This window comes from Geodermatophilus sp. YIM 151500 (assembly GCF_025716945.1).
Classification (GTDB): Bacteria; Actinomycetota; Actinomycetes; order Mycobacteriales; family Geodermatophilaceae; genus YIM-151500.
The window spans coordinates 68,535-180,139 of record NZ_JAOVZT010000009.1 but is presented as its reverse complement, the minus strand read 5'-3'; the positions used below and the strand labels follow the sequence as shown (position 1 = coordinate 180,139).

At 73.9% G+C, this 111,605-nt stretch carries 107 protein-coding genes, 1 tRNA gene, 1 other RNA gene and 3 pseudogenes (1 of these 112 only partly in view); 46 read left to right on the top strand and 66 right to left on the bottom strand.

Annotated elements, in window-relative coordinates:
• The first annotated feature begins 309 nt into the window (after positions 1 to 309).
• Together OF117_RS15950 and argG are read left to right on the top strand one after the other, a co-directional pair.
• Positions 310 to 1,074, top strand: coding sequence for a hypothetical protein (locus tag OF117_RS15950; RefSeq protein WP_263553828.1), 765 nt, complete (start codon positions 310 to 312; stop codon positions 1,072 to 1,074).
• A 130-nt stretch (positions 1,075 to 1,204) separates the two neighbouring features.
• Positions 1,205 to 2,653, top strand: a complete 1,449-nt coding sequence (gene argG, locus OF117_RS15945; RefSeq protein WP_263553827.1) for an argininosuccinate synthase — start codon at positions 1,205 to 1,207, stop codon at positions 2,651 to 2,653.
• Between the two features lie 80 nt (positions 2,654 to 2,733).
• Here argG and OF117_RS15940 read toward each other — a convergent pair whose 3' ends face one another.
• Positions 2,734 to 3,690, bottom strand: coding sequence for a ribokinase (locus OF117_RS15940; protein ID WP_263553826.1), 957 nt, complete (start codon positions 3,688 to 3,690; stop codon positions 2,734 to 2,736).
• A 95-nt stretch (positions 3,691 to 3,785) separates the two neighbouring features.
• Here OF117_RS15940 and OF117_RS15935 point away from each other — a divergent pair, with 95 nt between their 5' ends.
• The gene (locus tag OF117_RS15935) at positions 3,786 to 4,880 is read left to right on the top strand and encodes a M20 family metallopeptidase (RefSeq protein ID WP_263553825.1); all 1,095 of its coding nucleotides are present in this window, start codon (positions 3,786 to 3,788) and stop codon (positions 4,878 to 4,880) included.
• A 27-nt stretch (positions 4,881 to 4,907) separates the two neighbouring features.
• Here OF117_RS15935 and OF117_RS15930 read toward each other — a convergent pair whose 3' ends face one another.
• Positions 4,908 to 5,900, bottom strand: coding sequence for a LacI family DNA-binding transcriptional regulator (locus OF117_RS15930; protein ID WP_263553824.1), 993 nt, complete (start codon positions 5,898 to 5,900; stop codon positions 4,908 to 4,910).
• A gap of 122 nt (positions 5,901 to 6,022) precedes the next feature.
• On the opposite strand from OF117_RS15930, the gene OF117_RS15925 reads away from it, so the two are divergent.
• The 9 genes from OF117_RS15925 (at position 6,023) to OF117_RS15885 (ending at position 13,968) form a co-directional block, all read left to right on the top strand.
• Positions 6,023 to 6,859, top strand: a complete 837-nt coding sequence (locus tag OF117_RS15925; protein ID WP_263553823.1) for a BtpA/SgcQ family protein — start codon at positions 6,023 to 6,025, stop codon at positions 6,857 to 6,859.
• A complete protein-coding gene (locus OF117_RS15920; protein ID WP_263553822.1) occupies positions 6,856 to 7,740 on the top strand; it encodes a carbohydrate kinase family protein in 885 nt (294 codons plus the stop codon). The genes OF117_RS15925 and OF117_RS15920 overlap by 4 nt, the downstream gene beginning before the upstream one ends.
• 44 nt (positions 7,741 to 7,784) lie before the next feature.
• On the top strand, positions 7,785 to 8,798 hold the full coding sequence (locus tag OF117_RS15915) for a substrate-binding domain-containing protein (protein ID WP_263553821.1): 1,014 nt from the start codon (positions 7,785 to 7,787) through the stop codon (positions 8,796 to 8,798).
• A 3-nt stretch (positions 8,799 to 8,801) separates the two neighbouring features.
• Positions 8,802 to 9,560: an ATP-binding cassette domain-containing protein gene (locus tag OF117_RS15910; protein ID WP_263553820.1), complete on the top strand. Its 759-nt coding sequence runs from the start codon at positions 8,802 to 8,804 to the stop codon at positions 9,558 to 9,560.
• On the top strand, positions 9,560 to 10,588 hold the full coding sequence (locus tag OF117_RS15905; protein ID WP_263553819.1) for an ABC transporter permease: 1,029 nt from the start codon (positions 9,560 to 9,562) through the stop codon (positions 10,586 to 10,588). The genes OF117_RS15910 and OF117_RS15905 overlap by 1 nt, the downstream gene beginning before the upstream one ends.
• Positions 10,585 to 11,637 (top strand): phosphotriesterase, encoded by a 1,053-nt coding sequence (locus OF117_RS15900; RefSeq protein ID WP_263553818.1) that lies wholly within the window; start codon positions 10,585 to 10,587, stop codon positions 11,635 to 11,637. The genes OF117_RS15905 and OF117_RS15900 overlap by 4 nt, the downstream gene beginning before the upstream one ends.
• 5 nt (positions 11,638 to 11,642) lie before the next feature.
• Positions 11,643 to 12,392: a glutamine amidotransferase gene (locus OF117_RS15895; protein WP_263553817.1), complete on the top strand. Its 750-nt coding sequence runs from the start codon at positions 11,643 to 11,645 to the stop codon at positions 12,390 to 12,392.
• A complete protein-coding gene (locus OF117_RS15890; protein WP_263553816.1) occupies positions 12,389 to 13,039 on the top strand; it encodes a TenA family protein in 651 nt (216 codons plus the stop codon). The genes OF117_RS15895 and OF117_RS15890 overlap by 4 nt, the downstream gene beginning before the upstream one ends.
• Positions 13,040 to 13,215: 176 nt before the next feature.
• Positions 13,216 to 13,968 carry a siderophore-interacting protein gene (locus OF117_RS15885; RefSeq protein WP_263553830.1) on the top strand — a complete coding sequence of 251 codons (753 nt, stop codon included), beginning with the start codon at positions 13,216 to 13,218 and terminating at the stop codon, positions 13,966 to 13,968.
• A 1-nt stretch (position 13,969) separates the two neighbouring features.
• On the opposite strand, the gene OF117_RS15880 is transcribed toward OF117_RS15885, so the two are convergent.
• Entirely contained in the window at positions 13,970 to 14,470 is a 501-nt protein-coding gene (locus OF117_RS15880; protein ID WP_263553815.1) for a YybH family protein, read from the bottom strand.
• A 191-nt stretch (positions 14,471 to 14,661) separates the two neighbouring features.
• Here OF117_RS15880 and OF117_RS15875 point away from each other — a divergent pair, with 191 nt between their 5' ends.
• Positions 14,662 to 15,735, top strand: coding sequence for an endonuclease/exonuclease/phosphatase family protein (locus OF117_RS15875; protein ID WP_263553814.1), 1,074 nt, complete (start codon positions 14,662 to 14,664; stop codon positions 15,733 to 15,735).
• A 346-nt stretch (positions 15,736 to 16,081) separates the two neighbouring features.
• Positions 16,082 to 16,396 carry a hypothetical protein gene (locus OF117_RS15870; RefSeq protein ID WP_263553813.1) on the top strand — a complete coding sequence of 105 codons (315 nt, stop codon included), beginning with the start codon at positions 16,082 to 16,084 and terminating at the stop codon, positions 16,394 to 16,396.
• A gap of 43 nt (positions 16,397 to 16,439) precedes the next feature.
• Here OF117_RS15870 and OF117_RS15865 read toward each other — a convergent pair whose 3' ends face one another.
• Positions 16,440 to 17,474, bottom strand: a complete 1,035-nt coding sequence (locus OF117_RS15865) for a polysaccharide lyase (RefSeq protein ID WP_263553812.1) — start codon at positions 17,472 to 17,474, stop codon at positions 16,440 to 16,442.
• Positions 17,475 to 18,096: 622 nt separating this feature from the next.
• Here OF117_RS15865 and OF117_RS15860 point away from each other — a divergent pair.
• Positions 18,097 to 19,155, top strand: a complete 1,059-nt coding sequence (locus OF117_RS15860; RefSeq protein WP_263553811.1) for a DUF2293 domain-containing protein — start codon at positions 18,097 to 18,099, stop codon at positions 19,153 to 19,155.
• A gap of 31 nt (positions 19,156 to 19,186) precedes the next feature.
• Here OF117_RS15860 and OF117_RS15855 read toward each other — a convergent pair whose 3' ends face one another.
• From OF117_RS15855 to OF117_RS15845, 3 genes are all read right to left on the bottom strand, one after another.
• The gene (locus tag OF117_RS15855; RefSeq protein WP_263553810.1) at positions 19,187 to 21,028 is read right to left on the bottom strand and encodes a GMC family oxidoreductase; all 1,842 of its coding nucleotides are present in this window, start codon (positions 21,026 to 21,028) and stop codon (positions 19,187 to 19,189) included.
• 139 nt (positions 21,029 to 21,167) lie between these two features.
• Positions 21,168 to 21,749: a DUF6529 family protein gene (locus tag OF117_RS15850; protein ID WP_263553809.1), complete on the bottom strand. Its 582-nt coding sequence runs from the start codon at positions 21,747 to 21,749 to the stop codon at positions 21,168 to 21,170.
• 144 nt (positions 21,750 to 21,893) lie between these two features.
• Positions 21,894 to 22,679, bottom strand: coding sequence for a CDP-alcohol phosphatidyltransferase family protein (locus OF117_RS15845; protein WP_263553808.1), 786 nt, complete (start codon positions 22,677 to 22,679; stop codon positions 21,894 to 21,896).
• 296 nt (positions 22,680 to 22,975) lie between these two features.
• On the opposite strand from OF117_RS15845, the gene OF117_RS15840 reads away from it, so the two are divergent.
• The 4 genes from OF117_RS15840 (at position 22,976) to OF117_RS15825 (ending at position 25,230) form a co-directional block, all read left to right on the top strand.
• Entirely contained in the window at positions 22,976 to 23,830 is an 855-nt protein-coding gene (locus OF117_RS15840; RefSeq protein WP_263553807.1) for a class I SAM-dependent methyltransferase, read from the top strand.
• 173 nt (positions 23,831 to 24,003) lie between these two features.
• Positions 24,004 to 24,246: a hypothetical protein gene (locus tag OF117_RS15835; RefSeq protein ID WP_263553806.1), complete on the top strand. Its 243-nt coding sequence runs from the start codon at positions 24,004 to 24,006 to the stop codon at positions 24,244 to 24,246.
• A gap of 73 nt (positions 24,247 to 24,319) precedes the next feature.
• On the top strand, positions 24,320 to 24,865 hold the full coding sequence (locus tag OF117_RS15830; protein WP_263553805.1) for a DoxX family protein: 546 nt from the start codon (positions 24,320 to 24,322) through the stop codon (positions 24,863 to 24,865).
• Entirely contained in the window at positions 24,862 to 25,230 is a 369-nt protein-coding gene (locus OF117_RS15825; protein ID WP_263553804.1) for a hypothetical protein, read from the top strand. Before OF117_RS15830 ends, OF117_RS15825 begins: the two co-directional genes overlap by 4 nt.
• A 22-nt stretch (positions 25,231 to 25,252) precedes the next feature.
• On the opposite strand, the gene OF117_RS15820 is transcribed toward OF117_RS15825, so the two are convergent.
• Positions 25,253 to 25,900 (bottom strand): class I SAM-dependent methyltransferase, encoded by a 648-nt coding sequence (locus OF117_RS15820; protein ID WP_263553803.1) that lies wholly within the window; start codon positions 25,898 to 25,900, stop codon positions 25,253 to 25,255.
• Between the two features lie 199 nt (positions 25,901 to 26,099).
• On the opposite strand from OF117_RS15820, the gene OF117_RS15815 reads away from it, so the two are divergent.
• From OF117_RS15815 to OF117_RS15800, 4 genes are read left to right on the top strand one after another with little or no spacing between them, the layout of a single operon-like run.
• Positions 26,100 to 27,197, top strand: coding sequence for a radical SAM protein (locus OF117_RS15815; protein WP_263553802.1), 1,098 nt, complete (start codon positions 26,100 to 26,102; stop codon positions 27,195 to 27,197).
• 28 nt (positions 27,198 to 27,225) lie between these two features.
• Positions 27,226 to 28,191, top strand: a complete 966-nt coding sequence (locus OF117_RS15810; RefSeq protein ID WP_263553801.1) for a putative selenate ABC transporter substrate-binding protein — start codon at positions 27,226 to 27,228, stop codon at positions 28,189 to 28,191.
• Positions 28,192 to 28,250: 59 nt separating this feature from the next.
• Positions 28,251 to 28,979: a phosphonate ABC transporter ATP-binding protein gene (locus OF117_RS15805; protein WP_263553800.1), complete on the top strand. Its 729-nt coding sequence runs from the start codon at positions 28,251 to 28,253 to the stop codon at positions 28,977 to 28,979.
• The gene (locus OF117_RS15800; RefSeq protein ID WP_263553799.1) at positions 28,976 to 30,811 is read left to right on the top strand and encodes a PhnE/PtxC family ABC transporter permease; all 1,836 of its coding nucleotides are present in this window, start codon (positions 28,976 to 28,978) and stop codon (positions 30,809 to 30,811) included. Before OF117_RS15805 ends, OF117_RS15800 begins: the two co-directional genes overlap by 4 nt.
• Positions 30,812 to 30,843: 32 nt before the next feature.
• Here the strand turns inward: OF117_RS15800 and OF117_RS22285 are convergent.
• A pseudogene (locus tag OF117_RS22285) lies at positions 30,844 to 31,128 on the bottom strand (class F sortase); the annotation flags it as partial.
• On the opposite strand from OF117_RS22285, the gene OF117_RS15795 reads away from it, so the two are divergent.
• Positions 31,039 to 31,941, top strand: coding sequence for a tyrosine-type recombinase/integrase (locus OF117_RS15795; RefSeq protein WP_411969460.1), 903 nt, complete (start codon positions 31,039 to 31,041; stop codon positions 31,939 to 31,941). The pseudogene OF117_RS22285 and the gene OF117_RS15795 overlap by 90 nt on opposite strands.
• A 278-nt stretch (positions 31,942 to 32,219) precedes the next feature.
• On the opposite strand, the gene OF117_RS15790 is transcribed toward OF117_RS15795, so the two are convergent.
• On the bottom strand, positions 32,220 to 32,795 hold the full coding sequence (locus OF117_RS15790) for a hypothetical protein (RefSeq protein WP_263553797.1): 576 nt from the start codon (positions 32,793 to 32,795) through the stop codon (positions 32,220 to 32,222).
• Positions 32,796 to 34,981: 2,186 nt separating this feature from the next.
• Positions 34,982 to 35,479, bottom strand: coding sequence for a GNAT family N-acetyltransferase (locus OF117_RS22280; protein WP_411969459.1), 498 nt, complete (start codon positions 35,477 to 35,479; stop codon positions 34,982 to 34,984).
• Positions 35,480 to 36,225: 746 nt separating this feature from the next.
• Between OF117_RS22280 and OF117_RS15785 the strand changes: the two genes are divergently transcribed.
• From OF117_RS15785 to OF117_RS15775, 3 genes are read left to right on the top strand one after another with little or no spacing between them, the layout of a single operon-like run.
• Positions 36,226 to 36,441, top strand: coding sequence for a hypothetical protein (locus tag OF117_RS15785; protein WP_263553796.1), 216 nt, complete (start codon positions 36,226 to 36,228; stop codon positions 36,439 to 36,441).
• Positions 36,408 to 37,598, top strand: coding sequence for an HD domain-containing protein (locus OF117_RS15780; RefSeq protein ID WP_263553795.1), 1,191 nt, complete (start codon positions 36,408 to 36,410; stop codon positions 37,596 to 37,598). Before OF117_RS15785 ends, OF117_RS15780 begins: the two co-directional genes overlap by 34 nt.
• Positions 37,595 to 38,140, top strand: coding sequence for a hypothetical protein (locus OF117_RS15775; RefSeq protein WP_263553794.1), 546 nt, complete (start codon positions 37,595 to 37,597; stop codon positions 38,138 to 38,140). Before OF117_RS15780 ends, OF117_RS15775 begins: the two co-directional genes overlap by 4 nt.
• A gap of 611 nt (positions 38,141 to 38,751) precedes the next feature.
• Here the strand turns inward: OF117_RS15775 and OF117_RS15770 are convergent.
• Both OF117_RS15770 and OF117_RS15765 read right to left on the bottom strand, forming a co-directional pair.
• Entirely contained in the window at positions 38,752 to 39,858 is a 1,107-nt protein-coding gene (locus OF117_RS15770) for an XRE family transcriptional regulator (RefSeq protein WP_263553793.1), read from the bottom strand.
• Positions 39,855 to 40,484, bottom strand: coding sequence for a hypothetical protein (locus OF117_RS15765; RefSeq protein WP_263553792.1), 630 nt, complete (start codon positions 40,482 to 40,484; stop codon positions 39,855 to 39,857). The genes OF117_RS15770 and OF117_RS15765 overlap by 4 nt, the downstream gene beginning before the upstream one ends.
• 583 nt (positions 40,485 to 41,067) lie before the next feature.
• Between OF117_RS15765 and OF117_RS15760 the strand changes: the two genes are divergently transcribed.
• Positions 41,068 to 41,271 (top strand): hypothetical protein, encoded by a 204-nt coding sequence (locus OF117_RS15760; protein WP_263553791.1) that lies wholly within the window; start codon positions 41,068 to 41,070, stop codon positions 41,269 to 41,271.
• A 661-nt stretch (positions 41,272 to 41,932) separates the two neighbouring features.
• On the opposite strand, the pseudogene OF117_RS15755 reads toward OF117_RS15760, so the two are convergent.
• Positions 41,933 to 42,235 (bottom strand): annotated as a pseudogene (locus tag OF117_RS15755) (DUF5615 family PIN-like protein); the annotation flags it as partial.
• Between the two features lie 52 nt (positions 42,236 to 42,287).
• Positions 42,288 to 42,524: a DUF433 domain-containing protein gene (locus tag OF117_RS15750; protein ID WP_263553790.1), complete on the bottom strand. Its 237-nt coding sequence runs from the start codon at positions 42,522 to 42,524 to the stop codon at positions 42,288 to 42,290.
• A gap of 364 nt (positions 42,525 to 42,888) precedes the next feature.
• Between OF117_RS15750 and OF117_RS15745 the strand changes: the two genes are divergently transcribed.
• Positions 42,889 to 43,176 carry a helix-turn-helix domain-containing protein gene (locus tag OF117_RS15745; protein ID WP_263553789.1) on the top strand — a complete coding sequence of 96 codons (288 nt, stop codon included), beginning with the start codon at positions 42,889 to 42,891 and terminating at the stop codon, positions 43,174 to 43,176.
• 73 nt (positions 43,177 to 43,249) lie between these two features.
• Positions 43,250 to 44,323, top strand: a pseudogene (locus OF117_RS22275) (tyrosine-type recombinase/integrase); the annotation flags it as partial.
• Between the two features lie 152 nt (positions 44,324 to 44,475).
• Here the strand turns inward: OF117_RS22275 and OF117_RS15740 are convergent.
• From OF117_RS15740 to OF117_RS15715, 6 genes are all read right to left on the bottom strand, one after another.
• A tRNA-Ala gene (locus OF117_RS15740) sits at positions 44,476 to 44,548 on the bottom strand.
• An 83-nt stretch (positions 44,549 to 44,631) separates the two neighbouring features.
• Positions 44,632 to 45,489, bottom strand: a complete 858-nt coding sequence (locus OF117_RS15735; RefSeq protein WP_263553788.1) for a M23 family metallopeptidase — start codon at positions 45,487 to 45,489, stop codon at positions 44,632 to 44,634.
• A gap of 309 nt (positions 45,490 to 45,798) precedes the next feature.
• Positions 45,799 to 46,473, bottom strand: a complete 675-nt coding sequence (locus OF117_RS15730) for an SCO family protein (RefSeq protein ID WP_263553787.1) — start codon at positions 46,471 to 46,473, stop codon at positions 45,799 to 45,801.
• The gene (locus tag OF117_RS15725) at positions 46,470 to 47,207 is read right to left on the bottom strand and encodes a YcnI family protein (protein ID WP_263553786.1); all 738 of its coding nucleotides are present in this window, start codon (positions 47,205 to 47,207) and stop codon (positions 46,470 to 46,472) included. The genes OF117_RS15730 and OF117_RS15725 overlap by 4 nt, the downstream gene beginning before the upstream one ends.
• Before the next feature lie 32 nt (positions 47,208 to 47,239).
• On the bottom strand, positions 47,240 to 49,141 hold the full coding sequence (locus OF117_RS15720; protein WP_263553785.1) for a copper resistance CopC family protein: 1,902 nt from the start codon (positions 49,139 to 49,141) through the stop codon (positions 47,240 to 47,242).
• Complete coding sequence (locus OF117_RS15715) at positions 49,138 to 49,788, bottom strand: zf-HC2 domain-containing protein (RefSeq protein ID WP_263553784.1); 651 nt, start codon at positions 49,786 to 49,788, stop codon at positions 49,138 to 49,140. Before OF117_RS15715 ends, OF117_RS15720 begins: the two co-directional genes overlap by 4 nt.
• Positions 49,789 to 49,856: 68 nt before the next feature.
• Here OF117_RS15715 and OF117_RS15710 point away from each other — a divergent pair, with 68 nt between their 5' ends.
• Together OF117_RS15710 and OF117_RS15705 are read left to right on the top strand one after the other, a co-directional pair.
• A complete protein-coding gene (locus OF117_RS15710) occupies positions 49,857 to 50,432 on the top strand; it encodes a sigma-70 family RNA polymerase sigma factor (RefSeq protein WP_263553783.1) in 576 nt (191 codons plus the stop codon).
• 363 nt (positions 50,433 to 50,795) lie between these two features.
• Positions 50,796 to 51,758, top strand: coding sequence for a sulfite exporter TauE/SafE family protein (locus tag OF117_RS15705; protein WP_263553782.1), 963 nt, complete (start codon positions 50,796 to 50,798; stop codon positions 51,756 to 51,758).
• A gap of 48 nt (positions 51,759 to 51,806) precedes the next feature.
• Here the strand turns inward: OF117_RS15705 and OF117_RS15700 are convergent, their stop codons facing one another.
• From OF117_RS15700 to OF117_RS15680, 5 genes are all read right to left on the bottom strand, one after another.
• The gene (locus OF117_RS15700) at positions 51,807 to 52,787 is read right to left on the bottom strand and encodes an NAD-dependent epimerase/dehydratase family protein (protein ID WP_263553781.1); all 981 of its coding nucleotides are present in this window, start codon (positions 52,785 to 52,787) and stop codon (positions 51,807 to 51,809) included.
• Between the two features lie 66 nt (positions 52,788 to 52,853).
• Positions 52,854 to 53,231 (bottom strand): cupin domain-containing protein, encoded by a 378-nt coding sequence (locus tag OF117_RS15695; RefSeq protein WP_263553780.1) that lies wholly within the window; start codon positions 53,229 to 53,231, stop codon positions 52,854 to 52,856.
• 28 nt (positions 53,232 to 53,259) lie between these two features.
• Entirely contained in the window at positions 53,260 to 53,757 is a 498-nt protein-coding gene (locus OF117_RS15690; protein ID WP_263553779.1) for a DUF5994 family protein, read from the bottom strand.
• A 231-nt stretch (positions 53,758 to 53,988) separates the two neighbouring features.
• Positions 53,989 to 55,878: a translational GTPase TypA gene (typA, locus tag OF117_RS15685; protein WP_263553778.1), complete on the bottom strand. Its 1,890-nt coding sequence runs from the start codon at positions 55,876 to 55,878 to the stop codon at positions 53,989 to 53,991.
• 164 nt (positions 55,879 to 56,042) lie between these two features.
• Complete coding sequence (locus tag OF117_RS15680; protein ID WP_263553777.1) at positions 56,043 to 56,375, bottom strand: hypothetical protein; 333 nt, start codon at positions 56,373 to 56,375, stop codon at positions 56,043 to 56,045.
• Between the two features lie 133 nt (positions 56,376 to 56,508).
• Between OF117_RS15680 and OF117_RS15675 the strand changes: the two genes are divergently transcribed.
• The 4 genes from OF117_RS15675 (at position 56,509) to OF117_RS15660 (ending at position 61,605) form a co-directional block, all read left to right on the top strand.
• A complete protein-coding gene (locus OF117_RS15675) occupies positions 56,509 to 59,511 on the top strand; it encodes a helix-turn-helix transcriptional regulator (RefSeq protein WP_263553776.1) in 3,003 nt (1,000 codons plus the stop codon).
• Positions 59,512 to 59,624: 113 nt separating this feature from the next.
• Positions 59,625 to 60,482 carry an MBL fold metallo-hydrolase gene (locus tag OF117_RS15670; protein ID WP_263553775.1) on the top strand — a complete coding sequence of 286 codons (858 nt, stop codon included), beginning with the start codon at positions 59,625 to 59,627 and terminating at the stop codon, positions 60,480 to 60,482.
• Positions 60,475 to 60,990 (top strand): DUF3237 domain-containing protein, encoded by a 516-nt coding sequence (locus OF117_RS15665; protein ID WP_263553774.1) that lies wholly within the window; start codon positions 60,475 to 60,477, stop codon positions 60,988 to 60,990. The genes OF117_RS15670 and OF117_RS15665 overlap by 8 nt, the downstream gene beginning before the upstream one ends.
• A gap of 126 nt (positions 60,991 to 61,116) precedes the next feature.
• The gene (locus OF117_RS15660; protein ID WP_263553773.1) at positions 61,117 to 61,605 is read left to right on the top strand and encodes a MarR family winged helix-turn-helix transcriptional regulator; all 489 of its coding nucleotides are present in this window, start codon (positions 61,117 to 61,119) and stop codon (positions 61,603 to 61,605) included.
• Between the two features lie 44 nt (positions 61,606 to 61,649).
• On the opposite strand, the gene OF117_RS15655 is transcribed toward OF117_RS15660, so the two are convergent.
• Both OF117_RS15655 and OF117_RS15650 read right to left on the bottom strand, forming a co-directional pair.
• Positions 61,650 to 62,990: a sensor histidine kinase gene (locus OF117_RS15655; protein WP_263553772.1), complete on the bottom strand. Its 1,341-nt coding sequence runs from the start codon at positions 62,988 to 62,990 to the stop codon at positions 61,650 to 61,652.
• Positions 62,987 to 63,661 (bottom strand): response regulator transcription factor, encoded by a 675-nt coding sequence (locus tag OF117_RS15650; RefSeq protein WP_263553771.1) that lies wholly within the window; start codon positions 63,659 to 63,661, stop codon positions 62,987 to 62,989. Before OF117_RS15650 ends, OF117_RS15655 begins: the two co-directional genes overlap by 4 nt.
• Before the next feature lie 127 nt (positions 63,662 to 63,788).
• Here OF117_RS15650 and OF117_RS15645 point away from each other — a divergent pair, with 127 nt between their 5' ends.
• On the top strand, positions 63,789 to 64,118 hold the full coding sequence (locus tag OF117_RS15645; protein ID WP_263553770.1) for a PepSY domain-containing protein: 330 nt from the start codon (positions 63,789 to 63,791) through the stop codon (positions 64,116 to 64,118).
• 63 nt (positions 64,119 to 64,181) lie between these two features.
• Here OF117_RS15645 and OF117_RS15640 read toward each other — a convergent pair whose 3' ends face one another.
• The 3 genes from OF117_RS15640 to OF117_RS15630 form a co-directional block, all read right to left on the bottom strand.
• Positions 64,182 to 64,679, bottom strand: a complete 498-nt coding sequence (locus OF117_RS15640) for a hypothetical protein (protein ID WP_263553769.1) — start codon at positions 64,677 to 64,679, stop codon at positions 64,182 to 64,184.
• Between the two features lie 75 nt (positions 64,680 to 64,754).
• Positions 64,755 to 67,562: an AAA family ATPase gene (locus OF117_RS15635; protein ID WP_263553768.1), complete on the bottom strand. Its 2,808-nt coding sequence runs from the start codon at positions 67,560 to 67,562 to the stop codon at positions 64,755 to 64,757.
• A 102-nt stretch (positions 67,563 to 67,664) separates the two neighbouring features.
• Positions 67,665 to 68,825 carry a glycerophosphodiester phosphodiesterase gene (locus tag OF117_RS15630; protein WP_263553767.1) on the bottom strand — a complete coding sequence of 387 codons (1,161 nt, stop codon included), beginning with the start codon at positions 68,823 to 68,825 and terminating at the stop codon, positions 67,665 to 67,667.
• 173 nt (positions 68,826 to 68,998) lie between these two features.
• Between OF117_RS15630 and OF117_RS15625 the strand changes: the two genes are divergently transcribed.
• Positions 68,999 to 70,024 carry a potassium channel family protein gene (locus tag OF117_RS15625; protein WP_263553766.1) on the top strand — a complete coding sequence of 342 codons (1,026 nt, stop codon included), beginning with the start codon at positions 68,999 to 69,001 and terminating at the stop codon, positions 70,022 to 70,024.
• 44 nt (positions 70,025 to 70,068) lie between these two features.
• Here the strand turns inward: OF117_RS15625 and OF117_RS15620 are convergent, their stop codons facing one another.
• The 4 genes from OF117_RS15620 to OF117_RS15605 form a co-directional block, all read right to left on the bottom strand.
• Complete coding sequence (locus tag OF117_RS15620; protein WP_263553765.1) at positions 70,069 to 70,515, bottom strand: SRPBCC family protein; 447 nt, start codon at positions 70,513 to 70,515, stop codon at positions 70,069 to 70,071.
• Positions 70,516 to 70,525: 10 nt separating this feature from the next.
• Complete coding sequence (locus tag OF117_RS15615) at positions 70,526 to 71,392, bottom strand: alpha/beta fold hydrolase (RefSeq protein WP_263553764.1); 867 nt, start codon at positions 71,390 to 71,392, stop codon at positions 70,526 to 70,528.
• Positions 71,393 to 71,402: 10 nt separating this feature from the next.
• Positions 71,403 to 72,863, bottom strand: coding sequence for an FAD-dependent oxidoreductase (locus tag OF117_RS15610; RefSeq protein ID WP_263553763.1), 1,461 nt, complete (start codon positions 72,861 to 72,863; stop codon positions 71,403 to 71,405).
• 110 nt (positions 72,864 to 72,973) lie between these two features.
• Positions 72,974 to 73,747 carry a nuclear transport factor 2 family protein gene (locus tag OF117_RS15605; RefSeq protein ID WP_263553762.1) on the bottom strand — a complete coding sequence of 258 codons (774 nt, stop codon included), beginning with the start codon at positions 73,745 to 73,747 and terminating at the stop codon, positions 72,974 to 72,976.
• A gap of 170 nt (positions 73,748 to 73,917) precedes the next feature.
• Between OF117_RS15605 and OF117_RS15600 the strand changes: the two genes are divergently transcribed.
• The 3 genes from OF117_RS15600 to OF117_RS15590 are packed head-to-tail and all read left to right on the top strand — an operon-like array spanning position 73,918 to position 75,606.
• Positions 73,918 to 74,478 (top strand): RNA polymerase sigma factor, encoded by a 561-nt coding sequence (locus tag OF117_RS15600; RefSeq protein ID WP_263553761.1) that lies wholly within the window; start codon positions 73,918 to 73,920, stop codon positions 74,476 to 74,478.
• Entirely contained in the window at positions 74,475 to 75,350 is an 876-nt protein-coding gene (locus tag OF117_RS15595) for a maleylpyruvate isomerase family mycothiol-dependent enzyme (protein WP_263553760.1), read from the top strand. Before OF117_RS15600 ends, OF117_RS15595 begins: the two co-directional genes overlap by 4 nt.
• Before the next feature lie 22 nt (positions 75,351 to 75,372).
• Entirely contained in the window at positions 75,373 to 75,606 is a 234-nt protein-coding gene (locus tag OF117_RS15590; protein WP_263553759.1) for a hypothetical protein, read from the top strand.
• A gap of 25 nt (positions 75,607 to 75,631) precedes the next feature.
• On the opposite strand, the gene OF117_RS15585 is transcribed toward OF117_RS15590, so the two are convergent.
• Complete coding sequence (locus OF117_RS15585; protein WP_263553758.1) at positions 75,632 to 77,242, bottom strand: FAD-dependent monooxygenase; 1,611 nt, start codon at positions 77,240 to 77,242, stop codon at positions 75,632 to 75,634.
• A gap of 78 nt (positions 77,243 to 77,320) precedes the next feature.
• Positions 77,321 to 80,086 carry an ATP-binding protein gene (locus tag OF117_RS22155; RefSeq protein WP_318014261.1) on the bottom strand — a complete coding sequence of 922 codons (2,766 nt, stop codon included), beginning with the start codon at positions 80,084 to 80,086 and terminating at the stop codon, positions 77,321 to 77,323.
• Positions 80,087 to 80,267: 181 nt separating this feature from the next.
• Here OF117_RS22155 and OF117_RS15570 point away from each other — a divergent pair, with 181 nt between their 5' ends.
• Positions 80,268 to 80,912, top strand: coding sequence for a class I SAM-dependent methyltransferase (locus OF117_RS15570; protein WP_263553757.1), 645 nt, complete (start codon positions 80,268 to 80,270; stop codon positions 80,910 to 80,912).
• A 51-nt stretch (positions 80,913 to 80,963) separates the two neighbouring features.
• Here OF117_RS15570 and OF117_RS15565 read toward each other — a convergent pair whose 3' ends face one another.
• The 4 genes from OF117_RS15565 to OF117_RS15550 all read right to left on the bottom strand — a co-directional run bounded on the left by OF117_RS15565 (position 80,964) and on the right by OF117_RS15550 (position 86,792).
• On the bottom strand, positions 80,964 to 82,046 hold the full coding sequence (locus OF117_RS15565) for a tartrate dehydrogenase (RefSeq protein WP_263553756.1): 1,083 nt from the start codon (positions 82,044 to 82,046) through the stop codon (positions 80,964 to 80,966).
• Between the two features lie 31 nt (positions 82,047 to 82,077).
• Complete coding sequence (locus tag OF117_RS15560) at positions 82,078 to 83,070, bottom strand: LysR family transcriptional regulator (RefSeq protein ID WP_263553755.1); 993 nt, start codon at positions 83,068 to 83,070, stop codon at positions 82,078 to 82,080.
• Positions 83,071 to 83,103: 33 nt separating this feature from the next.
• The gene (locus OF117_RS15555) at positions 83,104 to 83,850 is read right to left on the bottom strand and encodes a phosphatase PAP2 family protein (protein ID WP_263553754.1); all 747 of its coding nucleotides are present in this window, start codon (positions 83,848 to 83,850) and stop codon (positions 83,104 to 83,106) included.
• Between the two features lie 107 nt (positions 83,851 to 83,957).
• Positions 83,958 to 86,792, bottom strand: coding sequence for an aconitate hydratase (locus tag OF117_RS15550; RefSeq protein ID WP_263553753.1), 2,835 nt, complete (start codon positions 86,790 to 86,792; stop codon positions 83,958 to 83,960).
• A gap of 254 nt (positions 86,793 to 87,046) precedes the next feature.
• Between OF117_RS15550 and OF117_RS15545 the strand changes: the two genes are divergently transcribed.
• Entirely contained in the window at positions 87,047 to 87,736 is a 690-nt protein-coding gene (locus OF117_RS15545; protein ID WP_263553752.1) for a GntR family transcriptional regulator, read from the top strand.
• A gap of 246 nt (positions 87,737 to 87,982) precedes the next feature.
• Here OF117_RS15545 and OF117_RS15540 read toward each other — a convergent pair whose 3' ends face one another.
• The 12 genes from OF117_RS15540 to OF117_RS15485 all read right to left on the bottom strand — a co-directional run bounded on the left by OF117_RS15540 (position 87,983) and on the right by OF117_RS15485 (position 97,788).
• Positions 87,983 to 88,390, bottom strand: a complete 408-nt coding sequence (locus OF117_RS15540) for a nuclear transport factor 2 family protein (protein WP_263553751.1) — start codon at positions 88,388 to 88,390, stop codon at positions 87,983 to 87,985.
• 138 nt (positions 88,391 to 88,528) lie between these two features.
• Positions 88,529 to 88,663 (bottom strand): methionine/alanine import family NSS transporter small subunit, encoded by a 135-nt coding sequence (locus tag OF117_RS15535; RefSeq protein WP_263553750.1) that lies wholly within the window; start codon positions 88,661 to 88,663, stop codon positions 88,529 to 88,531.
• Positions 88,660 to 90,294: a sodium-dependent transporter gene (locus tag OF117_RS15530; protein ID WP_263553749.1), complete on the bottom strand. Its 1,635-nt coding sequence runs from the start codon at positions 90,292 to 90,294 to the stop codon at positions 88,660 to 88,662. Before OF117_RS15530 ends, OF117_RS15535 begins: the two co-directional genes overlap by 4 nt.
• An 86-nt stretch (positions 90,295 to 90,380) precedes the next feature.
• Positions 90,381 to 90,599 carry a hypothetical protein gene (locus OF117_RS15525; RefSeq protein ID WP_263553748.1) on the bottom strand — a complete coding sequence of 73 codons (219 nt, stop codon included), beginning with the start codon at positions 90,597 to 90,599 and terminating at the stop codon, positions 90,381 to 90,383.
• Positions 90,599 to 91,534, bottom strand: a complete 936-nt coding sequence (locus OF117_RS15520) for an alpha/beta fold hydrolase (protein ID WP_263553747.1) — start codon at positions 91,532 to 91,534, stop codon at positions 90,599 to 90,601. The genes OF117_RS15525 and OF117_RS15520 overlap by 1 nt, the downstream gene beginning before the upstream one ends.
• 183 nt (positions 91,535 to 91,717) lie before the next feature.
• Positions 91,718 to 93,358 (bottom strand): LuxR family transcriptional regulator, encoded by a 1,641-nt coding sequence (locus OF117_RS15515; protein ID WP_263553746.1) that lies wholly within the window; start codon positions 93,356 to 93,358, stop codon positions 91,718 to 91,720.
• A 109-nt stretch (positions 93,359 to 93,467) separates the two neighbouring features.
• A complete protein-coding gene (locus OF117_RS15510) occupies positions 93,468 to 94,208 on the bottom strand; it encodes a hypothetical protein (RefSeq protein WP_263553745.1) in 741 nt (246 codons plus the stop codon).
• Complete coding sequence (locus OF117_RS15505) at positions 94,205 to 94,486, bottom strand: hypothetical protein (RefSeq protein WP_263553744.1); 282 nt, start codon at positions 94,484 to 94,486, stop codon at positions 94,205 to 94,207. Before OF117_RS15505 ends, OF117_RS15510 begins: the two co-directional genes overlap by 4 nt.
• Positions 94,487 to 94,856: 370 nt before the next feature.
• Positions 94,857 to 95,233, bottom strand: a transfer-messenger RNA (tmRNA) gene (gene ssrA, locus OF117_RS15500).
• A gap of 219 nt (positions 95,234 to 95,452) precedes the next feature.
• Positions 95,453 to 95,605 carry a hypothetical protein gene (locus OF117_RS15495; protein WP_263553743.1) on the bottom strand — a complete coding sequence of 51 codons (153 nt, stop codon included), beginning with the start codon at positions 95,603 to 95,605 and terminating at the stop codon, positions 95,453 to 95,455.
• A 109-nt stretch (positions 95,606 to 95,714) separates the two neighbouring features.
• The gene (locus tag OF117_RS15490) at positions 95,715 to 96,839 is read right to left on the bottom strand and encodes a magnesium and cobalt transport protein CorA (RefSeq protein WP_263553742.1); all 1,125 of its coding nucleotides are present in this window, start codon (positions 96,837 to 96,839) and stop codon (positions 95,715 to 95,717) included.
• Between the two features lie 271 nt (positions 96,840 to 97,110).
• Positions 97,111 to 97,788 carry a winged helix-turn-helix transcriptional regulator gene (locus OF117_RS15485; protein WP_263553741.1) on the bottom strand — a complete coding sequence of 226 codons (678 nt, stop codon included), beginning with the start codon at positions 97,786 to 97,788 and terminating at the stop codon, positions 97,111 to 97,113.
• Between the two features lie 71 nt (positions 97,789 to 97,859).
• Between OF117_RS15485 and OF117_RS15480 the strand changes: the two genes are divergently transcribed.
• Positions 97,860 to 99,002: an acyl-CoA dehydrogenase family protein gene (locus OF117_RS15480; protein ID WP_263553740.1), complete on the top strand. Its 1,143-nt coding sequence runs from the start codon at positions 97,860 to 97,862 to the stop codon at positions 99,000 to 99,002.
• A 129-nt stretch (positions 99,003 to 99,131) separates the two neighbouring features.
• On the opposite strand, the gene OF117_RS15475 is transcribed toward OF117_RS15480, so the two are convergent.
• From OF117_RS15475 to prfB, 10 genes are all read right to left on the bottom strand, one after another.
• The gene (locus tag OF117_RS15475) at positions 99,132 to 100,745 is read right to left on the bottom strand and encodes an SLC13 family permease (protein WP_263553739.1); all 1,614 of its coding nucleotides are present in this window, start codon (positions 100,743 to 100,745) and stop codon (positions 99,132 to 99,134) included.
• A gap of 104 nt (positions 100,746 to 100,849) precedes the next feature.
• The gene (locus OF117_RS15470; RefSeq protein ID WP_263553738.1) at positions 100,850 to 101,782 is read right to left on the bottom strand and encodes an SCO6745 family protein; all 933 of its coding nucleotides are present in this window, start codon (positions 101,780 to 101,782) and stop codon (positions 100,850 to 100,852) included.
• A gap of 239 nt (positions 101,783 to 102,021) precedes the next feature.
• On the bottom strand, positions 102,022 to 102,396 hold the full coding sequence (locus OF117_RS15465) for a VOC family protein (RefSeq protein WP_263553737.1): 375 nt from the start codon (positions 102,394 to 102,396) through the stop codon (positions 102,022 to 102,024).
• A 119-nt stretch (positions 102,397 to 102,515) separates the two neighbouring features.
• The gene (locus OF117_RS15460; RefSeq protein ID WP_263553736.1) at positions 102,516 to 103,421 is read right to left on the bottom strand and encodes an amidohydrolase family protein; all 906 of its coding nucleotides are present in this window, start codon (positions 103,419 to 103,421) and stop codon (positions 102,516 to 102,518) included.
• 39 nt (positions 103,422 to 103,460) lie between these two features.
• Positions 103,461 to 104,321 carry an alpha/beta fold hydrolase gene (locus OF117_RS15455; RefSeq protein WP_263553735.1) on the bottom strand — a complete coding sequence of 287 codons (861 nt, stop codon included), beginning with the start codon at positions 104,319 to 104,321 and terminating at the stop codon, positions 103,461 to 103,463.
• A gap of 99 nt (positions 104,322 to 104,420) precedes the next feature.
• Positions 104,421 to 105,344 (bottom strand): NADP-dependent oxidoreductase, encoded by a 924-nt coding sequence (locus OF117_RS15450; protein WP_263553734.1) that lies wholly within the window; start codon positions 105,342 to 105,344, stop codon positions 104,421 to 104,423.
• A gap of 57 nt (positions 105,345 to 105,401) precedes the next feature.
• A complete protein-coding gene (smpB, locus tag OF117_RS15445) occupies positions 105,402 to 105,878 on the bottom strand; it encodes an SsrA-binding protein SmpB (RefSeq protein ID WP_263553733.1) in 477 nt (158 codons plus the stop codon).
• A gap of 153 nt (positions 105,879 to 106,031) precedes the next feature.
• Entirely contained in the window at positions 106,032 to 106,916 is an 885-nt protein-coding gene (gene ftsX / locus OF117_RS15440) for a permease-like cell division protein FtsX (RefSeq protein WP_263553732.1), read from the bottom strand.
• A gap of 48 nt (positions 106,917 to 106,964) precedes the next feature.
• The gene (gene ftsE / locus OF117_RS15435; protein ID WP_263553731.1) at positions 106,965 to 107,654 is read right to left on the bottom strand and encodes a cell division ATP-binding protein FtsE; all 690 of its coding nucleotides are present in this window, start codon (positions 107,652 to 107,654) and stop codon (positions 106,965 to 106,967) included.
• Between the two features lie 192 nt (positions 107,655 to 107,846).
• Positions 107,847 to 108,959 carry a peptide chain release factor 2 gene (prfB, locus tag OF117_RS15430; RefSeq protein WP_263553730.1) on the bottom strand — a complete coding sequence of 371 codons (1,113 nt, stop codon included), beginning with the start codon at positions 108,957 to 108,959 and terminating at the stop codon, positions 107,847 to 107,849.
• 46 nt (positions 108,960 to 109,005) lie between these two features.
• Here prfB and OF117_RS15425 point away from each other — a divergent pair, with 46 nt between their 5' ends.
• Positions 109,006 to 109,305, top strand: a complete 300-nt coding sequence (locus tag OF117_RS15425; protein WP_263553729.1) for a DUF6343 family protein — start codon at positions 109,006 to 109,008, stop codon at positions 109,303 to 109,305.
• A 61-nt stretch (positions 109,306 to 109,366) separates the two neighbouring features.
• On the opposite strand, the gene OF117_RS15420 is transcribed toward OF117_RS15425, so the two are convergent.
• From OF117_RS15420 to OF117_RS15410, 3 genes are read right to left on the bottom strand one after another with little or no spacing between them, the layout of a single operon-like run.
• Positions 109,367 to 110,194 (bottom strand): alpha/beta hydrolase, encoded by an 828-nt coding sequence (locus OF117_RS15420; RefSeq protein ID WP_263553728.1) that lies wholly within the window; start codon positions 110,192 to 110,194, stop codon positions 109,367 to 109,369.
• Position 110,195: 1 nt separating this feature from the next.
• Positions 110,196 to 110,525, bottom strand: coding sequence for a divalent-cation tolerance protein CutA (gene cutA / locus OF117_RS15415; RefSeq protein WP_263553727.1), 330 nt, complete (start codon positions 110,523 to 110,525; stop codon positions 110,196 to 110,198).
• Positions 110,526 to 110,560: 35 nt separating this feature from the next.
• Positions 110,561 to 111,388: a class I SAM-dependent methyltransferase gene (locus OF117_RS15410; protein WP_263553726.1), complete on the bottom strand. Its 828-nt coding sequence runs from the start codon at positions 111,386 to 111,388 to the stop codon at positions 110,561 to 110,563.
• Positions 111,389 to 111,524: 136 nt separating this feature from the next.
• Here OF117_RS15410 and OF117_RS15405 point away from each other — a divergent pair, with 136 nt between their 5' ends.
• Positions 111,525 to 111,605, top strand: partial view of a LuxR C-terminal-related transcriptional regulator gene (locus tag OF117_RS15405; protein ID WP_263553725.1) — the beginning only. 1,629 nt of this gene lie beyond the right edge of the window; 81 of the gene's 1,710 nt are visible here — the first part of the coding sequence; the start codon lies at positions 111,525 to 111,527; the stop codon falls past the right edge of the window.

The window sequence follows — 111,605 nt, the reverse complement described above, 5'->3', positions numbered from 1 at the left end:
GGCACCTCCCCGACGCATCGAACGTGTGTTCGAGAATAGTCGACGAGGCGGTGCCCGACAAGGCGAATGTGCAGGTCAGGAGGCCTGCACACGCGTGGCGAGGGCGGTGGCGAAGACCAGTGCGAGGGGATGCGGAGGCGGCCGGTCAGGCCGGGCCGGGCGCGCTCGGGCACAGACCGTGCCGTCGCGTCGCACGCTCGCCGGGTCCGGGCGGTGGGGCGCGCGCCGCCGTGTCACGGCTTCACCCGGGCGGGCGAACCAGGCCGTACCGGCGGGCGGGCGCGATGCGTCGTCCCTAGGTTCCGGATCATGACCGTCTCGTCGCGCCGCCACTCCCGCCGCCTCGTCCCCGTCGCGCTCGCGCTGGGCGTGACCACCTGCCTGTCCGCCTGCGCCGAGGGCGCCGGCGCCGCCGACGCCGCGTCCGCCTCGACCCCGGCGACGTCGAGCGCGTCCGAGTCCCCGTCGGAGTCGCCCGAGCCGACCGGGTCCGGCGAGCCGCTCCTCGACGCCCTGCTGCCCGCGGAGGCCTTCGGCCCGGACGCGAACGTGGTCACCGTCAGTGTCGAGGAGCTCGCCACCGCCGCGCCCGGCCAGCTGCCCCCGGGGGCGTCGATCGAGCCGGCGCAGTGCGCGCAGGGCGTCGGCGCGACCCAGGTGGCCCCCGACGACTTCGGCACGATCGTCGCCCAGACGGCCACGACCCCGGCGCACATCACGGTCGAGGTGCTGGCCGAGGGCGGTCAGGCAGCCGGCCAGGCCCCGGCGTTCGACCAGCTGCTTGCCGAGTGCCCGCGGGTGACGGTGACCTCCCCCGACGGCAGCACCGTGACGCTCGAGTTCGCCGCCCTGGAGGTGCCGGCCCTCGGTGACGGCAGCGGTGGTCTGGCCATGACCATCGCCATGAGCGCCCCCGACGGCACCAACCTGACCGTGCCGAGCCTGCTGGCCACGGCGGTCGACGGGGAGCGCGTGGTGTTCCTGCAGCGCACCGGCTCCAACGCCCAGCCGCTGGACCAGAGCGTGTTCACCGACCTCTTCGAGCAGGCCTTCCAGGCCCAGTCCGGGGCCTGACCCGGCCGGGACGGCCCATCCCGCACCCGCGACCCCGGCGCCCACGGTGGCGGGGTCGCAGCCGACGCGCCCGGGCCGGCCGGACCGGCCACTTTGCATGGTCATTCACAGCCGTGCATAATCTAACCCCGTGTCCAAGGTGCTCACGTCCCTTCCGGTCGGCGAACGCGTCGGCATCGCCTTCTCCGGCGGCCTCGACACCTCGGTGGCGGTCGCGTGGATGCGCGACAAGGGCGCGGTGCCGTGCACGTACACGGCCAACCTCGGCCAGTACGACGAGCCCGACATCGACTCGGTGCCCGGGCGCGCGACCGCCTACGGGGCGGAGCTCGCCCGGCTGGTCGACTGCCGGGCGGCGCTCGTCGAGGAGGGGTTGGCCGCGCTGACCTGCGGGGCGTTCCACATCCGGTCGGGTGGCCGCGCCTACTTCAACACCACCCCGCTCGGCCGGGCGGTGACCGGCACCCTGCTGGTACGCGCCATGCTCGAGGACGACGTGCAGATCTGGGGCGACGGCTCCACCTTCAAGGGCAACGACATCGAGCGGTTCTACCGGTACGGGCTGCTGGCCAACCCGTCGCTGCGGATCTACAAGCCGTGGCTGGACGCCGACTTCGTCACCGAGCTCGGCGGCCGCAAGGAGATGTCGGAGTGGCTGGTCGCCCACGGCCTGCCCTACCGCGACAGCACGGAGAAGGCCTACTCCACCGACGCGAACATCTGGGGCGCCACCCACGAGGCCAAGGCGTTGGAGCGCCTGGACGCCGGCATCGAGATCGTCGAGCCGATCATGGGCGTCAGGTTCTGGGACCCCGAGGTCGACATCGCCACCGAGGACGTCACCCTCGGCTTCGAGCAGGGCCGCCCGGTCACGATCAACGGCAAGGAGTTCGCCTCCCCCGTCGACCTGGTGCTGGAGGCCAACGCCATCGGCGGCCGGCACGGGCTGGGCATGTCCGACCAGATCGAGAACCGGGTCATCGAGGCCAAGAGCCGGGGCATCTACGAGGCGCCGGGCATGGCGCTGCTGCACGCGGCCTACGAGCGGTTGGTCAACGCGATCCACAACGAGGACACCCTCGCCACCTACCACAGCGAGGGCCGCCGGCTGGGCCGGCTGCTGTACGAGGGCCGCTGGCTCGACCCGCAGGCGCTGATGCTGCGGGAGTCGCTGCAGCGCTGGGTCGGCACGGCGGTGACCGGCGAGGTGACGCTGCGGCTGCGGCGCGGTGAGGACTACTCGGTGCTCGACACCTCCGGGCCGGCGTTCAGCTACCACCCGGACAAGCTGTCCATGGAGCGGACCGAGGACTCCGCCTTCGGCCCGGTCGACCGCATCGGCCAGCTGACGATGCGCAACCTCGACATCGCCGACTCGCGCGCCAAGCTCGAGCAGTACGCCGCCCTCGGCATGGTCGGCCGCGCGCACCCGACGCTGATCGGCGCCGCGCAGGCCGCCTCGACCGGGCTGATCGGCGCGATGCCCGAGGGCGGGGCCGAGGCGATCGCCTCGCGCGGCCGGGTCGCCGCCGACGACGAGCTGCTCGACCGGGCCGCCATGGAGTTCGGCACCGACTGAGTGGCCGCGCCGGAGTCTCCTCCGGCGACAGGACCCGCTCCGGTGCGGGTCGCCGCGAAGGCCGCGGGCGGCCGGGGATCTCAGGAAGCTCCACCGGCCGACAGCGTGGCCGGCACGTCGGCCCGGTCCACGTAGGCCGCCTGCGCGCCCCGCCGGGTGACCGCCGCGGCGGCGAATGCGACGGCATCCCCGGCGGCCGCGGCGAGGCTCTGCCCCCTGCTCAGGGCGGCGGCCAGCGCCCCGACGAACCCGTCACCGGCTCCGGTGGTGTCGACGGCCCGCACCTGCGGAGCAGGGATGCGTTCGGCGCCCTCCGGAGACGCCAGGGCGACCCCCTGGGGGCCCAGCGTGACGACGGCCGCACGCGCACCGAGGGCGAGCAAGGCCGCCGCCGTGGCCGGCCCGTCCGACGGGTCGCTGTCGCCGATGGACCTGCCGTGCCCGAGGAGCGCCGCCGCTTCCTCCTGGTTGACCACGAGGGGATCGCACACCGCGATGACCTCGGGGGGCACGACGGCCGCCGGTGCAGCGTTGAGGACGAACCGGGCACGACGCCACACGGACGCACGGGCGGCGTGCACGACGACGTCCATAGGGATCTCCAGCTGCGCGACCACGACGTCGCGGTCCGCCCAGTCCCCGGCACTCCGGTCGACGGTGCCCGGATCGAGACGGGCGTTCGCGCCGGCCGCCACGACGATGGAGTTCTCGCCGTCCGGAGTGACGACGATGACCGCGTAGCCGGTCACCGCGTCGACGACGGCGAGGTGGGTGAGATCCACCCCGGCCCGCTCCAACGAGGCCCGCAGCAGGTCGGCGTGTCCGTCCGGCCCCAGGCAGCCCACGAAGGAGACCCGCCCGCCCATCCGGGCCGCGGCGACCGCCTGGTTGGCACCCTTGCCGCCCGGCGTCGTCGTGGACGCGGACGCCAGCACCGTCTCACCCGGTACCGGCCGGTGGTCGACGTCGAGGACAAGGTCGGCGTTGGCCGAACCGATGACGATCACCCGGCCGGGCTCCGCCCCGGTCCCGTCCATCACGCTGCTCCCTCCGGGGATGGGTCGCCCGGTCCGCCGACCCGCTGCACGGTATCCCCGGGGTCATCGCCCGGGATCCGGGGCAGGATCGCGGCATGAGCTCGCTGACCCCTGCGTCGGACGTGGTCGACCTCGTGCGAGACCTGGTCGGGCGGCCGACGGTGTCCGGAGACGCGGCCGCCCAGCGCGAGACCATGGGGCTGGTCACCGAGGTGCTGCGGGACCGGGCACCGCACCTCGAGGTCGTCACGGGGAAGGACCCGGGCCGGCCCTGGTGCCTGGTGCGGACACCGACCGAACCCCGGCGGAAGCGGCTGCTGCTGGCGTGCCACGTCGACACCGTTCCGGTCACCGATCCCGGTACGTGGCGGCGCGACCCGTTCGGCGCCGACGTGGAGGACGGACGGCTGTGGGGCCGCGGCAGCAGCGACATGAAAGCCGGGCTGGGCGCCGGTGCGGCGACGCTGGCCGCGGCGGATCCGGAGGCGCCCGTGGCGCTGCTGATGACCAGCGACGAGGAGACCGGGTCCAAGGGCGCGGCGGCGGCCGCCGCCGACGTGGCCGAGCAGTCCGTGGGTGCGGTGATCGTTCCGGAGGCGACCGGCAACCGCGTCGTGCTGGGGCACAAGGGGGCGCTGTGGCTGACCGTCCGCAGCGCCGGGAGGGCCGCCCACGGCAGCACCCCGGAGCGCGGGCACAACGCGATCCTCGACCTGGTCGCCGTGCTCGCCCGGGCCGGCGGCGCGCTGCCGCTGCGCACCGATCCCTTCCTCGGTACCGAGACGTGGAACTGCGGCGTGGTGGCCGGGGGCACGGTGCCCAACATCGTCCCCGACCGGGCGGAGGCGGTGATCGACCTGCGCTCCGTCGGCGACGGACGCGACCTGCTGGCGTGGTGGGGCGCCCAGCCGGAGGTCGCGGAGGTCCAGGTGGGGGTGGACCTGCCCCCGGTCGTCACCCGGGTCGACGACCCGTGGGTCACCCACCTGCCCGCACCGGTCCAGCGCACGCCGGCCACGTACTTCACCGACGCCTCCGTGCTCCGCCGGGTGGTCGGTGACGCGCCGATCGTGGTCTGGGGACCGGGCACGCCCGCGGCGATGCACGCCGTCGACGAGTACGTGGAGCTGGCCGAGCTGGAGCACGCGGTCGCGCTCTACACGGCGGTCGTCGCCGGATGGCCCCGCTGATCGCGGAGGTCCCGGACGAGGACGGCGTCAGCCGGTGCTGGCGCGGACGACGAGGCTCGGGGGCAGCGCGACACGGGCAGGCTCGCCCGGGACCCGACCCAGTGCCTGCTGCAGGAGCCGTACCGCCTCGGCGGCGATGAGCTCCTGGGGCTGGCGCACCGTGGTCAGCGGCGGAGCCGACAGCGCGGAGAACGGGATGTCGTCGAAGCCGGTCACCAGCACCTCGCCCGGAACCGCGACGCCGGCCTCCGAGCAGGTCTGCAGGACGCCGAGGGCGATCAGGTCGTCGGCGCAGACGACGGCATCCGGCAGCCGCCCCGAGCCCAGCAGCGCCGCGGCCGCCTTCCGCCCCCAGTCGATCGAGTACTCCCCCAGCAACACCGACCCGCGGCCGACGGCGATGCCGAGCCGCTCGGTGTGCCGGCGGAACCCGGCCAGCCGTAGCTCCGTGGAGGAGTTGGTGAGCTGCGAGCTGACGAAGGCCGCCGACCGGACACCGCGCGCGGCCAGGTGCTCCACGACGAGCCCCAGGCCGGCGTCGTCGTCCACGCCGACCCAGTCGGTGGGAACGCCGCGGACGTAGCGGTCGACCTGCACCAGGGGCAGTTCGGCGGCGGCCCAGCCCACCGCCTCCGTGCTATCCGTACCGTGCACCGGGCTGATCACGATGCCATCGACCTGGCGGGCGACCAGGCTGCGCACCCGCTGCGCCTCCAGGTCGGGATCCGAGCGGGACGAGCAGAGGAACAGCTGCCGACCTGCCTGCTGCAACGCGTGCTCCACGCTCTCCACGAGCGAGGTGAAGAACGGGTTGGCGATGCTGGGCACGACCATGCCGACGGTGTCGGTGCGACTGCGACGCAGCGCGCTGGCGATCCCGTTGCCCGAGTAGCCCAGGTCCTCGGCCGCCCGGCGCACCTGCTGGACGACGTCGGGCGACACCCGTCGGGCTCCCGAGAGAGCGCGGGAGACCGTGGCGGTGGAGACCTGGGCGCGGGCGGCCACGTCCCGGATCGTCACCCTCGGCACAGCGCTCCCTTCCGTCGAGGCAACGTGAATGTAATCGATTGCCCTTGACACGCCCAGGCTCCGCACGGCTACGGTCCTCCTCATTCGGCAATCGATTACATGGAGTGCAGCGCATGCCGGTGTTCGGCGTCTTCCCGCCCAAGCCCTCGGCGATCGGCGCGCTGTTCGGCGAGGGCAGCGCACTGATCGGCGCGGTGCACCTGCCGCCGCTGCCGGGCAGCCCCGCCTATCGCGGCCAGCCGGTGACCGAGATCTGCCGCTTCGCCGTCGAGGAGGCGCGGGTCTACGTCGGCAACGGCTTCGACTCCGTGATCGTGGAGAACCACGGCGACCTGCCGTTCCTCAAGCCCGGGCAGCACGGCTACGAGGTCGCCGCGACGATGGGCGTGGTCACCGCCGCCGTCGCGGCCGAGCTGGGTCCGCACGTCGGGGTGAGCGTGCTGTCCAACGCCGGGGAGTGCGCCGTCGCCACCGCCTGGGCGGCCGGTGCGGGCTGGGTGCGGGTCAACCAGTGGGCGAACGCGTACGTGGCCAACGAGGGCATCATCGAGGGTCAGGCGGCCCGCACCACCCGGTACCGGCACGGCATCGGCGCCGATCCGGTCAAGGTCTTCGCCGACGTCCACGTCAAGCACGGTGCGCACGCGATCGTGGCCGACCGCACCCTGGCGGAGCAGACGGAGGACGCGGAGTTCTTCGACGCCGACGTCCTCATCGCCACGGGCTCGCGCACCGGCCACGCCACGTCGGTGGACGAGGTGGTGGGCATCCGTGACCACACCCAGCTGCCGGTGATCATCGGCAGCGGGATCGATCCGAGCAACGTCGGTCCGCTGCTGGCCGAGTGCGACGGGGCCATCGTCGCCTCCGCGGCCAAGGTGAACGGCCGCTGGTGGGGACGGGTCGCCCCGGAGAAGGTGCGTGCGGTCGCGCGGGCGGCAGGCCGGTGATCGTCTTCTGCGGCTACGCCAATCTCGACGTGGTCGCGCGGGTGCCTGCCCTGCCTCGGCCGGACGAGCGGATCCACGCGACCGAGGTCGTGCACCTGTCCGGTGGCATGGCGGCCAACGCGGCGGTGGCCGCCGCCCGTGCGGGGGCCTCCGTCGCGTTCGCCGGGGTCCTGGGTGACGACCCGGTGTCCCGGCGGTTCCTCGACGAGCTGGACGACGAGGGCATCGACAGCGCGTGGACCGACCGCGCCGCCTTCCTGTCGACGGCCGTCGTCCTCGTCGATGCCGACGGACGGCGCGCGGTGATCAGCCAGGACGACGCGCTCGGCCCGCCGCACGTCACCGCCGTCGCCGAGCGGCTCGCCGGTGCCGGTGGCGGCCTCCTCTACCTCGACGGCTACCGCGCGGCCCAGGTCGGTGCCGCAGCGCGGCCGGGCGTGACCGTGGCGATCGACCTCGACGGCTGCGACGATCGCGACCAGGCCCTGGCCGCCGTCCGGCGCGCGGGCCACGTCGTGGTCGGGCGGCGGCGGCTGGAGGAGCTGCTGGGCATCCCCGCGGCGGAGTGGGCACTGCTGGCGCGTGCGTCGGCGACCCGCCTGCTGGTCACCGACGGCGCCCGCGGCTGGGCGCTGCACGAACCGGACGGCTCGGTGGTCACCGGGGCGGCACTGCCGGTCCGGGTGGTCGACGACACGGGCGCGGGGGACTGCTTCACCGGCACCTACCTGGCCGGGGTCGACGCCGGGCTGCCGCCGCAGGCGGCGGCCGGCCGCGCCGGGGTCGCCGCCAGCCTGTCCTGCACCGTGCCCGGAGCCCGCGGCGCGCCCCGCCCGGCCGAGGTCGACGCCGCGCTGGCGCCTCTGCCGATCCCGTCCTGACCGCCCCTCGACCGCACCACGGCCCACCCCACCTGGAGGACGCAATGAGACGCACCCTCGCCCTCGCCGCCGGCGCCGGCCTGCTCCTGCTGAGCGCCTGCGACACGGGCTCCCCCGCCGATCAGGGCGCCGCCCCAGGAGGCGACGGCGGCGGCACGAGCTCGCTGCCGGAGCCCAGTCTCCAGCCGACGGCGTGCGAGAACACCGGCGAGTTCCGCATCGGTCTGGTGACGATCAACCTCCAGGCGCTGTTCTTCAACCAGGTCAACGAGGGCGCGCAGGCGATGGCCGACGAGTACGGCGTGGACCTGCAGATCGTCAGCGGCGAGAACGACTCGGTCACCCAGGCCAACGCGATCAACACCCTGGTCGCCGACGGCGCGGACGCCATCATCGTGGCAGCCATCGACACCGAGGGCATCAAGCCGTCCATCCGGGCCGCCGACGCCGCGGGTGTTCCCGTGGTCGCCGTCGACGCGATCGTCGAGGACCCGGCCGTCAGTGCCCAGGTCGGCACGGCCAACGCCGAGGCCGGTGCGCAGATCGGCGAACTGCTGCTGGAGGAGTCCGGTGGCTCGGGCGAGGTCGGTGTCGTCGGAGCGCTCAACAGCACCATCCAGCTGGAACGTCAGCGCGGCTTCGAGGAAGCGGTGACCGCCGGCGGCATGACCATCGGCACCGTCGTCGACGGTCGCAACATCCAGGAGAACGCGCAGGCCGCGGCGGAGAACCTGCTCACCGGCAACCCCGACCTGGAGTACGTCTACGCCACCGGGGAGCCGGCGCTCATCGGCCTGGCCGCCGCGGTGCGCAGCCAGGGCGCGCAGGACCGGGTCACCGTCGTCGGCTGGGACCTCGCCGAGCCCGTGGTCGACGGCCTGGAGCAGGGCTGGATCGCCGGGGTCGTGCAGCAGAACACCTACGAGTTCGGCTACCAGTCGATGGCGGCGGCCATCGACCTGGCCTGCGGCAACCCCGTGCAGGAGGAGTACCCGGTCGAGACGCAGATCGTCACGCCGGAGAACTACGAGGACTACCTCTACTACTTGGAGGGCTGAGCCATGGCTGACGAGACCGGGGACCTCCTCGTCGAGCTCACGGGGATCACCAAGTCCTACGGACCGGTGCAGTCGCTCCGGGGCGTCGACCTGACCCTGCGGCGCGGGGAGGTCCTCGGACTCGTCGGCGACAACGGCGCCGGCAAGTCCACGCTGATGAAGGTGCTGGCCGGCGCCGTCCAGCACGACGACGGGCAGATCCGGGTGCACGGCCGCCCGGTCCGCTTCGCCAGCCCCTCGGACGCCCAGGCCGAGAGGATCGGCATCGTCTACCAGGACCTGGCCCTGTGCGACACCCTCGACGTGGCCAGCAACCTGTTCCTCGGTCGGGAGCCGCACCGGGGACCCTTCGTGGACAAGCGGCGGATGCACGAGCAGGCGGCTCGCATCCTGGCCGACCTGCACGTCAAGGTCTCCTCCACGCACCAGGAGATCGGGACGCTATCCGGCGGCCAGCGCCAGACCGTGGCCATCGCGCGCGCGGTCTCCTTCGACCCGGACGTGCTCATCCTGGACGAGCCGACCGCCGCCCTGGCCGTCGCGGAGGTCGAGTCGGTGCTCCGGCTGATCACCGACGTCGCGGCGCGGGGCGTCGGGGTCATCCTCGTCACCCACCGGTTGCAGGACCTCTTCCGCGTCTGCGACCGGATCACCGTCATGTACGAGGGCGAGAGCGTCGACGACGTCCCGATCGGCGAGCTGGACATCGAGAAGCTCGTCGCGCTGATCACCCGCGCCGAGCCCCAGGAGGAGGTGGCCTGATGACCGTTCTCACCCAGACAGGTGCTTCCGACGTCGACCGCCGGCTCGCCCGGCGGCTGTCGTGGTGGCAGCGGGCGAACAAGGCCACGGTGGTCATGGCGGCGGTGACCCTGGCCGTCTTCCTCGTCTTCGCCGTGGCCTCGAGCACCTTCCTGACCTTCGGGAACCTCTCCAACCTGGCGACCCAGGTGGCCCCGGTGCTCATCGTCGCCGTGGCCATGACGTTCGTGATCACGGCCGGGCAGATCGACCTCTCGGTGGGCTCGACGATCGCCTTCGTCTCGGCCGTCTGCGCCCAGCTGCTCCTCGCCGGGTGGGACTCCTCGCTGGTCCTGCTCGCCGGGGTGCTCCTGGGCGCGGGCTGGGGCCTCGTCAACGGCTGGTTCACCGCATATGCCGGCATCCCCGCGTTCATCGTCACCCTCGCCACGCTCTCGGTCATCCGAGGCATCGCGCTGCTCACCACCGAGGGCTTCTCGGTGCCGATCGACTCCAGCACCTTCTTCGCCGAGCTCGGCAGCGCTCGGTGGCTCGGCTTCTCCAGCAGTGCCTGGATCGCCCTCCTGGTGGTCGTGGTGGGCCTGATCACCCTGCACCGGACCCGCTTCGGGCAGTACGTCATCGGCATCGGCTCGGCCGAGGAGTCGGTCCGCCGGGCCGGCGTCAACGTCCGTCGCGTGAAAATGGCCGCGCTGATGCTCTCCGGTCTGGCCGCCGGGATCGCCGGCATCCTGGTGGCCGCCAGGCTGGGATCGGGCTCGGCGAACTCGGCCCAGGGCTTCGAGCTCACCGTGATCGCCGCGGTCGTCCTGGGTGGCACCAACCTGTTCGGCGGGCGGGGCACCGTGGTGGGCACGCTGATCGGTGCGGTGCTCATCACCGTGATCGCCAACGGGCTCACCCTCATCGGCGTCAGCCCGTTCCTGACCCCCATCATCACCGGGGCGGTGCTCCTGGTGGTCATCTGGGTCAACCTGCGCAGCACGGGTGTCGTCCACGCCCTGCGGAAGCTGACCGGCCGCTCGTGACCGCCGTCCGCACGGTGCTCGGTGACGTGGACGCGGCCGAGCTCGGGCTGGTCCTGCCGCACGAGCACCTGGCCAACGACAACGCCACCGCCGTCCGGACGGCGGACGACCCCTGGGTCGCCGCCCGGCTGGACGCGCCGGTCACCGCCGAACTCGCCTGGCTGCTGGCCGACCACCCGTACGAGAGCGCGGACAACTGCCGCCTGGACGACGACGACGCCATGGCCGCCGACCTGCAGACCTTCGCCGCGGCCGGGGGCCGGACGGTGGTCGACCTGACCCCGGCGGGCCTCGGCCGCGCCCCCGAACGGCTGGTCGCCCTCTCCCGCGCCACCGGCGTGCAGGTGGTGATGGGCTCCGGCTGGTACCTGCAGGCGACCCATCCCCCGCACCTGGCCACCACCGGGATCGACGACCTCGCCGCCGAGCTGGCCGCGGAGTTCGACCCGGAGCGGGAGCTGCGCCCCGGCGTCATCGGCGAGATCGGGGTCTCCCCCGCCTTCACCGACGACGAACGGCACGCGCTGCGCGCCGCCTGCCGGGCTCAGCGGCAGGTACGGGTACCGCTGTTCGTGCACCTGCCCGGGTGGCAGCGCCGTGCCCACGAGGTGCTGGACGTCGTCCTCGACCAGGAGGGGGTGGACCCCGGCGCCGTCGTCCTCTGCCACATGGACCCCTCCGGCGCCGACCGGTCCTACCAGCGGTCGGCCGCCGAGCGGGGGGTGACGTTGGAGTTCGACATGATCGGCATGCCCTTCCACTTCCCCGGTGAGGGCCAGTCCCCCGCACCGGCGGAGACCGCCGAGGCGGTGACCGCCCTCGTCGAGGCCGGGCACGGTGACCGGCTGCTGATCTCCCACGACCTGTTCCTCAAGGCCATGCTGGCCCGCTTCGGCGGCAACGGCCTGGCCTACGTCCCCGTCGTGTTCGCCGACCGGCTGCGTCGCGGCGGCCTCGACCCCGCGCTCGTGCACTCCCTGATGACCGACAACCCCCGCCACCTGTTCCAGCGCGCGGCTGGCCCGCAGCACGAACCGGAAGGACGCTGACCCCGATGGCCCGGATCCTGATCGCCGGCGAGAGCTGGATGACCACGTCCACGCACGTGAAGGGCGTCGACGAGTTCAGCGTCCACTCCTACGTGGAGGGCGTCGGCCCGCTGCGGGACGCGCTGACCGGCCGCGGGCACGAGGTCGTGCACCTGCCGGCCCACCTGGTGCCCACGCAGTTCCCCGGGGACGCCGAGGCCCTCGCGGCCTACGACCTCGTGGTGCTCTCCGACATCGGGGCCAACTCCATCCAACTGGCACCCGGCGTCTTCGAGCACTCGGTGCCCGGCCAGGACCGCCTGCGTGCGCTGGCCGACTGGGTGACCGCCGGCGGTGCGCTGCTGATGATCGGCGGCTATCTGTCCTTCAGCGGCTTCCAGGCCCGCGCCGCGTTCCGGCAGACGGCGATCGCCGAGATCCTGCCGGTCGGGATGCTCACCGAGGACGACCGGGTCGAGTGCCCGGCCGGCGTCCGCCCGGCCGTCGTCGAGGCCGACCATCCCGCACTCGGCGGCACCGAGGGTGAATGGCCCCTGCTGCTGGGCTACAACCGGGTGGTGCCCCGTGAGGGTGCCCGGGTCCTGGCGCGCGTCGGGGAGGACCCGCTGATCGCCGTGGGCGAGCACGGCCGCGGCCGGACGGCGGCGTTCACCTCCGACTGCTCCCCGCACTGGGCCCCGCCGGCCTTCTGCGAGGAGTGGCCCGGCTACGCCCAGCTCTTCGACGGGATGGTCCGCTGGCTGGTCCGGGCGTGACCGGTCGCGCGGCCGCGCTGGTCGCCCGCCAGGGCGCCGTCCTGGACGAGGCGTGCAGCTGCCGGTTCGTCCGCGAGGCCACCGACGGCACGCTCTCGGACGGCGACTTCGCCCGCTACCTGCTCGTCGAGGAAGCCTTCGTGCTGACCGCCGCGCGGGTGCTGGGCCGGGTGGTCTGGGAGTCACCCACCTGGGCGAGCCTGCTGCCGCACGCCGCGTCGCTCGACAACCTGGTCACCGACCAGCGCGAGTACTTCGCCGGCCTGCGAGACCGTTGGCCGCTGGCGGACGAGGACGCCGCCCGCACCGCCGAACGCGCCACGGTCCTCTCCGACGTCGTGCTGGCGCAGGTCGCCACCGGTGGCCGGCCGGCGGCGGTGACCGGGATGCTGGCCGCGGAGACGATGTACGCCCGCTGGTGCACCACCGCAGCCGGGGTTCCTCCGGACGTCGCCTCGCGGCGGCACCCGGACCTGCAGGCGTGGATCGACCTGCACACGGGGCACGCCTTCCTCGCCCAGGTGGCGGCGCTGCGCGACGACGTCGACGCCGTGGATCCGGCCGACGTCCGCGACGAGGACCTCGATCGCTGGTTCGGCTCAGTGCTCCGCGCCGAGGTCGCCTTCCACGACGCGGTGCACGGCTGACTCGACGGCCACAGTCCGGGAGCGGGGACCGCGTCGGCGTAGCCGGTCTCCTTCGGCCGGTTCCCATGAGCGCCGGCCGCCGACACGTCGACGAATAAGGTTAGGCTCACCTCGCAGAGCGGTGTAGTCGCGCACGACGCCGCTCCAGGACCGATGGGAGAGCGCGCGTGGCGGAGATGGTGGGCCGGGTCGAGCGGACCGAGTGGCTGACGCCGCACATGGTGCGCGTCGTGCTGGGCGGCGAGGGGCTGACCGGCTTCGCCGGGCCGGAGCACACCGACGCCTACGTCAAGCTGACCTTCCCCGGCCGGGACGGCCCGATCCCCCGGCGGTACAGCGTGCGGCGGTGGGACGCCGGCAGCTGCCGGCTGACCGTCGACTTCGTCGTGCACGGCTCGGACGGCGTCGCGGGCCCGTGGGCGGCCCGGGCGTGCGCCGGTGACCTCGTCGGTGTCGCCGGACCCGGCGGGGCCTTCCGCCCGGACCCGGACGCCGACTGGCACCTGATGGTGGGTGACGAGTCGGCGCTGCCGGCCATCGCCGCCTCCCTCGAGCAGGTGCCGCCCGGCGCGCTGACCGTCGTCCGCCTGGTCTGCGACGGACCGGACTGCGAGGTACCGCTGGAGACGCCCGGAGCGCTCGACCTCGTCTGGCTGCACCGCCGCGGCGCGACCGACCCGGAGGCGCTGCTGCTGGACGCCGTCCGCCAGCTGGCCTTTCCGCGGGGCTCGGTCTCGGCGTTCGTGCACGGCGAGGCCGGCGAGGTGCGCGCCGTGCGCCGGCACCTGCTCGGCGAGCGCGGGATGGATCGCTCGGCGCTGTCGGTGTCCGGCTACTGGCGGCGGCACATGACCGACGAGTCCTGGCGCCAGGTCAAGCGCGCGTGGAACGCCGACCAGGAGGCCGACGTGGTCGCCGCGGCCCGCTGACTCACCCAGCCCACGCCCACGCCCGCCGGGGAGCTCCCGCGCCCGGGGGTGCGCCCGCTCGCCGTTCCGGGTCCTCCTCGGGGAGCTCCGGCCGGTCGCCGTGGTCGGGCAGCTGGTCACCGTGGCGGTGCACGATCCGCCATTCGCCGTCCTCGCGGCGGTAGACGTGCGTGACCCGCAGCGTGTAGGGCGCGGCCGGTCGGCCCTCCACGGACGCCGTCGTGTGCTCGTAGGCGACCGTGTAGGCGAGGTCGCCGCTCGCCCCGGCAGCGATCAGCTCCACCTCGTACGACGCGCAATTGGCAAAGCGGGACGCCAGCCGGTGGAAGGTGTCCCGGACCTCGTCCCACCCGTTGCTCGACACCTGGGAGCCGAAGAGGGTCACCGGTTCCCGGTGCGACCACAGCTGCGATCTCGGGCCCGGGTCCCCGTTGTGGATCGCGATCTCGGCCTCGACCTGGCGCGGCATCGTCGAGGCCAGGAAGTCCTCCACCTCACTCACGACCGTGCCACCTCCGATGCGGCGGATCATGCCGCACCCGGGCGACGGCGCACAGGGACCGAAGGCCACGGGAGGGCCGGCAGTCAGCGCCGCCCCACCACAGACGTCGGACGCGCCCATGATGGAGCGCAGGCGGGAGCGACCAGGAGGCCGACCTGAACCACCAGCTCGCACGCTCGCCGCTGCGCCGGTTGCTGCCGGCCGTCGTCGTCGCGGTCCTCGCCACGGTGGTCCCGTCGTGCGGCGGCGAGGCGGACGGAGCCGGCAGCCCGCAGATCACGGTGATGACCCGGAACCTGTACGTGGGCGCCCGCCTGGACGACACCATCGGGGTCTCGTCGCTGCCGGAGCTCGTGGCAGCGACGAGCCGCGAGTGGTCCACCGTGCTGGCCAACGACTTCCCGACCAGGGCGGGCGCGCTGGCCGACGAGATCGCGCGCGCCCGTCCGGACGTCGTCGGCCTGCAGGAAGTCACGCTGTGGCGCGACCAGTCGCCCAGCGACCTCCGCACGCACCCCGGTCCGAACGCCACCCGCGTGGTGCTCGACCTGCTCGCCGTCCTCCAGCGCGAGTTGAGCGAACGCGGGACCCCGTACACCGCCGTGGCCACATCGACGAACGAGGACACCGAGACCGCCCGGCGCGGCGCCGGCGGTGACCTCGTCGACCTGCGGGTCACCGACCGCGACGTGATCCTGGTGCGCGCCGACCAGGTGGAGAAGGCCAGCAATCCGCGGCACGACCACTACGCCGCGCAGCGCGTCCTGCCGTCCTGGCCCGGCCCGATCCGCCCGACGCGCGGCTGGACCTCGATCGACTACCGGCCCGACGCCCGGACGACGGTGCGGATCGTCAACACGCACCTCGAGATCGGCGGCCCGGACGCGGGGCCCGTCCAGGAGGAGCAGGGCGACGAGGTCCTGGCGCTCATCGCCGCGAGCCCCCACCCCGTGATCGCGCTGGGCGACTTCAACTCGGCCGCCGACGGCTCGACCACGGACACGTACGACAACCTCACCCGGGTGCTCCACGACGCGTGGACGTCGGCCCGACCGTCCGACGCAGGGCCGACGTGCTGCCAGGCCGAGCTCCTCGACGACCCGGCCGGGCGGGCGGAGGTCCGGATCGACCTGGTGCTCACCTCCGAGGACTGGCCGGCCGCCGGCGTGGAACGCACCGGCACCGAGCCGTTCCGGGCGGCGCCGGCGCCGCTGTGGGCGTCGGACCACTTCGGCGTGACCGCACGGATCACGATCCCGCGCTGACGGTCATCGACGCCGAGACTCCGGACGACGCCGCGGGACCAGCCGTTGACAGCGCCGCCAGGCGGATGACCATGGCCGTACGTCGAGTGCGTCGACGGGAGGGTCAGCCGTGCGCAGCCGAGCGGGAGCCCCGCGGTCCGCCGTCCTCCTCGTCCTGGGCGGCGTGGTGCTCGCGAGCTGCGGCGGGGAACCGACAGGAACCGCGGAACCGGCGACCTCGGCCCCGTCCACGCCGGCGGTCGCGTCGGAGTCACCCTCCCCGGCGTCGACCACTCCCCCGAGCGAGCCGAGTGAGCCGACCGAGCCCGGCCGGACCATCACCACGGCCGGCAGCGAGTTCGGGGTCATGCTCTTCGACGACGCGCAGCAGGCCATCTACCTGTTCGACAGCGAGACGACGAGCACCCCGGCGTGCTACGGCGAGTGCGCCGCCGCCTGGCCTCCCGTGCTCACGACCGGGCCCCCGCAGGCGACCGGCGAGGCACGGCCGGAGCTGCTCGGCACCACGCCGCGGGACGACGGCTCGCTGCAGGTGACCTATGCCGGGCATCCGCTCTACTACTACGCCCACGAGGGCCCGGGGCAGGTGCTCTGCCACGACGTCCGGGACTTCGGCGGCACCTGGCTCGTGGTGACTCCCGCCGGCACCGCGGCCCCGTGATCGCGTGGGAGGGCCGTGGTGACGGAGGAGCTTGCGGAAGGGCTCAGGGGGCGGTGATGCGGAAGCGGTCGGCCAACATCACTGCCGTCGGCTTCGGGCCCTTGCCGTCGCGGTAGAGACCCATCTTGAGGTAGTCGTACTTGCTGTTCATGGTCGCCCGGGGGTGCCGGGGGACGGTGAGGACGCCGTTGCGGTACACCTCGACCCAGCCCACTGCCTCGTCCGGGCTGAACTTGGCGCGGACCACGTAGTCGACCCATTGGCCACGTGCGATGTCCCCGATCACCATGGACGGGCCCGGGGGGAAGTGGCTGCTCAGGACCAGCTGCCCGTCGCCGATGACCTCGATCCCCATCGGCGGCGGCAGGTCGTTCGCCCCGTGCCACTGCATGACCATGAAGTAGTTGTCGTTCTCGACGGGGAACGACGGGTCGAACATCAGGCTGAACTCGTACCAGCGCTCCTCGCCCTCACGGACGGTGCCGTCCTTGTACCGGGCCACCTCGGTGCGCTCGCCACCGCCCCACGACGGGTTGTCCCCCTCGCGGAGCTCGAAGCGCGCGGCGTACTGCCCCTGACGGGCGCCGCTGTCGACGATCTGCATGCCGTAGAAATCCGCCGGCATGTCCTTGCACAACCCGCTGAACACACGGTGCTGGCACTGGGACCACTGGCCGAAGTTGCCGGTCTCGAAGTCACCCGTGAAGACCAGACGGCGGCCGGGCGCGCTGGAATCGACACCGCAATGCTCCAGCAGATGAGACTTCATCCGGATGAACGCGGCGGTGATCCCGTCCGTGAGCTGCTCAGCGGCTGCCGCCTGCGACGGGTCCCGGGAATTGATGGAGGCCCAGGTCTGCGAGAGCTCGTCCAGTTCCTCGGTGAGGACCGACCAATCCGGGGCGATCTCCGCGGGAGGCTCGATGTCCCGGGTCTCGGCGGCCACCTGCCGAAAAACATTCTCGCGGAAATCCGGGTCGACCGACGTCGACGCGCTGTCGAATCGCGTGATGAGCGCCTGCACCCCGGTGCAGAAGTCACGTGAATCGGTGTGCTGGGAGGCGCCGGAGACGGTCACCGGGGAACTCGAGGAGGGAGAGTGCGACTCATCGGGCGCCCCGCAGGCAGTGATGAGGACGGACACGGCTGCGGCCAGCCCGGTCCGGCGCAGTCTTGAGCCTCGAGTCATGCGCCGGACGATAAATTGCACCGCGCGATGACACGTAGCCATTCACCCCGAGGAAGGGTGATCTCTCACCCGACCGAGTAGGGTCCGGCCGGCATCGGCGCCGTCGACGCCCCGGACCGGCTCTCGCCCCCTCGAGTGACCCGGCCAGGCGGAAACCTCGATTCATGAAATCAACCCACTTCCTGTCGACGACAAGAAAGGGCACCGCCAGCAACGGCCGGAAGTGGATCTCAGCAATGCCGGGTGCTTGGAATCACGACGGTGGACTCGCCCGCGCCGACACCGCACTCCTCGCGGACGCGGCAGCGCTCGCCGCGGAGCATGGCCTCTCGGTCCACGACGCTGCCTGCGTCTGCCGGCTCGGGCATCCGGTGGGCGAACTCGTGAGCTGCGACGTACGCGACCTGGTGCCGCGCGGACCCAGCCGCCCCCCGCGACGCCGGTGCCGCCCGACCGGATCCTCAACGGGTCAGGCGTATCGCCGGGCCGCCGGGCCCGGTAGAACCCCGTCGTGGGGAGCAGTTCATCGATCGAGCAGCGGGTCGCCCGGGCGGCCGAGGTCGCGTTGCAGGAGCAGGGGCACGTATCGACGGTCGAGGTGCTCGTGGGCATGGGTTGGCTGCAGCCGGTGCACCGTGACCGCTGGCGGCAGGGGCGGGTGCCCTACCTCGAGCTGGTGGTGCAGGCCGGCTCGGGCAAGGTCTCGACGGTGATGCTGGCATTGCAACGCTGGGCCCGCGAGGAGGGGCTGCAACCGAGCGAAGCCGCCTACGTCGCCCGGACCCACGATCACAGGAGCCTGCAGTTCACCGCCGGCGGCGATCCGTCCACCGAGGTGGCGTACCGCACGCACTGGATCTCCCCGGCACTGTCCGAGGCCGAGCGCGCCCGCCTCGTCGAGCGGAGCAGTCGAGCGCCGGACCTCGTCGTCGTCTCACCGCTGGCGGACTGGACGTGCGCGAGATGCGGCGGCACCGGGGACCTGCTGCTGATGGAGGACGACGCGCCGCTGTGCCTGGTCTGCGCCGACCTCGACCATCTGAGCTACCTGCCCGCCGGTGACGCCACCCTGACCAGGAGGGCGAAGAAGGTCAGCCGCCTGGCGGCGGTCGTGGTGCGCTTCAGTCGCTCCCGCCGGCGCTACGAGCGCCAGGGGATCCTCGTCGAGGAGGAGGCACTCCTGGCGGCCGAGGCGTCGTCCTCGGCCGACGCGGAGGCACGCAACCGCCGCCGCGCCCGGGATGCGGAGCGGCGGCGTGACGCCGACGTCCAGCTCGTCGAGCGGCTGACCGCGGAGATCGGGCGCCTGTTCCCCGGGTGCCCGCCGGAGCGCGGCGCCGCGATCGCCGCCCACACCGCGGCGCGGGGCAGCGGTCGGATCGGCCGAACCGCGGCCGGCCAGCGCCTCGACGAGCACGCGGTCGAGCTGGCAGTCGTGGCCTCGGTCCGCCACCGTGACACCGACTACGACGCCCTGCTCATGGCCGGCGTGCCGCGCGAGGAGGCACGTGCGCGGGTGCGCGGGGACGTGGACGTCGTCCTCGACAACTGGCGCTCGGGCCGACGGTGAGCAGGGCACGGGCACGCCACCTGGCGCATCCTCACGCGCCGACGAACTCCGCCAGTCGGATGCCATGGGCCGCCGCCACCAGTTCGGCCGCCCTCTCACCGATCATGATCGTGGCGGCATTGGTGTTGCCGCTGACCACGTTCGGCATGACGCTCGCGTCGGCGACCCGGAGCCCGTCGACGCCGAGGACGCGCAGCCGCGGGTCGACGACCGACCCGATCCGGCAGGTGCTCGTGAGGTGGTACACGGTGAACGCGTAGTGCCGCGCCAGGTCGACGATCAGCTCGTCGCTCGGCACGTCGCCGCGCGTGTAGCCGTGCTTCTCGGCCAGCCGCCGCGGCACCATGAGGTCGCCGATGTCGTGCGTGCGCCCCATCTCGGTCACGATCTCGAGAGCCCGGCGCACCACCGCGATCATCACGGCCATGTCGTGCGGGTCGGCGAGGTAGTTCATCCGGATGTCGGGCGCCGCCAGCGGATCGGCGCTGGTCAGGCGGATCTCGCCCTCGCTGTGCGGCTGCACCGGGTTCGCGAGCACGAGGACGTTCTCGGCCGTCGGCGACAGGTCGACGGCCGGGTCGTCGAAGTACTCCGCCGCCTCGACGTGCAGGCAGGAGTTCCAGATGTCCACGTCGTAGCCGCAGACGAAGATCGCGATCTGCGCGTCATGGGTGTGCTCGTCACCGAGTCCGGTCGAGAACCAGGCGCTCGCGTCGTAGAGCGACGAGGACACCAATCCGTTGCCGGTCGTGAACCACTCGGCGAGCTGGCGCTCGGCCTCGGTCTTGAGCGCCTGCAGCTCCGGTGGCAGCGACGCGTCGTCGGCCGGGTCGGCCGGCAGCGGGCCGGCCGGCGCCCGCAGGGCGTCCGGCCCCATGGCCACACCCATGCTGGCCATCGAGATCCCCAGCCCCGGCGCCGGGAACATCAGGCCCAGGTGCAGGTGGTCCTTGAGGTGACGGCCGACGTCGGGGGCGTCGACCAGGCACTCGATGCCGAGCGACTCCAGCTGCTCGCGCGGCCCGACACCCGACAGCAGGAGCAGCTGCGGTGATCCCACCGCGCCGGCGCTGAGGATCACCTCGCGGCCGGCTTCGATCACTTCGGTGGCGCCGTCGGAGGTGACGTACTCGACGCCGGTCGCCCGGAGTGCGCCCGGCTCGCCCGCAACGAGCACCCGGGTGGCCTGGGCGTGCGGTACCACCGTCAGGTTCGGCCGCTGCTCCACCTCGCCCTCGAGGAACGCGTGGTAGGTGCTGGAGCGCTTGCCCCGCCTGGTGGTCGTCTGGAACAGCGAGACGACACCGGCCGGGCCACCCCGGTCGCGGCCGTTGTAGTCACGGAGCGGGATGCCGGTGGCCACCGCGGCGTCGACGAACGCCTGGGCGCCCGGCAGCACCGGGCTGCGCACCGACACGCCGAGCGGTCCCTCGGTGCCGTGGGCGGGCAGGTCGAGCGGGATGGCGTCGCTCGGCACCAGGCCCTCGCTCTTCCTGAAGTAGGGCAGGACCTCGGCGTAACTCCAGCCGTCGGCACCTCCGGCGGACCAGGCGTCGAAGTCGCCGGGGTGTCCGCGCACGTAGGCCAGGTAGTTGATGCCCGACGAGCCGCCGAGCATCTTGCCGCGCGGCACCATCATCCGGCCGTCGCGCAGCCCCTTCCCGCAGCCCCCGGCGTCGGCGCTGAGCATCCAGTCGGTCTCGGGGTCCGCTTGCAGGACGGGGCAGGCGGCCGGCATCAGTTCGGCTGCGGGCGGGCGGCCTCCCGCCTCGATCAGCGCAACGCGGACGCTCGGGTCCTCCGACAGCCGCGCGGCGATCACCGCCCCGGCGGAGCCTGCCCCGACCACGACGACGTCCGCGCTGCTCGCCACGGCGGGAACCTAACAGCGGGGGGTTGCGGGCGAGACCCGCCCGGTCGTCGTCCAGAAGGTCCGCGCTGGAACGCAAGCGCGATGCCGGGTCCTCGCGACGACCGCGGCCCCAGCGGGTCACGTCCCGCCGGCGTCGTCCCTACCCTGCACGGCTCGGCCAGCCCCTGTCGCCGATGTACCACACGACCGACGTCAGGACGGCGACGACGAGGAGGGAGAAGAGGAGGCCACCGGCCACGGGCAGGAACCACCCCGGTGCGCGCCTCGCCCGGACGGCGGTGATCTTCACCACGATGGCGCCGACGACGGCGCACCCCACGAGGCCGTGCACGAACGACCGCGTGCTCACCGGCTCACCGTTGGGCAGCGTCCCGACCTCGAGGCCCAGCGACCAGAGGCAGTGGTAGGCGACGAACAACGAGAGCAGGACGGCGAGGGCCCCGGTGGCGCGATGCGCCGTCCCCACCCAGGACGGCGCCCTGACCCCGAGCTTGCCGTACATCCACAGGGCGCCCACGAGCTGGACGACGACCAGCACCCCGATCACCGTCGAGACGACGGTCTTCATGGCGAGGACGGTCGGGTAACCGAGGGTGGTGGTGCCGTCCAGCGTCGGCTCGTGCACCCGCCCGAACACCCCGACGAGGAGGGCGACCACCGCGCCTACAGCGAACGCCGTCAGCGGGACCGCCATGCCCTTCTTCGCGGTGGTGTCCACCATCGGCCCAGGATGCTCCGCGCCCGGCTGGATGGGGAGTGCCCTCCGCGCGCCACTGCCGGCGCCGTGGCCACCGCGTGGGTGCGAGCGTCGGACACCGTTCGACCGCCGCCGCCCGCCTCCGCCCGCCTCCGCCGCTCCCGGGCCTCAGGTAGGAAGTCCGGCACCTCCGGCCCGGGTCGGACGGCGCGCGTCGCGCCACAGCCACACGATCGACCGGGTGAAGGACCAGACCAGCAACGCCAGCGCGACCGCCACGAGCACGGCCGCGAGCGACCGCGGCAGGACGTCCGCGGCGGCCACCACCAGGACGATCCCCTGCAGCGCGGCCACGGCCTTGGCCGAGTAGCTGACCGGCAGGGGCGACCGCAGCCACGGCACCGCCCACCCCGCCGCGACGAACGCGTAGCGCATGGCCCCGATGACGAGGACCCACGGACCGAGGAGCACGGCGACGTGGACGCTGAGGACGAGGACGAGGACGCTGTCCACCTCCACGTCGAAGCGAGCGCCCAGGGCGGAGGCCGTCCCGGTCCGTCGGGCGACCGGTCCGTCGAGGGCGTCGAGGACCAGCGCCACCGTGGCGATCACGACGAGCAGGACGGTCGGGACGTCGCCGACCCAGAGCCGGTCGGCGACCAGGGCGACCACGCCCCCCACCAGAACGGCCCGTGCCGAGGTGACGAGACCCGCCGGCCCCAGCGTGCCCGTCCCGGCACGCCACGTGGCGACCGTCAGCAGACCCCAGAGGCCGAGGCCGTACGCCGTGCCCGCCAGCCAACCCGCCGGCCCCAACCCGACCCCGGCGGAGAGCGCGGTGAGCACGACGGCCTCGGCAGCCGCCACCGTGGCCAGCAGTGGCTGGATGTGCAACCGCCCCGCGCTCACCGGGGGTCGGACCGGTGCCGTCCGGGCGGAGACGCTTTCCTGCACGGATCCGAGACGGTACGGATTCCCGGCCGTGAGATCCACGCCCTCCGCGCTGATGACGACGCTCGTGACGACGCTCGTGACGCGGCGCGGACGAGCGTCGCCCCGCCCGCGGACGTCACGGCCCCTTGCGGCAGCCGCGGGCCGCTGCTTCGGTGGTGCGGCTCAGCGGCAGGAGCTCCGCCCGGCCGCACCCTCGGGGGCCGCGCGCCCGGCAGGTGGGAGGTGACGTGGTGCCGCCTGACCCGGGTGCTCCGCCGGCTCCCTGGGACGCCCGGCTGAGCCTTCCTGGGTCACCCGTGTGCGCGCCGGACTGGCTGGCGCTGCGCGAAGCCGCCGACGCCGCGGCGCGGGCACCCGAGTTGGCCGACCTGGTTCGCGACCACCTGGCGGCCAAGGTCGGTCCCGACGCACCAGCGGTGATCCGGGACCTCGGGTGCGGCACCGGTTCGATGGGCCGCTGGCTGGCCCCACGACTGCCCGGGCCGCAGGTGTGGATGCTGCACGACCGCGATCCCGGGCTCCTCGCCGCCGCCGCGGCGAGCATGCCCCGCAGGGCCGCCGACGGTGCCCCGGTCACGGCGCGGACGCAGGAGGGCGACCTCAGCGAGCTGCGCTCCTCCGACCTCGACGGAACCGCGCTGGTGACGGCGTCCGCCCTCCTGGACCTGCTGACGGCCGAGGAGGTGGACGCGCTCGCCGCCACGTGCACCGAGGCCGGAGCCGCTGCACTGCTGACCTTGTCGTTCACCGGGCGCGTCGAGCTCGCGCCGGCCGATCCGCTGGACGCCGAGTTCGCTGCTGCTTTCGATGCCCATCAGCGGCGCCGCACCGACGACCGGCGGCTGTTGGGCCCGGACGCCGCCGCAGTCGCCGTGGACGCCTTCGCCCGGCGAGGAGCGGTCGTCGAGAGCCGACCGAGCCCCTGGCAGCTGGGTGCCGACCGGGCCGAGCTGGCCGAGGAGTGGCTGCGCGCCTGGATCGCCGCCGCGTGCGCCCAGCGGCCCGACCTGCGGCGGTGCGCCGGCGCCTACCTCGGCCGCAAGCTCGACGCTCGTCGCGCCGGCCGGTTGCGGCTCGTGGTCGGCCACGTCGACGTGCTCGCCCTCCCGTCGGGCGGCGGGCGGTTGCCGCCTGGATCGAGGACTAGCTAGAACCACGACCGGCGGCACTCCGCGATCGGCATGACCTCCCCGATCGCCTACGAGCGGGCGCTACGCTCAACATGGCAACCAGCGCTGCATGCGTACCTCGATGGACACTGTGTGACGCACCACGTGTCTGCGTGGCGGCCGGCCAGCCAGCCCCGGAGCCGGAACGGGGGCACGTGACCAGCATCGCTGCCGACGGCACGTCCGCGGGCGCGCTTGCGCCACCTACCCCGGAGCTGACCATCACCGCCGACGGCGCGTTCTGGTCACCGTTCGCGCCGACCGTCCGGCGCGGCGTCCTCGACACCGACCTGCTGCTCAGCCGCACGCCCCGACCGCTGCAGCGTCCCGTCGACGCCATGCTCACCGTGCTCGGGGGCCGGCCCGAGGGGGCCGACAGCACGCTGAACATCCGCTAGACATGACCCCTCGGCGCCCGATCGGGCGCTCCGCTCCTCTGACCTGCACCACCCCCGGCGGGAGGTCCGCAGCATGTCGCACCCCACCACCGACCGGGCGGCCCCGGTCGAGGAGATGGACACCGGACGGGGGTCCCGGGCCGCGCTGGCCGCTGTCCGGGTCGTCGTCGGCCTGCTCTGGGTCGCCAACTCCGGGTGGAAGACCCCGCCGGACTTCGGCGAGGAGAGCGGCAGCGGGCTGTTCCGCTTCACCAGCTACGCCGTCGAGCACCCGGTCTTCCCGCCCTACACCTGGCTGGTCGAGAACTTGGTGCTCCCGAACTTCACCCTCTTCGGCTGGGGGGTGCTGCTGCTCGAGGCCAGCCTCGGCGCCTTCCTCGTCGTCGGTCTCGCCACGCGCTTGTTCGCGGCGCTGGGCATCGCGCAGTCGGTGGCCATCACCCTGTCGGTGCTGAACGCACCGAACGAGTTCCCGTGGACCTACTACCTGATGATCGCCGTCCACGTGGTCCTGATCGCGACCGCCGCCGGCCGCACCGCCGGAGTGGACGGGCTGCTCCGGCCCGTCTGGCGGCGCTCCTCCGGTCCCGTCGCGCGATTCCTGCTGAGGGTCTCGTGAGCGGCGTCACCCGGGGTGGGTACGCGCTCGCGGTCGCGGCCGTCGTAGCCGTCCTCTTCGTCTTCGCCCCGCGCACCGATGCGATCCGGTTCGTCGCCGTGACCGTGCCGGTCGTCGTCGTGCTGCTCGTCGTCGCCGCCGTCGGCGCCGCCGCGTCCCGCGCGAGCAGCACGGTGCTCATGGCGGTCGCCGCGGGCATCGCGGTCGCGGCCGCCGTCCTCCAGCAGGCCCAGTTCGGTCGCGATCCGAACTGGCTGGGGGGAAACGGCTCGACCGCGGCATTCCTCGGCGCGCTCGGGCTCGGCTACGGCGCACTCTGGTACGCCGGCCGGCACGCGGAGCGCGCCGAGGCCCATCCCCGCTGATCCCCGGCGGTCGGCGGGGCGGTCAGGCGCACCGCAGCAGCACGGCGGTGAACTGCTGGATCGTGCCCCAGGGAGTCTCGTGGTCGTCCCCGGTCGTCGCGACGAGCTCGTAGCCGGGGAACTCGGCGGCCAGCGCCTCGTGGGTGTAACGGACGATCGGCAGGCCGCTGCACGTCGTCGGGCCGTCGGGCCCGAAGGTGGCGACGACAACCCAGCCGCCGGGGCGCACGTGCCGGTCCAGCGAGGCGCGGTAGTCGTCGCGCTCGTCGGGCTCGGTGAGGAAGTGGAAGACGGCGCGGTCGTGCCAGACGGCGTAGGTACGGCCCATGTGGAGGTCGAGCACGTCGGCCACCTCGAGGGCGACGTCGCGGCCGGCGTCGCCCAGCCGCGCGCGGACCGTGTCCAGGGCCGTCCGGGACAGGTCGACCGCCGTGACGTCCGTGTGACCGCGCTGCACGAGGTGGTCGGTGAGCGTCGACCAGCCCGCACCGACGTCGATGACCCCCTCGTCGCGGCCGACCCCGGTGCGGTCGACGAGGTCCAGCGACAGCCCGGGCACCGACTGCCACCACGAGACGGAGTCGACGTCCTTGCCGGAGTGGGCGTCCTCCCAGAAGGAGGCGCGGGCGGCGCCGTCCCTGGGTCGGTTCTCCGGCGCGGCGGTGGTCACGGCTCCACACTCCCACCTCGCGGCTCCGGTGCCACCTCGACCACCTGGGACGGCCGTGTCCGTGGCGGCGATCGGGCACGCGCCATCCGATCGGGGGCCCTGTGCCGAACGGTTGGGGGGCGTGCGGCAGGCTCGACGCGCCCCGATCTCCGTCGAGGACGATGATGCCGGGCACCACCGGCCCCAGGGAGACCACCGAGTGACGATCGACGCGTCCGCAGCCGCGGTCCCGGCACCACCGGAGGGTTTCCCGCCCACCGCCCGCCTGGTCGACGGCGGCACGATGGAGTGCGGCAGCGGGCTGCTGCTGCTCATCACCCGGGCCATGCGCCGGCTCGGGGACGGCCAACTGCTCGCCGTCCGCAGCGCCGAACCCAGCGTCCGGGTCGATCTGCCGGCCTGGGCCGCGATGGTCGGCAACGAGGTCGCCGGCGAGGCGGCGGAGTCGCCCGCGGGCCCGTGGTGGTTCGCCGTCCGCAAGGGCACCGCGCGGACGACGGTCTTCAGCACCGGCGAGGGCACCCCCGTCGGGGACCGGCTGTGGGTATACACCAACTTCGACTGCAACCTGGCCTGCCTGTACTGCTGCGCGGAGTCCTCACCCAAGGCCCCGGCCCGCCGGGTCGGGGTCGACGTCGCCGAGCGCGCCTTCGCCGAGTTCGGCGCCCTGGGCGGCCGGGAGGTCTTCCTCACCGGCGGCGAACCGTTCATGCACCCCGAGCTCGACGCGCTGGTGCGGGCCGCCGAGGGCTTCGAGCGCACGATCCTCACCAACGCGATGGTCTTCGGCCGCGGTCGGCGCCGCGAGGTGCTCGAGGCGATGGACCGCTCGGTCACCCTGCAGGTGAGCCTCGACTCGGCCGGCCCCGACCTGCACGACGCCCAGCGCGGCCGCGGCTCGTGGGCCCGTGCCGTCGACGGCATCGGCCTCGCGCACGGGCTCGGGTTCCGCGTCCGCGTCGCGGCCACCATGTTCGACGAGGACCCCGCGGGCGTCGCCGCCCTGCACGCCCGCCTCGACGCGGTGGGCATCGCCCCGGAGGACCGGGTCATCCGCCCGGTGGCGCAGGAGGGCTTCGCCGAGACCGGCGTGCACGTGTCGCTGGACTCCCTCGCCCCGGAGCCGGTCATCACCGCCGACGGCGCCTGGTGGCACCCGGTGGCCGTCACCAACCCGAACATGCGCATCGCCGACGCGCCCCTGCCGCTCGCGGAGGTCTTCGGCGTGGTGCGCGACATCCTCGACGTCCAGGGCGCGGTCGCGGCCTCCGGGCGCGAGGTCTTCCGCTGTGCCTGACCACCTCCCCTCCCCCGAGGACACACCCGTGACGCGACACCCCCTGCCCGCCGTGCCCGCCTTCGACCGGCGACGCCTGCTCCTCGGCGGCCTCGCCCTGCCGCTGCTCGCCGCCTGCGGCGGCTCCGGCGGCTCCTCCTCCGGCGGCTCCGGCAGCGGGTCCGGTGGTGGTGCCGGGGCGACGACGCTGACCATCTCAGCCATCCCCGACCAGGACCCGGAGCTGCTCAACCGGCTCTACGGCAGCGTCGCCGACGGCTTCGCCGGTGCCGCCGACCTCGAGGTCGAGTACCGGCCGGTCACCGACTACACCGCCGTCGTCCGCGCCTTCCAGCGCGGTGACGTGTACCTGGCGTGGATGGGCGGCCTCACCGGCGTGCAGGCCCGCGCGCTCGTCGAGGGCGCGACCGCCATCGCCCAGCGCGACATCGACGCCGACTTCCGCAGCCTCTTCATCGCCAACCGCTCCGCCGGCCTCGAGCCGTTCGAGGACGTCGCAGGCCTCACCGCGCTGGCCGGCAAGACCCTCACCTTCGGCAGCGAGACCTCCACGTCCGGCCGCCTCATGCCGACCTATTTCATGGAGCAGGCCGGACTGTCGGTCGACGAGCTCGCCGGGCCCCCCGGTTTCAGCGGCAGCCACGACGCCACCATCGAGGCCGTCGCCTCGGGCGCCTTCGAGGTGGGCGCGGTCAACGAGCAGGTCTGGGCCGCCACGGAGGAGGCCGGCGAGGTCGACGTGTCCGACGTCGTCGTGCTCTTCCGCACCCCGGGCTACGCCGACTACCACTGGCTGGCGCGTCCCGACGTCGACGAGGTCTTCGGTGCGGGAACCACGCAGCGGCTGCAGGACTACCTGCTGGGCCTGGACGTCGGGGACCCCGAGGACGCCGAGGTGCTCGAGCTGTTCGGCGCCGAGTCGTTCGTCGAGGCGAGGGACAGCGCCTACGACGAGCTCGAGGAGGTCGCGCGGGCGCAGGGCCTGCTCGAGTGAGTGGGCTCCGGCCGGTCGTCGACGGGACCGGCGGGTCGGCCCTGTGCAGGTCCGCGCCGGTGTTCGAGCTGCGCGGCGTCACCGTCGTCCGCGGCACCCACCGGGCGCTCGACGAGGTCGACCTCGTGGTCGGGCCCGGTGAGCGGGTGGCCCTCCTCGGGCCCAGCGGGGCGGGCAAGAGCACGCTGCTCGCCCTGCTCAGCGGTGCCACCGACCCGGACACGGGTGCGGTCCTGCTCTTCGGCGAGGACCTCGCCCGCCTCGCCCACCGCCGCCGCCGGGAGCTCACGGCGCGGGTCGGTGCGCTCACGCAGGACCTCGACCTCGTCGAGCACGTCCGCGTGCTGCACAACGTCGCGGCCGGCCGGCTCGGCCGGATCGGCCTGGGCCCGGCGCTGCTGCGGCTGCTCACCGCACGGGCGGACGACGAGGTGCGCGAGGTGCTGGCGCGGGTGGACCTCCCCTGGGCGCTTCACGCGCGGACCCAGCACCTCTCCGGCGGCGAGCGGCAGCGGGTGGCCGTAGCCCGGCTGCTGCTGCAGCGGGCCGAGGCGGTGCTGGCCGACGAGCCGGCGTCCAGCCTCGACCCGACGACCGCCCGCGATGTGCTCGAGTTGCTGCGCGGCAGCGCCACGACCGGGACGACGGTGGTCAGCCTGCACCAGCCCTCGGCCGCCCGGCACACCTTCACCCGTGTGGTGGGCCTGCGACGCGGACGCGTGGCGCTGGACCTGCCCCCGGGCCGGCTGACCGACGACCTGCTCGACGATCTCTACGCCCGCGCATGACCGGTCTGCTCGACGCACCCCGGCTGTCCCCGGCGGCGGGGCGCCACGTACGCCTGGGGGTGACCCGCGCCGCGGTGCTGCGGCGCAGGGGGACGACCGTGGCGGTGCTCGCCGCGGTGCTCGTCCTGGCCGCCTGGCGGGCATTCGGCGCGCCGGGCGGGGTGATCAACACCGGCGGCGCGGCGCTGCTCGACGACCTGCTCGCCCGGGCGCTGTCGCCGCGACTGGACGCCGAGTTCCTCCTGCTCGTCGCTCGGGCCACCGCCACCACGCTGGCCTTCGCCGCGGTCGGCGCGGCCGGGGCGCTGCTCGTCGGCCTGCTCGGCGGGCTGGCGCTCAGCGACGCGGCCTGGTCGCGGCGGCCCCCGCTGCCGGTGCGCCTGGTCCGGACGGCGCTGCGCGGCGTGCTCGTCGCGGCCCGGTCGGTGCACGAGCTCGTGTGGGCGCTGCTGCTGGTCGGCGTCCTCGGCCTCGACCCGCTGGTCGCCGTGCTCGCCCTGGTGGTGCCCTTCGGCGCGCAGACCGCCCAGGTCTACGCGGAGACCTTCGACGGCGTGCGCGGCGGCGCGCACGCCGCGCTGCGGCGGGCCGGGGCGCCGCGGACCGCCGCCATCCTGTACGCCCTGGTGCCCGGCGCCTCGCCGCTGCTGCTGTCCTACGCCTTCTACCGCTTCGAGTGCTCTTTGCGCTCGACGGTGCTGCTCGGCTTGGTCGGAGTCGGCGGTCTCGGGCAGGAGCTGGTGGTCAGCCTGCAGTCACGCAACTGGGAGGAGGTGTGGACCCTCGTCCTCGCCCTCCTGGTGCTTTCGGCGCTGGTGGAGGCCTGGAGCGCACGGGTGCGCCGTGAGGCCGGCTCCCTGGGCGACGCCCGCCCGGTCGTGGCCGCCGCCGACGCCGAGGGCGTCGGGGCCCTCGCTGCCGGCCGGGCCGATAGCGCGCCGCCGACGCGCACCTGGACCCGCTGGTCGGTGCTGGTCGGGCTGCCCGGCCTTGCGGTCGCGTGGTGGTGGACCGGAGCCTCGCTCGAGGGGCTCACCGACTCCCTGACCTGGCAGCTCACGCAGGAGCTGGTCGCCGACCTCCTGCGGCCGGCACTGCCCGACGGCGGCGGCTCCGTGCTGCTGCTCGCGGTGCTGGACACCCTGGCCATCGCGGTGCTGGCGATGGCGGTCGCCGTCCTGCTGACCGTCGTACTCGCGCCGTGGGCCGCGGCCCCGACCGCATCCGCCGCCGGACCGCGGGACCGGTCGGGACGCACGCGCGACATCGTCCGCGCCGCGCCCCGGGCCGCCGCGCGCCTGGTGTCGCGGACCGTACTGCTCGGTCTGCGCTCGGTGCCGCCGACGATCTGGGCGATCCTCGCGCTGTTCGTATTCTTCCCCGGCGTCGTGCCGGGAGCGGTCGCGCTCGGTCTGTACGCCGCCGGGATCCTCGGCCGACTGGTCGCCGAGGCGTGGGAATCGGTCGACCGCCGGCCGCGCGACGCGCTGGTCCGCGCCGGCGTCGCGCCGTGGCGCGCCGGCCTGCTGGCGGTGGTCCCGCCCTCGGTCCAGCAGCTCACCACCTACACGATGTACCGCTTCGAGGTGTGCGTGCGCGACACCGCCGTCGTCGGGGTGGTCGGCGCCGCCGGGCTCGGCCGGCTCCTGGGCGAGGGCCTCGCGGCCTTCCGCTACCCGGTGGTGGCCACCGCGCTGCTGGCCTCCTTCGCGGTGAGCGTGGCCGTGGAACTGACCTCCCGTCGCGTCCGCAGAGGGCTCTCCGGGAACCTGCGGCCGCGAGCCCGGCCGTTCCGCAGGGCTCCCGCCCGCACGACGAGGTTCTCGGTGTAGGACCGCGCTTGCTCATCGAAGCCGCCGGTGCACGTGATCAGGACCAGCTCGGAGTGGGGCACCGGCGCATGGACCTGCCGCGCCGCGGACTCGTCCTTGGCGAATTGCTGCAGTTCGGTCAACCGGAAGACCGCCACGCTGCTGTCGGAGCGCATGATCGCGATCTGCGCTCCCTCCGTCAGCTCACCGCGGCGGGCGAAGACCGCCGGACCCGTGTAGTCGTCGACATGGCCCGCGATGATCGCCGGCAGGCCCTGCGGGTCACCCGGGTAGCTGCCCCCGGTGAACCACCCGGGCTTGCTGAAGTCGACCGGCACCTCGAGCGTCTTGTCCTCGTTGAGGCCGCGGGCGACCAGCGGATCCTGCACATGATCATCAACACCGCCGTCGACGACGGCCGCCTCGTGCGCAACCCCGCCTCGCGGGTCAAACACCCGCGACCGGCGCGCCGCGAGAAGCGCTTCCTCACTCACCCCGAGGTGGCCGCGCTGGCCGAGGCCGCCGGACCGGACCGGCTCGTCATCCTCGTGCTCGCCTACTGCGGCCTGAGGTTCGGCGAACTCGCCGCCCTGCGGGTGCGCAACGTCGATCCGCCCCGCCGCCGGCTGAACATCGAGGAATCGGTGACCGAAGTCGACGGTGTCATGGTCTTCGGCACCCCGAAGTCCCACCAGTGCCGGTCCGTCCCCGTCTCCCGGTCGCTCGTCGACGCGATGGCCGCGGCCTGCACCGGTAAGGCCCCGACCGACCTGGTCTTCGCCGCCCCCCGCGGCGGAGTGCTGATGCTCCGGAACTGGCGGAGCCGCGTCTTCGACCCCGCGCTCCAGACGGCCGGACTCGGGGAGCTCACCCCCCACGAGATCCGGCACATCGCGGCCAGCCTCGCCGTCGCCGCCGGTGCCAACGTCAAGGCCGTCCAGCGCATGCTGGGACACGCCAGCGCGGCCATGACCCTCGACGTCTCTCGGGCCTCTTCGACGACGACCTCGACGCCGTCGCCGACCGGCTGGACACCGCCGCCAAGACCGCCCGCCAAGATCATGCGGACTATTGGCGGACGGACGGCACCGTCACTGCCATCCAGCAACCGTCCTAAGCGGCATAACCGCTCCTCAGATGGGTGGAGCTGAGGGGATTCGAACCCTGACCCCCACACTGCCAGGCCGTCATGATCGCGTTCGTCGCGGTTCGCCAAAGTTCCATAAGACAGGTGACCAGCGGATTACTACGGCCGCGCACGGCTACGGATGACCGCGAACGCGGCCAACTGCAACCAGAACTGCAACCACCGAAGTGGACCGTCCCCCTCCTCCACACGGCCATGACCGTCCTCCCTGGCCCTCCCGGCGAGCGATGTGAGGGGGCCGCCATCGTTCCCCTCAAACACTGCAGAGCGACGGCGGACTGTCTAGCCCTCGTCGTGGGACCGCCAGAGATACGCCGAGTGGAGGCCGGCCAGCGTCCGCCATCCGATGCACGCGCCAACATCAGTGAAGGCGTCATCTATCCGTGCGATGACCTCCTCCGCCATGTCGGCAGTCAAGTACGCCGCCTCGCTGCCGGCATCGATGCCGTTGGTACGTAACCGCTCACGGGCCCGCGCGTCGTCATGGACGAGATAGTTGCGCCAGGTACTCAGCCAACGCAGCGTTTCAACCGTCTCGGCATTGAGGTTGCGCGAGCCCAGGCCCCCAATGGCTCGGGGCGCCGCCTGCCAGCGCGCCACCCAGCCGCCCGCACCTTGCGGCTCAACATCGGCGAGGTGGTAGGCGCGGTGAATCCAGCCCTCGGCGGCGGCCTGCGCCAGCACGACGGTCTCGACCACCGCATCGAGCTCGCGGAGGCGCCGCTCATGGCGCCCTGTCTGGGCGGCTTCCGTCGCGCGTTGCCGTGCCTGATGAGCCGTCGCGCATGCCCGGCGGTAGAGCATCGCTGCCGGGAAGAATTCGGCTGAAGCAAGCTCGATCGCACCGTCGTCGGACACTGCACCCCCGCCTATCCCGCGGCGGGCCCTCTAGGCCAACCGCCACCGTCTCTGAAGAATCGCCATACCGCTTCCACACCGCCGGGCCGACCGACCCCGCGGGGGACTGCTGGCGGAGTCCAAGTCTCCAAGTTGGCCATGTCGATTTGATCCCGCTCACCCGCTCCATTTGAAGCGCAGCTTAGACAGCCAGTTAGACTCCCGCGGGGGTCGCCACGCGGTCAACAGCAACCTCGTCCGGCCCGCGATGCCTAGCGCCTATTGAGGATGATTCGCTCGATCGATCGGAACCACCCGCGAGGCCGAGCGAACATGTCTGCGCTGAAGCGACGCAGCCTTTCAAGCCACGTGAAGAGCCCAAGGACCGTCGCGAGCCCTAGGATGGTTACTATTGACTTCCAAGGAATTTGGGAGAAGTCATAGGTGCCACTCGTCCATCGAACTATCAACGCTATGGTAACCAAGGCCAGGCCGACTCGGACAATCTCAGCCCACCATACTCTAGCGGCCGCCGGATTCAGATCCGCAAAGACGCGGAATGGGTTATCCGGGTTAATAGACTGGCGCGGACGCTTGCGGGCGCCGGAGAAGCCTCCCATTGGCGACGTTGGACCGTCAGGAGCCGTCGGGGAACCACGGAAAGACTGCGCGGGAGGAGTCGGATCATCCTGACCTTCGATCCTAGGACCGTGGTGCTAAATTGCCCTTCCTCGGCCCCCCTCCCCCTCGTCGGCGATTCAACTGCAGACGTTCCCGCAGATGACCCCGTAGCCGATTGCGGCAGGCTTGGATCAAGCGATACAACCACCTCGGCGGATTCTTCGATTTTATCGGGCTTTTGTCGCCAGTAGTGGACCACCATTGCACTACGCAGGGATAAGTACGCCGTCCCTCGCAGATAGATTCGCCAGGCTCCAGGCTCGAGTAGCCTCAGGTATTTCCACTGCGGGCTTGTCGTTGCGATCTGATATTTGGCGGGCGAGATAAGGAAGACGTTCATTTCATCAATCGGGATCATGCGCTTCCGCAGATGGATCTCTGACTCTGCGAAACGCGACTCCCGAACGTCATACACGCGAAAGTCGAATAGCGCGCCACCTGTGACCCGCTTCCACGACCACAGAGGGCCGGCACCAAAGACCCGGAACCTCAACCGCAAATATCGAGCCTCTCCAGCTGGGATTGGCGACACAAGAGGAACCACGTAATGGGACGAATCTGACCGCTGGTCAACCGTAGAGAGCACCTTGATGCCTGCTACGTTGATCCTCCCCAAACGTAGCGGCTCGGCGTAGTCACCGACTGTCAGCTTCGTCCAGTCCTCTTCCGCCTCTGCATGGACGGGACCTCCGAAGACGAGCTCCGCCGACGCCTGTGTGGCGATCGTCTGATAGAGGTCCTGTGCGACCGTCTCATTCTTCGCGCGACCAGGCCATCTGCCTTCGTCGACCCTGAAGGGAAGAATTATCTCGACCTGGCTGACCGGTTCGGTAGCAGCAACAAGCTCCAACCCTAGGTCGAAGTAGAAGAGCCGGCGCCCGGGCACCAAGGACGAAAGCGCCCAAAGGTTTACGTGACATCGGCGAATGCCAGGCAGAATGACCGCCGGCCCGGCTCCGTGAGGCGTAGCCAGATTGAGCCCCGGGGAGGTAGCCGACTCAGGTGCGGATTGAAGAACCCCGAAATACCCCACGGCTACGAGCCCCCCGCCATCGCGCGCCGACTACCGGACGAGATCACAGTAATGCGTTGAACACTCCCGGCGGTGCGCATCGGATTGCCAGCAGGTGCCACGCCGGAGACTAGAGTCCCATTAAGCTTTTGATAGGATTGGGGGGCGCGGAGAACGCCAAACTCGGCCAGCGGAACTGATGCCGGGAAGAGTCCAACAGCGCCAATGTGAATAGCAGACGCACAAATAGCTTCCTCCAAGTACTTCGCAACCATCGCCCGCTCATATTCGTCCGGCTCCATGGCGACAAGATCCGTCGCACTTCCATACGTAATAGAATCCAGGCGCATCACTCCGGTGACCGCACAGACTGGGCGACATTCATAGATGGCCCACCAGGCGGGTAGTGTTGCCCGCACTTGTCTACGGCGGAATTCAGTCGGCTTCAGGCCTTGAAATATGCGGTGTGCATGATGCGGATGGAGTGAAATCAGACCGGTGACAGCGAGAGAATTCACCAGACGCGGGTGTACACAATTTCGTGACGGCCCGAGCCGTACCGATTACACAAGAATGCGGTCTCAGTGAAGCCAGCGGTGTGGAGCAAGCGGGTCAACTGCGGCGCTATGTGGTGAGCGACGGTCACCCATAGTTCAGTGACCCCACCAGCGTCTGCGCGGAGGACCGCCTCATGGATCAGAGCAGACCCGATTCCCCAGTTGCGAGCTTGCTCAGCCACGAAGACGGTGGAGAGCTTCATCTGGTCCGCTGATTTGGGGGTCAGAATTGCGACACCAACAGCTGACTCTGCCTGCCAAGCCACGATGCCCAAGGCCTTTCCGCGCACGATATCCTGCAGGCGGGAAGCCAGCCATCCTCGGCCATTAGGGTATAGGAGCTGCACTGGCCGCTCCAGCAACCTTGACACTTCGTCGACGCTTGGAGCAGTCAAAGGCTGAAGAATAACTTCGGCAGTCTCCTTAGATGCTGTCGCCGCGTTAAGGTTGACCATGCGAGGAGGCTGGAGCCGTGGCCATATTGCCCGCTCGGTGTCGCGCAAGTTGGTCACACCGGCGACCATAGTGGAGCCCCCTGACAGACGGCGAGGCGCGCAGCACGAGGAGCGGGCTGGCACCTCTGACTTCCCCTCTTACAGGTGCTCGCTGAGGACCCAACGGAGGCTCGCGGGGCGCGGTGTGACGGTGTGGCGAGAGAGTCACGCCAGGCTGCGGCCGGCCAGGCTTCAAGAGTGACGGCTTGGTTGGCTAGTCGGGCCGTCCTCGACGACGTCACCGGGCACCTCCACGCAGCAGTCGCTGCGGTCCCAGCGGAAGCGGGTCTCGTCCAGTGAGTCGGGCATATGTCGCCGGTTCACGAACTACCGGCATGTGGTTCGTTCGAGAGTTGTCCACAGATCGCGTGGGCCCTGGGGATGCCGAAGCTGCAGGCACAGCGCCTGAGGGCGGACGGTGGTCAACACGCCAGACGTCCAGTACGAGCATCCGTCCACAAGCAGGGGCGTGTCGTGAACAGTGCGATGCACAGGTACCAGTTCGTAGTCTCACCGCCGATGACGGCACTGGTCCGGCGGACACGGCTGCCGCTCCGGACGAGAGCCAACCGGTTCGGCGAGGCCTAGCGTGCGAAGTTGTCAGGCCGGCGTGGCATGGTTCGAACGTGCGTTCGAGCAGAGGGTTCGTGGGCACGACAGGCCTGCCATCGGCGGGTCCACGACCGGGTGAGGAAGGGAGGGCAGCGATGGTCAAGTACCACCATGAGTTCCGCGACCCGGTCCACCAGTTCATCACGGTGACATCACACGAGCGGACCATCGTCGACTCGGAACCTGTCCAGCGCCTGCGCTACATCGCGCAGTTGGCACTCTCGTCACTGGTTACCCGGGCGCGACGCACCGGCGGTTCGAGCACAGCCTCGGTGTCATGGAGTTCGCCGGCCAAGCGTTCGACGTCTTGATCGCGCGACAGGAAAACGTTTCCGAAGAGGTCCGGGACGTCGTCCCTGAACTCTCTGCGCACAACAACTTCCCGTACTGGCGGACTGTAGTGCGCATGGCCGCCCTCTGTCATGACCTCGGCCATCTTCCGTTCTCGCATGCTGCCGAGCACGAGATTCTGCCGGAAGACGTGTCGCACGAAACGTTGTCTGAACAAGTGATCACCAGTCCAGAAATGCGTGAACTTTTCGCCAACATGGTACCGCCCGTCGATGCTGCTGTCGTTGCAAAGCTTGCGGTCGGCGCGGAGAAGGCAAGTCAAGGTCGCTTTTCGGTGTGGGAGTCTCTCCTCAGCGAGATAATCACAGGAGATGCTTTCGGAGTCGACCGGATGGACTATCTCTTACGCGATTCTCACCACGCCGGTGTCGCTTACGGAAGATTCGATCACCACCGGTTAATCCAGACACTTCGACTGATGATGCCAGCTGCTAGTCCCGGACCGGATGAGGACGATTCGCAAGCGCCGGTGATTGGCATTGAGCGCGGCGGCCTGGAGGCAAGTGAGTCGCTGGCCTTAGCTCGGTATTTTATGTTCAGTCAGGTGTACTTTCACCCCATCCGTGTGGTTTACGACATTCATCTTGTTGACTTTCTTCGCAACTGGCTACCTGAGGGAAAGTACGGGGCCACCGTTCAGCAGCACCTGGCCACAACGGACAACGAAGTCCTGACCGGGATGCGCGTGGCGGCCGGCGACTCCAGCCATCCGGCTCACGAACCGGCCCAGCGAATCCTCCAGCGTCAGCACTTCAAGGTGCTGTACGAACGAAGTGTCTCCGACCTTGAACTGTCGCCCGATCCGGGGTTGGCGGTCAAGGCATGGGCGGTCAACGAGTACGGCGAAGATGCCGTACGCCACAAAGCCAGCCGAAAGGGCGGCGGGAAACTCGACTTCCCAGTTAGAGAATTCGCAAACCGTCGAGTTTCGTCATTGAGCGTCAGCGAGACGCTAGCTCGACTGCCCTCGGCGAGCGGCGAGTATGTCTTCTTGCGTCCGGACCTTGTCGCCGACGCGCGTCGGAAGCTCACTCGCAACCGTGAGGAAATTCTCGGGTCCTGGTCGCCAGAGGATCTAGAAGAGGACGACATGGCGGCACTCAAGGAGGAGTTATGAAGCGACTGGCTCGCGCAGCGGTCCTAAGCGCATTGGCAGATGGTCTTCACGAAAGGAACTCGTGGACCGGGGAGACGCATCTGCAAAAGGCGACCTTCTTCTTGCAAGAAGCCTTGGGCGTCCCGTTTGAGTATGACTTCATCCTCTACAAGCATGGCCCCTTTTCTTTTGCGCTGCGGGATGAACTGAACAGCCTTGAGGCGGATCGCTTCATCGAGGTTAAGCCCCAGCGCTATCCGTATGGGCCTCGACTGGAAACGACCCACATCGGTAAGGCCCTGCAGGCGAAGTTCCCGAGGACCATGGAGATGCACCGTGCGGCGGTCGACCAGGTCGCGGACTTCGTCCGTGACCGGGGCGTCGGGGAATTGGAGCGGCTCGGCACCGCGTTGCTTTTGATCAAGGAGAACCCGAACGCACACGATGAGAAGTTGGCCGAGCTCATGACCGGAATCAAGCCTCATGTGTCGCTGCCAGAGGCATTAACCGCGGTCGGTGAAGTGAGGAGCTTCATGAGCGAACGGCATGGGGCGGCGGTTTAGTAGCGACCCCAAACGCCGAGTGCGGTGTCGCTATTGCCCTTGCAGAACCTCAGAAGCGAGCCATCTCCAGGCCCGCGGTCCATACGCACACCACGGTGTAGGCCACGCGGTGCTGGGCCGAGGCAGCCTGATCGACTGGCATCTCGAGCTGCGTGTGCCACCGATTCTGGCGGCGGGGTCTGGGCGGGTACCAGACCAACTGCAGGCCTCGTCGCATACGGTGTGCCGGCCTCACTCGCGTCTGGCGGGCAAGCGCTTGACCCTCGATCAGGGGCAGTGCGCTGGGGGCCATGTGCGCTCGGGGTAACCGATTGGCCCGCCCAGCGCTCAGAGCCAAGCCGCCGCCGCCGGGCGCAACATTGAGGCGGCCGCTTCGAGGCTCACGTGAGCGCCTGGGCCCACGACCGACGTGTACTTCGCCACTACTGGTCTCTCAAGATCGCGAACCATCACACGTCTTGTACTGCGGAGCGCCAATTCGTTGTGATCGCCCTGGCGCCGCCTTGTCCACACGCGTTAGCTCCCGGGGCTAATCGGGCGATCAGCGGGCTGTTGGAGATACACCGCTGACGTGCGCCGACTTCCAGCTGTTGCCACCGAAAATTGCTCCCTTAAGTGAGCAGCTGAAGCCGCGGTGGCGGTCCGGTGGCCACGCCCTTCTCCATCCGACCACCGCTGACGGCAGTCAGGGTAAGTCCGAACAACAGCTCGCGAAGGGTAGCCGGGTGTAGCCGGAGCTCGCGGGCGACTTCCGGAATCCCAATCCCCCGCTGGCGCATCAGGCCGAACGACTTCTCGAGGAGCTTGGACGTTTCCCGCACTCCACCATCAGGCTCACTGCTCCGGTACCCCAGTTGGCTGAGCCGGCGACAGGTCGAAGCGTAAGTCCAGTCGGTCGTCAGGCCGAGCTCATGGAGCCGGTGCGCGAGAGCCATGGCAGCTACGCCCCACCGCTTCTTCGCAGAGATTACCCGGTCAGGTCCAGCGTTCCGCAGGCCCGACGCAAGAACGTCTTCCTCCGGCATAAGGAACGCTGCAGCGAACCGATTGGCCTCGAGCTCCCGGTCACGACCCCGCGGAAGGTCGTAATCGGAGTGGATGACGAGGTGACCCAATTCGTGCGCGGCGTCGAAGCGACCCCGCTCAGCGCTCTTACGGGTATTCAGCAGCACAACTGGCGTCCCCCGCCACCAGAAGCTGAAGGCATCCACGTCGGCCAGGTGCTCCGGTAGCGAGAACACCCTGACCCCGTGTGCCTCCAGGAGGTGTACGACGTTGTCTATTCGGCGGTAGCCCAACTCCCACTCAAACCGCAGTCGCTGCGCGGCGCCGGCTGGGTCACCGGCTGCACGCTCGTACCGCGGCACGTCGGGCGCTGGCAAGTTCAGACGCGCCTCCAGCCAGTCGTTCAGCTGAATCGCCAACCCGCCGCTGGCTAGAGCCGCGTCGCGACGTCCAGCGCTCATCTTCGTGAGTGCCCGGAAGCTAGCAGCGTCCGTCGGGATTTCTTCTAGCTCCGGTGCCGAGAAGAAGTCGACGGGTACGTCGAGGGCGGCGGCTAGCCGCTTCAGCACATCAGCGCTCGGTGCTCTTGACTCTTCCTCGTAGTAGGCCAGTACGCGGGGCGTGACACCGACTTGCTTAGCCAACGCTGTCCGGGTCATCCCGGCCTTAGCTCGGGCGAACGCAAGTCGGGATGCCGTGAAGTCGACGCTCACCGCCAGGAGACGTCGACGTCGGTGCTCGGGCCTCCATCGACAGGATGGGCGACATCCAAGTCGGCCGGGCCCCCGAGAGGCTGCGACGGGATCAGGATCCGCTCGACAAGATCGCACGGGCGGGAGTCGGCACTCATGCCGCTGGGAAGGGAGAGTTCCGCGCGCACCTCACCATCGACGACGGCGACGAGCAGGACCCAAGTAAAGGGCGAGTTGATGAACGGCTCCTGCTGACCGACGTTGAACAGCGCGAGTTGCTGTCCATTCGTCTCAATCTTCTTCGCGGTGGCGGAGCCCTTCGGGTGGCGGGTCCTGGGCTCTTGACCTACCTGGCCGGTCAACTCGTCGCCGGACTGCACGACAATGCTGATCCCCAGGCCCCGGTTGAACGTCCGGGCCTGCCCGTCGAGCTCGTCGTGCTCCCAGCCCATCGGCACTACGAGGCGACGTAGGGCTGCGGTCGTTTCGAAGTACAGGAACGAGCCTCGCGCTGACGACGGGTGGAACGCGGTGGTGCTGTTCCAACCACCCGCACCAGAGGCCACGACGCGCCGCAGGCCGAGTAGATCAAGGCCGAGGCTCTGGAGCCTGGTCTGAACCTCGACCTCGTCCCGGTACAGCTGCATGATGGAGCTCCCCTGTCTCGCGATCGAGCTCGCTCCCGCCGAGCGAGTTCGGAAAAACGGTACCTCAGATTAGGTCGAGAAAGTAGAACAAGGCCGATCGTCGGCGCGTCTTGTGCACGAACCGTCGCCAGCACGGCCGCGGTCAGACCAAGCCGTTGCGCGCGGGCCCGCCACCCGTCCTTGGCCAGCACCACACCCACCGGAGACATCAAGATCAACGGGCCACACACGTCTTGCATCTCGGGCTCGGGAACTCGTGGTGACGTGTTACAGGAGGACTGCCAGCAGACTTCAGGCCATGGGAACCAGCGGCACTCCCGAGTACCGGGCCCGACGGCGGGCGCGCAAGCAACAACACCGCCAGCAACGCCAACACGCCCCGGTGGAACACCCCCGTCCGGACCGGGCCGCCCCGGCGGCGGACGGGCCGGAACGACGCACCGCCGCGACGATCTGCGGATGGTGCGGCGGACCGATCACGCCGCGCAGGCGCGGCCCGATCCCGAAGTGGTGCTCGGCCACCTGCCGGCACCGGGCCTAGGAGCAGAGCCGCGCGGCGAACTCCGGCCGGACGGCAGTGCAGGTGGCCGAGCGGCGGGTCGAGATCCGTGTACCCCTCGAGCCGACCCGTCGAGACTGGCCGCGGTTGCTCGGCGAGCTCGCCGGTCAATTGGATGACGGCCGCGTCTACGACCGGGACCTACCCGCCTTCGGCGTGGCACTGGACCCGGTCCTGCGGTCCTACCGGCGGCGGGCGCGCTGGAGCGGCGCACCCGACCTCCCCTGACTGCCCGGAGCCGGGGGTTGCCGTACTGCTCCTGTCGGGGCGCGGGCGTCGACGGTGATGTCGGGACAGTCGTCGTGGAGCGGGAAGCCAACGGGGGTGACATAGGTGACGGGGGCGGGTGACGACCCAACCGGCCTGATGCCACCCCGACCAGCGCGCCACTGGCCGTCGCGGGCGACGTGACTCCCGGCCCTGCTGTACGGCAGGGGCCGTCTGCCCGAGGAGCACGGCCCGCCAGGCAGCGCACCAACCCAGTGCGAGGGGTAACGCGCCCCGGTGACGCCCGCACGGCATGCCGCTCGGCAGCTGACCGCACCTCTCACCCCCCGTCGTCTGCTACTCGTCACAACGTATTGCGCAGTCCTGGGTGCATGAGGTGTGCCGGCTCGTGATCTTGTCTAGCCGGGCAGTTGAGAGGGGAGCGAAGGAGGGGGCCCGCAGGCGAGGATCGAGCACGTAGCCGAGGTCGACGGTGCGGCGCTGCGGAGGCCGATGGCAGGCCTCAGATTGCGCTGCCGCGGAGGCGACTACGCCGAGGACGTGTCCGCACCCCTGGACCAGGATGTGTCCGAGCTTCCCAACCGATCGACGACACCAACGCTGCCCGTGGACGCCGAACACGACGCGCGTGGCCCCACCCGGAGCGAGTGCGGGTCTGCCGCTATTGGAGACGGCGGAGACGCAGCAGGCCACGCTGGGCGACGGTGACCGTGCCGGCCAGCATGGCCAAGTCGTGACCTGCGACCACCTCCGCGAGCGCAGCGGCCACGGTCGGCGGCGACTGATTAGATGGCCTCAGTACGAGGATCCCGGCGTGGCTGCCCGGTGGGTAGGCCCGGATGTCGCCCAGTCCACGATCCAGCGTGATCAGCAGTCGTCCGGTGGCGGCCGCAGCGGCCACGACCTGCGGATCCGTTGCACCTGCGAGGTTCTCTTCGACGACGGTGTCGACATCGTGTCCGGCGGCGGTGAGGACCTGGCGGCCGAACGAGGGATGTTCTCGTCAAGCTTGACCTTCACTCGGGGCCCAGCGGGACCAGTTCCTCGCGGGCCAGCAGCGCCCCGTAAGCGGCAGCGGCCTGCACGCCTTCGGAGGTCAGGGTCGGGTACTCCTCGATGATCTGTTCGGCGCTCATGCCGGCGGCAAGGCAGTCGAGCACCACGCTGACCGGCACGCGGGTGCCGGCGATCACCGCCTGGCCGCTCAGCACGGCCGGATCGGTGGTAATCAACGCCAACCGGTCGGCACTCATACGCCCAGTGTGCCCGCGCCCGCGATCTACGCCCAGCACGCGAAGCGCCCGGACCGTGCGGACCTCGTCGAGCGGGGCACGGGATGCCTGCGCCGCGACCGCCCGAACGGCTGCCCTCGCACGACCCCGCCTCGACCCCTTCGCGTACGGGAGGAACTCGGGAGGTTCACCGGAGGAATCCGGGAGGACCAGGACCCTGAAGGACGCCCGCCCTTCGGTGATGAACGGCCCGGACGGCAGGAGACGAGAGAAACAGGAGGTTCGCCGGGCACTGTCACCAACCGGCCGGAAACGGCGCCCGCTCCGGGTGAGGGTGCGGCGCCGAACGCCGGCGCACGAGGCCGGCCGACGAGGAGGGCGACACATGGGCGACGCGCAGCGACCTCGGGAGCCGGTGTTCAGCGACCCGCTGCTGCTCACACCCGAGGAGGCCGCCGAGGTGCTCCGCATCGGCCGCACCACGGTCTACGCGCTGATGAAGGCCGACGAGCTGCACGCGGTGCACATCGGCCGCAGCTGCCGCCTCTCCAGGGCCGAGCTCGAGCGCTACGTCCGCCGCCTGGAGGCTCCCCGTGCACCGCGACGGACCCGGGCCACCACGGACCAGCGGGAACTCTTCGAGCTCGGCCCGCAGTCCCCAGACGCGGCGTGACTCCACAGGGCTCGTGCCCGCAGCCGAGCGCTCGGCCAGACTGGACCTCCAGCCCACGACCCAGGGGTGACCGATGGCGGGACGCGCCTCGAACGGCGAGTCGACGATCTACAAGGGCGCTGACGGGCGCTGGCACGGCTACGTCTCCGTCGGGTTCACGCTCGACGGCAGGCTCGATCGCCGGCACGTCAGCAACAAGAGCCGCGGCGTCGTGGTCGCGAAGGTCCGCGAGCTCGAACGCAAGCGCGACTCCGGGACGGTGGGCGAGACGTCGACCCCGACGGTCGCCTGGTGGCTCGAGCACTGGCTCGCCACCATCGCCCCGCGCCGGGTGCGACAGCGGACGCTGGAGAGCTACGAGTCCGCCGTCCGGAGGCACCTGATCCCCGGCATCGGCCGGCACCGCCTCGACCGGCTGCGTCCGGAGCACCTCGACCAGCTCTACACCGCCCTGCTCGACGCCGGCTACTCCCCCGCTTCCGTGCTGCGGCACCACCGCATCCTGTCCCGGGCGCTCACGGTCGCGGTCCAACGAGGCCACGTCCCGCGCAACGTCGCCGCACTCGTCGACCCACCCGCCCAGCGCCCCAGCGACATCGCCACCGCCCTGGACCTCGGCGAGGCCCGCGCCGTCCTGGAGGCAGCCGCGCACGTCCGCAACGCCGCCCGTTGGACCGTCGCCCTGGCCCTGGGCCTCCGGCAGTCCGAAGCGCTGGCGCTGCAGTGGAAGGACATCGACCTGCTCACCGGCACGCTGACGGTCCGGCGGAGTATCCACCGCGTCCGCGGCGGCGGGCTGGTCTACGAGGAGCCGAAGACCCGCCGCAGCCAGCGCACGCTCGCGCTGCCGATGCCGCTCGTGGCCGAGCTGCACCGGCACAAGGCCGTCCAGAACGGCGAGCGGATGCTGGCCGGCTCCGAGTGGCACGACGAGGACCTCGTCTTCGCCCAGCCCAACGGCCGGCCGATCGACAAGAAGGCCGACTACGACGCCTGGACCGACCTGCTCCGGGCCGCCGGCGTCCGGCACGTCCGGCTGCACGACGGCCGGCACACGGCCGCCACCCTGCTGCTGAGCGAGAACGTCCACCCGCGGGTGGTCATGGAGCTGCTCGGCCACGCACAGATGCGCACGACCATGGACATCTACAGCCACGTCATGCCGGCCCTGGCCCGCGAGGCCGCCGACCGGATGAGCACCCTGCTGCTGCCGAGTGGAGCCGGTCCAACTGCAACCACAACTGCAACCAGAGACGACTCAGGCCGCCCTCCCGAAGGAGAACGGCCTGGTCATCGGGGTGGAGCTGAGGGGACTCGAACCCCTGACCCCCACACTGCCAGTGTGGTGCGCTACCAGCTGCGCCACAGCCCCTTGCCGGCCCGGCGGTGTATCCCCGAGCCGTTGACGACTCTACATCGCCGGGGCGCGGCACCCGTGCAGGGGTGTCGGTCCGGTCAGATGTCGACGCCCCGCTCGCGCAGCCACGGGAGCGGGTTGATCCGCTCGCCGTCCTCGCCGCCGTCGCGCACCTCGAAGTGCAGGTGCGGCCCGGTCGACTGGCCGCGGTTGCCCAGCAGCGCGATGGTCTCGCCCGCCTGCACGTAGTCGCCGGGCGAGACCAGGATCTTGTCCATGTGCCCGTAAACGGTGACGTCACCGTTCTCGTGGAGGAGGTAGACGGCCAGGCCGTAGCCGCTGGCCGAGCCGGCCCGGAGCACGACGCCGTCGGCCGCCGCGTACTCGGGGGTGTGCATCGGCGCGGCCAGGTCGATGCCGTAGTGGAACTTGCCCCACCGCGCGCCGTAGCCGCTCGTCAGCCGCGCGCCGTCCACGGGCAGGACCGTCTTGGGCCGCGCCGCCTCGGCGGCGGCGGCCGCGGCGGCCGCCTCGGCCTCGGCAGCGGCGGCGGCCACTGCCGCTCGCTCGGCCCGGGAGGCGGCGACCTCCTCCAGCCGCGCCTGGGCCTCGGCCACGCTGATCGACGCCTGCGGCTTGAGCTCCAGCCCCTCCTCGCCGCCGCCGAGCAGCTCGTGCTGCGCGGCCAGCACCGCCGTGGGCTCGGCGGAGGCGTCCGGAGCGGTCGGCACGATGAGCACGCCGGCGGCCAGGCCGCCCGCGACCAGGGCGCCCAGCAGCAGTCCGGGGCGGCGCGCGACCCGGCCGGCCCGCGGGCGGCGGGCCCGTCCCGGAGCGGCGGCTCCCCGGAGCGTCCGCTCCCGCAGTGCCACCTCCCGCTCGACGCGCTCGCGCAGCGAGCCCTCACGAGAAACCGGGGAGCCGTACGTCCCGGTGGCGTCGCGCTGCGGAGTCATGCACCTGCCCGTTCGGAGGAAGCGGCCGGGTCGGCCCGAATCGGTCGTCACCGATCCAAACACCCCGTGACCGTCCTGTGACCATGCGTACGGCGTGTCCTCTAGCAACACGCCGTGACAACTACGTCACACACCGCACGAGTCACAGCCGTTGCCCGCATCGGTGCCATCCGGGACCACGGCCGCCGATGACCCGGGGTCGCGCCTGTCCCCGCTGCCGCCGTCCTCGCGGTGCAGCGCTCCCCCGGACCGCCGCCGGTCCGGCGCCGACGGGACGCCGCCGGTCAGGCCCCGGGGGGACGCCGCCGGTCAGGCCCCGGTGACCAGCGCTAGGTCGTCGGCGATGTCGCGCGGGGTGTTGCCGGCGTCGAAGGCCACCGGCGCCTCGTCGTCGGCGGAGTACAGCAGCAGCAGCGAGCTGTGCAGCCGGCCCTGGTCCTCGGCCAGCGGCACCCCGGCCGACAGCTGGGCCTGGTCGATGGTCGCCTGATCACCGGTCAGACCGACGAAGCCGGTCGGCAGGTCGGCGTCGAACAGGTCGAGGTACTCGCCGAGCACCTGCGGCGTGTCCGTGGCCGGGTCGGTCGTGACGAAGACCACCCGCACTCCTTCGGCGACCGCCGGGTCGAGCTGGCGCAACGCCACGGCGACGTCGGCCATCGTGGTCGGGCAGATGTCGGGACAGTTCGTGTAACCGAAGAACAGCAGCGTCGGGGTGCCGGCCGTCTCGGCCGTGAAGTCGTAGGGCTGCCCGTCGGTGTCGGTGAGCGTGAACGAGGGCCGCTGGTAGGGCTCGGGCAGGTCGATGCCGGCGTACCGGTCGTCGGGGCCCTCCACCGTCGCCGCGGCGCCGTGCCCGGCATGACCTCCGTGCCCGTCGGCCCCAGCGGCGTCGCCGCCGTCGTCCGACCCGCCGCACGCGGCCAGCACGAGCCCGCCGGAGGCGAGCAGGGCGAGCAGGCGGGTGCGGGCGGTACGGCTCACGGAGCCACGGTACGACGGCGCGCCGACCACCCGAGGTACAGGCCGCCGAGCCCGGCGAGCAGACCCAGCACCGCGAGCACCAGCGCGGCGGTCGCCGTACCGGAGCCACCGTCGCCGGCGGCCTCGCCGTCCGCGGCGGGAGCCGCGGCCTCCTGCACCTCGGCGGGCGCGGCGTCCTGCTCCCCGGTTCCCCCGCTCAGGGCGAGCACCGGGGCCGGGTACTCCGGCTCGCCCTGGCCCTCGACGGTCGGCTCGATCCACGCCGCCTCGCTGCCGTCGCTGTAGGTCTGCACCGCCGGGAGCACCACCTGCTCGACGTCCGGGAACGGCCCGCCGGAGAGCGAGAACTCCTGGAACTGGCCCGGCTCGATGCCGGTGCCCTCGTCGGCCCGCCACTCGACGACGGAGACGTACGTGTCGATCTCCTGCCCGTGCACCGCCGCCGGTTCGGACAGCTGCGCGGTGGTCATCGTGGCCGTCCAGCCGGGCACCGGCTGGGCACGCAGCGACGCCAGCGCGGCCTCCTCCGGGATGGAGACGCGCAGGGCGACGGTGCGGGCGGTGTCGCTCTCGTTGGGCACGCGGAAGGTCATCTTCCCGTAGCCCCCGGGGGCGGCGTCGGCGGAGGAGACGGTGACGTGCGCGGCGGCTCCGCCGGCCAGGCCGACCGACGCGGCGAGCGCGGTCAGGACGGCGAGCAGGACGACGGCCGTCCGGTGCATCGAGCGGGACACGGTTCTCCTTCTGCGGGGTCAGCCTGCGGGGGTCAGCGCACCGAGAAGCTGGTGCGCGCGGTGGCGGCGGTGAACTCGTCGAGCCGCACGGAGACGGCGAGCGTCCAGGTGCCGGCGGTCGGGATGGTGGGGAGGCTCACGTAGTGGCCGGGGCCGGCGCCCGCGAGGTCGAGCGAGAGCGGCCCGATCTCCTGCTGCTCCTCGGTGAGGGTCACCCGCAGCTCCTGCGGCTGGGCCGGCAGGCCCTCCTCGTCGTAGAGGTAGAGGTGCAGGCTGTTGGCGCCCGGCCGCGCCGGATCGAGCGAGACCTGCACGGTGCCCGCCTCGCCGGACCCGGTCTGCAGCGGCAGGATCGCGTCGTCCGGCTGGGCCAGCGCCGAGCGGGCCGGCGGGGTGCCGGCCAGCACCGCCGACAGCGCCAGGACGACGGCGACGACGGCGGCCTCCAGCAGGACGGAGCGGCGGAACGGGCCGACGTCCTCGACGGCGCCGTCGGCCTGGGCCTCGGCGCGGAGCCGGGCGGCGCTCGCCGTCGGGTCGGGATCGGGTGCGCCGCCGGCGTCCGCCGCGGCCTCCGCCGAGTAGGCGTGCGCGGTCACCCGGCGCCCCGGACGGCGCGGGCGCGGCGCGCCCAGGTGCTGCTGCACCCAGACCCGGGAGACGCCGGCCGCACCCAGCACGAGCAGCACGAGCAGCACCTTGGCCAGCAGCACCCGGCCGTAGGCGGTCGACACCAGCCCCGACAGCGAGCCGAGCTCGCGGACCGTCTGCGCCACCCCGCTGAGCACCAGCGCGGTCACCGCACCGAAGGCCAGGCGGGAGAAGCGGGTCAGCGCGGTGCCGAGCTGGGCGGCCGGTATGCCGGGCCGCAGCAGGCCGGCCAGCAGGGCGACGAGCCCGCCGACCCAGACCGTCATCGCCGCGACGTGCACGGAGGTGACCAGGACCGCGAAGGCCGGCAACGGCCCGGCGACGGGGTGCCCGACGGCCGCGGTGGCGACGACCAGCCCGGCCGCGAGCACGGTCCCGACGACCACGACCGCCCGTGAAGGCCCGGCGGCGGCCCGATCGGCCGTCGCGCCGAGGCGGAGCAGGGTGAGCAGCGCGAGGGCGACGACGACGCGGAACAGCAGGGTGAGGCCGTACGGGGTCGCCGCGGTCCCGACGAGCAGGTCGGGGTCGGCGATCACGCCGAGGCCGGCGCCCGCCGCGTAGGGGCCCTGCAACAGGAACAGCAGCGCCGCACCGGCGGCGACCAGGCCCGCCCCGATCACGGCCGCCCGGTGCAGCCGCGGCGCCGCCCAGCCCTCCGGCCAGCACAGCAGCAGAAAGGCGGGGATGCCGGCGCCCAGGGCCAGCCCGGCGAAGCCCAGCCACCGGGCGACGACGAGCAGCCCGGTGACCAGCGCATCGCCGTCGTCGGCGGCGTCCGCGACCGCCTCGTCGACGGGCTCGGCGTCCCCGACCACGAAACCGAACGCCCCGCTCACCGGGTGCGAGTCGGTCGAGATCACGCGGTAGGTGACCAGGTAGCCGTCGTCGGGCAGGTCGTGGCGCAGCGGGATGGTCACCGTGCTGCCGTCGACGGACGGCGCACCGGTGTCGACCCGGTCGCCGTCCCCGTCGAGCACCCGCGCGTAGCCCGCGCCCAGCGACACCGACTCGGTGAACTCGAGCACGACCGAGGCGGGAGCCACGGCCAACTCCGCCCCCTCCCCCGGCGCGGTCGACACCAGCTCGGCGTGCGCGGCGGCCGGCCCGGCGCCGAGCACGCCGGCCAGCAACCAGCCGGCGAGCAGCGCGAACAGGACGGGGAGGCGTCGGGCCGCGGGGTGCCGGATCAAGGGGCGCCGGATGAAGGGGCGCCGGATGAAGGGGCGCCGGCTCGAGGGGTGCAGGGTCGAGGGGTGCCGGGTCGAGGTCGGCCGCGTCATGCGGCCACCCGGCGCCGCGCGACGGCCCGCACGGTGCGTTCGCGCGGCCGCCGTCGCCGCCAGGCCACGAGGGAGACCAGCAGCACGCCGACGAGCAGCAGCAGGTGGACCAGCGCGCGTTCGGCGTGCACGTGACCGGCGGCGAGGTCGGCGACCGTGTGCGCGGCCAGCAGCACGCTGAAGGCGCCGAGGAACGGCAGCGAGCCCGCGGCCCACCGCGGGACGGCGGCGACGGCGAGGAAGGCGACCGCCAGCGCGGCGTTCCACGCGCCGGTCTCGTGCGCCAGGTGCACCGGCGCGCTCATCGAGCCGGCGCCCGAGGTGAGCGCCGGCCAGGCGAGGCCGGCCTGCGCCACCCCGACGGCGAGCAGCGCCAGGCGCAGCCCGGCGGTCACCAGCCGCGACCGCGCCGCGGCGCGGGCACCCGGCAGCTGCCGCGGCAGGGCGCCGAGGACGCGGGCGGTGAGATCCGGCACCGCCGGCGCCGGAGCCAGGCGGGCGCGCCGCGTAAGCGCGGCGGCCGCCTCGGCCCAGGCGGCGCACCCGGGGCAGGCGGCCAGGTGGCCGTCGAGGTCGGCGGCGGGGATCCCGGGCGCCTCGCCGTCGAGGCGCGCCGAGACCGCCTCGCGGATGTCGGGGCAGTGCATGCTGGAGTAGTCGTCGAGGGGGGCCGTCCGGTTCCCGGGTTTTTCGCGGAGGGCGGACGGTGCGGACGGTGGACGAGCTGGAGCGGCTGGCCGCCGAGGCCGCGGACGGCGACCCGCTGGCCGCCGCCGCGCTCGTCCGCGCCACCCAGGCCGACGTCTGGCGGCTCTGCGCGGCCCTCGGCGACCGGCAGTCGGCCGACGACCTGGCGCAGGAGACCTACCTGCGGGCCTTCGGCGCGCTGCACCGGTTCGAGGGCCGCTCCTCGCTGCGCACCTGGCTGCTGGCGATCGCCCGACGGGTGTGCGCCGACGCCGTCCGGTCGCGCCGGCGGCGCCGGCTGGTGCTCGTGCCCGGCGGCGCCGAGCTGGAGGCCCTGGCGCCGGTGGACGGCGACGGCGACGGCGACGGCGTGGGCGTCGGGGCGGCGCTGGCCGACCTGCTCGCCCGCCTCGACCGCGACCGCCGCGAGGCCTTCGTGCTCACCCAGGTGCTGGGACTCCCCTACGCGGAGGCCGCCGAGGTGGCCGGCTGCCCGGTGGGCACCATCCGCTCTCGGGTGGCCCGCGCCCGCGCCGACCTGGTCGACGCGCTGCGGCCGGCCGACGAGGTCGGCGGCGAGGCCGGCGAGGCGGCCCGGGGCTGACCCGCCCCCGCCGGTGCCCGGCGGACGGCCCGCGTGGTGCCCGGCACCCCTCGGCCGGCGAGGTGGGTCGGCGGGCCCGGTACATCCGTCCGGGGGAAAAAGCCCTGCCCGGCGCGCCACCCGCTTGACGCCTAAGTCGACCGATCTGGTAGACATTGCGCCGTGGCAGGGACGATGGCAGGGACGACCGCGGTGCTCCTGGTGAGCCGGCGACACGTCGACCTGCTGCGCGTCTGCACCGCCGCCTGTCCGGGCTCCTGACCCCACCGCGCCGGGCCGCCCGGCGCCGTCCCCTCCCGCTGCACCGCGCGACCGCGCCGTCCTCCGGCGTGCCCGGTGTCCGGACCTCCTGGAGTCCCGCTCGTGAAGACCCTCGTCCTGCTGGCCCTCGTCGGCCTGGGCGCCCAGCTCGTCGACGGCAGCCTCGGCATGGCCTACGGCGTCACCTCGACCACGCTGCTGCTCGCCATCGGGACCAACCCGGCCGCGGCCTCGGCCACCGTCCACTTCGCCGAGATCGGCACGACCCTGTTCTCCGGGTTGTCGCACTGGAAGTTCGGCAACGTCGACTGGAAGGTCGTCGCCAAGATCGGCGTCCCGGGCGCGATCGGTGCCTTCGTCGGTGCCCAGCTGCTGTCCAGCCTCTCGACCGCGGTCGCCGCCCCGGTCATGGCGCTGATCCTGCTGACCCTGGGCTTGTACATCCTGGGCCGCTTCACCCTCCGCGGCATCGACCGCCGGCACCTGGGCAAGCCGATGCGCAAGCGGTTCCTCGGCCCGCTGGGGCTGGTCGCCGGCTTCGTCGACGCGACCGGTGGCGGCGGCTGGGGGCCGGTCGGCACCCCGGCGATCCTGGCCAGCGGCCGGATGGAGCCGCGCACGGTCATCGGGTCGATCGACACCTCGGAGTTCATCGTCGCCGTGGGCGCGAGCCTGGGCTTCCTGCTCGCGCTCGGGTCGCAGGGCGTGGACTTCACGTGGGCGGTGGCCCTGCTGATCGGTGGCGCCGTCGCCGCCCCGATCGCCGCGTGGCTGGTGCGGCACGTCCCGCCGCGCCTGCTCGGCTCGCTGGTCGGCGGGATGATCGTGCTCACCAACGCCCGCACGCTGCTGCGCAGCGACTGGGTCGACGCGTCCGATCCGGTGCGCTCCGCGTCCTACGCGGTGATCCTCGCGGTGTGGGCGGCGGCGGTCGCCTACTCCTACCGGCAGCACCGCAGCGACCGGGCGCTGGAGTCGGCCTCCGGCTCGACCCCGTCGCGCCCCGTCGTCCTCACCGACAACACGGCGTCCTCCCCCGCCGACACCGTCCAGCGCCCCGACTGATCACCGGGCGGCGGTCCCCGTCGGAGGGCCGCCGTCCCCGGGGCCGGGTCACCCGGCGGCCAGCAGGCGGGCCTCCAGCTCCGGCGGCAGGCCGGGCTCGGGCAGGCCGTGCGGCGGCGGCTTGCGCTCGCCGGTCCGCAGCCACGCCCACGTGTCGGCGACCGTCTCCTCCAGCGGCCGGCCGGGCAGGCCGAGGGCGCGGGCACGAGCGGTGTCGACGTCCCAGGCGGTGCGGGCCATGCCGGCGGGCAGCCACAGCGGCAGGTGCACCCACGGTTCCACCCCTGCGGCGAGCAGGTCGGCCTCGGGGGTGGGCGCCCACTCCGCGTCCCCGCCGGTCACCCGCCGGCAGATCGCGAGCAGGCCGCCGAGCGTGGTCATCCCGACCGGGCCGGTCGCGTTGACCGCCCCCGACTCGCCGCGCTCGGCCATCGCGACCAGCCAGCCGGCCAGGTCGCGGGCGTCGACCGCGGCGATGGGCTGGTCCAGGCCCTCGGCCGGGACGACCACCCGGCCGCCGCGGGCGATGCGCTCCAGCCACCAGCCGAGCCGGTGCACCGGGTCGTGGGGTCCGACGATCAGGCCGGCGCGGGCGGTGAGGAAGCGCCCTCGGAGCGCCGCGGCGAGCTCCCGCTCGGCGTAGGCCTTGACCGGTCCGTACTCGTCGTCGTCCGTGGTCCAGGTGGGCTCGCCGTCCTCCGGCCCGAGGGGCCCGGGCGGCCAGTTCCGGTAGGCGTTGAGGCTGCTGACGAAGGCGTACCCGCGGACGCCGGCCAGCGCGGCGGCCGCGTGCCGGGCGGCGGCGCGGGTCTGGCAGGAGGTGTCGACGACGAGCTCCGGCGCCCAGCCCTCGAGCGCTGCGGGCAGGGCGGCGGCGTCGTCCCGGTCGCCGTGCAGCGCGCGGACGCCGTCCGGAGGCGACCCGGTGATCCCGCGGGTGAAGGTGGCCACCTCGTGGCCGCGGTCGAGCGCGGCGCGGGCCACGTGCCGACCGAGGAACAGGGTGCCGCCGAGGACGAGCAGTCGCACGGACCCACCCCAGCCGATGCCGTCGACCGGCGTCCAGCCGGTTCGCCACGGGCGGAACCGGCGCGGTCAGAGCAGGACGACGCTCTCCTGCTCGTTCGGGTCGGTCCGGGCGATCAGCGCCCGCACCGGGTGGTCGGTCGGGTTGAACGGCTGGTGCGGGACGCCGGCCGGGATGTAGACGAAGTCGCCGGCGCCCACCGTGTCGAGCCGCTCGAGGTCCGGGCCGTGCCGCATGGACGCCGAGCCCTCGAGCACGTAGATCGCCGACTCGTGCGCCTCGTGCAGGTGCGCCCGCGCCTCGGCACCGGGCGGCAGCACGAGCAGGTGCAGGCACAGCCCCTCGGCCCCGCAGCTCTGCCTCGAGACGCCCTCGAAGTAGTCGAGGCCCTGCTTCCCGGCATACGACCGGGAGTCGCTCGCGCGGATGATCCGGCAGTCGGTCATGCCCGACACCCTGGCACGGGTCGCGCGCTCAGCCGACCCGTGCGGGCATCCGCGGCAGAGCGGGCACCTGCGGCAGTGGGGTCGACCGGGCCGCCGCCAGCACCATCTGCGGCGAGCGCGGCAGGCCCCGGCGCAGGCCCAGCCGCAGCGCCCGGGCGCCGGTGATGACGTCGGTCTCCGGTGGGATGACGAGCAGGTCGGCGCGCCGGTTGCCGCCGGCCCAGGTGAGGCAGACGACCAGCGGGTCCATGCTGCGGAAGCCACCGGTGCGCACGACGCGTCCCTGCACGACGACCTTGCGCGGCGCGGGCCGCCAGGCGTCGAGCGCGTAGGTGAAGCGCTCCACGCGCACGCCCCGCCGGTCGAGCTCGGCGATCAGCTCCGGGACCTCCACCGACAGGTCGCGGGTGCGCGGGAACCAGGCCCCGTCGAACGCCTCACCCCCGAGCCCGGCGTCGTCGCGCAGGCTGACCCGGACGTCGATCCCGGCCCGGAACCCGCTCTCGGCCGCACGGGTGGTCGTCATCGGCGCTCGGCCCGCCTCTCGCTGGTGGGTGTGCCAGTGGTCCGACGAGACCGTAGGCAGCCGGCGCGGCGCGCCTCGGCTCGCGCTCGGCGGGCGTGCCGCCGCCGTCCGGAGCGTCGTCACCCGGCGTGAGTTCGTGGGCACGCGACCCTGGGGCGATCATCGCCGAAGGGCTGGCCGACACGCCGATGGGGGCGACCAGCCGCCGATGGTCGACGCCGGGTGGGGGTGTCAGGCTCGCGGTTTGCGGTTGCGGGCCTTGCCCCGCTCGTTCTGGTCGAGGACCACCTTGCGCACCCGGATGGCGGACGGCGTGACCTCGACGCACTCGTCCTCGGCGCAGAATTCCAGCGCCTGCTCCAGGTTCAGGATCCGCGGCGGGATCAGCCGCTCGAGCTCCTCCGCGGTCGACGACCGCATGTTGGTGAGCTTCTTCTCCTTGGTGATGTTGACGTCCATGTCGTCGGGCCGGGAGTTCTCGCCGACGATCATGCCCTCGTACACCTCGGTGCCCGGGGCCACCATGAGCGAGCCGCGCTCCTGCAGCGAGAACATCGCGTAGGAGGTGGCCGCACCGGAACGGTCGGCGACCAGCGAGCCGGTGGGCCGGGCGCGCATCTCGCCCATCCACGGCTCGTAGCCCTCGAGGTTGTGGTTGAGGACGCCGGTGCCGCGGGTCTCGGTGAGGAACTCGGTGCGGAACCCGATGAGCCCGCGCGAGGGCACGACGTACTCCATCCGCGCCCAGCCGGTGTCGTGGTGCACGAGGTTCTCCATGCGCCCCCGCCGCACCGCCAGCGCCTGGGTCAGCGTGCCGACGTAGTCGCCCGGCGTGTCGATGGTGACCCGCTCGACCGGCTCGTGCAGCGTGCCGTCGATCTCCTTGGTGACGACGGTGGGCCGGCCGACGGTGAGCTCGAACTCCTCGCGGCGCAGCTGCTCGACCAGGATCGCCAGCGCCAGCTCGCCGCGGCCCTGCATCTCCCAGGTGTCGGGGCGCTCGGTGGGCAGCATCCGCACCGACACGTTGCCGACCAGCTCGGCGTCCAGCCGGTTCTTGATCAGCCGGGCGGTCAGCTTCTTGCCCGCGCGACCCGACAGCGGCGAGGTGTTGATGCCGATGGTGATCGAGATCGACGGCTCGTCGACGGTCAGCGGCGGCAGCGGGCGCGGGTCGTCGGGGTCGGCGAGGGTGTCGCCGATCATCACGTCCTCGATGCCGGCGACCGCGACCAGGTCGCCGGGGCCCGCGCTGGCGGCCGGGGTGCGGGTCAGCCCCTCCGTCGTCAGCAGCTCGGTGATCTTCACCCGCTGCACCGTGCCGTCGGTGCGGCACCAGGCGACCTGCTGGCCGTTCTTCATCTCGCCCGAGTGGATGCGCAGCAACGCCAGCCGGCCCAGGTAGGGCGAGGCGTCGAGGTTGGTGACCTGCGCGCGCAGCGGCTCCACGGCGTCGTAGGACGGCGGCGGGATGGTGCCGAGCAGCGTCTGCACCAGCGGCGCGAGGTCGGGGCTGTCCGGCGAGGTGCCGTCGGCCGGGCGGGTCAGCGACGCCTGCCCGGTCTTGCCGTTGGAGTAGACGATCGGGAACTCCAGCGCCTCGGGATCGAGCCCGTTGTCCTCGAGCAGCTCCATGAACAGCTCGTAGGTCTCGTCGACGACCTCGCCGATCCGCGCGTCCGACCGGTCGGTCTTGTTGACCACGAGGATGACCGGCAGCTGCTTGCCCAGCGCCTTGCGCAGCACGAAGCGGGTCTGCGGCAGCGGCCCCTCCGACGCGTCGACCAGCAGGACGACGCCGTCGACCATCGACAGCCCGCGCTCGACCTCGCCGCCGAAGTCGGCGTGCCCGGGGGTGTCGACGATGTTCACCGTCACCGGGTGGCCCTCGGCGTCGGCCAGCCGGATGGCGGTGTTCTTGGCCAGGATGGTGATGCCGCGCTCGCGCTCGAGGTCCATCGAGTCCATCACGCGGGTCTGCGTCTCGTCGGCGTCCGTGCCCTCGCCCTTGGCCCGGCCGAGCGCGCCGGCCTGGCGGAGGAGGGCGTCGACCAGGGTGGTCTTGCCGTGGTCGACGTGGGCGATGATCGCCACGTTGCGCAGGTCGTCGCGGGTGGGCATGCGGAGGGCACCTCGGGAGCTCGGGGGTTCGGCGCCCGCTGGCGCCCGACACCGGTGGTGAACGGCCGCCGTCCCGGCGACCTTCCCAGGCTACTCGAAGGACCCCCTGCCCCCCGCCGCTCGCAGGCTCGCGACGGGACCCCGCAGGGGGCCGACCGGTGCACTCAGCGCCGGTCGGCGACCGCGTAGGTGACGCCCGCGGCGGCGGCGGTCACCAGCGTCACCGCCAGCCACGCGGACAGGCCGACGCCGAGGGCGAGCACGTGCGCGAGCACGAAAGCGGCGACGTACACGCCGGCCAGGCCCAGCGCGACGGCGAGCCCGCGGCGGCGGTACCAGAGCCAGGCCGCGGCCAGCCCCGCGCCGACGAACAGCGCGCCGCCGAGCCAGCGGATCCCGGTGCCCTGTGCCACGCCGAAGCCGGCGGCCAGCCCGACCACCACGAGCACGGACGACGGGAAGCGGGTGCGGGCGCCGGTGAGGGTCGGGGTCGACATGCCGACCAGTCTCCTCCTCGACGTGCCGACCAGTCTCCTCCTCGACGTGCCGACCCGTCGCCGGGCCGCGGCCGACGGGACGCTCGTCGGCCAGCCGCTTGTCCGACACCGGCGGCCGCGCGAGGCTCGGGGCGTGGGCCCGCTGCTGTGCCCGGTCCTCGTCGGGCGGGACGCCGAGCTGCGCGCCGTCGCGGACGCCGTCGACGACGCGGCTTCGCGCCGGGGTCGCGGCCTGGCGCTGCTCGGCGAGGCCGGGACGGGCAAGTCCCGGTTGCTGGCGGAGGCGCGCACCCGGGCGGCCGGCCGCGGCCTGCAGGTGCTGCACGGACGGGTGCTCGAGCGCGGCACCGCCTACCCGACCGGGCCGTTCGCCGAGGCCGTGGCCGGCGCCTTCCGGGCGGGCTGGCCGGCGCACCCCGGGTTGCGGCCGGTGCGCGCCCTGCTGGACCGGCTGACCGGCGAGCACGCCGGAACGCTCCCACCGCCCGCCCCGCCCGCGCTGGCGGAGGCGCTGCTGCGGTTGCTGCACGCGGCCACCCGGGAGCGCGGCGCCCTGCTGCTGGTCGAGGACCTGCACTGGGCCGACTCCGACACCGTGGTGGTGCTCGACTACCTGCTCGCCAACACCGCCGACCACGCCGCGGGCTGCCTGGTCACGCTGCGCCCGGAGCCCCCCGGGGATGCCTACCGGGCGGTCCGCCGGGCGGCCGACACCCGCGCCGCGCAGCTGGTGGAGCTGGGTCCGCTCGACGACCGCGACGTCGACCGCATGGTGCGCGCCTGCCTGGGCGTCGACGCGGTGCCCGCCGGGCTGCTGCGGTTCGTCCGCGACCGCGCCGACGGCGTGCCCTTCCACGTGGAGGAACTGCTCGCCGGGCTGGCCCGCGCCGGCGCGCTGCTCGACACCGACGACGGCTGGCGGGTCGTGGAGCGCCGGCTGCACGCGGCCGTGCCGCCCACCGTCGCCGACTCGGTCACCGCGCGCCTGGCCACCCTCCACCCGCGCACCCGGGCGGTGCTGCAGGCCGCGGCGCTGCTGGGACGCCGGCTCGAGCCGGAGACGCTCGCGCGCGTGACGGGCCTGCCCCCCGGGGAGGTGCTCGCCTCGCTGCGGGAGGCGTCGTACGCCGCCTTCCTCACCACCGACCCGGACGACGGCGCCCTGCGCTTCCGGCACGCCCTCACCCGCGACCACATCGCCACCTCGCTCATCGGCCCGGACCGGTCCGCACTGGCCCGGCGCGCGCTGGACGTGGTCACCGAGGTGCACCCGCGGCCGGCCGGCCCGGAGTTGGCGGTCGCCGCCCACCTGGCCGAGCTGGCCGGGGACGCCGAGCGCGCCGCGACGCTGCTCGTCGAGCTCGGGAACCGGGAGCGGCGCGGCGGCGCCCTCGGCACCGCGGCCGCGCACCTCGAGCGGGCGCTGGAGCTGCTCGGCGGCGCGGGGGCGGACACACTGGCCACCCGCGAGGACCTGGCCGCCGTGCGGGCGCTCGCCGGCGACGTCGACGCCGCGCTGGCCCTGGCGGCCCCGGCGCTCGACGAGCGGCGCGACCGCTGCGACGGGCGGCGCGACCGCTGCGACGGGCGGCGCGACCGCTGTGACGACGCGGAGCGCGCCGGCGCCCTCCGGCTCAGCCTCGCCCGGGCGCTGCTGGGCGCCGGTCGGCTCGAGGAGGCGCGCCGGCAGCTCGCCGACGCCGGGCTCCCCGGCCCGGCCGCCGCCGTGCTGGGCGCGCAGATCGACGCGGCAGCCGGCTTGCCGGCCCGCGCGCGGTCCCGGGCGCGGGCCGTGCTCGCGGCGCCGGACGTGGCACCGGAGGTGGCGTGCGAGGCGTGGGAGGTGATCGGGCGGGCCGACCGGTTGCACGACGTCGACGCCGCCGAGCGCGCGTTCGCCGCGGCGCTGGACCTGGCTGATCTGCACGCGCTGGGCTCCTGGCGCGCCCGCGCGCTGCACGAGCTCGGCACGGTCGACCTGCTCGACACGATGCGGACCGACCGGCTCGAGCAGGCCCGCCGGGCGGCGGTGGAGACCGGCACCACGGCGACGCTGGCGCTGGTCGAGTTCCACCTCGCCGAGGCGCTCGTGGCGCGCGGACGGCCGGCCGCCGGCCGCGCGGCCGCCGTGCAGGCCGCGGCGGCGGCGCGCCGCACCGGATCGGCCGTGCTCGCCCCCGCGCTGCTCACCCTGGCCCGCTCCTACGCCCACGAGCTCGACACGGAACGGATGGAGGAGGCCCTCGACCGGGCCCGCGCGGCCGGCGGCGGCGAGGTCGCGGTCGCGGCGGGCGAGCACGGGCGGGTCCGGGCCATGCTCGCGCTCCACGAGGGCGATCCGGAGGCGGCGAGGGCGTCCCTGGACCGGGCGGTGGAACTGCTCGGAGCGGCGCCGGGGCACCACTTCCCGCACTGGGGGTTGTGGGCCCTGCTGCACGCGCTCGACCGGCCGGACGCCGACGAGGCGGCCACCCGGGCCGCCGCCGCCCCCGGCAGCGGCACCCGGTTCAACCGGTCGCTGCTGCAGGTGTCGCGGGCGGTCCGGCTCGGCCGGTCCTCCCCCGCCGCGGCGGAGACCGCGTTCGCGGCGGGCACGGCCGACCTCGCCGGCTACGTCGACGCCGACTGGCTGCTGCACCTGACTGGGTGGCTGGTCGCGCCGGCCGCGCGGCGCGACGGGTGGGGCGATCCGGTGGGGTGGCTGCAGGCCGCGGTGCGCTGGTTCGCCGACCACGACCGGCCGCGTCTGGCGACCGCCTGCCGCACCCGGCTGCGCGAGGCCGGTGGCCGGGTCCCCCGCCGCGGGCGCGGGCTGTCGCCGGTGCCCGACGACCTGCTCGCCCGCGGCGTCACCAGCCGCGAGGTGGACGTGCTCCGGCTGCTCGGCCACCGGCTGACCAACCGGCGCATCGCCGAGGCGCTCGTGCTGTCCCCGCGCACGGTGGAGAAGCACGTGGCGGACCTGCTGCGCAAGACCGGTGCCTCCGACCGCGCGGCGCTGGCCGCGCTCGCCACCCAGCGCCTGCCCGCCGACGAGCGCGCGCCCGCCGAACAGCGCCCGTCCGCCCAGCGCGCGCCCGCCGCCGGCCGACCCGGGCGCGCTCGTCGTCAACCGGGTGCCACCACCCGTCGTTAACCGGGTGCCGCCACCCGTTGACCGGGTACCGCGCACCGATCCGCCGCCCGCGCGCCCGGGCGGAGGCTCGTCCTCGACCGACCGGTCCGTCCCCCGGTGGTCAGGAGGAACCGATGGACCCCGTCCTGAGCGAGCCGTTCCGGGCCGGCCCCGACACCACGGTGATCCCCACCCACTGGCCCGTGCCCGGCGTCGGCGTCATCCCGATGAACGCCTTCGTCGTCCACGCCTCCGAGCCCGTGCTCGTCGACACCGGCACCGCGGCCCTGGGCGAGGACTTCGTCGACGCGCTGGCCTCGATCGTCGCGATCGAGGACCTGCGCTGGATCTGGCTGACGCACGAGGACCGCGACCACACCGGCAGCCTGCGCCGGCTGCTCGAGCTGGCGCCGCGGGCCCGCGTGCTCACCTCGTTCATGGCGATCGGGCGGATGCTGCCCGACGGCCCGTTCCCGCTCGACCGGGTGCGGCTGGTCAACCCGGGCGAGACCGTCAACGTCGGCGACCGGAACCTGCGCGCGCTGCGACCACCGCTGTTCGACAGCCCGGCGACGGTCGGGCTGCTCGACGACCGCTCCGGTGCGCTGTTCAGCTCCGACTGCTTCGGCGCCCCGCTGCCCGAGCCGGGCATGGCCGCCGCCCGCCGCGCGGACGACATCCCGCCGGAGGTGCTGGCACCCAGCCAGGTGGCCTGGGCCACCGTGGACAGCAGCTGGGTGACGATGGCCGACCCGGTCGCGCTGGGCTCCGCCCTCGACGCGCTCGCCGGGCTGCAGCCGAGCGTCGTCCTCAGCTCCCACCTGCCCCCCGTGCACGACTGCCTCGACCGGGTCGTGGCGACGCTGCGCACGACGCCGTCCGCCGACCCGGTGCCCGGGGTGACCCAGGCCGAGCTGAAGGCGCTGCTCGCCGGCTTCGAACCGCAACCGGAAGCACGACCGCAACCGACGAAGGAGAAGGTCCATGTCTGACCGGTCCACCCGCGCCCGCATCTTCCGGATGGAGGGCCGGCTCACCGAGCTCGTCGTCGTCGGGCTGCTGCCCGAGGGCGTGCGGATGCACAACACGTTCGAGGGCACGATCGTCGACGGCGAACCGGCCGGCGGGCACGTGCGGGGCATCGACGAGTTCGTCATCCGGCCCGACGGGGTCGGCGCCATCGACGCCCGCGAGGTGCTCTCCGCGACCGCGGGGACGGCGTACGCGGACGTCCTCGGCTACGCCCACCCACCCGCCGGGATGCCGCCGCCCCCGCTGGAGGTCTTCCTCGACCCGGCCTTCCGGTGGCCCGACGCCCGCTTCGCCATCGAGTGCGGCGCCACCTACCGCAGCGCCGCCCCGGGTCTCGGCGAGCTCGCCCGCACGGCGGTGGTCCACCTGGGCTGGGTGAACATGGCCACCCGCGAGCTGGTGATCGAGGGCTACCGGGCGTCCGCGCTGCGGCCGGACTCCCGGTCCGCAGCGGCCGCCGCGGCCTGACCGACGGACGTCCGCGCCCGGGACCACCGTCCGCGCGCCCGCGCCGTGACCGGGACGTCGCGGCCCGGGTGCGCGGGCGGTGATCGCTGGTTGAGCGCTTGATCGTCCCGCCGGTATCCTGTGCCCATGACCGCGAGCGGCGCGCCGTCCGCCCCCTCGGGTGAGCCGCGCTGGCTGGACGCCGACGAGCAGAAGGCCTGGCGGGCGTGGTTGTACAGCTCCTTGCTGCTGCACGACCGGCTCGACCGCGAGCTCAGCCGTGACGCCGGCATCTCGCACGCCTACTACGAGATCCTGGTGCAGCTGTCGGAGACGCCCGGCCGGATGCTGCGGATGAGCGAGCTGGCCGACCGCTGCCTGTCCTCCCGCAGCCGCCTCTCGCACGCCGTCTCCCGGCTCGAGGAGCGCGGCTGGGTGCGCCGGCAGGTGTGCGAGGAGGACGCCCGCGGGCAGCTGGCGATCCTGACGGACGAGGGGTTCGCGGCGCTGGAGAAGGCCGCACCCATCCACGTGGAGAGCGTCCGCAGGCACCTGTTCGACCAGCTCTCCCCCGAGCAGGTCGCCGCGCTGCACGACATCGGCGAGACGCTGCTGCGCCACCTCGGCCCCCGCTGAGTCCGCCCGCGGACCGGGCCGTGCGGTCCGGGTCGCCCCGCCGGTCAGCGCGCGGCGGGCAGCCGCATGGTGACCACCGCGCCGCCGGCCGGGTCGTCCCCGGCCCGCACCTCGCCGCCGTGGGCCCGGGCGGTCAGCTCGACGATCGCCAGCCCCAGCCCCGCTCCGGACGAGGTACGTGAGCGTTCCGCGCGGCTGAACCGCTCGAAGGCGTGCGGCAGGAAGTCCGCGCCGAACCCCGGCCCCTCGTCGCGCACGCTCACCAGCACGGCGCCGTCCTCGGCGGAGGCCGACAGCAGGACGCGGCCGCCGCCGTGCCGGAGCGCGTTGTCGACCAGGTTCGAGAGCGCCTGCTCCAGGCGCAGCCGGTCGCCCCGCACGACCGCGCCGTCGCCCGGCTCGACGAGCACCGTGCGGCCCTCGGTGGCGGCCCGCGCGGCGAAGCGGCCGGCGATCGCGTGCAGCAGGTCGGGGACGGCGACCGGCTCGGCCCGCAGCAGCTCGGACCCCTCCTCGCCGCCGGCCAGCGCCAGCAGGTCCTCGGCCAGCCGGGTGAGCCGGTCGACGTCACCAGCGGCCGACCGCAGGGCCGCGGTCAGCTCCTCCGACGAACGGGGACGGCGCAGCGCCAGGTCCAGCTCGGCGCGCAGCAGCGCGAGCGGCGTCCGCAGCTCGTGGCTGGCGTCGGCGACGAACCGGCGCTCCCGGCGCAGCCCCGCGTCGAGGCGGTCGAGCATCGCGTTCAGCGTCGTCCCCAGCCGGTACACCTCGTCGCGCGACGGCGGCACCGGCAGTCGCTCGCCGGCGCTGTCCGCGGAGATCGCGGCGGCCCGGCGCCGCATGGCCTCCACCGGGCGCAGCGCGGCCCCCGCGAGCAGCCAGCCGGCGCCGGAGGCCAGCAGCAGCGCCACCGGCCCGCCGACGAGCATCTGGGTGCGCAGGTCGTCCAGCGCGTCGGCCCGCTCCTCCAGCGAGCTGCCGACCACGAGCACCCCGCCGGCCGCGGGGCCGGCGCGCAGCAGCACCGGCTCGGCCTCGTCGTCGTCCGGGAGCTGCACGTCGGCCTCGACGACGAGCGGGTCGTCGGCCTCGGCACCGGCGACGTCCGCCGGTGCGAACAGCGGCTGCTCGAAGCCGGGCGTCGCGGCCACCACCCGTCCCCGGGGGTCCATGAACTGGGCGAAGTCGGTCGGGCTGCCGGGCAGCGGGGCGTCACCCAGTTCGGCCGCCAGCGCCTCGGCGCGGACGTCGAGGGCGTGCGCCTCCCGGTCGAGCAGCGTGTCCGCGAGCCGCAGCTGCACGAACACGCCGGCCGCGCCCAGCACGACGGCCATCGCGAGCGCGAAGGCCAGCGTGAGGCGGGCCCGCAGCGGCAGCCGGTTCATCCGTCGGCCCGCAGCCGGTAGCCGACCCCGCGCACCGTCTCCAGCGAGCGGCGGTCGAAGGGGCGGTCGATCTTGTCCCGCAGGTAGCCGACGTAGACGTCGACGACGTTGGACCCCCGCTCGTAGGCGGAGTCCCAGGTCGCGTCGAGGAGCTGCCCGCGGGAGAGCACCTGCCCGGGACGGCGCATGAACGTGGCCAGCAGGGCGAACTCGCGCGCGGAGAGCGCCACCTCCTGCTCCCCCCGCCACACGCGTCGGGACGCCGGGTCCAGCCGCAGGTCGCCGGCCTCCAGCACCGGCGGGCGCTCCACCCCGCCCCGCCGGGCCAGGGCCCGCAGCCGCGCCAGCAGCTCGTCGAAGGCGAACGGCTTGACGAGGTAGTCGTCGGCCCCGGCGTCCAGGCCGGTCACCCGGTCGCCGACCGCGCCGCGCGCGGTGAGCAGCAGGACCGGCGTCCAGATGCGGCGCTGGCGCAGCCGGCGGCAGACCTCGAAGCCGTCCGGCGGGGGCAGCATCACGTCGAGGACGACGACGTCGAAGCTCTCCTCGGTGGCCCACCAGAGCGCGTCCTCGCCGGTGCCGGCCACCTCGACGGCGTGGCCCTCCTCGACCAGGCCGCGGCGCAGCAGCTCGGCCAGCCGGGCCTCGTCCTCGACCACCAGGACACGCATGGTGCAGACCTACCGCACCTGGGTAAGGCGCCGGTGAGAGCCGACCGCCGCACCTCTCATCGTGCTCTCACCTCCCCTGCCTAGCGTCGTGCGCGACGACAGCAGTCCTGCCCGAAGGAGCACCACCATGCGCCGCCCCACCACCCGCCTGCTCATCATCACCGCTGCGACCACCGGATTCGCCTCGATCGGCACCGGCATCGCGATCGCCAGCGCCCTCGCGCCCGACGCCGGGGAGAGCGCCGAGGCGCAGATCCAGAGCCCGGCCTACGAGCGCGCCGTGGAGGCCGCGCTCGCCCACGTCGGCGCCGGGGTGATCAGCGACTCCGAGGTCAGCACGGAGGAGGGTGCCTACGAGGTCGAGGTGCTGCTCGACGACGGCACCGAGGTCGAGGTGCAGCTCGACGAGAGCTTCGCGGTCGTCGCCGAGGAGCAGGAGACCCCCGACGCCGACTGAGCGGAGGGGATCCGTCGCGGTGACCGCGCCGGATCCCCTCCGCTCGGGCTCCACGCCTCCGTCTCAGTGCGCCGGGCGCTGCAGCGACACGACGAGCCGTGAGACGCCGTCGGCACCGGTCGGGGTGAGCCGGGCGCTTCCGCTGACCGCGGCGTAGCGGCCGCTGCCACCCAGGACCGTCATGTCGATCGTGTCGAGCGCCAGGTCCGGCGTGCCGGTCACCTCGATGGTGCCGTCCCGGAGCACGAGCGTCCCCGCGCATTCCGCCCGGGTCCCCTCGACGACGGTGCACGTGCTGGGGAAGCGGCCGAGCACCTGCCGCGTGGCGGCGTCCCGACGGTCGGGGTGGCGCAGCAGGTTGTCGAACCGGAAGACGTCACCCGGGCTCGGCGGGGCGCCGTCCCGAACCGCGTCCGGGACGGCGACCGGCCGGCTGACGTCCAGCAGCTCCAGGGACTCCCCGACCGGCGCCGTCGCCGGCGCGGCGTCCGCGGCCGCCGCTCCCGAGCAGGCCAGTGCCGCCGCGACGATCCCGACCGTGGTGGTGCGTGCGCTCCTCATCGCGACCCTCCCTGTCCGGGCGTCCCCGCCCCGGGGACGCTGTGGCAGGGACGCTAGGAACGGGGTCGTCCGCGTTCATCGGGGAACTCCCTCGGGTCCGGACGCCGCGTGCGCCCGGCTCGACCAGGCGGCGGCCAGCTCCGCCCGGTTCCGGGCGCCGCAGCGGGCGAGGACGTTCGAGACGTGCCGCTCGACGGTCTTGCGGGAGAGGAACAGCGCTGCGGCGATCTCGGCGTTGTTCAGACCCGCGGCGATCCGCTCGGCGATCTCCCGCTCCCGGTCGGTCAGCCCCGGCGGACCCGCGGCGGCGCCGCGCCGCCAGGTGCGCACGCCGAGCGCGCGCAGCGCCCGCTCGGCCACCTGCTGCTCGGTGCGCGCGCCGAGCAGGCCGGCCTCCTCGCCGGTGCGCCGCCACAGCTCCGCGCCCCGGCCGCGGTCGGTCGCGGCGACGACGGCGGCCAGGTCCTGCCGGGCCCAGAGCGCCTCGAGCACCATGCCGGAGCGCTCGGCCGCCGCGACGGTCCCGGCCCACATCGCCGCCGCGGCGTCGAGTGCGCCCTCCGCGGTCGCGACGGCGGCTCGCGCCTGACCGCCCCACCACTGCAGCGCGCGGTTGCCGTCCCGCGGGTCGGGCGCCCATCCGTCGACCAGCCGGTGCGCGGAGCCGAGGTCCCCGATCCGGGCCAGCGCCTCGGCCGACCGGGCGGTGACCTCGAAGCCGCACCGGCGGCACCCCGACTCCGCGGCGTCCGCGAGCGCGTGCTCGACGTCGCCCCGCACGTGCGGCGCGTGCCGCGGGTCGTAGCGCGCGGACAGCAACGCCGCCTCGAGCCGGGCGTGCGCCCGGTAGTGCGGGTCGACCTCGGTCGCGGCGACGGCCCGCAGCCGCCCCACCGCCGTCCGCCAGTCGCCGACCGAGGCCGCCACGAGCGCCGCGACGACCGGCGTGAAGGCGCGGGCGGGGCAGAACTCGGCCAGCCGCTGCCCGAGGGCCTCGCACTCGGCGAGCACCTCCGCGGCCTCCGCCAGCCGCCCGCGCGAGTGCAGCACCTTGGCCAGCGACGCGCCGACCTCGAGCACCGACTGCGGCAGCGCCTCGGCGCGTGCCTCGGCCCAGGTGAGCCGGAGCCGCGCCTCGGCGTCGGCGTTGCGGCCGAGCCAGCGCAGCGCGATGCCGCCCTCGACGAGCGCGCGCAACCGGACGCGGGGGTCGTCGGCCGCCGCGACCTCCGCCAGTTCGTCGGTCAGCTGCAGCACCTCGGCCGGCCGGTCGGCCAGGATCGCGGCCTCCGCGCCGGCGAGGTGGGCGCGCAGCCAGGCCCGGCGCTCCCCGGGCCCCAGGGCCGCCGGGCCGCCCCGCCGCGCGGCGAGCTCCCGCGCCCGTCGGACGGCGCGCCGCGCGGCTTCCCGGCCCGCGGGCTCGCGGTGTCGCAGCCAGAGGTGCACGGTTGCGGCCCGGGCGTCGAGCTCGATCGCCGTCGCGTCGTCCGCAGGAGCGACCCGGGCCGCCTGCCCGAGCAACCGTTCCGCCTCGACGGCACGGCCCAGGTGCAGCGCGCACTCCGAGGCCGCCAGCATCGCCTCGGCCATCCCCTCCGGGGAGGTGGCGGACCGCGCGACCGCCGACCACGCGTCCAGCGCGAGCTCGTGCTGCCCGAGCTCGGCGGCGAGCCCGGCGACCGCCCGCCGGAGGGCCGCGCCGTCGGCGGTCGCGGGGTCGGCGTCGGCGGCGACCGCCCGCAGCAGGGCCAGCCCGGCCGGCCCGAGGAGCCGCCGGCGAGAGGATCGCGCCAGCCGCAGCGCCGTCCCGACGTCCGGGACGCCGCCGCGCCGGCCGTGCTCGAGGGCCTCGAGCAGCGAGCCGTCGTCCGTCGCCCGGCGGGCCAGCTCCTCGGCCAGCCGCCGGTGCACCTCCCGGGCCGCCTCGGAGGGCAGGCGCTGCAGGACCCGCTCGCGGACGATGTCGTGGACGACCGCCGGTCCGGCTCCGTCGTCGGCGGCCAGGCCGAGCGCGAGCAGATCGGCCACGGCGCGGTCGCATCGGGCCGGCGGCCGGTCGAGCGCTCCCGCGAGCGTGGCCGGATCGACCGGGCGTCCCGCGACGGCGAGGACGGCGAGCAGCCTGCCGGCGTCGCCGGACGCGGCCCGCAGCCGCCGCTCCAGGGCGCCGTCGGCACCTCGACCGCTCCGCGCCAGGGCCAGCACCTCGATCCAGAACGGAGAGCCGCCGGCCCGGCGCCAGACGTCCTGCGCCGCCCGCTCGTCCAGACGGGGTGCCAACCCGCGGGCGAGCTCGCTGCCCGCCCGCTGGTCGAGCGGCGCCAGGTCCACCCGGAGCAGCCGCTCGGGATCGGTCACCACACCGGCGAGCGCCGATGCGAAGCGGTCCGCGGGCACGGTGGGCCGGCCGGCGGCCACCACGACCAGCGGGGAGGCGGTGGCCTCCGCGGCCCGGACGGCGTAGTGCAGGAGGGCGAGCGAGGTCTCGTCGACCCACTGCAGGTCGTCGACCACCACGTGCAGCAGCGGTCGGGCCGTCATCGCGCGGGCGGCGGCCTCGAAGAGCTGGAGCGTGTCCCCGGCGGCGGTGCGGGAGCCGAAGAGGAGCCGCTCCACGAGTGCCCCCTCGGTCCGCGCCGAGAGGCTGCGCAGCAGCTCGCGGGCGGCGGCCAGCGGGATGGCCGAGTCCGGCTCGTACCCGCCGACGCGCACCCGGCGGGGTGCCGCGACGCGGGCGCCCATCTCCGCGAGCAGCCGGCTCTTCCCCGCGCCGGGCGGCCCGGTGACGATCGCGACCGCGGGAGCGAATGCGGACTCCGCCTGCCGGCAGCACGCCACCAGGGCCGCGAGTTCGGCCGCACGTCCCACGAGTTCCGCGGGCACGGCGCCACGCTAGCCGGTCGGGCGCGATCGGTGCGCCGTCGCGGCTGCCCCCTGGTGGAGTGCGGGAGCGCAGGATGACTGCGCTCCCGCACTCCGCTGCCGTCAGTCGGTGAACAACTCGCGGGAGACGAGGCCGGTGTCGGGGTTGTCGGTGAAGAAGCCGTCGACGCCGGCCTCCCAGAACGCCAGCTGCTCGTCGATCGCCCGCCCGTACTCGTCGTCCTCGACCTGGCCAGCGCCCTGGCCATCGCTCTGGCCAGCGCCCTCTTGCAGGGCCGGCGGCAGGAACGAGTTCTCGTTGCGCATCGTGTACGGGTGCACGAGCAGGCCGGCCGCGTGCGCGTCGTCCACCAGCGTCGTCGGCTCGCCCAGGGCGCCGTCGTCCCCGACCGGGATCACCTGGTCCTTCGCCGGGCCGATGCCCGACGCGTACTCGGCGATCCCGGCCAGCCCCTCGGGGGTGACCAGGTCGGCGTAGGTGGTGCCGTCGCCGGCGGCGACCAGGTCGTAGGGCGCCCCCTCGGCCGACAGCAGCTGCACCAGCGGCACGGCCAGCCCGTCCTCGGCCAGCTCGCGCAGGTTCGTGGTCTCGAACGACTGCACGAACACCGGGTCGTCGGCGTCGTCGAGGCCGGCCTCCTCCAGCGCCGCCACCAGCGGCTCCTCCAACGACAGACCCAGCTCGTCGAAGTAGGTCGGGTGCTTGGTCTCGGGGTAGACGCCGATCTCCCGCCCGAGCTCCTCGCTGAGCCGGGCGCGCAGCTCGAGCACCTCGTCGAGGGTGGGCACCGCGTAGATGCCGTCGTAGAGGGTGTTCTCCTCGCGGAGGTCGGGCAGCCGCTCCACCGCCCGCAGCGTCCGGAGCTCCTCCAGGGTGAAGTCCTCGGTGAACCAGCCGGTCAGCTCGACGCCGTCGACGGTCTTCGTGGTCCGCCGGTCGGCGAACTCCGGCCGCTCGGCGACGTCGGTCGTGCCCGAGATCTCGTTCTCGTGCCGGGCGACGAGCACGCCGTCCTTCGTGCTGACGACGTCGGGCTCGATGTAGTCGGCGCCCATCCTGGCGGCCAGCTCGTAGGCGGCGAGGGTGTGCTCGGGTCGGTAGCCGGAGGCGCCGCGGTGGCCGATGACCAGCAGCTCGCCGGCTTCGGCCCCGCCGGTGGCGCGCTCCTCGACGGCGGGGGTGGCGGCCGCCGAGCCGACCAGGGCCGGGACGGCGAGGACTGCGACGGCGAGCAGGACGGGGCCGCGACGGCTGCGGTGCATGGGGACCTCCGGACGCTCGGACGACGACCCTCGCCGTCGGCACCGCAGCGATACCAGCCGCGGCCGACGTCCGCCTCCCGGACGGCCGGCGCCTCGTCGCGAACGGCACCGCGCCTCACCCCTGAGGGTGCGGCTCCGCGCGAGCGGCGCATCCGCTGGCTATCGTCCCGCGCGTGGCGGGCGACGGCGGCGAGAGCAGCGAGCACACCGGCGTCGTCCTGGCGCACGTCGAGGTGTCGCCGACCCGCCAGGTGCTGCAGCGGCTGGTGGCCGCGACGCTCGTGCTCCTGCTCACCGTGGCGATCGTCTACGTCGACCGCGAGGGCTACCGGGACAACCTCGACGGCCAGGTCGACCTCCTCGACGCCTTCTACTACACGACCGTCACCCTCTCGACGACGGGCTACGGCGACATCACGCCCGCGTCCGACACCGCGCGGCTGGTCAACCTGGCGGTCATTACGCCGCTGCGCGTGCTGTTCCTGATCATCCTCATCGGGACGACCCTCGAGGCGCTGACCACGCGCACCCGGGAGGAGTTCCGGATCCGACGCTGGAGGTCCCGCGTGCGGCAGCACGTCATCGTGTGCGGCTACGGCACCAAGGGCCGCAGCGCCATCCGCGCGCTGCAGGCCGCCGGCACCCCTCCGGACCGGATCGTCGTCGTGGACACCGACCCGCGCGCCATCGAGGAGGCGAACTCCCTCGGCCTGACCGGCATCGTCGGCGACGCCGGACGCGCCGACGTGCTGCGCCGGGCCTCCGTGGAGCGCGCGCGGGCGGTGATCGTGGCGGCCAACCGGGACGACGCCGCCGTCCTCATCACGCTGACCGTGCGGCAGCTCAACCCGAGCGTGCCGATCACGACCAGCGTCCGGGAGGAGGAGAACGCCACGCTGCTGCGCCAGTCCGGCGCCGACACCGTCATCACGACCTCGGCGACGGCCGGCCGGCTGCTCGGGCTGTCGACCGACAGCCCCCGGGTGGTCTCGGTCATCGAGGACCTCACCACCGGCGGCACCGGCCTGGACCTCTTCCAGCGGACGGCGACCACCGACGAGGTGGGGCTGGGCCCCCGGCAGCTGCGCGACGTCGTCCTGTCGGTGACCCGCGGCGGGCGCACGCTGCGCTTCGACGACCCGCTGATCGGCACGCTGCAGCCCGAGGACGTCCTCGTCGTCGTCCGCTCCCACCGCTGACGCGGAGTGGCTCCGTCGCGGCCACCGCGACGGATCCACTGCGCTCACGCGCGCTCGAGGCGCTGCCGCAGCCGGGCCAGGTCGGCGCGGTTCGCCCGCCGGACGGCGCCGGTCAGGAACGGCGCGGCCAGCCGGGAGAACCCCGACGGCCGGCCGCGGTTGCGCAGCGTCATGCGCGTCGCGTCGTCGGGCAGGCGCTCCCAGGTGTAGGTGGTCTCCATCAGGAACGGGCCCTGGGCGGTCCGCATCACCAGCCGCCGTCCCGGCTCCAGCTCGGTCACCTCGTAGGTGTAGGCCAGCCGGCGGCCGAGGAACGAGGCGACGAAGTCCATCCGCGAGCCGACCGCGACCGGCGGCGGCGTCCGCCACTCGACGCTGGAGACGTTGGCGTACCACTCGGGTGCGTGGGTGGGGTCGCCGGCGTAGCCGGCGACCTCCTCGACCGGACGACGGATCACCGCCTCGGTCACCACGTCGACCTCGCCGGCCACGGACCCCGCCTCAGCCCGCGCCGGCGCCGGTGGCGGACCGGAGGAAGGGCAGCACCGCCTGCTCGAGCGCGACCGGGTCGTCGTGCATCGGCCAGTGCCCGCTGTCCTCCAGCACGACCACCCGGGCGCCGGGGAACGTCTCCCGCTGCCGGTCGGCGTAGCGGACGGGGACGTACGGGTCGTGCCGCCCCCAGGCCACGAGCACCGGCACGTCGAGCGGGCGCAGCCGGGCGTGCAGGTGCTCGGACACGGCGGCCATGTCGGTCGCCCGGTACAGCCGCAGCACGGCGCGGCCGACGGCCGGGTCCGTGAGCGAGCGGTGGAGCCCCTCGACGACCTCGCGGGGCAGGCCGCGCGGCGTGCCGTGGCGCAGCAGGAGGCGGGAGGCCGGCAGCGTCGCCGTCCGGAGGAACAGCTCGCCGAGCCCGGTGGTGCGCCAGATGCGGGCCAGGTAGTGCCACTGGTAGTCGCGCATCACGCCGATGTTCACCAGCGTCAGGCTGGCCACCCGGTCGGGGTGGTCGGCGGCCCAGCTCAGCCCCCACGGCCCGCCGAAGTCGTGCAGCACGAGGTGGGCGCGGCGGACGTCGAGCCGGTCGAGCAGGCCGGCGAGGTGCCGGGCGTAGCCGTCGACGGTGTAGACGAACCGGTCGGGTTTGTCGGCGTCGCCGAAGCCGGGCATGTCCGGCGCGACCGCGCGGGCGAACACGCCGGTGCGGGCGACGAGCCGCCGCCAGTCCTCCGCCGGTCCGGGGTTGCCGTGCACGAACACGACGGTCCCGGGAGAGGCCGGGCCGGCGTGCAGGTACGGGCTGCGGACGCCGTCGACGACGACGGAGCCCTCCTCGACCGGGACGAGCCGTTCGGCCGTGGTCACGACGCCCCGCTCAGGCCGCGGTGCCGGCGAGCGCCGGGGCGGTGGCGGACCGCCGCGGGGGTGGTGAACCGGTGTCGGGCACGGCGGGGGTCCGCGCCGCCGCGGCGAGGACGCGCGGCGCGAACAGCGACGCCGGCCGGGCCAGCATGCCCAGCACCCGGACGTAGGCGTCGCCGACCGCGGGGTCGCGGGTGCTCGCGGCGGAGACCCGGTCGAGGTAGCCGTGCATCATCCGGGTCGCCGGCGTGACCTGCATGCCGGTGGTGGTCGGGAAACGGAGGTCCTCCCCGGTCGACAGGCTCCACGGGTCGGCGGTGCGGCGGGCCAGCCTGCGCTGGAACCGCCGGGCGAAGCCGTCCAGGTCCCCACCGCGCCGCCTCCGGTGCTCGCAGAGGCAGTCGTCGAGGGTCGTCGCCGCGAGCGCGGCGGTCGTCATGCCCTGCCCGTAGATGGGGTTGAACGCGCAGACGGCATCGCCGACGACGACGAACCGCTCCGGCCAGTCGCGGGCGCGGTCGACGTGCCATCGCCGGTTGGTCGTGCCGCGGTGCCCGCGGATGTCGGTCAGCGGCTCGGCGCCGGCCAGCGCGTCGGCGATGACCGGCGACCGCAGGCTCCGGACGAACGCGTGCCACCCCGCCTCGTCGGTGGGCGGGTGCTGACCGGCCGCACCCATCACCGAGACGATCCACCGGCGACCCTCGATCGGGAACAGGTAGCCGGTGCGCGGGATCCCCGGCGGCTGGGAGGTGAGCATCAGGACCTTCCAGTCGGCGGTCCAGCCGTCGGGGACGGCGAAGATGCGTGTGGCGTAGGCGATGTCCGCGTCGACGCGCGTCTGCTCCGGAGCGGCGATCCCCAGGTCGGCCAGCCAGGCGGCGGCGTGGGTGCCCCGGCCGGAGGCGTCGACGACGAGGTCGGCGTCGAGCTCCTCGCCGGCGCCGGTCCCGGCCGCGCGGACGGTCACCCCGGTCACCCGCCGCCGGTCGGCGGACGCGCGCAGCGCGGTGACGTCGGCGCCGTCGAGCACGATAACGCCGGGCAGCGCGCGCACCCGCCGGCGGACCTCGGCCTCGAAGACCGGCCGACCGGCCGCCAGCAGGTCCCAGCCGGCGGCGCGACGGTCCATCCACCCGAAGGGACCGAGCATCAGCACCTCGCCGGGCACGGAGACCGGCACGGCGCCGGCGGCGAGCAGGCCGTCGCTGAAGCCGGGGAAGAGCCGGTCGAGGAGCAGCCGCCCGCGCGGCAGCAGGATGTGGGCGTGCCGGCCCTGCGGGACCCCCCGGCGGTGCTCCGCGCCGTCGGGCAGCGCGTCGCGCTCGACCAGCGTCACGCGGTCGGCGTGCGTGGCCAGCACGCGCGCGGCCAGCAGGCCGGCCATGCTGCCGCCCACCACGACGGCGTGCTGCAGGCCGCCTCCGGGTCGCCGCCCGGACCGGACGTCGGGCACGTCGAGAACTGCGGCCATCGCGTTTCCCCTCCGCAGGCTGCGGACCCTGGCGGGTCTACACCCTCGCCGCGCGGAGCGGCAAGGGACGTGGGACCGCGCCGTCGAGGCGTCCCATCCCGGACGGCCGGTCAGGCGGGCGCGCCGACCGCGGTCGGCGGAGCGGCGGCGGTCGGCGGCGCGGCGGCGCTCGTCCACGCCGTGCCGGACAGGGCCGCGTTGACCTTGGCCGTGTCCAGGTGCTCGGTGAAGCCGGTGATCGCACCGGCGCCCAGCGTCCAGACGTGCGCGAACGGCACCTCGAAGTCCGCTCCGGCCGTGCTGCGCCCGCGGTGGTGGCCGAGCACGACCACGGTCGAGCCGGCGTCGAGGTACGTGTCGGGCTCGACCCGCAGCTCGGCGAAGTGCCGCGGCAGGCCGGCGAAGAACTCACCGGTCGCCTCCCGTCCGGTGGACCGGCCGCCGAAGGGGGTGCTGTCCGGCACGGTCCAGACCACGTCGGGCGCGAAGGTCGCCAGCAGGCCGGGGATGTCGCCGGCGGCGAAGGCGGCGTAGCCGGCACGGACGAGGGCGACGCCGTCGGCCGGGGCCGCGGCCTGCGGAGCGGTGGCGGTGACGGCTCCGCGCCGGGGGGTGTAGACCTCGTGCGCCGGGTGGAACGCGACCTCGGGCCGCACGTCGATCCCCAGCGCCGCCATGGCCGGGCCGAGCCGCGTCTCGCCGAACTCGGCGAAGGCGGCCTCGCTCTCCCAGCCGTCGACGTTCCGGCAGTCCGAGCCCTCCCACCACGTCAGGTGGGCCAGCCCTCCGGCCGGCGTCCGCTCCAGCCACCCGGCCCGTGCCCGGACCGCGTCGTACTGCTCCGGCGTGATGCCCCGCAGCACGATCTCCGCGATGACCGCCATGACGACCCTCCTCTGTCGAGTTCCCCCGTCGGCGTCCCCAGTGCGCCGCCGGCCGAGGGACCGGATCACCCCGCCGGCGCGTCCCCGGCCGCGGCGCCCCGGCCCGGTCCGCGGCCGGTCCGCGGCGCGACCGCTGCCACCGCACGGGGTGCGGCGGTACGGTCCGCGCCGTGGAGTCCACCGACTCCCTGCACTCCGCCCGACTGTCGGCCGGCGACGACCGGGCCCTCGCCGAGGTCTTCGACGCGGTGGCCCCCGCCGTCCACACGACCGCGAGGCGCGTCCTGGGGGACGCCGCGGCCGCGCAGGACGTCGTCCAGGACGTGTTCGTCGATCTCTGGTGCCATCCCGAGCGGTACGACGAGACCCTCGGCAGCCTGCGGACCTACCTGGTCATCCGGGCACGGCACCGCGCCCACGACGTGCTGCGGAGCGAGCTGCGCCGATGGGCGCGCGAGGAGCGGCACGGGCGGTCGGTCCCGCCCCCGCACGCCCCGTCGCCCGGTGAGCAGGTGGCCGCCGCCGAGACGGCGTCGGCCGTCCGCGACGCCGTCCGGTTGCTGCCCCCCGACCAGCGGAGCGTGGTGGAGCTGGCGTACTTCGGGGGCCTCAGCTACCGCGAGGTGGCACGGCACCTCGGCATCCCGGAGGGCACGGCCAAGTCGCGGATGCGCCTGGCCCTGGCGAGGCTGGAGGCGCTGCTCGACCGCCAGCTCCTGGAGTCGTCGTGACCGCCGACACGCCGCTGCCGCTGCCCGCAGGCCTGCGCGAGCGGGTGCTCGACGCCTCGCGGCGCGCCCGCCCGCCCGGCCGCGCGCTGCCCGAGACGCCGGACATCTCGCCGGTCGAGGTCTTCGAGCGGGCCGCCGACGCCTTCGCCGGCGCGTTGTCCGCGCTCGACGACGCCCACTGGCGACGGCCGGTGCTCCGCGACCTCGACGTCCAGGGTCTCGTCGGTCACCTCATCGGCGTCGAGGACGACGTGCGGCGTGCGCTCGCCGGGGACCCGGCCGTCGCGGCCGCCGACCACGTCGCGTCGACGCAGCCGACGGCCGTCGGGCAGTCCGGGCGCGCGCCCGCGTCGACCCGCCGCGACTGGCGGAGGTCCGCCGACCGCACGCTGGCCCTGCTGCGGGACGCGGACCCGGACGGACCGGTGGCGCTCCACGGCCTGCATCTTCCGCTGGGCGCGCTCCTCGTCGTGCGGGCGTTCGAGCTGTGGACGCACGAGAACGACGTCCGTGCCGCGGTCGGCCTGCCCGGATCGGTGCCCGACCCGTCGGCCCTCCGGCGCATGAGCGACCTCGCCGTCCGGTTGCTGCCGGTCGGCGTCGCGCGGGTCGGGACCGGGACCTCGGTCCCGGTCGACCTGCACCTCGTGCTGACCGGCCCGGGCGGCGGGACCTGGGACGTCACGTTCGGCCGGCCGGCCGATCAGGGCTCCGGCGGCGGCGAAGGAGTGACGATCGTCGCGGACACCGTCGGCTTCTGCCGGTTGGCCGCCAACCGGATCCGACCCGACCAGCTCGCCCCCTTCGTGAGCGGCGCCGTCGCCCACGCCGACCGGATCCTCGCCGGCGCGGCCGCCCTGGCCCTCGATTGAACCGGTGCGGAGGAGGAAGGCGATGGCCCGCTGCGACGTGTGCGGCAACGACTACGAGCAGAGCTTCGAGGTGCACACCGGCGGTCAAGTGCACACCTTCGACAGCTTCGAGTGCGCGATCCACCGGCTGGCGCCGACCTGCGAGCACTGCGGCTGCCGGGTCATCGGGCACGGGGTCCAGGCCGACAGCCGGATGTTCTGCTGCGCGTCGTGCGCGACGGCGGCCGGCGTGACGGGCGTCCGCGATCACGCCTGACGGCGCCGGGTCGACGTCGGCCGGCTCAGGCGGACAGGTCGACGACATCGGTCGCTCCCGCACGCCCCGTGGCCAGGTCGACCGCGGAGCGGAGCAGGCTCGCCCGGTCCACGGACGCGGCCGGGGCCGGGGCCTGCCACGCCACGAACCCGTCCGGACGGACGAGCACCGCACCCCGGGCTCCGACGCGGTACCGGAGGGCGAGCGAGCCGTCCGGGTCGGGGAGGTCCGGCCCGAACCTGAGCGCGGCGAGCGGCGGCCCCTCCGGCGCGAGCCGCTCGGCGGTGGCGCACCAGTCGCCGCCGGCCGGCCCGGTGAGCAGCGTCAGCCGCCCGTCGAACAGGTCGAGGGTGGACATCCGGCGGCCGGTCACGTCCAGCCAGGCGTGCGGCGCGCGGCGACCGGGAGCGGCGCGCTCGCCGATGGTCGCCGGCGGGTCGACGTCCTCCGTGGGCGCGACGGCCGCGGAGACGTAGGTGACGCCGAAGTCCTCGAGGCCCGAGGCCTCGTGGGCTCCCTCGCGCAGCTGCAGCGACCGCTGCGCGTTGGCCAGCCCCACCGGACGGCGCTCCTCCTCGTACGTGTCGAGCAGCGCCTCGTCGGCCCAGCCGCGCAGCACCCAGGCGAGCTTCCACGCCAGGTTGTGCGCCGCCGCCATGCCCGTGTTCATGCCGGTGGCCCTCCGCGGCGTCGTCCGGGTGGCCGCATCGCCCACGAGGAAGACCGGGCCGCTGCGGAACCGGGCGGCGATCTCGGCGCCGAACGTCCACTCGAACGCACCCTGCATCTCGACGTCGAGGTCCGGGAGGCCGGCGGAAGCGCGGATGCGGGCCACCACCTGCTCGGACGTGGGGGCGACGGGGTCGCCGTCCGCCGGTTCCCAGCCGTACCCCCACCGGTGCCGTCCCGACGCCACGAACAGCGCCTCCGCCCCCGGGCTCGTCACCCAGTGCAGGGCGAACGGCGGGTCGGGGACCACCGCGTCGAGGTCGGCGGCGAACAGGTACGTCAGCTGCCGCCCCTCCGAGCCGAGGTGCTCCACCTCGATGCCGAGAGCCTGGCGGACGGTGCTGCGCGGACCGTCCGCGCCGACGAGGTACCAGGCGCGCACGTCGTACTCGGGCGCGGGGTGCTCCGGCGCGGAGCACGCCGGCGCGGACGTCGACCGCGGGCGCAGCCTCGCGCGCACGCCGTCGCCGTCGACCTCGAAGCCCACCAGCTCCGTGCGGAACCGCACCTGCCCGCCGCGGTCGACCAGGTGCTCGAGCAGCACCGGTTCCAAGTGGTCCTGCGGCACGAACGCGAACCGCGACGGGCTCAGGGTGGAGACGTACTGGGCTGCGGGCGCGCCCAGCGACTCCACGGCCGCCAGCGGAGCGGCCAGCACGGGGGAGATCCCGAGCTCCAGCCGGACGTCCTGCCCGGCCGAGGAGACGCGCTGGTCCAGGCCCCAGGAGCGGAGGATCTCCATGGTCCGCGGCCGGACGCCGGCCGCCTTCGGGAAGATCGACGTCCCCGGGTGCTTCTCGACCACCAGCACCCGGATGCCGGCGCGGGCGAGGCCGATGGCCGTGGTGAGTCCGGCGGGGCCGGCGCCGACGACGAGGACGTCGTACGTCTCGGGCTGGAGCGGCATGACGGGGCTTCCTCGGTGGGAGGGGATCGTGTCGGCCCTCAGCGTCGCCATCCCGCGCCCTGGCGGGATCCGTACCGGCTACCGAGTTAGCGCCGCCACCCGGCTGCGGAGCTGCCCCCGGTCGGCGGCGCCGAGCTTGGCGAGCAGGCCCGCCACGTGGGTCTCCACCGTGCGCGGCGAGAGGAAGAGCCGGGCGGCGATCTCCGCGTTGGTCAGCCCGGTGACCACCAGGGTGAGCACGTCCATCTCGCGGCTGGTGACCCCCGCGGCGCGGAGCCCGCCGGGCACCGGGGTGGTGCCGCGGCGCCGCGTCGGGGCGCCGGCCCTCCTGAGCAGGTCGCGGCAGGTACGGGCCAGCGGGGCGTCGCCGGCGCGTTCGTGCTCGCCGAGATCGCGGCGCAGCAGCGGGACCGGGTCTCCCCAGCCGTCGGCGACCGCCGCCTCGAGCACCAGGAGGCGGAACAGCCGGTGCAGCCAGGGGATGCGGGCGAGGTCGGCCTCGCCCCGGGCGAAGTGGGCCGCGGCGGCGTCGGGTCTTCCGCCGCGGCCCGCGGCGATCGCGTCGGCGTAGTGCAACGCCCCGCGGTTGGCCGGGCGCAGCACCGCCGGGAGCCCGCTCAGCACCTCCCGGGCCGCCGCGCCCCGGTCGTCGACCGCCGTGCGCAGCAGCGCCCACAGCCCGAACTGGTGCAGCGGAGCGGCCACCCGGTGCTGCACGAGCCCGGACAGGCCCGCGTCGAGCACCGTGTTGGCGCCGGCGAGGTCGTGCGCCAGCAGCAGCGGCAGCGCGCGGACGGCGGCCGCCAGCGGTCCGACGTCCGGCCAGGCGCCGGACACGAGGAGCCGGCCCAGCGCCTCCTCCGTGCCGGTCGGGTCCCCCGATGCGGCCCGGGCGAGCGCGACGAAGAACGCGCTGCCGGCCTGCACCTCCGGCATGTGCAGCCGGACCGCCCGGTCGTGGAGCACCCGTGCCGGTGCCTCCACGGCTCGCGGACCCTGCTGCACGAGCACGCCGTCGAAGAGGACGACGTCGGCGGCGCCGGCCTGACCGAGCAGTCCCGCCGCCGCCGCCAGCTCGCGGGCCCGGGGCAGGGCCTCGGAGGTCTCCCGTTCCAGCAGCTCGACCGTGCCCAGCCCGATCAGCGCCGCGACCTCCTGCGGGACCAGCCGGTGTTCGGCGGCCACCTGCGCGGCTCGGGCGAAGGCCGCCCGCGCGGCCGCGGGACTGCGCAGCCGGGCCACCCGGCCGGCGATGTCGAGCGCCTCGCACAGCGGAGCCGGTTCTCCGGAGCGCTCCGCACGGGTCACCGCCGCGGTGGCCAGGCCGTCCGCCCGCTCCACGTCGCCGGCGCCGAACGCGGCGTCAGCGGCCAGCAGCAGCGAACGCGGGTCGTCGGGGCGTCCGGCCCGCTCGACGTAGGCCTCGGCATCCCGCCACTGCCGGGCGGTCACCGCCGTGCGGCCCAGTCGCAGGCACAGCTCGGCGTGCAGCTCGCCCGTCGCGGAGGGCAGGGCCGCCACACCGGCGTCCAGCGCGTCACCGACGCGACCGGTGGCCGTCAGCACGGTGACCCGTTCGATCGCGACCGCGGCGGGGACGGCGCCCGTGCCCGCCGCCCGGTCGAGCAGCTGCTCGGCGCGACGGAGCGCGCCGGTCGTCCTGTCCCGCCGCGCCAGCGCCAGGAAGAGGGTGGCGGCCCGGTCCCGCTCGTCGCCCGCGGCCAGCAGCTCGGCGGCGCGGGCGGCGTCCTCGTCCCGGCCGCGGGCCAGCAGCGCATCGGCGACCCGCCTGGCCAGGGCGGCCCGTTCGGGCGGGAGCAGGCCCGCGACGACGGCCTCGCGCATCAGCGCGTGCCGCCAGCACAGCTGACCGGTGGCCTCGCGCAGCAGGTGGGCGTCGGCGGCGGCCCGGGCGGCGGCGAGCACGACGTCCTCCGGCTGCCCGACCACGGGCGGGAGCAACGCCCAGTCGGGATCCGTGCCGGCCACCGCGGCCGCACGCAGGCACGTCTGCGCGACGGGGTCGAGGACGGCGAACCGACGGCGCACCAACGCGGTCATCGTCCGGGGGACGGGGGTGGACGTCGCGGCCGGAGCCGTCCGCACCACCTCGTCGACGAGCTCCTCGACCAGCAGGGGCAACCCGTCGGCACGCGCGACGAGGGCGGCGAGCTGGTCCTCCCCCAGCCGGCCGGCGGCCCGCACCCCGGCAAGGGTCGTGAGCTCCGCCGGGCCCAGCCGGGACAGGGTGAGCGTGCGGACACCCGGGCCGGTGGCGAGCCGGTCGACCGCCGCGGATCCCGGCTCGTCGTCGCGCGCGGACGCCGCGACGAGCACCGGTCGGTCCCGCAGGCGGCCGGCGAGGTACTCCAGCAGCGCGAGCGTGTCGGCGTCGGCCCAGTGCAGGTCCTCCAGCACGAGCAGGCACGGCCCGCCGACGAGCGCGTCCAGCAGCCGGACGACGGCCTCGCCCAGGACGAGCACCGGGTCGACGCTGGGCTCCGACCCGTCCCCTCCCCCGGTCGCCCAGCCCGGCAGCAGGCGACCCAGTGCGGCCCGGAACGACCTCGGCACCGTTCCGGGATCGAGGTCGTCGGCGCCGCCGCGGAGCAGCGCCTCGGTCAGCGGCCGGTAGGCACCCCCGGACTCCGTGGCCCGGCCGCACAGCACGTCCACCCGGTCGCCGCGAGCCAGCCCCACCGCCTCGGCGAGCAGCCGGGACTTCCCGACCCCGGCCTCGCCGAGGACCAGCAGGACCCCGCCGCTGCCCTCCGCGGCGCGGGTGACGGCGGTCCGCACGGCGGTCACGGCCTCGGCCCGCCCGATCAGTGGCGCCGCGTCCACCCGCACGTCGTACCGCCCCGCCCGGCACCGTGTCACCGTCTGCGGGCCCGCGGTGCGCCCGGGCTCGGCGCGTCTCCCTCCGCCGCCCGCGGGGCCGCCCGGACGAGGTGCACCTGGACGAGGGGCACGGCGGGCACCGCCTAGGGTGTCGCGGGATACCCGTCGGCTCCGGGAGTCCCTCGTGATCCACCGCGCGCGACCCGCCGCCCCGCGCTCCGGCGCGCCGCTGGACACCGCCTCGGTGGGCTACACCGACCGCCTGGCCCGCCTCGCCGGGGCCTCCTGGAAGCAGCGGCTCGACGTCCAGCGGCCGTACCGGTGGAACATCCGCCGGCTGAACCTCGGCCGGGCCCTGGACCTGGGTTGCGGTCTCGGCCGCAACCTCGCCCACCTGGACGGGAACGGGGTGGGCATCGACCACAACCCCACGTCGGTGCGGACCGCGCGCGAGCGGGGCTTCACGGCGTTCACGCCGGAGGAGTTCCGCGCCAGCCCGCACGCCCGCCCCGGCGCCCACGACTCGTTGCTCGTCGCCCACGTCGTCGAGCACGTGCCGCACGAGACGGCGGTCGCGCTGCTGCGCGACCACCTGCCCTACGTGCGCCCGGGCGGGAAGGTCGTGCTCATCTGCCCGCAGGAGCGCGGCTGGGCCTCGGACGCGACCCACATCCGCTTCGTCGACTTCACCGGCCTCGCCGGGCTGTGCCGCGAGGTCGGCCTCCCCGTCGAGCGGTCCTTCTCCTTCCCGTTCCCCCGCTGGGCTGGCCGGGTGTTCACCTACAACGAGTTCGTCGTCGTGGCCCGCGTCCCCCGCGCGCCGCGCTGAGCCGCGGGAGCCCCGACCCGGCGGGGACGGGGCTCCTCGCAGGCAGCGCGGTCAGGCGGACAGGTTGTCGATGATGGCCGCGGTGACCTCCGCCGTGCCCGCGGTCCCGCCGACGTCGCGGGTGCGGATGCCCTTGCCGGAGGTGACCTCGATGGCGTGCTGGACGGCCTTGGCCTCGTCGTGCAGGCCGAAGTGCTCGAGCATCAGCGCCGCGCTGCCGATGGCGCCGACGGGGTTGCAGATCCCCTGCCCGGCGATGTCGGGCGCGGAGCCGTGGACCGGCTCGAACATGGACGGGTAGCGCCGCTCGGGGTTGAGGTTGGCGCTGGCCGCGAGGCCGAGGCTGCCGGCGAGCGCGCTGCCGAGGTCGGACAGGATGTCGGCGTTCAGGTTCGAGGCGACGACGACCGACAGGTCCTCGGGGCGGAGCACGAACTTCGCCGCCATGGCGTCGACCAGCACGCTCTCGGTCTCGACGTCCGGGTACTCGCCTGCGACCCGCCGGAACACGTCGTCCCACAGCACCATGCCGTACTGCTGGGCGTTGCTCTTGGTGACGCTGGAGACCTTCTTGCGCGGCCGGCTGCGGGCCAGGTCGAAGGCGAACCGGATGATCCGCTCGCAGCCGACCTCGGTGAACACCGCGGACTGGATGCCGACCTCGCCGCGGTCGCCGCGGGCGGCGAAGTTGCGGCCGCCGAACCCGGCGTACTCGCCCTCGGAGTTCTCGCGGACGACGACCCAGCCCAGGTCGGTGGTGTCGGCCTTGCGGAGCGGGCTCTGGACGCCGGGGAGGAACTCGACGGGGCGGACGTTGGCCCACTGGTCGAAGCTCTGGCAGATCTTCAGGCGCAGGCCCCAGAGGCTGACGTGGTCGGGGACGGTCGGCCAGCCGACCGCGCCGAAGTAGATGGCGTCGAAGTCCCTGAGCTGGTCGAGGCCGTCCTCCGCCATCATGCGGCCGTGCTCGGCGTAGTACTCCGAGCCCCAGGGGAACTCCTGCCAGTCGAAGGCGAAGCGACCCTTCGACGCGCCGGCGAGGGCGTCGAGGACGGCGCGGCCGGCCGCCACGACCTCGATGCCGACCCCGTCGGCGGGGATCGCGGCGATGCGGAACGTGCGCTGGGCGGGCATGACGGCCTCCGGGGGACGGCTGCTGGGGTCGTCATCCAGTGAACGGCGCTCCGTCCCCCGGCGTCCAAGACGGATCGTCGATGCCACCGATAGGCCCTGCCTGTCGGTCCGGGGTCCGCCGCCCGGTGACGTAGTCCTGCACGCACGCGACGAACGCCTCGGCGGCCGGGGTGAGGGTGCCCGTGCGGGAGACGAGGGCGATCCGGAGCAGGACGGCGGGTTCGATGCGCCGCACGCGGGCGCCGGACCGCCGGGCCAGCGGGGTCCAGGACGACGGCAGGACGGCGTGCCCGACACCGGCGAGCACCAGGGGCAGGATCGACGTGCGGTGCTCGACCTCGACGACGATCCGCGCGTCGACGCCGCTGGCCAGCACGTCGTCCACCATCCGCCGCATCAGGCTGCCCTCCGTGCTGACGACGAGCCGCACGCCGGCGAGGTCCTCGCGGGTCGCCGTGCGTCGGCCCGCCGCGTCCGGGGGCTCTTCCGGCGCGTCGTCCCCGGGCGGCGACACGAGGACCAGCGGTTGCTCCTCGATCGGCAGGACGCGCAGACCGCCGGTGTGGGGCGGCGACGCGGCGCCGAGCAGCCCGAGCTCGGCCCGGCCGGCCTTGACCGCCTGGACCACCTCCTCGGGGGTGAACGCGGCGTCCGCCGTGACCGTCATCGCCGGATGGGCGGCGGTGAAGTCGCGGACCAGGGTGGCCAGCGGCTCCATGCCCGGGCTCGGCATCGCGACGAGCTCCACCCGGCCGCGCCGGAACTCGCGGGTGGAGCGGGCCGCGGCCCGGGCGGCCTCCAGGTCGCGGACCACCTGCCGGGCCGGCTCGACCAGCTGGGCGCCGGCGTCGCTGAGCACGATGCCGCGGCCGACCCGGTGGAACAGCGGCACGCCGAGCTCGCGCTCGAGCGTCCCGATCGCCTGGGACAGCGACGGCTGCGCGATGTGCAGCTGCTCCGCGGCCCGGCCGACGTTCATGGTCTCGACGACGGCGAGGAAGTAGGCCAGCTGCCGGACGTCCACCCGCGTTCCCTCCCGCGAACCGATAGGCGGAACCTACCGGTGTGGTCGCGAGGGGTCCCCGGCGGCGGATGCCCGCGATCGACCGCCGCGGCGGCTCCCCCGTCCGACGGGCCGGTCCGCCGGCGCGAGCGCGCGGATGCAGGTCCACAGCCAGGCGGAGGCGAAGAGCACGCTCGCCGCGACGTCGGTCGGCCAGTGGGCGCCCCGGTAGAGCCGGGAGGTGGCGACGGCGAGCACGACCACGCCCGCTCCGACCACGACGACCCTGCGCCACCGCGACCGGCTGACGAGGTAGACCACTGCTGCGATGCCGCCGTACAGGCACAGGGACGCCGCCGTGTGCCCGGACGGGTAGCTCGAGGTCGGCGGCAGTTGTGCGTCGAGGTGCGGCACCGGCGGACGCTCCCGGTCGATGATCGAGGAGACGGCGAGGAAGACCACCAGCTCGCCGATCAGGGCCGCCGCGAGGAGCCGCACCGGCCACCAGCTGCGCAGGAGGGAGCCGGCGACCGCGGCGGCGACGACGCCGGCGCCGATGACCACGCCGGTCGACCCCAGGTCCGACACCACCCGGGAGGGGGTCGCCAGTTCCTCGACCCGGTTCTCGGCGAACCAGGAGGTGAGCCGGCCGTCGGCGACCTCCACGTCGGTGTCGGCCTCCGGCCCCGACACGAGCCATCCGGCTCCGAGGAGGAGCCCGAAGAGCACGGCGAGGACGGCGGACATCTGTGCGGCGATCGCCCAGCCACGGCGCCGTCCCGGACCGATGGGATGGGCCATGCCGGGAGCGTCCTCCCTGCGGGTCACCGGCGCAGCCCTCGCCGACCGGACCGCGAGCGCGACGGCGCCGGCACGAACCCCGGAAGCGACGACGTCCCGGTTCCCGGTCAGGGGGCCGGGCTTCCCTGCTCCGCCCCGAGCAGGTTCCGCACGACGAAGCGCATGATCCCGCCGTGCCGGTAGTAGTCGGCCTCCCGCGCGGTGTCCAGGCGGACCCGGGCGCGGAACGACCGCCCGTCGGCAGACACCGCCACGGTCGCCGGCCTGCCGCGCAGCGCCACCGCCTCGGCCAGGCCGCGGATGTCGAAGACCTCGGTCCCGGTGAGCCCGAGGGTGTCGGCGTCCTCGCCGTCGAGGAACTGCAGCGGGAGCACGCCCATGCCGACCAGGTTCGATCGGTGGATGCGCTCGAACGACTCGGCGAGCACCGCGCGCACGCCCAGCAGGGCCGGTCCCTTGGCGGCCCAGTCCCGGGAGGATCCGCTGCCGTACTCCTTGCCGGCCAGCACCACCAGCGGGACGTCGAGCTCGCGGTAGGCGAGGGCGGCGTCGTAGACGGAGGTGACCTCACGGGTGAGCAGGTTCTGCGTCCAGCCGCCGACCGTGCCGGGCACGAGCTGGTTGCGCAGCCGGACGTTAGCGAAGCAGCCACGCATCATCACCTCGTGGTTGCCGCGGCGCGAGGCGTAGGTGTTCAGCTCGAACCGCGACACCCCGAGGCCGGTCAGGTACTGCCCCGCCGGGGTCTGTGGCGGGATCGCCCCGGCCGGGGAGATGTGGTCGGTGGTCACCGAGTCGGCGAGCTTGACCAGGACCCGTGCACCGGTGATGTCCCGCACCGGCGCGGGCTCCGGGGACATGCCGTCGAGGTAGGGCGGCCGGCGCAGGTACGTCGAGCCGTCGTCCCAGGCGAAGGTCTCCCCCGCCGGCGCGTCCAGCCCCCGCCACCGCTCGTCGCCGGAGAACACGTCGGCGTAGGCGCGGGTGAACATGTCCGCGTCCAAGGTGGCCGCGATGACCTCCTCGACCTCGCGCGAGCCGGGCCAGATGTCGCGCAGGTACACCGGTTCCCCGTCGGAGCCGGCGCCCAGTGGCTCGGTCATCAGGTCGACGTCCATGGTGCCGGTCAGCGCGTACGCGATGACCAGCGGCGGGGAGGCGAGGTAGTTCATCCGCACGTCGGGGTTGATCCGGCCGTCGAAGTTGCGGTTCCCGGAGAGCACCGAGACGACGTTCAGGTCGTGCTCGGTGACCGCGGCGGACACCTCGTCGATCAGCGGCCCGGAGGCCCCGATGCAGGTCATGCAGCCGTAGCCGGTCAGGTGGAAGCCGAGCAGCTCGAGGTAGGGCGTCAGCCCCGCCTCGTCGAAGTAGTCGGTGACGGTCCGCGAGCCGGGCGAGAGGCTGGTCTTGACCCACGGCTTGGCGCGGAGCCCCCGCTCGACCGCGTTCTTCGCGAGCAGCGCGGCGGCCACCATGACCGACGGGTTCGACGTGTTGGTGCACGAGGTGATCGCCGCGATCGCGACGCTGCCGTGGGCGAGCTCCGCGGTCCGCCCGGCCAGGGTGACCGGCACCGTCCCGGCGGTCCTCGCGGACACCGGCTCGTCGGGCGCGGGCATCGCGGGCAGGCCGGCAGCCGGGGTCTCGGAGTCGACGGCCGGCGCATCGCTGGCGGGGAACGACTCCTGCGACGCCTCGTCGACCCACGACGTCACGGCGGCCTCGCTGGGCGCCGCATCCAGCGCGACGGCCGCGGCGAGCGCGGACCGGAACTCCTCCTTGGCCCGGTCGAGACGGACCCGCTGCTGCGGCCGGCTCGGGCCGGCGAGGGACGGGACGACGCCGGCCAGGTCCAGCTCCAGCAGCTCGGTGTAGCGGGGCACGACCGTGGGGTCGTGCCACAACCCCTGCTCCTTGGCGTAGGCCTCCACGAGGGCCACCCGCTCGGCCGGGCGCCCGGTGAAGCGCAGGTACCGCAGCGTCTCCTCGTCGACGGGGAAGAAGGCGCAGGTCGAGCCGAACTCCGGGCTCATGTTGGAGATGGTCACGCGGTCGGCCAGCGAGGTCTGCGCGACGCCGGGGCCGTAGAACTCGACGAACGTGCCGACCACGCCGTGGGCGCGGAGCACCTCGGTGAGCGTCAGCACCAGTTCGGTGGCGGTCGCGCCCTCCGGCAGGGCGCCGTGCAGGCGCACCCCGACGACCGGCGGCAGCAGCATGGAGAGCGACTGGCCGAGCATGGCCGCCTCGGCCTCGATGCCGCCGATGCCCCAGCCGAGCACGCCGAGCCCGTTGACCATCGTGGTGTGCGAGTCGGTGCCCAGGCACACGTCGGGGAAGGCCCGGCCGTCGACGTCCATGACGACGCGCGCCAGGTGCTCGACGTTGACCTGGTGCATGATTCCCGTCCCCGGTGGGACGACGGCGACGTTGCGCAGCGTCGACTGCCCCCAGCGCAGGAACCGGTAGCGCTCGCCGTTGCGGGCGTACTCGATCTCCACGTTGCGGGCGAACGCATCCGGGGTGCCGAACGCGTCGGCGATCACCGAGTGGTCGACGACGAGCTCCGCCGGGATCGTCGGGTTGACCAGCTCGGCGCGGCCGCGCAGCACGTGCGCTGCGTCGCGCATGGCGGCGAGGTCGGCCAGCGTCGGGACGCCGTTGGTGTCGTGCAGGAAGATCCGCGACGGGCTCAGGTCGACCGCAGCGCCGGCGGATCGGTCCTGCCCCCAGGCCAGCAGGGACTCGACCTGCTCGGCGGTGACCCGTACGCCGTCCTCGTGCCGCAGCAGGTTCTCCAGCACGATCCTCAGGCTGATCGGCAACCCGGCCGGGACGATGTCGCCGAGCCGGTGGATCGCGTAGCGCCGCTCCCCCACCGCGAGCTCCCCCGCGGTGCCGAAGCTGTCGCGCGCGACGACGGGGCCGTGCGTGCTCATGCGAGTCGTTCCTCCTGGGATGCGTACCGGCGGCGGGTGGCACGTGTCGTTGTGGCTGTCCGGGACGACGGTGGCGCCGAGGCTGTGCCAAGCGCTCGCCTGAGGGCTCTAACTTATAGGCTACGAGCATCGTCGGCCGGACGGCTAGACCCCGGCGGCTCGGGCGCCGGAGGAGCGGATCGTGCTGAGGAGATGCTTTGGTCATCGGCCCGGCCTGGCTGGGTAGGCTATAGGCCGCACGGCAGGAGGTTCGGATGACCGCGTCCGCACGGCTGTATGCCACGAAGAGCGACTTCGCTTACAGGGAGGTTCGCGACCTGATCCTTTCCGGCGAGCTCGAGCCCGGCGCCGTCATCAACCAGGAGCTGCTCGCCCGCCGGATCGGCATCAGCACCACGCCGCTGCGCGAGGCGCTGCGCCGCCTCAAGGAGCAGGGCCTCGTCGAGCTGGGCGCGCACCGCGACGCGCGGGTCACCCCGCTCGACGCCGAGGAGGCCCGCGACCTGCTCGAGGTGCGTCGCTCCCTCGACCCGCTGGCCGCCTCCCTCGCCGCCCAACGTCGCACCCGAGAGGACACCGCGGAGATGCGGGCCGGCCTGCACGGACTGCGGGCCCTGCCCAGCAACCCGACGATGGAGCAGCTCATCGCGCACCGGCGCTTCCACGAGGCCGTCTACCGGGCGTCGCACAACGCGCGGCTCGTCGAGATGCTCGACGGCCTCTGGGACACGGCCGACCGCTACCGGCGCCACGGGGCGCAGGTGGAGCGCAGCGCAGAGGAACGCGCGGTCAAGGACCGCGAGCACGAGCTGCTGTTCGAGGCGATCGTCGAGGGTGACGCCGAGACGGCCGCGGAGATCATGCGCACGCACATCGAGACGAGCCTGGGAGCCAAGTCGGCCTGGCGGCTCGCCAAGCCGCACGCCGGCACCGACCGGTCGTGACCGCTCGGGACGTCACCGCGGCCGGTGGGCCGGGCCGGCTCGAACCCCCGCAAGAGCACCACGACCGGCGCGGGGCAGCGCGACAGCTCCCTGACGTCGGTGGGGTCACCTTCGGTCCGGGTGATCAGTTCTGGTCCGGCGACGACGGCGTCGTCGTCCTGCCGGCATCGGCCGCCGGGAGGTCCGCGCCCGGAGCGACGTCCGCGCCTCGCTGTTCACGTCGTCGCGCGTGCCGGCAGGACCGGATCACCCCCCGCGGTCCGCAACCGTGTCCGCGTGTCGGTGGGCGACCCTCCACTCCGCGTCCTCGCGGCGGTAGATCTGGGTCGCGCGGAGGGAGTAGGTCCGGGGTTCGCCGTTGACGGACGCCTGCGTGTGCTCGTAGCCGACGGTGTAGGCCATGTCACCGATCACGTCGGCCGCGACGATCTCGTACGTGTAGGACGTGCAGTCGGAGAAGCCCTTCGCGAGCTCGGTGAACAGGGCCCTGACCTCCTCCTGCCCGCCGGCGGAACTCCAAGCGCCCAGCACGGTGACCGGTTCACGGCGGGACCAGATGGCCAACCGGGGAGCGGCGTCCCCGTCGTGCAGGGCGCTCTCCGCGTCCCTGAGTCGGGATCCCACCCACGCGAGGAAGTCGTCCAGTTCGCTCATCGTCAACCTCCCGCCCAGACCGCACGCGCCGAGCCGCTGGCGTCCGGGCCCCGCCGCAGGGGGTGTCGGACGCCGGGTGGCCGCAGCGCTCTCGTGGGACACGCTCCCGGGTCGATGCGTTTGGCGTCGGCCGCCGGGTCAGCGGTCCCGGCGCGGGTTCTCGGCGCGGTCCTCGACGGCGCCGTGGCGCAGGAGGCTGGCGACGGCCAGGGCGAGGCCGCCCCAGATTACGGCCATCGCCACCAGCATCATCACGATCGCGCTCGTGCTCATCGCCGTCGCCCCTCCTCGTGCCCGGTTGCCGGGCGATGTCGGGCGGTCGGGCCCGTCACGGGGGCCGCGTGCAACGGCGCCGCCGGATCGGAGCCGGGTGGCGGCCCGTCCAGGTGGGTGCCGGCGCGCCACGGCAGCCGGGCGAGCAGGAAGCCGATCAGCGGCAGCGCCACGACCATCCCCCAGCCGAACACCAGCAGCAGCCAGCTGGGGTAGTCCTCGTAGGGCGCGGCCAGGTCGTCCCGCAGCGCGAACACGAGCACGACGGCCAGGCCCGCCGGGGCGACGAGGCTCGTCAGCACCCGCCAGCCGACGCCGACCCGGGGCCGGCCGTGCACGTTGAGGTGCTCGCCGAGGCCGGTCAGGGCCCGCACCGCCCAGACGACGATCAGCATGCTGACCAGGGCCACGACGAGGATGCCGTACTGGTTGACGAAGTGGTCGACGACGTCCAGCACGTAGACGCCGCTCGTCGTGGTGAAGAGCACCAGGCTGAGCACCGCGGCGGGGACGCCGACCGCGAGGGTCGCGGTGAGACGGCTGGTGTCGAGCTTGTCGCGGACGGCGGAGATCACGACCTCGATCACGCTGACCAGCGAGGTGATGCCGGCGATGACGAGCGACCCGAAGAACAGGACGCCGATGAGGGCGCCGGCCGGGGCCTCGCTGATGATCGTCGGGAAGGCGATGAAGGCCAGGCCGATCCCGTCGCTGGCGACCTCGCCGACCGCGACCCCGCCTGCCTGGGCCATGAAGCCCAGGGCGGCGAACACGCCGATGCCGGCGAGCAGCTCGAAGCCGGAGTTCGAGAAGCCGACCACGAGGCCGGAGCCGATCATGTCCTCGCGGCGGCCGACGTACGAGGCGTACGTGATCATGATGCCGAAGCCGATCGACAGCGAGAAGAAGATCTGGCCGAACGCGGCGGCCCAGACGGAGGCGGAGGCGAGCGCCGACCAGTCGGGCGTGAACAGCGCGTCCAGGCCGCCAGCCGCGCCCGGCAGCAGCAGCGCCTGCACCACGAGCGCGGCGAAGGCGAGCACCAACACCGGGATGAAGACCAGCGAGGTGGCGCCGATCCCGCGCTGGACGCCGAGGGCCATGATCAGGAGGACGGCCAGCCAGACGAGCACGAGGGGCACGACCACCCCGGGCACCACGTCGACGGTGACCTCGACGTCCCCGACCTGGAGGAACTCCCCGAAGAAGAACGCCTCGGGGTCGGCGCCCCAGGTCTCGTCGAGCGAGAAGAGGGTGTACCGCAGCGCCCAGGCGATGACCGCCGCGTAGTAGACCGCGATGACGAAGCAGATGGCCACCTGCCACCAGCCCAGCCCCTCGGTGCCCCGGCGCAGCCGGGCGAAGGAGAGCGGTGCGGAACCGCGGTGGCGGTGGCCGATCGCGTAGTCCAGCAGCAGGAACGGGATGCCGGCGCTCAGCAGCGCCACCAGGTACGGCAGCACGAAGGCGCCGCCGCCGTTCTCGTAGGCGACGTAGGGGAACCGCCAGATGTTGCCGAGCCCGACCGCGGAGCCGATCGCCGCCAGGATGAAGACGCGCCGGGAGCTGAACGCGCCGCGGCGGCGCTCCTCGTCGGCCTGCCCCGCGGCTCGCCCCGCCGTCGTGCTCATCCGACCTCCTGCGTCGTGATCCGCCGAGCCTTCGCCCACCCGGCCGACCGGTCGACGTCGCGCCGTCGAGAAGAGGATGGCAGGACTCAGGCCGCGCGGCTGCCGGAGGCTGCGTCCAGGGACGGGGGGACCAACCCGAGCCGGCGGTGGTCGCGGATGCGGAACTCGTACCCATCGGTCGCCATGATCTTGTGGACGTCCCGGCCGGGGAGGTGCAGCAGGTAGAGGTAGGCCGGCTCGTGCGGCCGGAACCCGTCACCGGGACGGCCACGCGCGGTTCGGCCGGACCCTCGCGCCGGGACCATCAGGCCGGCACGTGCCGGCGCAGCGGCCGGGCCAGGGCGGCCCGCAGGGCCGGGACGGCGGCGTCGGGCCGCTCCCAGCAGGGGTCGTCGCGCACGTCCTCGACGACCTCGAGCGGCCAGCCGAACCGCGTGGCCGCCGCCTCGGCGATCCGCAGCCGGTTCTGCAGGTCGTGGCGTCCCCAGATCATCGACACCGGGACCGGGATCCGGGCCAGGTCGCGACGGCGGAGCGGGAACATGCCGAAGGCGGTCGCGAAGGCCAGCACCGCCGAGCGGGCGCCGCGCTGCCGCACGCCCGCGAGCGCGTAGTCGGCGAACGGGTCCCAGCGCGGCCCCAGCTCGCGCCGCATGCCGTCGAAGTCGTACATGCACCGGCCGACGAAGCGGTCCAGGCTGCGCACCGTCGGGTGGGCGAGGTAGCCGGCGAGCGCCGCGGCGAACGACACCGCCGGCCGGCTCATGGCCAGCCCGGTCGAGTCGACCAGGACCACGCGCTCCACCGGTCCGCCGTCGATCGCGTGGCGCAGCGCGAGGGCGCCGCCGGCCAGGTGGCCGACGAGCGCGGGCGGCGCCGGGCAGGTCTGCCCGATCAGGTGCCGCAGCCAGGACAGGAAGCGCTCGGCGTCCAGCGGCCCGTCGCCGGGCAGCCCGGAGGCGCCGTGGCCGGGCAGGTCGGGCACCACGACCCGGTGGGTCGCGGTGAGCGGGGGGACGACGCGGCCCCACAGAACGGCGAACTCGCCGGGGCCGTGCAGCAGCACGACCGGCGGGCCATCGCCGCCCTCCAGGACGGCGGTCGGGATGCCGGCGGCCTCGAGCCGCCGCTCGGTCAGCGGCAGGTCGCGGATCGTGTCCGCGCGGATGCCGGCGATCGTGCCCGCTCCCGCGGCGTCGCCGCCGGGGCCCGTCCGGCCGGTCGTGTCGGTGGCGCGCATGACGGCCTCCTCCGGTCGTGCTCGTGTTTCTCGGACGCCGTCGACGCTAGGGAGCGCGACCCGGTGCCGGCATCGACCAGGACGACCAACCGTGCCGGCCCGGGCGTGGTCCGAACGGGCCACGCCCCGCGCCGGACCCGCGCGGGGGCGCGGCGGACCCGTGCCGCGCGGGAAGGGCGTCGGTCAGACGAGGTCGTGCTGCACGGCGAAGGCGACCGCGGCCGCGCGGGAGGAGACCCCGAGCCGGGCGAAGACGTTCTGCAGGTGCCGCCGGACCGTGTGCTCGCTGAGCACCAGGGCGTCGGCGATCTCGCGGTTCGTCTGCCCCTGCGCCACCAGCCGGAGCACCTCCAGCTCCCGGTGGGTCAGCCCGCTGGGGCGCTCGGGTGCCTCCGGCGCCAGCCGCGCGGCGACCCGGGCCAGGTCGTCGACCGCGCCGAGCTCCTCGAAGGTGTAGCGGGCGGCGTCCCACTCCAGCAGCGCCCCGTCGGCGTCGCCGAGGGCCGAGCACATCTCGCCCAGCAGGATCCGCACCCGGGCCGCCTCGTAGGGCACGCGCAGCTCGCGCCAGGCGTCCCGGGCGCGGGCGAGCACCGCCCCTGCCTCCCGGGTGGCCCCCTCCGCCAGCAGCACGGTGCCCACCGCGGTCGTGGCGATCGCCCGCGGCCACTCGCCGGGCTGCTCCCGGGCGAGCGCGTCCAGCTCGTCGGCGGCCGCGCGGGCAGCCGCCGGGTCGCCGGCGGCGCAGCAGACCTCGATCGCCGCGGCGAGCAACGGCCAGCGGTCGGCCGCGGACGTCGCGGTCGCCAGCGCGGCGTCGACCGCGGAGCGGGCCTCCGCGCCGCGCCCCTGGGCCAGCCGCAGCAGGAGCATGCCGGGCTGCGGCGAGTGGCCGTGCTGGCTCGCCCGCCGGTAGCAGTCCTCGGCGTCGGCGTGCCGGCCCAGCCGCCGGAGCAGCTCGCCGGTCTCGTACCAGGCCATCCCGACCGCCGGCTGGCCGGGCGGATCGGCCAGCCGCTCCCGCGCCCGGGCCACCTCCTCCATGGCCTCCGGCCAGCGGCCCTCCAACGCGAGCACCTGCGCGCGGTGCACGAGGCACTGTCCCCGGTAGGGCACGAGGTCGGGCTGGGCGGCGCACCACCGGCTGAGCACGCCCGTCCACTCGCGCGCCCGGTGCAGGTCGAGGGCCTGGTGGCAGGTCACGACCACCGCGCAGTACACGATGCCGACGGTGACCGGCGAGACGTCGTCCGCCGTCACGGCGACCATCGCCTCGTCGAGGAGGCGCAGCCCGGTGTCGCGCCGGCCCCCCGCGATCATGGCCTGCCCGCAGCCGCAGACGCCGAAGGCGGTGACGTCGGGGTCGTGGAAGCGCCGGCCGATGGCGATGACCTGGTCGAACACCTCCGCCGCGGCCTCGCTCTCCCCGGCGCCCAGGTGGTGCAGGGCCATCGCCGCCATCAGCAGGCCCTGCTCTGGGCACGGCGGGTTCCCCGCCTCGGCCAGGGTGCGCTCGGCGCGGGCCAGCCAGCCGCCGCCGCGGGCCGGCTCGCCGCGCAGGACCAGGGCGAGGGCCAGCCAGAACGCGGTCCGCGCCGCGCGGCGGGCCTCGCCCGCCTCGTCCAGCCGGTGCACGAGGCGCTCCATCGCGTCCTCGTGGGCCTCGTCGTGCCCGCTCAGGTAGGCCGCCAGAGCCAGCCGCTCCAGGTCGTCGGCCCCCAGCTCGCCGTCCCGGTCGGCGGCGCGCAGCGCGTCGTAGGCCCGCGCCCACTCCCGGGCGGCCACCGCCTCCCGCGCCGTCGTGAGCTTCTCCGCGAGCGTCATCCGTCTCCCCACCCCATGGAACCGCCGACCGGCCCGGCCGGTCCAGGGGTGCGGGCCGGGCTCCGGCGGATCGTGCGGATCCGCCGGAGCCCGGCCCGGAGTCCCGACGTCAGCCCAGCCCGGCCGGGACCGGCGGTCGGGCCGCCACGGTGCCCACCAGCGGCAGCAGGCCGACCACCAGCGCGGCCGCGCCCACGGTCAGCGCCGCGCCGAACGGGAGGAAGCGCGCTACCGCGGTCACCGCCAGCGCGCCGACGACGAGCGCGGTCATCGCCCGCCCGAGCACCCTGGCGCGCACGACGGCCCGTGCCGCGCAGGCCATCCCGACGGCGAACACCGCCGCCGAACCGAGCAACACCGGCCGGAACCAGGGGTCGAGCTCGATCAGCACCGCCTCGGCGTCGGCGCCGGCCAACGAGGCCGCCAGCACCGCGATCTCCATCGCGGGCAGCAGCGCGAACAGCGTGCTGCCGACGACGACGAACGGCACCACGCGCCCGCTCCACCGCCACTCGCCCCGCTGACGCAGCGCCGCCGTGACCGCGAGGAACGCGAGCGCGACCAGCGCCGAGCCGACGGCCGCGACGAGGTGGGCGACCGACCACCGGATCGTGGACGCCTCCAGCGCGACCGCCACGTCGTGCTTGTGCCGCAGGTCGGCGATGAACGGGTGGTAGAGGATGCCGCCGAGCAGCACGAGCGGTCCCACGGCGACGGTCGCCGCACCCAGCAGCCGCCGCGGACGGCTCCACGAGCCCGGCCCGAGGCCCCGGGCATGCCCCGCCGAGCGCATCGACGGCGACGGCCGCGCGGTGGGGCCCGGCCGTCCCGGGGACGTGGTCGCGGTCATGCCGGCACCCCCGTCACGCAGCGGTACACCGGCCAGAACTCCACGGGCGGCGGCGGGCCCTGCGCCCCGGCGGCGCGCAGCGCGGGGGCCAGCTCGTCGCGGACGAACCGGCGTCCCTCCTCCTCGCTGTCGAACACGTCGATCACGCGCCAGCCGCCGTTCGGGCCCGGCCCGGCCAGGTGCACGCTGCCGCCGATCGGCAGGCGCCGGCCGGCCGCGACCCGCTCGTAGATCTCCTGCGAGCCGTGAGGGTTGTCGATCATCATGACGACGGACATCGGTCGCCTCCTGGGGTCCGGGCGTTGTTCCTGACGCCCTGGACGCTAGGAATCCGGGCGCGGCACCTCATCGCCCGAAGCGACCAACCACCAGCGGCCGCGGCGTGGTCGGATCGGACCACGCACCGGTGCGGCCGCCGGGCCGGGCGCCCGCGCTGCCCGCCCGCCGCGACCTGCCCGGTGATCACCGCCAGCTCGACGACGCCCAGCCCGCCGGGGGTGACCGCTCACAACTCCCGCCGCCGCGGCGCCGTGCACCCGCCGCACGCGTAGCGGACATGGCGAGGGCTGGGGGCACCGCCGTGCGCGGTGCCCCCAGCCCATGTCGCCAACCGAGGTGCCGGCTGTTCGCCAGGACACCTCTGTCTGTCTGTGGAGGTGGCGGGAATCGAACCCGCGTCCTTCGACGCATGTCCAGGGCTTCTCCGAGCGCAGTCCGCTGCGTCTCTGCTCGGCCCCACCGATCACACGGACGAGTCGGTGTGACGGGCCCAGTCGCTGTTCGATGTCCCGCGCGCGCCCGCGACCGGCACGCGCGGTGAGTCATCTAGCTGATGCCAGGATCCGGGCCGATGACGAACCCGGGCTGACAGAGTTGCCTACGCTGCTATCAGGCAGCGAGGGCGAACTCGCGCTGACTGGAGTCGGCGCTTGTGTTGGTTCCGACGCGTGGTTAACGAGCTCATCGTCGGCTTCCTCGGCTCGCTTCCCCTGGGCACCCGACCGAAGTCGAGACCAATCACCCCCTGTTCAGTTGTGCAGTCAGGGTAACGGGCCCCGCCGTCCGGATGTTCCCCCGCCGGGGTGACGCGCGGCCCGTGCCGACGACGTCCCATCGGACCCGGGATGCTCGCGTGGGCCGGCCGGTCCGTGGCCCGCGGACGTTCCTGCGGGAACGTCCTCGAGACACGGTGCACGGGGTCAGCGGCCCGGTGACCGGGCGCAGCCCGGCGGCTGGTAGGGCGCTCAGCCGTCGGGCTGCGCGTCCTCCTCGGGCTCGAAGGTGCCGCCGTCGTCGGACTTGCCGAGCTCCACGCCGGCGGCACGCCCGGGTTCGGACGAGCGGGGCGCAGGCGATTCGTCGTCGTCCGGGGTCGGACCGTTCGGTGGTGTCGTCATCGCGGGCCCTCCGTCGTCCGTTCCGCTCCGGGCTCTCGCGCCGACGCACGCGGCGTCGGCCTCCCGGCGACGATCCCACGGTGCGCTGCTCGGCGGAACGCCGCGGGGCTCAGATCCAGTCGCGCCGCTTGAACACCACGTACAGCGCCGACGAGACCCCGGCCATGAGCACCAGGGCGAACGGGTAGCCGAACGCCCAGCCCAGCTCCGGCATGGCCTCGAAGTTCATCCCGTAGACCGTGCCGACCAGCGTCGGCGCGAACAGGATGGCCGCCCAGGCGGAGATCTTCTTGACCTCCTCGCCCTGCGCGATCGACGCCTCGGTCAGCTCGCGGATCTCCTCGTTCTGCCGCTGCGCCACCAGGGTCGCGTTGACCGTCAGGATGTCGCGCAGCTGCATCCGGAAGGCCTCCACCCGCTCGTTGACCTGCACGACGTGGTCGGCGACGTCGCGCAGGTAGCCGCGCAACTCCTCGTCGACGCCGTACTTGTCGAAGCCGGCCTGGATGGCGGCGAGGATGCCGGTCAGCGGCTGCGCGGCCCGCTGGAACTCCAGCACCTCCTGGGAGAGCTCGTAGATCCGCCGCGACACCCGGGGGTCGCCGCCGAACACCTGCGTCTCGATCTCGTCGATGTCGTTGGCCAGCCCGGCGACCACCGGCGAGTACCCGTCGACGACCGCGTCGAGCACCGCGTACAGCACCGCCTCGCTCCCCTTGGCCAGCAGCGCCGGCTCGCTCTCCAGCCGGCGGCGCACCCGTGACAGGTCCGGCGACTCGCTGTGCCGCACGCTGATCGCGAAGTCGCGGCCGAGGAACAGGTGCAGCTCGCCGAACTCGACCTCCTCGGTCACGTCCCGGTACCGGGCGGCCTTGAGGACGACGAACAGCGTGCCGCCGTAGCGCTCGAACTTCGGCCGCTGGTGGGCGGTGATCGCGTCCTCGACGGCCAGCTCGGGCAGGTCGAACAATTCGGCCAACCGGCCGAGCTCGTGCGGCTCGGGCCGGTACAGCCCCAGCCAGGCCAGGCGGCCCGGCTCGCCGTCCAGCTCGGCGCGGCTCTCGGCCGCGGACGACGGCGTCGCGATCCGCCGTCCGGCGGCGTAGACGGCGTTGTCGACCATCCGCGAGCGGCGGGCCGGCGCGGGCGCGACCGGCGCCGGCGGGCGGAGCTCCGGGCGCGGGCGGCGGGTCAGGGTGGCGAGCGCGGGCAGCGCGCGACGGCGGTCGGACACGGCGGACTCCCGGGACGGACGGCGAGGGGTGAGCGCGGGCGGCGGTCCTCCCCTGCCGAACCGGTCGGCGGGACGCTCAGGCGGGGAGGACCTCGCTACTGGGATGCGGAGGTTCGGTGCGCACGTCCGCTCCCCTCGCTCGCTCGCAGACGGCGCCGGCCGTTCGCGGCGCCCGTCGGGCCGTCGTCCATGGTGACACGCCCGTCCAGCCCCGGACGGGTGAACCCGGGACCGGGCGGGGTGAGCGGTTCCGCTCGTGAACCGGTGTCGGTCAGCGGGCGTCGGCCATCGCCGCGCGGACGTAGCCCGCGATGGGGCTCAGCCGGAGAGCGCGGGGCAGCGCCCGGACCAGGGCCGTGTCGCCGGTGACCGTCAGCAGACCGTCGCGCACGGCGGCGCCGTACTCGATCCGGCCCTCCCACACCTGGTACAGGACGTCGAGGCCCACGTCGACGACCACGTCGCTCGGGAAGTCGGGGCGGGTGAAGCAGAGCGACACGTCGTCGCGCCGGACGACCAGCCAGAACAGCCGTCGCCGCCCGCCGCGGAAGCACACCTCCACGACCACCGGGTCCCGCTCGCCGAAGCCCCCCGGATCGATGCCCCCGCGGATCCACCACATGAGCGTGGTCGCGTCCAGCTCGTCGGGTCGCGGCTCGCCGAACGCCCAGCGCGCGCCCCACTCCGCCAGCCCGAACACGATCGGGCGCAGCTCCTCGGCGGCGCGGGTCACCGCGTAGCGACCGTCGCGGTGCTCGACCAGGCCCGTCCGGACCAGGTGGTCGAGCCGCTTCGACAGCAGCCCTCGGGAGAGCCCCGGCAACCCCCGGGACAGCTCGTTGAAGCGCTCGGCGCCGAGCAGCAGGTCCCGGACGATCAGCAGCGTCCAGCGGTCGCCGAGCACCTCGAGGGAACGCGTGATCGGGCAGTACTGGCCGTACCGGGACATGCCGCCATGCTCCCGCACCCGGTGCAGAACGTGAACTGGTCAGGCCGCCGGGCGCTCGGCACCGTCGCCGCATGACCACCACCCTGCAGCCCCTGTCCACCGACGAGCAGTTCGTCGCCCTGGCCGCGGACATCGGTCGCCGAGCGGCGGAGCACGAGCCCGAGCACGACCGCGACGCGACGTTCGTCGCGGAGGCCTACGACGCCATGCGCGAGACCGGCTACCTCGGTCTCGCCGTACCGGCGGACCTCGGCGGCCTCGGCGCCTCCTGGCGCCAGGTCGTCCTCGCCCAGCACGAGCTGGCCCGCTGGTCCGGTTCGGCGTCCCTCGCCTCCGCCATGCACCACTACCTCACGCTGGTGCACCGCTACCGCCACCACCGCGGCGCCCCGGACGCCGGCGCGACGCTGCGCCGCATCGCCGGGGAGGGCATCGTCCTCGCCACCAGCGGCGGCTCCGACTGGGTCAGCCCCACCACCACCGCCGTCGAGGTGGACGGCGGTTACCTCTTCACCGGCCGCAAGTCCTTCTGCTCCCAGGCGCCCGGGGCGACGGTCCTGGCCACGTCGGCCGTGCTGGGCGAGCCCGGTCCCGGCGCCGAGGTGCTGCACGCGGGCGTCCCGTTCAGCAGTCCCGGCGTCTCGCTCGTCGACACCTGGGACACCCTCGGCATGCGCGGGACCGCCAGCCAGGACGTCGTCCTCGACGACGTCTTCGTCCCCGCGGAGCGGGTGGTCGGCCGCCGTCCCTACGGGGAGCTCACCGGCCCGCTGCTGGTGGCCGTGCTGCACTTCGCCCCGGTGATCGCCGGCGTCTACCTCGGCGTGGCCCAGGGCGCCTACGACGAGGCGCTCCGTCTCACCGCAAGCAAGACAGCCCCCGCCGCCGGAGCGGCCCGCCAGCTGGGCGAGATGCAGTCCCGGCTCCGGGTCGCGCGGTGGGGCGTCCTCGGCGCCCTGGAGGAGGTCGGCGAGTACCCCGAGGCCGGGCCCGTCGCGCTGCGGACCGTGCTGGTCGCGAAGCGGCACGCCGTCCTGGAAGCGGTCGCGGTGACCGATCTGGCGCTGCAGGTGGCCGGTGGTGCGGCGTTCTACCGGCGGTCCCCGCTCGAGCGGGCCTACCGCGACGTGCGCGGCGGCCCGTTCCACCCGACGCCTCCGGAGGCCACCCTGGTCGAGGTCGGCGAGGCCGCGCTCGCGGAGGCCCGCCGCTGAGGGTCAGCGCCCGTGCCCCGGATCCGCCCCGCCTCCACCCCGCCACCGCGCCAGGGCATAGGAAGCTTTGCCCCCGGTGTCGGCGATCGATACCGGGGGCAAAGCTTCCTATGCCTTCGGCGGAGCGGGTCAGACGTCGAGGACGAGGCCGATCATGATCGGCAGCAGAAGCACGATGAGCATCGCCCCGAGCACGTCGAACGAGAAGCCCGACCGGATCATCTTCGTGATCGGCACGACGCCCGAGCCGTAGACGATCGCGTTCTGCGGCGTCGACACCGGCAGCATGAACCCGAACGACGCGGCGAACGTGGCCGCCAGCGCCGGGACGAACGGGTTGACCCCTGCGGCCACCGCCACCGGGATGATGATGGGGACGACGACCGCCGCCGAGGCCGTGTTGCTCGTCGTCTCCGAGATGATGATCGCCAGGATCACCGCGAAGATGGTGATCAGGAAGACGTTGGTCAGGCCGAGCGCATCGGCCGAGCTGTTGCCGATCGTCTCGGCCAGACCGGTGGAGGCCAGCAGCGAGCCGAAGATGATCCCGGTGCCGAACAGCAGGATGGTGCCCCAGTCGATCTTCGCCGCGTCGCTCCAGTTGAGCGTGAAGTCGCGGGCCTTCCAGTCGGTGGGCAGCAGGAACAGCAGCGAGGCGCCGAGGACGGCCACGATGCCCTCGTCGAGCCGGTTGCCCACCTCGGTGTAGAGGTCGGAGTCGGTGCCCGCGGTGAGCGCGATGACGCCGGGGAAGATCCAGAAGGCCACGGTGACGCCGAAGGCGATGAGCGTGTTCTTCTCCGCCCGCGACATCGGGCCGAGCGCCTCGCGCTCCTGCTGCACGTACTCGTGCACGCCCTCGATCCGCTTGATCTCCGGCCGGTTGAGCAGCAGCAGGACCGCGGCCAGCGCCACGAACATCAAGGCGCAGATGGGCAGCGCCATGAGCATCCAGGACAGGAAGCCGATCCGCTCGCCCGTCGCCTCCTCGATCAGCCCGCGACCGATCAGGTTGGGCGGGCTGCCGACGGGGGTGATCAGCCCACCGACGCTCGCGCCGTAGGCCAGCATCAGCATCAGGGCGACGCCGACCCGCAACCGCAGCGGGTCGAAGTCCGGCGCCACCAGCTCCTTCTGCTGCAGCAGCTTGGCGATGACCGACAGGATGCCGATCGCGGTGGGCAGCAGCATCGCGACCGTGGCCGTGTTGGACACGAACGCCGACAGCAGCGCGGTGATCAACCCGAAGGCGATGATCAGCCGTGCGGTGGAGCCGCCGACCCAGCGCAAGGACAGGATCGTCATGGCGAACCGCCGGGCCACACCGTGCTTGAGCATCGCCTGGGCCAGGATGAAGGCGCCGATGAAGGTGAACACCGTCGTCGACCCGAGCGGGGCCACCGCGTCGTCGCCCGACACGACCCCGAGGAGGGCGATCACACCGACCCCGATCAGGCCACCGATCGGGATGGGCACCGGCTCGGTGATCCACAGCACGATGACGCCGAGCAGCACCGCGGCGAGCAGGTGCTGCTCGCGCGGCAGGTCGAGCGGCAGCAGCGCGAACACGATCGTGACCACCGGCGCGAGGAACAGCCCGACGGTGCGGCGTCCCTTCTCGAACCGCTCCTCGGCCTCGCTGAGCTGCTGCTCGCCGAGGCTGCGGTAGGTCGCGTGTCCGCGGAAGGCGGCGTCGACGTCGGTGCGCGTGCCGGGGCTGGCCGGGCGGTCCGTGGTGGACATGGCGACTCCCTTGACCGTGTGACCCAGACCATAGGGAGCGCCGGGCGGACCGGCGACCGCTCGGGGGTGCGCCCGGTCGCCGGTGCGCCCCGGTCAGCCGGTGCTCAGCCCCGCGCGGCCAGCAGCCCCGGCGGGTAGGCACCGGCACCGACGATGCGGCGCGCCATCCCCCTGGCCAGCTCGACCACCCGCTCGGTGCGCTCCTGGCCCAGGTGCAGGAAGGGGTCGGCCGACAGCAGGTCGGTCTCGGCCTCGATCGTCTCCCGCAGCTCGACGCCCTCGTCGGTGAGCGCGAGATCACCGCCACCGGGGTTGCCGCCCTCACCGGTGTCGCCGGGGTGATCGCGGAGCAGGCCGCGGTCGACCAGCGCGGCGCGGGCGGCGGCCCACTCCTGCTCGGTCCAGCCGCGCAGCTCCCTCGCGGCCTGCGCGGTGAACCCGCGCCCGGTGGCGGTGTGCGTGATGAGCGCCTCGAGGCCGGTGAGGTCGGCGTCGAGCAGCGCGGCCACGTGCCCGTCCCCGCGGTACTCGCGCAGCAGGCTGGCCCCGTGCCACAGCTGCAGCAACGGGTCGTCGGGCCAGGGCAAGTCGGCGTGGGCGGCGTAGAGGGGCCGGGCCTCGGGGGTGAGCACGGTGCACGCCTCGCGCAGCAGGCCCGCCAGCTCGGCCACCTCCGGCGCGGCGACCGCCTCGGCGCCGCCCAGCAGCCGGGTGAGCGCGGTCCGGGCGACGTCCCAGCGGGAGGCGACGATCTGCTCCGGCGCGGCGATGCTCCACGCCAGCGGGATGTGCCGGGCCACCAGCGCCGGTGAGAAGTTGCAGAAGGTCGCCGTCACCACGCCCGGGCCGACCGCGCCCATCGGCGCCGCCCGGCCGGCGAAGTAGACCATCCGGCCGGGCTCGAGCCCCAGCCCGCCCAGCGTCTCGTCGAGCTCCGGCGCGAAGTAGACGTGCGAGTGCAGCGGCTCGACGGCGCGGTGGGCGCGGGACACCAGCCGCGCGTCGAGTGCGGACCCGGACCGATCGGCGCTGACCATGCGCGGCACCCTAGCGACCCGGCGTCCGGCCGCCCGCACGTCACCACCATCGCGACCGCGGCCACCCGAGACCTAGCGTGTGCGCCGAGGCCTCCCTCCCGGCTCGGAACCGGGCGCCACCGCACACGCCCGGTTCTCCCTCCGCGTGCGCGCCTTGACCGGCAGCCGGACCGGTGCTCGCGCGCCCCGGAATCCGAGGCCGTGCCGGCCGGAATCCGAGGCCGTGCCGGCCGGCCGGCTCACGCGTCGACGAACAGGCAGAACGGGTGCCCGGCCGGGTCGAGCAGGACGCGGACGTCGTCCTGCGGCTGGAACTCCGCCACCCGGCCACCTGCGTCGACGGCGTGCGCGACGGCGGCGTCGAGCTCGTCGACCCGGATGTCGAGGTGCACCTGCATGCGCGGATCGCCCGGCCCGGCCGGCCACACCGGCGGCACGTGCCGCTCCTCGCGCTGGAACGACAGACCGGTGCCGCCGCCCGCGGGGCGCAGCGTCGCCCACTCCGGGTCGTCGTCGCGCAGCGGCCAGCCGAGCAGCCGCTGGTAGAAGCGGGCCAGCCCCTGCGGGTCGGGGGTGTCAAGCACGGCGGCGGTCAGCGAGAAGCTCGGGGGCACACGTGCCTTCCTACCGGCCGGCCCCCCGCCGACGGGCGCCGCCGTCCGTGGGCGCCGGTGTGCACTTCCGGGCCGCGGACCTGCACATCAGCGCACGACGACGGCGGCCGGAGGGCGGGTCAGGCCGCGGCGGCGCCGTCCAGGCCGAACAGCCGCGCCCCGTTGTGCCACAGGACGGCGCGCAGCCACTCCTCGCCCAGCCCGAGCCGGTGCAGCGCGGCCAGCTGGTGGGCGTACGGGTACGGGATCGACGGGAAGTCGCTGCCCAGCAGCACGCGGTCGCCGAGCGCGGCCAGCCGCGGAAGGTGGGCCCGATCGAACGGCGCGAAGTCCTCGATGAAGTCGGTGGCGAACATCGTGGTGTCCAGGTGCACCCGCTCGAAGCGCTCGGCCAGGTCGAGGAACTCGCCGTAGTCGGGCAGGCCGAGGTGCGCGATCACCAGCCGCAGCCCCGGGTGGCGGGCCAGCAGCTCGGCGACCGGGGCGGGGCCGGTGTGCCGGCCGGGCCGCGGACCCGAGCCGCAGTGGATCACCACCGGCGTGCCGGCGTCCGCCAGCCGCGCCCAGACCGGGTCGAGCAGCGGGTGCCGCGGGTCGAAGTCGCCGACCTGCACGTGCACCTTGAACACCCGCGCGCCGCCGTCCAGGGCCTCGGCGACGTATCCCGGCGCCTCCGGCTCGGGGAAGAAGGTGGCCGACCGGAGCACGTGGCGGTGCTCCGCGGCGAAGGCCGCCGCCTCGTCGTTCAGCCAGACGGCCATACCGGGCTTGTGCGGGTAGGGCAGCGTCGGGAACGCCCGGACGCCGAGCCGGTCGAGCACCGCCAGCCGCTCGTCGACCGGCAGCTCGTAGTGGATCGGCCAGTCCCGGCCGTAGTTCCGCGCCGCCTCGGCGAAGAACTGCCAGACCTTGGCCTGCATCCGGTCGGGCAGGAAGTGCACGTGCACGTCGACCAGCCCGGGCAGGTCGAGCTCCCGCCAGTAGCGGGGGACGTCGGAGTCGTCGGTGGGGGGCCGGACACTCATCGCGGGCAGTCTCCCCCAGCCCGCCGGCGGGCCGCACCGTCAGGCGAGCGGTTCCAGGACGTCGGCCGCCCGGTCGAGACGCATGGAGAGGTGCCCCTCCCCCGGCACCGGGTGCAGCCGCGCCCCGGGGATGGCGCCCGCGAGGATGCGTCCCTGTTGCGGCGAGACGATCGAGTCGTCGTCCCCGTGCCAGACGTCGACCGGGACGCGGATGCCGCGGAGGTCGACGCCCCAGGGCCGCGCCTCCAGCGCGAAGTCGTGCGCGACGCCCCGCGTGCCGGGTCGCAGCGCTTCACCGACGACCCGCTGCAGGGCCTCGGGGGTGCCCGGCCGGTCGAGGACCGCGCGGTCCGGCGCGGAGAGGTCGCTGAAGAGCTTCAGCAGGGCCCTGGGATCGCGTCGCATGTCGCGGGAGAGCTTGGCGAGGTACGCCCGCAGCAGCCACGGCGCCCGCACGGCCAGCCCGTAGACCATCCTGTCCTCCTTGCTCCAGGTGGACCGGACGCCCGGCAGGTCCGACGGGGCGGTGCTCGACACGAGGGCCGCGCGACGGACCCGGCCGGGCAGCTCCGCGGCGATCGCGGCGGCGTACCGTCCGCCACCGGAGAACCCCACGACCGCGACCTCGCCGATCCCCAGCGCATCGAGGAGCCCCGCCATCAGGCGGGGACAGTCCCGGACCCGGTAGCCGACGAACGGCGACTCGCCGCACCCGGGTCGGTCCGCGGCGACGAGGCGCAGCCCGAGCCGATGGGCGTCCTCCTCCAGTCCGACGGTCACGTCGAGTCGGGAACCCGGCGTCCCGTGGAAGAACAGGACAGGGGCGCCGTCGGGCGCACCGACCTCCGTGTAGCCCAGCCGTGTGCCGTCGTCCAGGGTGACGGCGGAATCAACGCTCATGCGGCCCACCTCGCCGGGAGCGGGTGCGCAGCACTCTAGTGCGCTCGGCGCCGGCCGGAGGGCTCCTGCGTACCGCCGGCTGCCGGACGACGCCCGGGATCAAGCCAGCGTGATCACGACCTTGCCGCGGACGTGCCCGCCGGCCACCAGCTCGTGCGCCTCGCGGACCTGCTCCAGCCCGAACGCCTTGGCGATCGGCACCCGCAGCTGCCCGGCGTCGGCCATGCGGGCCAGCTCCTCGAGGTCGTGCTGCTCGGGACGCACGAAGACGTACCGGCCGCCGAGGTCGCGGACGGCCGGGTCGACGATCGAGACGATCCGCGCCGGGTCGCGCACCTGCTTGGGTGCGTCGGCCAGCGCGTCGCCGCCGACCAGGTCGAGCACCGCGTCGACCGGCTCGCCCAGCTGCTCCGACAGCGGGCCGGCGGCGTAGTCGTGGACCTCCGCGGCGCCGCCGTCGCGGACGAAGCCGTGGTTGCGCGGGCTCGCCGTCCCGATGACGTGCGCGCCGAGGGCGGCGGCGATCTGGACGGCGAAGAATCCGACGCCGCCCGCCGCGCGGTGCACCAGCACCCGCTCCCCCTCGCCGACGTCGAGCACCTCGGTCAGCGCCTGGTACGCGGTCAGCCCGGCCAGCGGCAGGGCGCCGGCCTCGGCGAACGACAGCGACCGCGGCTTGCGGGCCAGGCAGCGCTGCGGGGCGGGCACGAGCTCGGCCGTCGTCCCCCACTGGACGTCGTCCCGGCGAACGTAGCCGAACACCTCGTCACCGGGCGCGAAGGCGACCACCGCGGGGCCGGCGGCCTCGACGACGCCGGCGACGTCCCAGCCCGGCACGATCGGGAAGTGGTGCGGGTAGGCGGCGGTCAGCGCGCCCTGCCGGATCTTCAGGTCGACCGGGTTCACGCCGGCGGCGTGCACCCGCACGAGCACGGTGTCCGGGCCGACCGGCGGGCCGGGCAGGTCGTCGCGGACCGCCAGGACATAGACGTCGCCGTACTGCTCGTAGGCCGCTCCGCGCATGGCGCTCACGGTAGGCGGCGCGCCGGCGACCGGCCGGACGGGTGGTGGAGCTGCGGTTCAGCGCCGTCCCTTGACGTAGCGGCCGAAGGCCCGCTGGATCTCCCGGCGCGAGTCACGCTCGGCGAGGTCCTGCCGCTTGTCGTAGGACTTCTTGCCCCGGGCCAGCGCGAGGGTGGCCTTGACCCGGCCGTCCTTGAAGTAGAGGTCGAGCGGGACGAGCGTCAGCCCGCCCTCGCGGGTCTTGCCGATCAGCTTCTCGATCTCGCTGCGGTGCATGAGCACCTTGCGCTTGCGGCGCGGGGCGTGGTTGGTCCAGGTGCCCTGCGTGTACTCGGGGATGTGCACGTGCTGCAGCCACACCTCGCCGTCGTCGACGGTGGCGAAGCCGTCGACCAGCGAGGCGCGGCCGGCGCGCAGGCTCTTCACCTCGGTGCCGGTGAGCACGAGGCCGACCTCGTAGGTGTCGAGGATCGAGTAGTCGTGCCGCGCCTTCTTGTTCTGGGCGATCAGCTTGCGCCCCTCTTCCCGCGGCATGCCTCCATTATCCGTCATCCTCGGCGCCGCCCAGGGCCCCGCCCTGAGCCTGCGAAGGGTGGGGAGGACGGGGTCCTTCTACTCGTCGCGGAGGCCTCCGGCCCCCCACTCCTCGGACCGCCCGCGCGGGGGCGGCTCACCTTTCCGAGTGGCTCACAACCGCACGTACAGGCGGAGGGTGACGTAGGCGGCGATGCCGGCCAGGCCCACCCCGGCGGCGGCGATGACCGGGCTGATGACGGCGATCTGCCCCCAGTCGACCGGCGGGATGATGCCGGCCTTGATCGGCCCGGCCAGGGTGCGGTCGACGAAGAGCACCTTGGTGAGCACCAGCCCGCCGACGGCCAGCGCCGCGCCGATCAGCCCGGCGACGGCGGCCTCGAGGATGAACGGCAGCTGGGTGTACCAGCGCGAGGCACCGACCAGCCGCATGATGTTGGTCTCGGTGCGCCGGTTGAACGCGGCGAGCTGGATGGTGTTGGAGATCAGCAGCAGCGCCGCGAGCGCCTGGACGACGGCCACCGCGATCGTCGCGTTGCGCGCCCCGTTGAGCAGGCTGAACAGCCGGTCGAGGAAGTCGCCCTCGTCGCGCACCTGGTCGACGCCGCCCTGCCCGTTCGGGAACTGCTCGGCGATGACCGGGTAGCGCTCGGGGTTGACCAGCTCGACGCGGAAGCTCTCGGGAAGCGCGTCCGGCGGGGTGTTCTCGACCAGCTCCGGCTGCTGGCTGAACTGCTGCTGGAAGCGGGCGTACGCCTCGTCCTTGGACTCGTAGAGGTAGCTCTGCACCTCCGGCGACTCCTGCAGCTGGGCCTCGATGGCGCTGCGCTGCTCGTCGGTGACGTCGTCGGTCAGGAAGATGGAGACCTGCACCTTGTCGTAGTAGATCTCCTTCATCTCGGAGATCATCCCGGCGATCAGCAGGCCGGTCCCCATGAGCCCCAGCGAGATGGCCGTGGTCAGGATCATCGCGACCGTCATGGTCAGGTTGCGACGCAGCCCGGTGGCCACCTCGGAGAGGACGAAGTTGACGCGCATGTGCTTCCTGTCGTGGACGTGCGGCGGGAGGACGGCGGGGCGCGGCGGCTACCGGCCGACGCCGTAGACCCCACGGCTCTGGTCGCGGGTGAGCACTCCCGAGTTGAGCTCGATGACGCGGCGGCGCATGGAGTCGACGATGTGGTAGTCGTGCGTGGCCATGAGCACGGTGGTGCCGGTGCGGTTGATCCGCTCCAGCAGCAGCATGATGCCCTCGCTGGTCTCCGGGTCGAGGTTGCCGGTCGGCTCGTCGGCCAGCAGCACCAGCGGCCGGTTGACGAACGCGCGGGCGATCGCCACCCGCTGCTGCTCACCGCCGGAGAGCTCGCCGGGCAGCCGGTTGGCCTTGCCCTCCAGGCCGACCATCTCCAGCACCTCGGGCACGACCCGGCGGATCGTGCGGTGCGGCTTGTTGATCACCTCGAGGGCGAAGGCGACGTTCTGCGCCACCGTGCGGTTGCGCAGCAGGCGGAAGTCCTGGAAGACGCAGCCGATGGTGCGGCGGAACTTCGGCACCTGCCACTTGCTCATCGTGCCAAGCGTCTTGCCGTTGACCGTGACCGTGCCCGACGTCGGGTCGTCCTCCTTGAGCAGCAGGCGCAGGAACGTCGACTTGCCCGAGCCGGAGGAGCCGATGAGGAAGACGAACTCGCCCTTGTCGATCTCCGTCGACACGTCGTCCAGGGCCGGCCGGGAGCTGGCCGGGTAGAGCTTGGTGACGTGTTGCAGTTCGATCACGAGGCGCCACGGTACCTGTCTGCCGCACCCCCACCGCCGGACCGACGCGACACGCACGCGACGGGTGGGGCTGCCCGGGCGTGGGCCCGGGAAACGCCGTCCGGGCGGCCGGCTGCGAGCTCGCCGACGGCCCGTCGACGGGTCCGGACGGCGGCGGGACCCTGCAGAGAGGACGACCAGGAGGTGGTCCTCTCAGGCGGTGGGGACCGACTCCTGCTGGCGGCGCCAGCGGATGCCGGCCTCGATGAACGAGTCGATGTCGCCGTCCAGGACGGCCGCGGTGTTGCCGGTCTCCTGCTCGGTGCGCAGGTCCTTGACCATCTGGTACGGGTGCAGCACGTAGGAGCGCATCTGGTTGCCCCAGCTGCTGCCCTCGCCGCGCAGCGCGTCCATGGCGGCGCGCTGCTCCTCCTGCCGCTTGGCCAGCAGCCGCGCCTGCAGCACCCGCATGGCCGCGGCCCGGTTCTGGATCTGGCTCTTCTCGTTCTGGCAGGAGACGACGATGCCGGTCGGCAGGTGGGTGATGCGGACGGCGGAGTCGGTCGTGTTGACGCTCTGACCGCCGGGGCCGCTGGAGCGGAACACGTCGATGCGGATCTCGTTCTCCGGGATCTCGACGTGGTCGTCCTGCTCGACGACGGGCAGCACCTCCACGCCGGCGAAGGAGGTCTGCCGGCGGCCCTGGTTGTCGAACGGCGAGATGCGCACCAGCCGGTGGGTGCCCTGCTCGACCGAGAGGGTGCCGTAGGCGTAGGGGTGCTTGACGGCGAAGGTGGCCGACTTGATCCCGGCCTCCTCGGCGTAGGAGGTGTCGTAGACCTCGACCGGGTACCTGTGCCGCTCGGCCCAGCGCAGGTACATCCGCAGCAGCATCTCGGCGAAGTCGGCGGCGTCCACGCCGCCCGCCTCGGAGCGGATGGTGACCAGGGCCTCGCGGGCGTCGTACTCGCCCGAGAGCAGGGTGCGCACCTCGAGCTCGTCGATCTCCTTGCGCAGCGCGGCCAGCTCCCGCTCGGCCTCCGCGGCGGTGTCCGCGTCGTCCTCCTCGGCGGCGAGCTCGTGCAGCAGGCCGACGTCGTCGAGCCGGCGGCGCAGTTCCTCGACCCGGCGCAGGTCGCCCTGCTTGTAGGAGAGCGTGGAGGTCAGCGCCTGGGCGGCCTCGACGTCGTTCCACAGGTCGGGCGCGGCGGCCTGTTGCTCCAGCTCGGCGACCTCGCGGCGGAGCTTGTCGACGTCGAGCACCGCCTCGATCGAGCGGAGGGTCGTGTCGAGCTCGTCGAGGACGGTCGCGAAGTCGGTTGCCACGTCGGTCCAGGGTAGTGCGCGAGCGGGCCCGGGTACCGCGGAGAGCATGAACGAGCCCCGAGACGGACCCGGCCGCAAGCGGACGCGGGAGGACTACGCGCAGGGCCTCCCCGACTACCACGACCCCACCGCGGGCATCGGCGGCGCCCCGCCCGCGCAGTCGGCGCTGACCCTGCGGCTGGTGCTCGCCGCGTTCGGGCTGGTCTTCTGCACGGTGGCCGGCTTCATCATGCTGGGCACCGCCCTGCCCGTGGTCTTCCCCGTCGTGCTGTTCGTGCTCGCCGCGATCGCGGCGGTCGACCTCGGCGTGGTCGCCCGCCGCAAGGCCCGGGGCGAACCGGGCTGACCCGACGTCCGGGCCGGGCCGGCGGGGCGCCGTCCCGGCGGTGATGGCCGTTCCCGCCGGGTCAGGGGGCGCTCCTCGCCAGGTCGGTGACGGCGGCGACCACCTCGGGTCCGTCGAGCAGCACCGGGTCGTTGTGGTCGGCGCCCGCCACCTCGACGACGGCGTGCAGGTCGGCCGCGGCCTCCGCCACGGCCCGGCTCTGGGCCGGCGGCACGATCGAGTCGGCCCCGCCGTGGACGACGGTCGTCGGCACGTCGACGCGGGCCACCCGCTCGGCCACGGGGTACCGGTCGCGCAGCAGCGCCCGCACCGGCAGGAACGGGTAGTGGTGGCTGCCGACCGCGGCCAGGTCGACGAACGGCGAGCGCAGCACCAGCCCGGCCGGCGGGTGCTCGACCGCCAGGCCCGTGACGACGGCGGCGCCCAGGCTCTCGCCGAAGTAGAGCAGCGGCGCGGCCGGCACCTCCTCGACCAGGAACGCGCGCGCGGCCCGCACGTCGCGGGCCAGCCCCTCCTCGCTCGGCGAGCCCGGGTTGCCGCCGTACCCGCGGTAGTCGAAGAGCAGCACCGCCAGTCCGGCGTCCGACAAGGCCCGCGCCAGCGGGGCGCGCAACGCCCGCGAGCCGCCGTTGCCGTTGGCGACGAGCACGGCCGGCGCCTCCGGCGCGCCGGCCGGCAGCCACCACCCGCCGAGCTCCAACCCGTCGGACGTCGCGAGGACGACGTCGCGCGCGCCGGGCAGCACCGTGGCCGCGGGCGGCACCGGCGACGTGTCGGGGAAGTAGACCAGCCGCCGCTGCAGCCCCCAGAGCAGGCCGGTCACCGCGGCCAGCACCAGGACGGCGACCGCGACGGCGACCGCGACGACGACCCCGGACCGCCGGAGCACCTCATGCCTCGCGGGTCTCCGCCGCGATCCACGCCAGGTAGGCCGGATTGCCGCCGACGAGCGGCATCGCGATCACGCACGGCACGTCGTAGGGGTGGTCGCGGTCGGCCCGGGCGACGATCGCCGGCACCAGCGAGCGCCGGGTGTGCAGCGCGACGCGCGCCTCCCCCTCGTCGTGCACGGCGCCCTCCCACCGGTACACCGACCGGATCGGCGCGACGGTGTGCCCGCAGGCGGCCAGCCGCTCCCCGACCAGCGCGCGGGTGAAGCCGGCCAGCCAGTCGGCGTCGTCGGCGGTGACCACCACCTCGCAGTACTCCTCCTCGGCCACGGGCGCCATCCTCGCCGAGGCGCCGCGGGCGGCGGTCAGCGGTCCGCCGTCACCACCACCGTCTCGAAGGGGAAGAGGACACCGTCGTCGTCGGTGTGCGGGTCGAGCGCGGCGGTGAGCTCGTCGACGAGCGCCGCGGCGGCGCCGGCGTCCAGCCGCTCGAGGACGTCGCCGAGCGGAGAGCTGGCGGTCTCGCCACGGAGCAACGCCTCCGCCGAGGGCACGCGGCACGGCGAGACCACGATGCGGGCGTGCGCGGCGGTGAAGCCGGCGGCCTGCACCAGGGCACGCAGCTCCGCCACGCCCCCGAGCGCGTACGGGCTGCGGATCACCACGGCGGTCTGCTCCCCGAGGTGCCGGGCCAGGACGTCGGTGAGCACCCGGTAGCCGGGCTGGTGCGCCAGGCCGCGGCAGGTCGACACCCCCAGCCGACCACCGGGCGCGCAGATCCGGTGCATCTCGGCCAGCGCCGCGGCGGGATCGGGCACGAACTGCAGCGCCTGCTGGCAGAGCACCGCGTCGGCGGCCGCGTCGGGCAGCGGCAGCGCGTCGGCGGGGGCCCGGGTGTAGCCGATCGGCGGCGTCGAACCCCGGCTGACCCGGCGGGCCACGGCGAGCATGGCGTCGTTGACGTCGTAGCCGCCGACCGTGCCGTCGGCGCCCACCCGCCGAGCGGCCGCGCGGGCCACCGCGCCGGTGCCGCAGCCGACGTCCACGACCCGCTGGCCGGTGCCCACGCCGACCTGCTCGACCAGGTCCTCGGCCCAGGGCCCGAGCAGCGCGGCCACCAGGATCTCCTCGTAGGCGGCGGCGCCGGCCTCGTCGAGCTGCCAGCCGCCGCGGATCTCGAGCGTGCCCGTCATCGCGGTTCCCTCCCGGTGTGCGTGCGGAGGTCCCGATCGTCGGCCCGGCGGGCGGCCCGGTCATGGGTGGAAACACGGGCCGGGGCACGGGTCCTGACGGCTTCCCGGACGCGGTCCGCGCGAGGACGCTGGGGGCATGGCGCCCGAGGTCGGGGAGCTGGTCGACCGGGGCTCCGCCGCCCTGGCGGCGTGCGACTGGAGCACCGCACGGGCCTGC

Excerpts from the sequence above, each read along its gene's own strand:
- OF117_RS15950 (WP_263553828.1), top strand. The coding sequence starts at position 310 with ATGACCGTCTCGTCGCGCCGCCACTCCCGCCGCCTCGTCCCCGTCGCG.
- OF117_RS15940 (WP_263553826.1), bottom strand. The coding sequence starts at position 3,690 with ATGGACGGGACCGGGGCGGAGCCCGGCCGGGTGATCGTCATCGGTTCG.
- OF117_RS15935 (WP_263553825.1), top strand. The coding sequence starts at position 3,786 with ATGAGCTCGCTGACCCCTGCGTCGGACGTGGTCGACCTCGTGCGAGAC.
- OF117_RS15925 (WP_263553823.1), top strand. The coding sequence starts at position 6,023 with ATGCCGGTGTTCGGCGTCTTCCCGCCCAAGCCCTCGGCGATCGGCGCG.
- OF117_RS15915 (WP_263553821.1), top strand. The coding sequence starts at position 7,785 with ATGAGACGCACCCTCGCCCTCGCCGCCGGCGCCGGCCTGCTCCTGCTG.
- OF117_RS15910 (WP_263553820.1), top strand. The coding sequence starts at position 8,802 with ATGGCTGACGAGACCGGGGACCTCCTCGTCGAGCTCACGGGGATCACC.
- OF117_RS15905 (WP_263553819.1), top strand. The coding sequence starts at position 9,560 with ATGACCGTTCTCACCCAGACAGGTGCTTCCGACGTCGACCGCCGGCTC.
- OF117_RS15895 (WP_263553817.1), top strand. The coding sequence starts at position 11,643 with ATGGCCCGGATCCTGATCGCCGGCGAGAGCTGGATGACCACGTCCACG.
- OF117_RS15885 (WP_263553830.1), top strand. The coding sequence starts at position 13,216 with ATGGTGGGCCGGGTCGAGCGGACCGAGTGGCTGACGCCGCACATGGTG.
- OF117_RS15870 (WP_263553813.1), top strand. The coding sequence starts at position 16,082 with ATGCTCTTCGACGACGCGCAGCAGGCCATCTACCTGTTCGACAGCGAG.
- OF117_RS15850 (WP_263553809.1), bottom strand. The coding sequence starts at position 21,749 with ATGGTGGACACCACCGCGAAGAAGGGCATGGCGGTCCCGCTGACGGCG.
- OF117_RS15830 (WP_263553805.1), top strand. The coding sequence starts at position 24,320 with ATGTCGCACCCCACCACCGACCGGGCGGCCCCGGTCGAGGAGATGGAC.
- OF117_RS15800 (WP_263553799.1), top strand. The coding sequence starts at position 28,976 with ATGACCGGTCTGCTCGACGCACCCCGGCTGTCCCCGGCGGCGGGGCGC.
- OF117_RS15795 (WP_411969460.1), top strand. The coding sequence starts at position 31,039 with ATGGCCCGCGATGATCGCCGGCAGGCCCTGCGGGTCACCCGGGTAGCT.
- OF117_RS22280 (WP_411969459.1), bottom strand. The coding sequence starts at position 35,479 with ATGGTCAACCTTAACGCGGCGACAGCATCTAAGGAGACTGCCGAAGTT.
- OF117_RS15785 (WP_263553796.1), top strand. The coding sequence starts at position 36,226 with ATGGTCAAGTACCACCATGAGTTCCGCGACCCGGTCCACCAGTTCATC.
- OF117_RS15780 (WP_263553795.1), top strand. The coding sequence starts at position 36,408 with ATGGAGTTCGCCGGCCAAGCGTTCGACGTCTTGATCGCGCGACAGGAA.
- OF117_RS15775 (WP_263553794.1), top strand. The coding sequence starts at position 37,595 with ATGAAGCGACTGGCTCGCGCAGCGGTCCTAAGCGCATTGGCAGATGGT.
- OF117_RS15765 (WP_263553792.1), bottom strand. The coding sequence starts at position 40,484 with ATGCAGCTGTACCGGGACGAGGTCGAGGTTCAGACCAGGCTCCAGAGC.
- OF117_RS15750 (WP_263553790.1), bottom strand. The coding sequence starts at position 42,524 with ATGAGTGCCGACCGGTTGGCGTTGATTACCACCGATCCGGCCGTGCTG.
- OF117_RS15745 (WP_263553789.1), top strand. The coding sequence starts at position 42,889 with ATGGGCGACGCGCAGCGACCTCGGGAGCCGGTGTTCAGCGACCCGCTG.
- OF117_RS15735 (WP_263553788.1), bottom strand. The coding sequence starts at position 45,489 with ATGACTCCGCAGCGCGACGCCACCGGGACGTACGGCTCCCCGGTTTCT.
- OF117_RS15720 (WP_263553785.1), bottom strand. The coding sequence starts at position 49,141 with ATGACGCGGCCGACCTCGACCCGGCACCCCTCGACCCTGCACCCCTCG.
- OF117_RS15715 (WP_263553784.1), bottom strand. The coding sequence starts at position 49,788 with ATGCACTGCCCCGACATCCGCGAGGCGGTCTCGGCGCGCCTCGACGGC.
- OF117_RS15695 (WP_263553780.1), bottom strand. The coding sequence starts at position 53,231 with ATGACCGACTGCCGGATCATCCGCGCGAGCGACTCCCGGTCGTATGCC.
- OF117_RS15690 (WP_263553779.1), bottom strand. The coding sequence starts at position 53,757 with ATGACGACCACCCGTGCGGCCGAGAGCGGGTTCCGGGCCGGGATCGAC.
- typA (WP_263553778.1), bottom strand. The coding sequence starts at position 55,878 with ATGCCCACCCGCGACGACCTGCGCAACGTGGCGATCATCGCCCACGTC.
- OF117_RS15680 (WP_263553777.1), bottom strand. The coding sequence starts at position 56,375 with ATGTCGACCCCGACCCTCACCGGCGCCCGCACCCGCTTCCCGTCGTCC.
- OF117_RS15670 (WP_263553775.1), top strand. The coding sequence starts at position 59,625 with ATGGACCCCGTCCTGAGCGAGCCGTTCCGGGCCGGCCCCGACACCACG.
- OF117_RS15665 (WP_263553774.1), top strand. The coding sequence starts at position 60,475 with ATGTCTGACCGGTCCACCCGCGCCCGCATCTTCCGGATGGAGGGCCGG.
- OF117_RS15660 (WP_263553773.1), top strand. The coding sequence starts at position 61,117 with ATGACCGCGAGCGGCGCGCCGTCCGCCCCCTCGGGTGAGCCGCGCTGG.
- OF117_RS15655 (WP_263553772.1), bottom strand. The coding sequence starts at position 62,990 with ATGAACCGGCTGCCGCTGCGGGCCCGCCTCACGCTGGCCTTCGCGCTC.
- OF117_RS15650 (WP_263553771.1), bottom strand. The coding sequence starts at position 63,661 with ATGCGTGTCCTGGTGGTCGAGGACGAGGCCCGGCTGGCCGAGCTGCTG.
- OF117_RS15645 (WP_263553770.1), top strand. The coding sequence starts at position 63,789 with ATGCGCCGCCCCACCACCCGCCTGCTCATCATCACCGCTGCGACCACC.
- OF117_RS15640 (WP_263553769.1), bottom strand. The coding sequence starts at position 64,679 with ATGAGGAGCGCACGCACCACCACGGTCGGGATCGTCGCGGCGGCACTG.
- OF117_RS15630 (WP_263553767.1), bottom strand. The coding sequence starts at position 68,825 with ATGCACCGCAGCCGTCGCGGCCCCGTCCTGCTCGCCGTCGCAGTCCTC.
- OF117_RS15610 (WP_263553763.1), bottom strand. The coding sequence starts at position 72,863 with ATGGCCGCAGTTCTCGACGTGCCCGACGTCCGGTCCGGGCGGCGACCC.
- OF117_RS15605 (WP_263553762.1), bottom strand. The coding sequence starts at position 73,747 with ATGGCGGTCATCGCGGAGATCGTGCTGCGGGGCATCACGCCGGAGCAG.
- OF117_RS15590 (WP_263553759.1), top strand. The coding sequence starts at position 75,373 with ATGGCCCGCTGCGACGTGTGCGGCAACGACTACGAGCAGAGCTTCGAG.
- OF117_RS15585 (WP_263553758.1), bottom strand. The coding sequence starts at position 77,242 with ATGCCGCTCCAGCCCGAGACGTACGACGTCCTCGTCGTCGGCGCCGGC.
- OF117_RS15565 (WP_263553756.1), bottom strand. The coding sequence starts at position 82,046 with ATGCCCGCCCAGCGCACGTTCCGCATCGCCGCGATCCCCGCCGACGGG.
- OF117_RS15555 (WP_263553754.1), bottom strand. The coding sequence starts at position 83,850 with ATGGCCCATCCCATCGGTCCGGGACGGCGCCGTGGCTGGGCGATCGCC.
- OF117_RS15550 (WP_263553753.1), bottom strand. The coding sequence starts at position 86,792 with ATGAGCACGCACGGCCCCGTCGTCGCGCGCGACAGCTTCGGCACCGCG.
- OF117_RS15545 (WP_263553752.1), top strand. The coding sequence starts at position 87,047 with ATGACCGCGTCCGCACGGCTGTATGCCACGAAGAGCGACTTCGCTTAC.
- OF117_RS15540 (WP_263553751.1), bottom strand. The coding sequence starts at position 88,390 with ATGAGCGAACTGGACGACTTCCTCGCGTGGGTGGGATCCCGACTCAGG.
- OF117_RS15535 (WP_263553750.1), bottom strand. The coding sequence starts at position 88,663 with ATGAGCACGAGCGCGATCGTGATGATGCTGGTGGCGATGGCCGTAATC.
- OF117_RS15530 (WP_263553749.1), bottom strand. The coding sequence starts at position 90,294 with ATGAGCACGACGGCGGGGCGAGCCGCGGGGCAGGCCGACGAGGAGCGC.
- OF117_RS15525 (WP_263553748.1), bottom strand. The coding sequence starts at position 90,599 with ATGGTCCCGGCGCGAGGGTCCGGCCGAACCGCGCGTGGCCGTCCCGGT.
- OF117_RS15520 (WP_263553747.1), bottom strand. The coding sequence starts at position 91,534 with ATGCGCGCCACCGACACGACCGGCCGGACGGGCCCCGGCGGCGACGCC.
- OF117_RS15515 (WP_263553746.1), bottom strand. The coding sequence starts at position 93,358 with ATGACGCTCGCGGAGAAGCTCACGACGGCGCGGGAGGCGGTGGCCGCC.
- OF117_RS15510 (WP_263553745.1), bottom strand. The coding sequence starts at position 94,208 with ATGACCGCGACCACGTCCCCGGGACGGCCGGGCCCCACCGCGCGGCCG.
- OF117_RS15505 (WP_263553744.1), bottom strand. The coding sequence starts at position 94,486 with ATGTCCGTCGTCATGATGATCGACAACCCTCACGGCTCGCAGGAGATC.
- OF117_RS15495 (WP_263553743.1), bottom strand. The coding sequence starts at position 95,605 with ATGACGACACCACCGAACGGTCCGACCCCGGACGACGACGAATCGCCT.
- OF117_RS15485 (WP_263553741.1), bottom strand. The coding sequence starts at position 97,788 with ATGTCCCGGTACGGCCAGTACTGCCCGATCACGCGTTCCCTCGAGGTG.
- OF117_RS15480 (WP_263553740.1), top strand. The coding sequence starts at position 97,860 with ATGACCACCACCCTGCAGCCCCTGTCCACCGACGAGCAGTTCGTCGCC.
- OF117_RS15475 (WP_263553739.1), bottom strand. The coding sequence starts at position 100,745 with ATGTCCACCACGGACCGCCCGGCCAGCCCCGGCACGCGCACCGACGTC.
- OF117_RS15470 (WP_263553738.1), bottom strand. The coding sequence starts at position 101,782 with ATGGTCAGCGCCGATCGGTCCGGGTCCGCACTCGACGCGCGGCTGGTG.
- OF117_RS15460 (WP_263553736.1), bottom strand. The coding sequence starts at position 103,421 with ATGAGTGTCCGGCCCCCCACCGACGACTCCGACGTCCCCCGCTACTGG.
- OF117_RS15455 (WP_263553735.1), bottom strand. The coding sequence starts at position 104,321 with ATGAGCGTTGATTCCGCCGTCACCCTGGACGACGGCACACGGCTGGGC.
- OF117_RS15450 (WP_263553734.1), bottom strand. The coding sequence starts at position 105,344 with ATGCGCGGAGCGGCCTACGAGCAGTACGGCGACGTCTATGTCCTGGCG.
- smpB (WP_263553733.1), bottom strand. The coding sequence starts at position 105,878 with ATGCCGCGGGAAGAGGGGCGCAAGCTGATCGCCCAGAACAAGAAGGCG.
- ftsX (WP_263553732.1), bottom strand. The coding sequence starts at position 106,916 with ATGCGCGTCAACTTCGTCCTCTCCGAGGTGGCCACCGGGCTGCGTCGC.
- OF117_RS15425 (WP_263553729.1), top strand. The coding sequence starts at position 109,006 with ATGAACGAGCCCCGAGACGGACCCGGCCGCAAGCGGACGCGGGAGGAC.
- OF117_RS15410 (WP_263553726.1), bottom strand. The coding sequence starts at position 111,388 with ATGACGGGCACGCTCGAGATCCGCGGCGGCTGGCAGCTCGACGAGGCC.